Consider the following 94660-nt stretch of genomic DNA (forward strand, 5'->3'; position numbering starts at 1 on the left):
GCTTCTAATTTTGTTTTTAGTAAATATTTAGACATAAGAAAACCCCCGAATTGGAATCTTTGTCCAATTCCGGGGGTTAACTTCAGCAAGCATAGTATAGCTTACAGTTTTTCTCTTATAATTTCTTAGCGTTAATAACTTGCTATAATTTTTTAAAAAAGCACTATATAATGCTTCGAAATAATTAAAGGTAATAAGAAATGATAGGAATTACTTAAGTGAATAGAATTAATTTAATTCGTTTAAGCGTTGAAAGTGTTTCGAAATCAATGAAACTTTATAAGGCTATTGGTTTTAAATGCTACTTATGTGTTGACGCATCAAGATGATTTCCATGTACTTCAATTGCTATTATGTCAAGTATGACCAAAGATCTTTTCTCATTGCCCAGAAGATTCTGGACCGCTTTTACATAGTTCAGATGGTTAACCCTTGCTACCACCTACTCATTTATTTTTAAAAACTCTATCTCAGATCTTCAATTAGATAAAAATAAACGGTTCGGACTATAATCGATACTTAAAAGATCAGTCGATCCAAGCACTGACTGTAACCAAGAAAATAACATCAAGCTATTTTGCTATTTATTAATAAAATATTTAATAATATAATCATCTGCTTCAGAATAAAAACTCCCCGGTGCAATTCTAATCCAGTGCTCGTTTTTTAGTTGATTGGACGAGTGTATATCTTGGACTCGCGTAAGGTGAAACCCAAAACTATCGCCAGTAGATAAATTTAACCCGCGTGCTTTTAATGCATCATGTATATTGTGAACAATATTTACTACTTGGTCACCTGACCAATGATTGTTGATTGTCACAATTGGTGTAAGCGAAAGTTTATCAATAATACCATACTTGTAGAAAATATTTTGATACGTTAATGAATTTTTTAAAACAGCTTGATAGTGGGCATCAACAAGATTTAGATTTTTAAAAATTGGATATAAATATGATTCTTCTACGGCTTCAATGGTTTGACCTGTTACATTTCTATATGCTTTTAATCTTTTTTTGAAGTTTCTTTTTATATTATCATTTTTGCACCAAATAGTTGTAATACCTAAATTACTTAATTCTAAGCCTAAATTATAAAATTTAATACCCGAAACTATATCTAAAATAAGGTAGTTTCCTGGAAGTTTATTCAGCAGACTTTCTAGATTAGTAAGAGATCCTTTTAAAGTTGAATCGAAAATAATAATTCGAAAGGTTCTTGGATCTAATTTTCTAATGGCCGTCAACAATTTATGTTCGCTAAAATTCACATTTTTAGGAATTGCAAGCGGGTTTTCGATAAAAATAATATCTGGATTACATTTAAGAATTAAATTTATAAATTTATCGAAGTTTGTACTGTTGTTATTTCTAATTAATTCAACACGCTCCATTTGTTGCATTAATGTTTCAGTTTCAAAATAATTATAGTATGAAACTGAATTCAAGTTTTCTTTTATTGAATGTAAAAAATAAATAGAAGTGCGAAATGCCAAGTCTAAACTAGAGAGCCCTGATCTGGTAACTAAAGTACTTACTTTATGAGTATGAAAGCTTTCAGTTATCAAGGTTTCAATACTGTAAGGCATATAAGATCTTTCATAAGAAAAATAACTTTTAGATAGGTCTTTACCTTTTTTAAATTCTGGAGACTTCATTCTACTTATAGAAGCCCAAAATTCGTTCTGCATAATTTGTGTTCGTAAATACTGCACAACTTTGTGTATATTTGCATACTCGTCAGTGTTAGCTATATTAAAATTATAGTCTATGTTATACGCTTTCGCTATATTCATTAACCGCTGTATTTCATCTAAGTATGAATTACTATTTTTCATTTAGATATTTTACCTCCGGACCATCTAACATTTGTAAATGTCGTTGCATGTTAATTGAATATGCCCCAACATTAATGAAAGTTAATCTTGTCCCTAGTTTGATAGCACCAGAAGGAACTATATACTCTCCAAAGTAATCACCACTATAATTAGTGAATCCATAAATTTTAATTTTAACTTGCTTTCCTTTTTCTTTTACTTTTTTAAGACCAGGCTGGCACCACGGTAATAAATTGAATTTGGAAGCATTAACAACCACATCACACGTAGACTCATTATAATTAATATCAATTATACTTACTTCTATATCTGCTGATGGAGTAGATATTAATGTACCTGGCTCGAAAGTAATTATCGGTAACTTTGATATAACAGAACTATACGCTTTTTGAAAATCTAGTACTTGTTGGAAGTAAGTATTAATGGATTTTGTTGGATATAATTCATTTAAACCTCCACCTAAATTAATTTTTGTTGGAATATTCATTTTATTTTTTTTGAAGAACATGGCAAAATGTAACAAATCATTAAATACCCTGTTATTATTTTTGTTCACTAGCTTATTATGATGATCATAGTGAACGTGTAGAATATCAACTTTAATATTTGGATTATCTTTTAATAAACTCTGAAGTTCTTTGCTGCACTCTATTCCATATAATCTATTATAATAGGGAACTCTTATTCTAAGACCTATCCTTATTTCTTTATTATCAGGAATTAACTTTATAAAATTTTTAAGTAAACTTATAGAGTCAAAAATAAATTTATCACCATTTTTATAAATGCACAAAATATCACTAGGAGTAAAGGAACTTCCAGTTATACTAATATCATTAGAAAAATTATTTTCTTTTAAAAAAATATATTCATTAAATGAAGAAACATCAAAACCGTCAACATAATTTGACAAACATTTTAGTACTTTTACATCATTTTGGGATTTTATTGAAAATAGCAGTTGGGAATTTGGAATTCTATCAACTAAATTTCGTGCAGAAATGGCTGCTCCAGCCACTTTAGCTATATTTATTACAAATGTTGCTTTTTTGTATACATCCATTAAGTCACATCTCCATTTAATTTATTAGATAATTTTTAAAAGCGTTATTAAGTGATCTTGTCTACAGCCAAACTATGTAAACTATCTTCTAACTAGATTACAAAACAAAATAAATTGATTTTTAGGTTTTAATTATTTATCTAAGGCATTAACAAAATAATTAATTATATATTTATCAACTTCTGAGAAAAAACTACCTGGCGATATCCTTATCCAGTGCTCTGTTTTTTCACCTTCAAGTATGAAGTTAGAATGTATATCCTGCATTCTTGTCAAGTGAAATCCTAAACTAGCACCAGTTGAAAGTTCTAATCCTATCTTTTTCAATTTATCATGTATGTCATGTACTATTTCCACTACCTGTTGGCCTGTCCAGTTATTGTTTATCACTATGACTGGAGAAAGAGATATTTTTTTGATAATATTATGCTTAAATAAAACTCTTTGATACATTAATGAATTTTGTAATATTGCATTATAATGTGCTTCAACAAGATTCAAATTTTTAAAAATAGGATACAGGTACGCTTCTTCTACGGCTTCAATTGATAGTCCTGACGTAACTCTTTCAGCTTTTAATCGATCTTTAAAATGTCTTCTTATATTATTGTTTTTACACCAAATACAAGTTAATCCTAAATTACTTAATTCAAAGCCTAAGTTATAGAATTTTAATCCAGAAGCTATATTTATTAATAAAAAATTATCAGGTAGCTCTTTTAAAATATTTTCTAAGCTTTTAAGTGGTCCTCCCAAAGTCGAATCAAAAATAACTATTCTAAACTTATTTTTATTAAGTCTTTTTAAAGTATTAATCAACATTTTTTCGTTAAAATTGTCATATTTGGGAATAGCAAGCGGATTTTCAATAAAAATGATATCAGCATCATATTTAATAATTAAATGCAAAAATTCCTTAAAATTTGTATTTGTATAATTTCGGATAAGACCTAAATGGCTAAAATGATTAATCAAATCTGTCGTTTCAAAATAATTATAATAAGAAACAAAGTTCATTGTTTTGGAATATAGAAAATAAAAAACAACTCCAAGAGCCAAATTAATACTTGAAAGACCCGATCTAGTGACAAAAGCACTTGTATATTTTGTATGAAATGTATTTTCTAAAAGATTCTCAATTGTATATGGTGTATACGAACGTTCATAACTAAAATAGCTTACCGATGTATCTTTTCCTTCTAAAAATTCTGGTGATTTCATTCTATCAATAGAAGAAAAAAACTCACGTTGAATAATTTTTCTTCTTAAATAAATAATCTTTTCATGAACATCTTTATATTCATTATTGTTATCCGTTTTAATATTCAACTTTATATCATAAGCCCTTGATATTTCTTTTAACCGCCTAATCTCTTTAGTATAAGATTCACTTTTAGTCATTCATCTATCCTCCATGTGCAACTTATAAAAGGCGTAAACAGATTTACTAGTATTAATAATTTAGCAAATCTTTTCTTGTAAAAAACCATTGGAATCATAGTCCCAATTTTTTGCATTTCTATTCTTGAAATATATTTGAGTACCTCTAAAAATAGGGATTAATCTTTTTTGTTCGTCAGAGTACTTAATGATATTGTCCGTGTCATTATATATCCAGCTTTGTAATAGTTTCTGTGGATTTTTGACCAATGAAAGCAAACTTAAAACAGAAGAAGAATAATGCTGAAAATCACGATATGTTACTTGTAGCTTTATATCAGATGTATTATCAGATAAAAGCAACTCTAAAGACTCATGTTCAACAAGTTTAAAGGAAATCCCTTTATAAATAAGTATTTTTTTTAAACAAAATATTATATCTTTATTTTGCTGATAATTGGAATAAGCAATCGTAAGTTCTTTATCTGGAACAATATCTTCATCTTTAATGATCTTTTGCTTTATACCAGCTTTTTCTTTTAGGTCATATAAAAAAGAAGTAACAGGTATTAGTCCTTTAAATTTTTCTAAATATAAATTATGTATGTCAGATGTTATTGTCTGTATCAAGTGAAAATTTTTATCATTTTTAGTTGAAAAGTAATAAAGTAGGCTACTAGATTGACAATATCTTTTAAAATAAGTCTTATCTTTATAACCATAGTAATTTGTTGAAGAGCTTATATCGATAATACCTTTTTTAAATAATTTTTCAGTGCAATTCACATTTTTATTAATAATAAAATTTATTTGTTTCTCAGATGAGCTATTTTTTTTTGTTGAAACAAGCTTTATTTTTCTTTTGTCTTTACTTTCTAAAATGGTATATTTTTTAGCTAAAGGTGAACCATTTGCATCAATAGGGGTTATAAAATAGCTTTGAAGTAAATACTCTTCCAGTCCTGGAATCATTACTTTAGAATTTATTGTAAATATACTATGCGAAACATATGTAAAAAAATTTTGTGGTTTTTGAGAAAGTTGATAAAGCAGTCGAAGAAATATTGAATTAGTACTCTTTATATTAAACAGCAAATAATATAGTACGTTAATAAAATCTTTAGAATCTATATTCATTTCTAGCCACTTATTATCTAGAGTTACGAAGTACCTTTTATCTTTATATTCAATTTTATCATTGCTAAAGTCGCCTAATGTGTAATAAGATAGCTTATATATTAATCTTGCGTTGAATTCAAATGATGAAAAGATTCCAGTTAATTCTGGAAGTTCGTCTAATTCAATAGTTAAAGAGTTTTTATTCATGAAATCGATCTCCAGGAGAACATATGCTTAAATTAGTAGAACAGGCTATAGTTGGCCAAGAAAAAGAAAAAATATTCGTAATGTACCGAACAAAAGTATCTTTCCCATATGATAAACAAGTTTATTCAACACTTCAGCTTTTAAAAAAAGGTGTTTCTGATTCAAAAATGAAAGAACTTGATTTTCCTACAGATTATTTAAATGTTTTAATAAAAAATAAACTTATTTATAATTATAGAGGAAAATTTCAGAACACACCAGTAGAAAAACAAGAATATTTCTTATCTCAATTTGGAAATGCAGAAATTTTGCAAAGAAGGATAGATCAATCTTCAGTTTTAATTCTAGGAGTTGGTGGCATTGGAAGCGTCATTATAGAAAATTTAGTTGGTTTAGGCATTAAAAACTTCGTTCTAATTGATGCAGATGAAATTGAGATTAGCAATTTTAATAGACAATTTATTTATTTTCCAAAAGATATAGGTAAACCTAAGGTAGATATAGCAAAAAAGTACATACTTTGTAAAAATAAAGAAGCCAATGTAAAAATATACAGACTGTTCATTTCCTCAAAAAAAGATATTTTGGACATACTTGCAGAAAATAAAATTGACCTGATTATCAATGCAGCCGATTCCCCAAAAAACATTGAAGAAATATTATATTCGAGTGTAGGATCTATTCCTATAATTTCAGGAGGGGTTGGATTTGATTGTGGAGATGTAAAACTATTATCCAATAAAACTGATAATAGCAATAATTTAAAATTTAAAGTACTTAATTATCCTTCTCCTACCATCGCAAGCTTGAGTTTTACTAATACTATAATTGCTGGTTTAATGGCATTAAAGGCCTTTCAGGTAATAACTCAGTTGGAAGCCTTCTCTGAAAAAAATATTAATATTGACTTTAAAACTATGAAAATTTATAATATAAATTAGAAATTTATGATTTCTAATCACTAAGGAGGGAGGCGCATGGCTATGTCAGAGAATATTGATGTAGAAACTGTTGATTTTGAAGAACTATTCCAAGATGATATTATTCATCATAGAACGTAATTATTATAGATAATACAATTTTAAAAATAACATAATTTTTTATTTATTCTATTGCTATATGGTAAAAATATGGCAATAGTTTTTTTATATAATTGAAAGAGAATTACAATGTCGCTTAGAAGTCTTTTTAAAATCAACACTTTCCGAGCAAGTCTGCTGGTTATTATTTATCTTGCGTACTCCTATGCAGGAACAACCTCAGAATTTCTTTTTCGATATGCTTTAAACTCCTTAACCAATAAAAGCCTATCGAACTTTATTTATTGGTGCATTGCAGAGATACTTATCGCTATCGTAAGCAGCCTGTTTTTAGCTTATGGCACCTACTTATTTAATAAGCAAACACAGCAGTATATCCATGTTATCAGAGATAAGATTATTCATCATTATTATCAAAATAACAATGCAAAAGTTGCAGAAATTCAAAATGTTTTAAATAATAACATGAAAACTTTAACAGATGAATATGCCAAGCCTTGGATTATTATCTTAAGTAGTACTCTTATGATTATAATGTCAAGCGGGTTGCTGCTTTCTATGAATTGGACTCTTGTAGTAGCAGTAGTTATCACCTGTTTCATAGTAATTTTATTGCCAAGATTGACTCAAAAATATACAGCCAAAGCAACAAAAATTGCTTCCAAGAAAAACGCTGTTTTTTTAAATACGCTTGCTGACTGGTTCAGTGGATTAAGCGTATTACGGCGCTACCATGCAATTAATCGATTGCAAAATGTGCTTAATCAAAGTAGTGATACGCTTGCTGATGCAAATGAAAAAAAACAAAAAGCATTGAGTACTGCTGATGGACTAAATGGGCTAGGTAACTCAATTGGTCAAGTCGGTATTATCCTATGGGGGGGCCTGCTTTTCTTTCACCATCAATTAGACCTAGGTGGTTGGCTTGTTGCTAGTAACTTTGCTGGTTCCATTTTTGATGAATTATGGGAGATAATTGAAGCTGCTACTGAAATCAAAGCAACGAAACACTTGCGCAATGAAATTTCTGCTTTGATCCAAAACAACACATCAACTAATGAAAAAACTGATTCTCCTACTGCTATTAGTGTGCATGCTCTAGTAGTTACTTATGGGCAACACCGAATTAGCTTTCCAGATTTTACAATTAAGACGCACGACAAAGTCTTACTCAGTGGAGATTCGGGCACCGGTAAGTCAACACTGCTTAAAGCCATCTTGGGTAAATTGGAGACTACGGGTGGCTCAATTGAATACTATAATGAAAAAGGTGAATTGATAACGCCTAACTACAGACAGATTGGCTATGTAGCACAGGACGGCGTTCTTTTTCCTGATACAATTGCAAATAATGTGACAATGTTTCAGCACTATCCAGAAACTCAGTTAAATAAAGTGATTGATTTAGTCGAACTAACTGATGATTTGTCAAAGTTCCCACAGGGCGTAAACACGCCAATCAATCTCGATAATCTCAACTTATCTGGTGGTCAGCAGCAAAAAGTCATCTTAGCACGGGCCAAATTAAAAGGACAAAATTTGTTGCTACTCGACGAGCCAACTAGTGCAATTGACAGTAAAACTAGTGCTAAGATTATCAAATCATTGCTAGCAAGTGAGCAGACCATAATCATGATTGGTCATAATTTGCGACCTGAAGTGCAGAAATTATTTGATTATCGTATTAACTTAAACAGGTAAAAGTAAGGAAAGATTATGAAAATCAAAGATTTTTGGCGAGTAAACCCACTAAGTTTTATTAGTACTATAATAGTTAGGCTGCTAGTACCTGCTTTATCTTTGTTGGTAACTCAAATTGGTATTTATCAAGTCAGTGCCATCCAGCAAGTCAATTTATTACGCTTTTTGAAACTAACGGCTATTTCTTTTGTTTTGCTAGTAGTTAGTTACTTAATAGAAAGTCTATTTGACTATATTTTAGCTAAACAAAAGGAGCGATATAAAGCTATTTTAAGAGCAAAAATAATTAACTACCTGTGTTATACCAAGCAAGAATATTCGATTGCTCAAATACAGAATTTTTTAACAAATGATTTAACTCAGAGTGAAGAGAACTACCTTGATGCTTTTTTCGATTTGATTGGTGGCTTTGGCTATGTTGTTTCTGCTTTAGTACTGCTATTTACCATCCATTGGACAATGCTAGTTGTTATTTCTTTGATGGTAGTCATATCATTAATTTTGCCTAAGCTAATAGAAAAGCCGTTACAAAAAGCAATGATGGCTATTTCTGATAGTAATAAAAAATATCTTGATACAATAAGAAAATGGTTGATTGGAATAGACGAGTTACAACGATATTTTTCTGGCAGTCACCTTTTTGCAGTATTAAGTAAATCTTCGCAAAAATTAGAGAAGGCTAATATTAAGGAAGTTCAAGTCAATCAATGTCTTAGCTTTGTTAATGAAGTTATTGCACAATTTATGATGCTATTGCTATATGCTGTGACTGGGTACCTGATTGTATCTAAACAAATAGCTTTCGGCGTGATTTCAATCGTCCGTGATCTTAAATATTATTTGAGTAGCGGTATTGAAGCGATTACCGCAGCTCGTGGAACCATGGTTGGAGCCATTAGCCTTAACAGACATATTGAAGATTTAGTCTTACCAATTACTAAGCATAAAATATCCAATTCGGATTTAGAAGAAATAGATGAAATTGTCACAGCTGATTTACAGGTGGCTTTCCCGAATGGTGAAAGTTTACAGTTACCCAACATTAAAGTTAAACCTGGCCAAAAAATATTGTTAACGGGTGAGTCAGGTACAGGCAAATCAACCTTGCTTAAAATTATGGCCGGTGAACTCATGCCTAGTTCTGGTCAGGTGATATATCGCGGGAAACAAGGCAATCTAGCCCATCCGGATTTAAGTTCAATCGGATACTTGCCTCAAGATGCAGTTTTATTTCCTGCTAGCATAGTTGATAACATAACCATGTTCGATAATAGCTTAGCTCCAATGGTGGCAGGATTAGTTAAAGACATGCAGCTGCAGCAAGACATTAACGAGCAGAAGCTGAACTTGCAAACAAAACTTGATTTAAATAAGATGAATATTTCTGGTGGTCAAAGACAAAAAATAGTTTTAGCACGTGCACTAATTCATCAAAGTAGAATCATTCTGATTGATGAAGGAACAAGTGCAATTGACGCACACGCAACATTAAAAGTTTTGCGTAAAATTATGGCAACAGATACTAGTGTGGTCTTCATTGCTCATAATTTAAATCCAAAAATGAAAGACCTCTTTGATTGCGAACTCCATTTACTCAAAAACAATAAGAAAATAAAGATGCCAAGTTAATATCATATATCTTTATAACAGACTCAGAATAAAATTGAACAAAATAAAACTATTAAGTCTTATAGATATCTTAGTTTTATTTATACATTTGGCAGGATTTTTTCGTAAAAAAGACCGGCCCAAACATAAATGTTGCGGATCTCAAAAATAGGACACTTTAATAAATTTCAACTGAGGACTAATTCCCGATATTTAATTGGGGTTAGTCCTTTCTAATTGATAACGACGTTATACCCATTTTGGGATATTTACTCAGCCAATTGTGGAGCATACCGTTACTTTTTAGGCCAAGGTCAAGTGCCACCTGATAAGCTGGTTCATGCTTGACTAGTACTCGTATAATAGCTTGCTTTTTGAACTCAAGTGAATATTCAGTATAGGGCTGGTCTAAAATAGCTAAACCGTGACATTGAATAAGAGCAAGTAGATACCTAATGTTAGCAGAATTAATGCCATAACGTCGACCCAATTCTTTAGGCCTAATGTTATAATTCCGCCAAAGATTGAAGATTTCAATTTTATCTTGTTTGGATAATTTAGCCATAATAAAAACCTCGAAGTTGTCTTAACTTCGGGGTTTTTATTAAAATACTTTTTTAATTTCTATAAATCCTATTATAATCGCATTGATACTCTAGAAAGCTTGATATAACAAGGTCGGAATTGATTTTGGTTTGCTTGTGCAACTTTTCTCTACCTAGTATAATAAAAGCAGATTAATTTGTAATATTCTAGGGCCTCAACTGTTAATTTTAAAAAATTAACGGGAGGTGATTGCAATGAAAGATATCGATTATTATAAGTTAATAGATACTGGTATTAATTTTCTATACCTTTTGGTGGCAATTTTGAACTATTTAAAATAATTGTGATCAACTAGATATCACATGCTTTTATGGCGAAAGCGGATGCTAAAATATTTGGTATCCTTTATGGAGAATAACCAAAAAATCTTATAAGCAAGAGTTACACTTTATGTAGCTCTTTTCATTTGCAATTATAGCATACGGAATTAGAAACTTATATTTCAAAACGTAAAAATATGTTTTGAAAAAAATAAAATCAAAAAACAAAAGGGGATAGAAGGACGTGGCTTATGACTCTAATAGCAATCGTTTAGTGCTTTAGCTATATATAAACACATATAAAAATATTAAAATAGTGTTGATAATTAGTATAGGTTGAAATATAATATTGAACTGAAAGTGAGGCGATATGGTAATGAGCAAAAAGAACCTTTGGCTTTGTTTTTTATCCATATTAGTGATTGTTTTTGGAGTATATATCTATTCAGTGCAATATGTGCCTTTTTTAGCTGAGACTGAAATTAACCATATGATTAAGACACATGACGTACAACAATTTAAGAGGGTTGCTGCCAACAAAAAAACCAGAAAATTTTTAACTAGCCTCAAAACTACTGACAAATGTAATTATGTTAGTGATTTTCAAGGTAATGGTGATTATAAAAATTTGGAACTTTATGCAGCACAAATCAAGAATCAAGAGCTAGAAATATATATGCAAAAAAAATCCTTATTTTATTGGAAATTAAGAATTATTAATTTCTTTCCAAAAGGAGATAATTAAGAGTGAATTATAAAAAAATACTAAAAGCTTTAACTACAGTTCTGTCTACTATGACGGTTATACTAGTTGGACTATTTTCAGCAGAAATCAGAGATGTACATGCATCAGAAATTCACGGTTCTGTTGTTACTGATGTACATACTCAATTTAAAATTAAAGATACAGCGTCAGATACTTTAAAAGCACTAAAAGAGATTGCAGCCGAAGACCCTGACGTAACTGTTTTAATTTCTAAAGATACCATTGAAGTTAATACTTATATGCCGGTTTCTAATGACGTTGAATTAAAAATCAACGGGGAAAAAGTCAATGTTGTAAATGGCCAATTCCAAGTTACTTTGAACTCTCTTCCTAAAAAAAGTATTTTAAGATACCAGGTAAAAGATATCAATACTCCAGCTAACAAAGGTAAAACTTCAGTAGACAATGATGGTAATGCAAAAATAGTAAATTTAGTTGATTTTGATGAGATACTAACTTCTATGGATGAAATGAATGATGATTCTACAGATAGTTTATTACGTTCAACACCAAAAGAAGGCAGAATAGTTAAAGCTGGTACGCCTGTACACTGCAACAGATTCAATGGGCCTTATTCGAATCACAGGTACTATGGGCGGACCACTAATGGCCAAGCTTATGTTAATTGGTATAAAAGCGACTGCTTTGATAAATGGCACGCATATGGCTGTCCATTGACACATGCTGATTATAAATGCAACGGACTTGCCAAAAAAAAGCCTCATAACTGCTCAAAAATGGGTGGATGGCCTGTTAGATGCTGGTATCGTAACTAGCCTTCTATAAAAAATAAAAGCTTAATATACTTTTTGCTCAAATCGTTCAACATAAAAACGCAACTTTTTTATAAGTGATATGAACCTCGAAGTTAAGACAACTTCGAGGTTTTATTATGGTCAAATTATCTAAACAAGATAAAATTGCAATCTTCAATCTTTGGCGAAATTATAACATTAGACCTAAAGAATTGAGTCAATATTATGGCCTTTGACACCACTAACATTAAATTACTTTCATTCAGCTTGATTATCTTTAGGTGTGTAAGCTATTATTTTTGTGGTATTTTTTAGCTTTTTGGCTAATACATATTTCCAAGTTGGGCAGATAAATAGTTTATTTTAAATGTTCCAAATGAAGCAGTGACTACCAGAAACCATCTGAGAAAATTTCCTATTTAGAACAGCAAGAATATTTATCAGATGATATTGGTTTTAGTTAATCGAAATTATTAATAACAACCACTAAAAGTATACTTAAAATTTTTTAAATTATAATTCGAATAATAACGAGTAAAGCAATGATTGATTTCAGTGCTTCTTTTTTGAAGCTTTGGAAAATTTCGTTCTGAAAAATCCTAGGAAATGAGAGAAAAAATGGTAAATAACAATTGGTTTTATTTTGAAAAACAAAAATGGAATCAAAAAAATAAGAGGAAGCAGTAGCAAAGAAATTTTCGACTCGTTTTGATGACTTGTCGAAAAATGGAAATAATCAATCAGCTGCATATATTCGTAGAATTTTGCATTCAATTGAGTATCATATGCTAAACAATAGCACTCATACTAGTGGCTCAGCCTAGTTCCTACTTAATTTATTTATTGTTCCATTCGCTACAAGCAGAATTATAGTGACCTGGAACAGTTCACTACTTGTAAGGTAGAAAAAAGTTTGCTGAAAGTAATGGTATCTCTAGAATAAGAAATTGCTATACTTTCACATACAATGTTAACTTGAATAAAGAAATACATTATTTAGATAATACCGAAAGGTAAATACTAAATAGTTATTTACAGAATGTGAGCTTATCGAATCTTGTTGATTGGTAACTAACTAAGTAGTTTTTTGAAGAGAGTTGTATTTTCACACGTTCCATGTAGCTAATTACATTAACAGCCTGATTTTAACATTTTTCTTTTTTCTGAAAGTCATAATTAGAGCACACAAAACTCAGTTTGATTGATCATTAAGCATGTCTATATGCAAAAAATCATGATATTCTATGTTGGGTTATATAGGTAAATTTGAATTTTGATTATTTACAGTGACGAGGTCCTCTGATATCCTTGCCTATCAAATATCTGATTCCAGGTATTGCTACTACCACTCTATTGCTAATCTCAAAACCAATTCATTGGTTATTAAAAATTTAAATTTAGTGAAAGTTAAATACAGCGCATTTTACCATATTAGATTAGACAAAACATATTTAAACAAAAAAAGCAGCCTAAGCCTGTACAAAATTAGAGCTATAACTTAAACAGTGCCAATAATAATTCTTCGACTAGGTTATCTCAGCTACGACTGCTAATGGTAAAAAGATAGCCAAAGAGTGGATTGTACACAAGAAATCCCTCTTTCAATACATATGGCCGTTATCAACTAACATTAATAGTGATTTGTTTACCAGCAAATCAAGAAAGAGTTGCAAACAAATATATACGTTCGCATTACGGCTCATGGCAAGTATCCAAATCTTTCTGGTTATAAATTAAATAGTACTTAAGTGCCCATACACAAAAAAGCACTGAAATTTTCAGTGCTTTTTCTATACATAATAATCTCTACATAATACACAGAGATACATCATTCATCTGTAAAATAAAGTCTACTTTTTATGTAATAGTGTTTGTTTATGATTAAATCTATCTACTGCATTTTCAATTAGCTTTGTAATCAATTCTGAATAAGAAATCCCAATTTGTTCAAACAGTCTAGGATACATACTAATGTTTGTAAAACCAGGTAATGCATTAATTTCGGTAAAAATAACCTTTTTATCAGTTTCTCGTAATATTGAATCAACGCGAGACAAACCACTACTTTCTGTTATTTGATAAACTTTCAGAGCAATAGACCTAGCCTCTTCTATGGTAGATCTAGGCAATTCAGCAGGAACCTGTAAAATAGAAGTTGAATTCTCACCATATTTGTTTTCATAACTATAGAATGTACCTTCAGCATTCAAAATCTGTCCTACACCTGAAACTATTGGATCATCATTACCTAAAATTGCAGTTTCTATTTCGGTACCATGAATGGCCTCTTCTACAAGAACTTTATCATCATATTTGAAAGCATCCCTCAAAGCTTCATTAAATTCATGAGCATTAACTACATGATGAATACCAACAGATGAGCCCTGATTAGAAGGCTTGACAAATAAATCTCCACCAAGCCTGGCTGCTACTTTAGCATAATTTAGTTTTTCACTATCCTTGTTGTTGTATTCCTTTCGCTTAATAGAAATCCAATTTGCTACAGGAACACCAATATGACGTGCCAAAATTTTTGAAAACTCTTTGTCCATGGTAACAGCTGCTGCCAAAACATCATCTCCAACAAATGGTTTGTTTAAAATTCGAAATAATCCCTGCAAGCACCCATCTTCTCCTAGATTCCCGTGTATAATAGGAAAGAAGACATCTATTTCTGGCAAATTAGATAGCTGATACACATTTGTTAAATTAGCTTTTTCTAAGCGGCTTTTAGCTTTATGTTTAGGATTTTCTAGAACGGCATATGAGTCATCTTCATTTGCAATATAACCGTCAGTTGTAACCCATATAGGGTGAACATCAAACTTACTTTTATCAATGGCATCGTAAACATTTTGAACCGACATAATTGAAACTTCATATTCGGACGAATTGCCACCAAAGAGTAGCCCTACTTGAACTTTATTATTCATTTTTTACCTCGATTCTGTATTTCATTTACTTTGTATTATATAGCAATAAATGCGTGTATAAACTAGCCCATATAAATATTATGTAATTTTAAAGCTATTTTTATAGCTTTATCAAAATCATCTGGAAGTACAGCTTGTTGACCATCCGAAAGAGCTTTTTCCGGGCAATCATGAACCTCAACTATTTCTCCATCTGCATCTGTAGCTGCTCCTGTTAACATTAATTTCGTGACAAGGTTAGCAACACCCACTGCATGGCTTGGATCTACTATGATAGGATAATGAGTAAGTTCTTTAAGAACAGAAACCGCAGCAAGATCAAATGTGTTTCGTGTATATGTATTATCAAAAGTACGAATACCGCGTTCAACTAACATTATATTTTTGTTTCCTTCAGACGCAATGTACTCAGAAGCATTCAGCAAATCATCAATTGTTGCAGACATACCACGCTTTAAAGCTACTGGTTTATTTGTTTTGCCAATTGCTTTTAGAAGAGAGAAATTCTGCATATTCCTTGCACCTACTTGTAAAATATCAGCATATTTAGCTACAATTGGTAAGTTAGTTTCGTCCATAACTTCTGTAATAACATCTAGGCCGTATTTATCAGCTGCCTCTCTCATGTATTTCAGACCATCTATTCCTAAGCCTTGAAAGGAGTATGGTGATGTTCGTGGCTTAAACGCGCCTCCACGTAAAACAGTAGCACCAGAATTTTTAATTAACTTAGCCATTTTGAGAATGTGCTCCTTGCTTTCAACGGAACAGGGGCCACCCATAAAAACAAAAGAACCATCACCAATTTTATTGTGCGGGGTTTTAATAACGGTATTTTCGGGATGCAAAATACGACTTGCTAAGTATGGTACGCCATTGTCTTCTATAATTGATATATCAATATCGTCAGGTAGCTTTGTGACTTTTGAGCTAAATACTGCAATTACATTATTATGAGTATAAAATTTTAAATTTTCCTTTTTAAGTTCACTAGTAATTATTGCAACTGCATCTGCATAATCTTTGTTATTCACTTTTATAAACATAATATCTTTCTCCTATTTGATATATTCGAAATGATTTAGATACTTATTTACTACTGCATTACTTGATATTTCATAGAACTTTTGTATGTCCTCAGGGGTACCACTCTTGCCAAACTCATTAACTCCAAGGGTAATACCTTTTAAGCCAACATATTTTTCCCAGCCTAAAGTTGTACCAGCTTCAAGGGATAGTCTTTTCTGAATTTTATTTGGAAGAACAGTATTTCGATAATTTATTGATTGATGATCGAAATTAGTAAAGCTAGGAATCGCAACAACCGAAACTTGCAGATTCTTTTCTAGTAATTTTTTTTGCGCCTGCATTAGTACTTGAACTTCTGAACCCGTTCCAATAAGTACTCCTGAACTCTCTTTTTTTATTTTTCCTATAACATAACCACCATATTTTAAACAATTACCTCGTGTAATAACTGGTATAGGTTGTCGAGAAAGAACTAAAATTGTTGGTGTAAATTTAGATTCTAACGCTTCTTTCCATGCACTAATAACTTCGTTACTGTCAGTTGGCCTAATAACATTAACATTTGGTATTTCTCTAAGTCCCATTATCTGTTCAATTGGTTGATGAGTAGGTCCATCTTCTCCAACAGCAATGGAATCATGAGTAAATACAAAAATACTTGGGATTTTTTGAATAGCCGCTAACCTGATGGCAGGTTTCATATAATCAGAGAAAGCCAAAAAAGTACTAGTATAACATTTAAATGTTCCTGATAACATAATACCGTTTGCAATAGCAGCAGAGGCAAATTCTCGGACTCCATATACTAGATTATTTGCTTCACCACAATTGCTATTGAAATTGCCTGATTTTGAATTATACGCTTTAGTTGATGCAGCGACATCTGCCGAGCCACCAAGCACATTAATACATTTTGATTCCGTATATTCAATGCACTGCTTTATAGCATCTCGACCAGAAACTTTTGTATTTGTATTATATCGAGGCATTCTATCAATAAAATCAAATTGAGGTTTTGCCAGTTGCTTTAATCTCAAAAAATTTTGAGTGTCATATTTTTTAAGCTTTTCAATTTCTGTGTCTGTTCTGACTTTTCTTTTAGCAAAGCGGTCTTTCATAATTTTCGAAAGTGATGCAACATTTTTGGAATCACAATAAAATGGAGGCATATTCCATTTATAAAAGGCCCTGGTTGCATTATAGTCCTCCTCGCTCAATGCCGAACCATGAACAAGATGAGTACCCGCTTTGGGAGCACCTACGCCAATTGTTGTGTTGCACTCAATTATAGATGGTTTATCAGTAGATTTTTTGGCCATAATAATCGAACGATTAATGTCATCTATATCATTGCCATTTGCAGTTATATAATTCCACCCATATGATACAAACCGCTTCTCAACATTATCTATTGATTCTCTATCTAAGTCGCCGTCTAAGGAAACGTGATTTGAATCATACAATACAATTAATTTATTGAGCTTTAAAAAGCCAGCTAAGCTTGCGGCCTCATGGGAAATTCCTTCCATGAGATCTCCGTCTCCACATAGAACATAGGTATAATGATCAACGACTTTAATGCTATCAGTATTAACTAAATCGCTAGCGTGTTTTTCCGAAATAGCCATTCCAACAGCCATAGCCAATCCTTGCCCTAAGGGGCCGGTGGTTGCATCAACACCTGGTACAATACCATATTCAGGGTGGCCTGGTGTTTTGCTGTTAAGTTGCCGAAATTTTTTTAAATCACTAAGTTTCAAATTAAATCCAAACATATGCAAAGCTGCATATAAAAGAGCAGAACCATGTCCAGCAGATAAAACAAATCTATCTCGATTTGGCCATTCTGGCTCTTTAGGGTTACTGACTAAGTGATTTCTATATAAGACATATATCATTGGAGCTGCATCTAATACAATTCCAGGATGACCAGAATTAGCTTTTTGAATCATGTCAAGAGCTAACATGCGCAAGTTAGTTAAGGAACTTATTTTTTTATTAGTCATAAAAATTTTTCCTTTCATATATACTAAATTGTTTTTTTATAGTAATTTAACTTTCCGTTTCTTAAAATAAATGTTGATAAATAGTATTTTTCATCAGCCGGCAAATCTTTTTTCTTAGAAAATCTATATTTTAAAATAGCTAAGTGTCTATTCAAGTTGGTAATAGTCCAATCTACTTTTTGGTCTATCCCTCTAATGGACAAAAAATATAGGCAATTGATTATGCTCTTTAGTTTATCTTTAATAACTATATTTCCTTCAATATATTCTTTATATTGAGTTGAAGATATTTTTATTGACAATGAAGTATCTTGAAAGTCAGAAATAATAGAGCAACTGGGACATCTTAAAAGTACACGATTAAAGTGACCAAAGAGGCTCTTGCTTAGCATTTCTTTAACTTGCTGCTGACCACAAACGGGGCATATAGCTACACTTTCATTAATAACAGAAAGCACCCGGCTTCCATAATGCAAGTCATAAATTCTTAGACTATCCTTACGTGTATTGTTTAGCCAGTATTTCCCAATAGTTTCACTAATTCCTTGTTGTAGAGATATGAGTTTTTTAAAATTTCTGTTTAGCTTCAGGTTTATACGTGTATTTCTTAAATATAATGGAAACTCTTTTTCTAATGTTCCCTGCATACTAGATAACAATTTGATTTGCTTTTGAACTTCTTCGGGTATTACCTTTGCTACTTCAGAATTGGCTTTAACACTGTCAATAAATTCTTTTGCGCTTTCGAATTGATCTGCTCTAATCTTTTTTTTCAAGAAAATTTTTTTATTTATTAAATTATTTTTTGAAAAAACAACATAACTTTTCTTTCCATCAAGGTCTATTGAAAAATAATTAATATCAGAGTCACTAACTAAACAATACTGACTACTGTCAAAATCATCTATAAGGCCTATATAACAACTTTTCTGGAAACTATAGGCTTCGCCATCAAATGTTGAAGTATAAAATACATTTGATACGTCTTGATAAGGTACTCCATCATCACCATAACATGCATAGCTTGCATTTGAATTGTTATAAATCAAATATTCATTCAAAATTTGTGCTGTTTGTGCACTTGATAAATTATTTTGTATCAACCAAGTAGCCAAAATCCCTTCATCAGCAATAGCAGCTTTTACTTCAAAAGGAGCTATATAGGTATTAATTTTTTGAGCATTCATAATCCTTAACGATAAGGGATCTTTGCCCTTTTTACTTTCATATTTAGTTGGACAAATCACGCCAGCAACACATCCATTTATTAATAATGTATCTGTGTCAATTTCATCAATGCTCAGCTCTTTTCTAGGGGATTTTAACATTTTGGTTTTTGTGAAGGTTTGTTTGGCGCCAAGTACAAAGTTGTTTCCTAGACGGACTTCATAAACAGTTCCTCCACCGAGCAAATAAGTTAACTTGTTTGCGTAAAGCTGATTAGTATGTACTTCTTTTCGAAAATCGGAAAAAATTATATTTTCTTTTACGGTAGAGTAATTTTCTGTCATACAATATATTTGTTTATGGTTTCTATTTTTTTTATAAAGCGAGTTCTTTTTAATCAATTTATTTAGTTCTGTTGTACTCACTCCTGTTATTATAGCTATGCACTTATTAAGTTTGCTAATCTGCTTCAATGGCTCTAAACTTAGACGACTAGAGTGTGAAAATATAATGAACTTTTTATATTTACTATAACGTAGATTAAATAGAACATTCTGAAATTCGTTTGTATAAATAAAATCGCTCTCTTGCTTTTTTGCGTACTCTTGGGCTATGTCCTTAGTATCATTTCCAAGAGCAATTACTACTGTTTGTCTTTGAAAATAATTTTTTTCACTTTCCTCATCACTCATTTTTTTCCTCCTTTTTTATTTCTCTTAGTCCACCCAAGCTTATAGTAAAAGTAAATACACTGGATACCAAAAAGAAGATTAACAAACCTGATGCCCCAAAAGATAGCATTGTATTAGTTGAAGCTACGGAGCCCAAAGGTGAAAGAGCGGTACTTAAAACAAATAGGGCAGAAAAGATAAAGCCAAGTAACGGCTGTCCGTACCTCTCTTGTACTAATGTGGTTGCAATAACATCAATACAAGTGATAGACATACTAATTAGAAGATAGCAGGCTCCCACAAACTGCCAGTTTAGAACTATCAGGGGTAGTATAAAAGCAAGAATCAAAATTAAAGAAAATCCTGTCATTATTTTAAATAAAAAAGTTTGATTAGTTGATTTCACTCGCGTCATTAATAGAGCCCCAATTAGACTCCCAATGCCAGATAAACTATAAACTATCCCAACAGAACTAGAATTGGTGTTCAAAATATGCTTTAGCAAATATATCAAAGTAGAATTAAATCCTAGCATCATAAAGTTTATAAATATACTGATTATAGTGATAATTATTAAGGCTCTTGAACTAATAATTTCTTTATATCCTTTGAGAAGCTCCTGTAAGTGGAAGTCATCACTCTTTCTGTCATTTCCAGTGCTAAAGTTAATTACACTTACACAATAGAACAAGAAAATGAATGAAAGTGCATTAAAAATGAAAATGCTATTGTATCCCCAAGCAGAAATCCAAACGCCAGCGATACTTGGTGCAATTACCTTTGTAATGGTTCGAGCAGACTTTAAAATTGAATTATAATGTAAAAGCTTTTTTTTTGGATAAAGGGTTTCTATAACAGTATTGATAGTTATATCGTAAACCAAAGTTACACCAGCTAAAGCCATGGCTACGATAAGATAAAATATATAGTGTGCTTTAACTAATATTAGTAAAGGTACTACGCCCGTGAACAGTGCTGCTAAGCCAACACTAATATATAAAACTTTCTTTGTGTCACATCTAGACAAAATAGTTCCAAGTACTAAGCTAAGCGCAAATTGAGGAATAATCTCTAATACAACGGTAAGAGATAAGATTGTTGCTGAATTAGTCAGCTTATATAGTAACAATGGAAAAGCAATTTTCTGGAAACGGTCACCAGCGTTAGAAACTGTATCCCCTATTAATAGGTACTTAAAAGTACCCTGATTTGCTGTCTTTTTAATGGCTGTCATTATTTCTCTCCCTATTTGTAGCGAGTTTTATATCGTACTTTACTAGTTCTGAAAAATCTATTCCCTCAGCTTTAGCCGAAAGTGGCAAGATACTATTGTCAGAAATGCCATACATTGTTCCAATCTCTATAAAGTATGGAATGTTTTTTTCGTTTACACGGAAGTCTATATAAGACATTCCCGTAATTTCTAAAAATAAATTTATTTTTTTGGAAATTTTTTTTATTTTTTGATTAATTTCTTGATTTACAGATATTTCAAAAATGCTCTCCCCTTCAGCAAATCTGTCAGCAAAGTTTTGATCCTTGTTTATTTTGGCTTTTCCAACAGGAAAGATGTGTGATTCTGCATTACGTGTTACACTTCCAGCAATATAATCGGTTCCTTTTATATACTCTTCTAGTATAAATTGATTATCATAACTTTTTACTTTGCGCAAAGATGCTTTTAAATCGGATAAATTGTACACAATTTGAATTCCAATACTAGATCCCCCCGTAAATCTAGGTTTAAGAATAACCGGAAAATTAATTGACTGAGCAACCATTTTATCAACGATTTCATCATTTGTTGTTAAACAGTTAAATTTAAAGCCTTTTGCAACTAGTATGCCAACGCTTGATAATATCTTTTTACACAAAAACTTATCCTTACAGATAGCACTCACACTACCGATGCATCCAGTGAATGGTATATTATTTTCTTCTAGTATAGATTGGAAACCCCCATTTTCCCCTATTCCTCCATAAGAAACAATGTAAACAAAGTCTGCTTGCTTTGCTAAGCTCAAGTTTGAAATAAGAGAGTCAATTAAAGCTACATTTACTTCAAATCCTAAGCTATTAACTGTATCTACTAACTTATGTGAAGCATTTATTGCAGTACTTAGTTCGGCACCATGACCTCCTACTGCAATCAAAACTTTTTTTGTTTTCATATTAAATTACCTTTATGTCAAACAATTAAGTTGACCATTTCTTTCAAAGTTTTTTTTATAATTGGATTTTTACCTTCTAACTTGAGCAACTTAAATCCCTTATTTACTGGTAAAACAAAAGTAACCCTACTATCGGTGTTTTTTTTGTCTTTTTGCATTAGCTCAATGATTTCTTTGCTGTTAGTTTCTACAGCAGTCGAAACTAACTTACTATTATTAGTTCCCAATAGACCAAATTTTTTCAAAACGGCAATAAGATTGTGTATCTGCTGTTTGTTTGAACCCACTATTAACTTGTTGCTTAAAATGGTTTCAAATATCATGCCAAAGGCAACACCTTCTCCATGAAGCAATTCTTTATGACCAGAAATGCTTTCTAAAGCATGACTTAGAGTATGACCGAAATTTAATCCCAATCTATCTCCGGCTTCCCTTTCATCAGTTTCTACCACCTTTTTTTTAATTTTAATGGATTCAAAAACAATTTTATTTAATATATCATTAGGAATGTTTCTTAAATCTGTAATTTGTAATGTCATTAAATATTTAAAAAAATCACGATTATATATATATGCCATTTTTACAATTTCGGAGAGACCACAACTAATTTCACGAACCGGTAGCGTTTTCAAGTAGTTCAAATTGATAATACACTTCACTGGTGGATATATGCTTCCTATAGCATTTGTTACGCCTTCAAAATGAACAGCTACTTTTCCTCCTATACTACTATCTACTTGTGATAAGAGACTTGTCGGGATTTGAACAAAATTCATACCCCGATAAAATGTTGCAGCAACATACCCTGAAAGGTCTCCCACTACTCCACCACCAAAAGCTATAATATAGTCTTTCCTGGTATAGCCTTTTTTAAGTAAGTAGCGGTAAATCTGTTGTGCCGATTGTATTGACTTAGTGTTCCCACCAGCCTCAACAGTAAAACTAGAAACTGATGCAAACACTCTGGATAATTCTTTTTTTAGCTTATCGAGATAAATTGGTCCTACATTTGTATCAGTAATAATTAGGGCTTTATTTAACTTAAGCATCTTGTCTTTCTTCAACTCTCTTGACGCATTTGTTGAAAAAACAATTTCATAATTTCTGATTTTCGCAGTAACCCTCAGCAAATTAGCCAAAACTATATTCTCCTTTTTACTTATAAAAAATAGGGTCGTAATCAAATTGTTCAATTTGTCAATGCAAATTAACTTGAAATGGAACCAGCATTTAAACTGACTTGTTCATAACATTTTCGTAGTCATTGATTGTCTTTTCAAATTTATTAAGCAAATCATCAATAAATTCTTGAGTTGAATTTAGCGGTGGCATTAGCACACAGATGTTGTCATATGCTGAACGGCTCAATATATGGTTCCTATGGTTTAAAAGATCATAAAATGTATCTATTTCTAAATTAGTCTTAGTTGGAGATGAAATTTGAACTCCAATCATAAGACCCTTTCCTCGAATAGTATTAATTACGTGGGGATACCTTGCCTTTAATTTTCTCAGTCCTGTAATCAGGTGCGTACTTTGCTTTCGAACATTTTCTAAGATGTTTTCATTTTCTATAATATCTAGAACTTTGTCCGCAGCAGCTACCCCAATAACAGAGCCAGCATTAGTATAACCATGTAATAGACGAACATTGTTTTTATTAAATACATCTGTTATTTCCTTACTGAACAGAGTAGCTCCAAGTGGAGCATATCCAGCGGTTATAGTTTTGGCAAGTACCATAATATCCGGTACAACATCTTTAAGTCCTTGATATGCAAATAAATTTCCAGTTCTACCAAAACCAGTAACCACTTCATCAAAAATAAGTAGAATATTATTTTCTTTAGTATATTTACGCAGTTCTTTTAAAAATTCATCAGGAAATGGATATAAGCCTCCCGACCCAATCACCGGTTCCAATATGATTGCTGCAATTTTATCAGGATTTTCCTTGTTTAACTGATCAAAGATTTTATCTGTTTGTCCATTCACGTCATCAGGCCAAGGCAAAGTCAAAGTATCATCAGTATTTACTGCATAACCTACCGTATTATCAGTTTCTCCCATCACTGTTAAAGCGCCATAAGACACGCCGTGGTAACTATTTCTAAAATGAGCAATTTTTGTTTTTTCGTGATAGCCTTTTTTAAAATAAAATTGTCGTGCAACTTTCATAGCCGTCTCGACAGAATCAGATCCACCAGTACCAAAAAAGATCTTGTCAAAATCTGGGGCTAGCTTCAATAACCTGTTTGAGTAATTGATAATAAGTGGATACACTCGACCAAACAGAGACGTAAGTGGTAGATTATTTAGTTCTTTATAGATGTTATCTATAATGTCCTTTCTCGAATAGCCCAGGCCTGCATTCCAAATGCCAGAAATAGCATCTAAATATTTCTCGCCCTTGATATCATATACATATTCATTTTCCGCATGTTCAACTATAAAAGGATCTTCATTAAAATCTTTCATTCCGGTAAAATTTAACCAAACGTTATTTTCCATTGTTTTTTCCTCACTCTTTATTTAGTAATACTGTAATAAAACTATCTTCTACTTCTGAATTGATTCCTATACAGACTCGTGTATATTTCTTTGGGATAAGTAATTGTAAAATTTCTCTCCCTGAATACAGGTTATGCAAAATTAATTCCTGATGCTCAGCAATTTTGTAGCCAACAACGGTAATCCAATAGTGCAAATTTTTCTGTAGTTTAATTTTGATTATATTATCTTTAATTACTGGATACTGCATTTTCTCTAAATTAGTATCTTTTAATTGGCCACACGATGGACACATAGTCAGATATCTCTTCTCTGTTGGTTCAATCGGACTTTCAAATATTTTGATTTGCAGTTTGGAAGCACAAAAAGGACAGTTTAAATCTTTTTGAATTTTTTTCGTACATGTAAATCTATCTACTAAGTACTTATCAGAATATGGTGCATTAGTTTCCATAGCGTTCTTTCTAAATAAGTTACTGTTTTGCTCAATGACTTTATTAACCTGCTTTTCTATTGTTAAAAGCTTGTTCTGTCCTTTATAAAGGTCACTAGAAGATTGCCACGCACTTGTTAAGTAATTTGTTGTACTTAGACAAGCTACTATATTCGTAAAAATACTTTTTTGCATTTGTGGATTAGATGGAAAAGTAATTAGTCTTCTAAGTAAAATACTGATTATTTGTTTAGACCGATTGGTGACTTTGCTAAAATCACTTATAAATAGTACTTTGGGTAAACTAGAATTGTCATATGTAGAAAATAAGTAATATCCATTAGCGTAAATCCATTTAATATTCTTATTGCTTTGAAGAAAACCTGAGTATTCCTTTTTACAAAAACCCAGCTTTTTATTTATTTGATTTTTTGCTTCTAGTTTAATTCCCTTGTTAATATACTCTATACCGCAGCTTAATTTTGGTTTTCCTTTAGTATCACTAATACCAAAATAATAATAATTTCCAAAATCAGAAGATATTGCATTTAATTGCTTATTTACATAATAAGTAGCATAATCGCAACTGATTTGAAAGTCATCTAAAATACGAAACCAGTCAATGTCTATAGTCGAATTTTCTTTAATTCCATCATATAACATTATATGTTTATATGATGTCCAAATAAGTCCCCAAAATAATGCTCCATCTTTAAGCGAAAAGGAAAAACAAGAGTTAACAATCAATGTATTTCCTACAACTCTCGAAAAGAATTCTTTGGCTGAAATTGAGCAACTGTCATTATATCCAATTGTATCGGTTCCAATATACAATCTTTCGCCACTACCATGAGCTGATAAGTAAACGCGATTCCAGCTTCCAGCAATCTTTTGTGGGTTCGATTCTCTATTGAAAAAATCACCATTTTTATCGGATTGCTCTTTAAACTGATTATCTACAGCGTTAATAATACATAAATCAGAGTTATCCTTTTTAAAATCTGTCATTGCCTTGGCCAATTGCCAAGAAATATCTGACCAATCTCTCCCAATAATAACTTCTATAACTATATTATTTCTTTGCAAAGTTGCAATTTCTCTACGGACTAGAGCAGCATCTTCTCGAGTATTACAAAACGAAACAATAAGTACTTTCTCAACTTTAGAATTAGAAATACTATTAGCTGAAGTATAGTAGTTAGTTCTTTTTGAAAAATAGTTCTTTAAAATTTTATGATCAATATTAATTTCTAGAACATCATTAAAAACCAATCCTACTCCATTATTCCTTTTAATGTTGTCCAAAGAACTTCTATCAAATAACTTGTAAGTACATTTAAAATTACTAGTACTAGAAATTACACACCGTTCTTGCCATGCTTCTATGCATAATATTGGAATTTCCTGAGAATCACATTTTGCTAAGGAATACTTATATTGATCTTCACTCTTGCAAATTAACCACTTTTTCACTATCACATCACCTTCTTAAAAAAATAAAATCAAATCTTAACAAACCAAGTCAATTAGAGTATAATTTAAATTACGGGGTTGGCGAAATTGGCAAACGCGCCTACATGAATTTGTAGGTGAGCTAGTAGCTCTTGTTGGTTCGAATCCTTCACCCCGCATTTTATATTTGTAGTCTACTTACCACACTTGTTTAATCATAAGTAGTGGTTTAGAACCATCTTATTTCATCTCTTTTCTATATTTTTCCAAGAACATAAGTAATTAATATATTACTTATGTTCTTATTTTATTTCTACTTCGTTTTAAAAGCAAGCGATTTCATGAACAAATAATTAAAATAATTAAACTATTTTTGTATAAAAAATAATTGACTTAAAAACATATAATGATATAATTAAATTGCTGTAAAGGCTTACAGCAATTTAATTATTAGGTGAACAAGCTAACAAGAGTTTGCCTTCTTAGAATAGTTGAAATACCGTTTTTAAAAAAACGGTATTTTTTTGATCTTTATATTGTATATATAGTAGCTAAACGAACCTAAAATTCCGTACTAGTTTATCAATAGCCTGGCCAGCGTAGCACATCTGCAACTGATCTCATACATCTGTTGGTCAAACGGAGCAAAAGGCTGCTTTAACTAAATCGAATAAAATAAAAAAGTATCCCTCAGTCATCAAAAATTGAGAGACGCTTTTCGTTTTTATAAGCAGCAATTGCAAACTTTTTTCTTACTTCCGTATTCTAAATTGAAAAAAACAAAGTGAACCACCAAATTAGGACAATTTAATAAATTTTAATTTATGTATCTATTTTTTATACAAAAAAATTATCCTTAACTTATCTTCATAAACCGTTGATAAATTAAGGATAATTAATTCAAGTAATTCTTCTAAATGGACTAGAAACTTAGAGGCTTAATATTTCAATTTTATTATTTAAACGTCCTATATAGTGCTAATGAATTTATCAAATCTAAATAGTCTTTTCTTTGAACTATTGACATTTTATCAATATCTAACTTTAAAATAATCGGTAATAAATCTATACAAAATAAATGGAATTTATTGATATTTCTAATAATTATTTTAGAATTATATTTCTTGCCATTTATTATTTGTTCCAAATACTGTGTTGTACTAATATTCTGATCTTTAAAATGTAATTTATCCGAATTACTTTTAAAAATAAAATTTATGCTATCTAATTTTGACTTTTCACGTAAAATTCCTTTTGTATCTTTCGGTGAGAGCAATTTATATTTAATAGATTTTTGAATACCATCCTGCCACAATTTTCTATAGTTCAAAGCTAGCAGATCTTTTTCAGATATTTTTTTATTGCAATATTCTGTATAGACCAATTCCAATAATTCCTCTGCAAATTGACGTGAACAAGCAGAAAAAAAGAGAGAATCTCCAATTGGTATGGAAATAAGAATATCAAATAAAGTATCTATGCTCATTTTAGATAATAACGGCAAATTTTTATTATCTGATATATCATAATCCTTTATAATAAAGAACAAGCTTATAATTTGAAAGGTTTTAATTATTGCTTTTTTATTCTCTAAAAAGGTTTTTCCTTTAAATTTAGAAAAATATTTTTCACAAAATTCCTTATATTTTTCTACCTCATTTTCATAATTCATTAGTATCTACCAAATCTAGAAATAAGTTCATCAACAGAATTAGGTCTATCTTTTTTATCTTTCTTGGATTTATCTAATACTGATTTCTCATAATTATTACTATTTTCATCTATAAACTGTGTCAAAGAATTAATCAATATAATTTGAACAGATTCATCTGATTTCTGAATAATTCTTATAAAACGAGCAACTATTTGTGAACGACTTTTATATACATAATCTTTAAATACACAAGACTTATTTTTTCTTTCTTTTTCGTTATGAATATTATCTATATCTTGTAATAAAGGCGTTAAAAAAGATTTCAAATCAATATTGTGATGAAAGTAATTCGTTGACAACAATAAAAATGAATATACAGAATACAGCATAGTCTTTCTATAATTAACATCTTTAGTTTTTTTGATGTTACTATACACTCTTTTAATAATTTCTAATTCATTCATTTGTTTTCACCTCTCTCAATTTTATTAATGAATTCTTTAGTCAGTTTTTTTAAATTTGGCTTTGAATATTTTTCAGCATTAAATTTATCTATTAAATAATCTAATCTACTTTCAAGTTGAGGATTATAGGAAAATTCATTTTCAAAAACATTAATTCCCTCACTTTTAAATTTAGAACTTGTTTTTAAATCATTTATAATTTCTCTAATTCCAACTTTTTCATTTTGCTTTACCATGGTAATAATTATGCCCAAATTTTTTAATGGCTTATCTTTAAAATATGGAGTATCTTCGCTAATAAGAAATTTAACAACTTTCTCCAGCATATCAACACCAAGAGTCGAATACGCTTCTGGTTTAACAGGTATCACATAAAAATTACTTGTTTTCAATGCTGCAATTGTATACGAGGAGTAAGTTGGTGGACAATCAATCAATATGTAATCGAACTTTTCCCTAATTTTATTTTTTTCGATAAAATTATACAATCCATTTTCAAGTTGACTACTACTCAAATTTCTTGTAATAAAATCTAATCCGAATTCTCCAGGTATAATACTTAAAGATACATCATCTAAATTAAGAATAACTTTTTTTAAATTTTCTGTTGGATTTTCACTAGATAAATTACCATTAAAAACATTTTGTATAGATGCATGGGTTAATTCGTACTTTTTCTCTTTGGCTATACTTTCATTACCTTCGTTCTCTTTAGCTTCTCTTTGATTATTTTCCGCTATCTTCTTTGTTTGCGCATAACCAAAAATCTTAAAAACTGATTGCGTTAAATTAATTTGTGGATCTATATCTATTAACAAAACTTTTTTTCTTAAATTATACGCTAAATGGTAACCAATTTCTCTTGTTAGAGTTGTTTTCCCAACTCCACCTTTCATATTAATAAAGCTCACTACTACTCCCATTATATTAACACCCCACTTTAAAAGTTGCTTTTTCAATTATTTTAACTCAAATAACTCATATATTTAAAACTAATTTTATGGATTGTTTTAAACTTAAATTGATAATTCTAGTTTTATGTATTTAATTTACTTATCATTCATAACCAAATCTGATATTTCTATCTTCATCTACATGCTCATAAGTTTTCATAAACATCTTGACTGTATGACCCATACGACTTGCTGCCCACGGATAAGACATTCCTGGAGTATTGCCCAACTTAGTTGCTACCGTATGCTGACAAGTGTACATACTAATATTTAGACCATTACTATCTATTCCGACTTGCTCACAAATGCTTTTTTAACATATCATTCATGCTTTTTGAACTATTGGATAGCCTAATGCACACAAACGATAATCCTTAATATTCAAAATGATTAAATCATTTTTATTGACAATATACTGCTCATCTAACGATGTTTAAACTTCTCCAATAACTGCAAAACTAATTTCGAAAGGGGCAAGGTTAGCAGAAATTCATCTTTAAACCTACTCTTTAAATGACCGTTAAATTGCTTCTCTTTTTCATTCCATGTATTATTCTGAAAATTTTATGCTTGTCACATCAACCAAATTAGACCATCTAAGCACTTGAATTTCTTGCGGTCGCATACCAGCTTACAGAGCAATCAAAATTACAATCTTAGTAGTCCAATAACCGACACTAGTTGCATTTAATTTACGATAAATTTTCTGAAAACACTAATCATGATGTTGCTAAATGGGAAAGTGGATCAATAAGTAAAAAAGAAGTAATTGAAAATCTAGATATTAAACTAAAACAGCTTACCAATTTTATTCAATATTCAGGTTTTGGAAACGAAGATAAGTCTGAGTAATATTACTCGGGCTTTTGTGGCATTTGTGTGGCAAAAGCTAAATATTAACAACTTTGCATAACTATCAACTAAAAATTAAAAAACAAAAAAAGCCTATTATCAAGATATATTATAGAACCTCAATAATAGACTTCTTAAAGATTATTTATGCTGACTAGAGGATTCGAACCTCCGACCTCATCATTACTAGTGACGTGCTCTGCCAACTGAGCTAAGTCAGCATTGTCAAACTCGACAACGATACTTATTAAACCATATCAGTTAGCTTTACGCAAGTACTTTTTACCAGTAAATTTATTTTTTGCAGCAAAAAAGCGATTTTGTTGCCAGCTGAAGGCTTAAAATCGCTATTTCAATCTAATTTACAAATGATTTTACTCACTTACTGCTTCTTGTTTTGGCTCGTCGATTCCCATAAAGAGCTGAACAACAAAAGTCACGATTGCAGCAATTGCTGCTGAAATGACTGCATTCAGTAAGTTTTGTAAGTTACCGGTATTATTGGGGTTAATCCACATTGGTAGGGTAATTAATCCTGGTGTCATAAAGACATAGGCATTAACGCCCATGATTCCCGCATAAATACCACCAGCAAAGCCGCCAATCATACAAGAATACATTGGCTTACGATATTTTAGTGTTACACCGTATAAGCATGGCTCACTAATACCGGCACAAAAGACTGTTAACGCTGCTGAGATGGCTGTTGCACGTAATTCCTCATCTTTGGTTCTAACAGCAACTGCCAATGTTGCAGCACCTTGAGTGATGTTGTGCAATAGTGTCAGCACTCGTGTAAACGGGTCAAATCCGCGCTTGGTAATTGCTTCTAGCCCAGCAATTGCTAAGGCCGAATGCATCCCTGTAGTTACAATCCATGGGTAGATTAGTGCAAATATAGCAATAGCAAATGGCCCAAGTTTTCCGCTTAGGAAAAACATGACTAACGATATCCCCTTCGAGACCCATGTCATTGCTGGTCCAATGGCCAGCAATGTTAGCGGTACTACGATCATAATACTTAATAAAGGGGCCATAAAGCTTTTAATTGGCCGCCAAAGATAGCGGTCAAAGAAATGTTCTATATAGCTGAGTGCCCAAATTGCCACAATAGCAGGAATAATAGAGTTGGCATAACTGGCTGGGACAACCGGAATACCAAACAAGTTCTGCGGTTTACCGCTTTGAATCATCGCAATAAAAGTCGGATTAATCAAAGTCGCGCCAACTAAGGCTGATAAGTAAATATTTGTTTTAAACTGCTTAGCTGCTGCAATAGCTACAAAAACAGGTAAGAAGTAAAACGATGAATCGAAGATAAAGTATAAAATTTGATAAGTACTAGAAGTTTTATCTAAGATTTTGAGCATTGGCAATAGCATGACAATACATTTGCCCATTCCGCCTGCAATCAAAACTGGGATTAACGGCGTAATACAACCAACTAAAGCTGATAACATTCGACTAAAAATGTTAGTCTTCTTTTTTTCGGGTTTAGTTTCGCTAGCTGGCTGACTTGCATTGTCGTTTTTCTGTGTTAGCAATTTTTGAAACTCTTGGTAAATACTGCCAACTTGGTTACCAATAACAATTTGACATTGTTCACCACTCTGAACAACACCTAATACACCTTTAAGTTTCTTTAACTCCTCCAAGTTAATTTTTGCTGCATCATTAGGAATAATCCGTAAACGCGTTGCACAATGCCAGGATTTTTCAACATTATCCTGACCGCCCACTAATTCAAGAATTTTTTGGGCAAATAATCTATCATCCATTCGCTTAACCCCCAATCATTAACATTAATTTTCCTTCATCAAATTTTGATACCAGTAAAAGCTATCCTTTTTTAACCTGCGACCACTGCCATGATTTTCATCATCATAATCAACATAAATTAGACCATAGCGTTTACTCATTTGCGCAGTTGAAGAACTGACAATATCAATCATTCCCCAAATAAGATAGCCCATAATATCAACGCCATCTTCGTTCAAAGACAGACTCAATTGTTCTATGTGCTTTTGCAAATACTGCATGCGATATTCGTCGTGGATTTGGTGATCCTGCGTTACTTGGTCTTCTGCTCCCAAACCATTTTCAACAATAAAAAGGGGAACATCAAACCGATCGGCCAAATCTAAACATAATGTTCTCAAGCCCACAGGGTCAATTTGCCAACCCCATTTCGACGATGCTAAATATGGATTTCTTTGACCACTAATCGTATTGCCTTCAGCTTTTGCGCCACTATTTTCAACCCCCTTCATGATTGAAGTGTAGTAGCTAAAAGCCAGAAAATCGCCCGTACCTTGCTTAAGCAAGTGCAAGTCCGCAGCAGTAATATCCAAATCGAACTTTTTTGTCATCATCTTTAAAATTCGCTTGGGATAATTGCCCTGTATTTGAACTTGCCCAGCAAGATACATTTGTTGGCGCACTTGCTCGATTAAGAAATTATCTTCTGGCTTACTTGTTGCCGGATAAATCTGGATTCCTGTGATCATACAACCCACTTGCGCCTTAGTTATTTGGTGAATATAACTGGTTATCTTTGCGCTAGCTACAAATTGGTAATGCATTGCTTGACACAAGTTAGCCATACTCTGATCTTCTTTGACCAAACCAGCACTAATAAACGGATGCCGAAATACGCTATCGATTTCATTAAATGGTAGCCAAAAATCAACTAAATCCGCGTATTCTTTGATCACTGTCTGACAATAATTGACATAAAAATCAATCAACTGGCGATTTTTCCAACCACCATAATGCTCAACTAAGTAAATTGGCATTTCATAATGAGACAAAGTGACCATTATTTTTAGTCCTAGTTTTTTACAACTACTAAATAGCTTATAATAAAAGTCAAGTCCAGCCTGATTAGGCTCTTTTTCATCGCCGCGTGGAAATATTCTGCTCCAAGCAATCGATGTTCTGAAGACCTTGCAACCCGTTTGCGCAAGCAATTGCAAGTCTTGCTCGTAAGTATGATAAAAGTCGATCCCGTTTCTTTTAGGATAGCGTTCATCATGCTTATCTTGCAGTCGCGCAGTAACCTCTGCTAGTGAGGGTGAAATACGCTCATTTGTCCGCATGATATCCGCAACTGACGGACCTTTATTATCGGCACGCCAATTACCTTCACTTTGATTAGCTGAAATAGCACCTCCCCATAAAAAATCTGCTGGAAATCTATTGTTCACCTAAGTACCTCCTTTTACTTTAAAGTAGTGAATAACAACTTATATTGTATATTCACTACTAATTTTAAAATGTTTCTTTTACTTATGCAATAGCACATCTATAATAATTTATATGTGCGACTGCACAAAAAGTGAAACAAACTTTAGAAAGGCAACCGTTATGGATATTTTTTTATTAATTAAATCCGCACTTCCGCAATTAACCAGGCAGGAAAAAATTGTCGCTGATTCTCTACTAGAATTTCCAGAATTAGTCGTTGAAAAAAATATAACTAGCTTAGCGCAAAGTATCGGCGTATCCCGCAATACCGTTACGCGCTTTTGTAAAACATTAGGCTTTCAGGGTTACACCGAATTTAAATATGCCGTCAATGCGTATTTTGCGCAAAAAATCGACCGCAATTCAAACAGCTCGTCAATTAATCTGATGATTGAATCATATAAGCAAATGCTGGATCAGTTAATTGCAACTAATTTAAATCTTAAAAAACTGGCTGAACAAATCCTCCAATCTGTTTCTATTAAGATTGTGGCCACCGGAAAATCGTCCCCCTGCGCAGATCAATTGAAGTATAATTTACAGACTTTGAATATTTATAGTGAAGTCGTTGAAAAAATTTACTATTCTGACGATCTTAGTTATGTCTTTCAACCACGTGACTTAGTCATCATTTATACGGTTTCCGGTAAAAGCGCTTTGACCAATAGCATTGCTGGCGGTGCAGTTAAAAGTAAGGCAAATGTGTTTGCCGTCACTGCTGCTAAGAGCCTGCCATTTGCTACAACCGAAACCTATATCTTGCCTAATGCCCGTGATCTCAATAAATATTCAATTAGTAATCACTTATTGTTTTATCTTTTCAATGATTTATTAACTAACGAAGTCATCAAGTATTCAAAGCCAAATAAATATTAGTTAAGTAATTATTATCTACTAACATAATAAATAATTTTGATAGACTACTTAAAAAGCAACTTCACTTTGATAACATGCTGAAACCCGATAAAGTCAATGATTTTACTGGTCTTATCCGCCCATTTTTGCGTAAACATTAAAAAACTATATTCTAATACCATTTATTTTAGAGTATAATATAACGTGGTTTATTTAGAAATGGAGTGATATTGATATAATGGCAAATATAACACCGATTAATGCCCAATTACCCTGGTTATTAAGGTTGTTGGTGGCCTCTTTATGCGGGGCCTTAATCGGCTATGAACGAGCAATACAGAGAAAGAGTGCGGGTGTTAGAACCCACATTGTTGTAGCATTTTCTTCTGCACTATTTATGATTGTTTCCAAGTATGGTTTCAATGATTTAATTAAAATATCCGGAATGGAATTTGACGCATCGCGTATCGCAGCGCAAGTCGTTTCTGGTATTTCATTTATTGGTGCTGGGACAATTTTAGTTAAAAAAGACCAAGTTTCTGGATTGACTACAGCTGCAGGTATCTGGGCAACAGCCGCAATTGGTATGGCTATTGGTTCTGGATTATACTTCTTAGGCGTTCTGGCTACAGCCCTGTTATTTGTTATTCAGATGCTATTTCATGATGACAATATTATTGATAAAATCATCATGCATATCCGGTTTAATGTTCAAATTGAGGCAGTTAATCGCCCCCATATTTTGGAAACAATTCAACATGAATTAGCCGCAAATCACGTTGAAAATGCCTCTGTCAAAATTTTATTTGTTAGTGATGAAAAGATTATTTTCTTTGCCGATGGTATTATTAATAATAATATTGATGAAAATGATATTATTATGGCCTTGCGGAAATATCCTGACATTAAACGAATCAGTTACGATAGTCTCGGTAAATAACTGATTGTTTTACAATAAGCAATAGAAATTAACTATTGCTTATTTTTTGTTCGCAAAAATCAAATTAGCTACAATGGCTGCTGAAAAGTGGTAATTTTAATAAAAAGGAGTAATTTTTATGGCTGGTCCACTTGATTATTTACGTTGGCGCGGTGATCTTACTTTCGCAGAAAAGCCTTTTAACAGTATCGATGCCGCTTTATTATCTTCATTAGTTTATCTTCCCGCAGACGATTCTAGCGTTGGACACACATTAGCTGAATTAGCAGAAAAATTGCGTAATTTGGCATCTTTTCAGCACCAGATGCATTCTGAAACTGCTGCAGAAATCATCTTACTTGCCGAGAGTCCTAGAATCGGCAATATAAAAATTCTTGACTGGACTGACAGGCTAGAAGACGACCCGTATCCACTGCAATTCAGTGCTGCAACATTTTCAATTACAAAAGATACCATTGCTATCGCCTTTCGCGGTACTGATGGCACCATGATTGGTTGGAAAGAAGATATGCGCATGAACTATTTGCCGGAAATTTACGGTCAAAGCGTAGCGGCAAAATATTTGGAAGAAATCTCAACCAAGTTTCCTGAAAAGCAAATTTATCTCTTGGGTCATTCAAAAGGCGGGAATTTTGCCCAATATGCCCTAAGTGCTGCTAAGCCCGAAACACAAGAAAGAGTAGTTAAAGCGCTTAGTTTTGATGGTCCGGGATTTTTCCATAAGGTTTATACTAGTCCCGGCTTTATCCAGGCAATGCCTAAAATGAAAACCTACATTCCACAGAGTTCAATTTTTGGAGCAATGCTTGACCATCCTGAGCAAACAATTGTTGTCAAAAGTACGGCGGCAATGCGCAACCAGCACGACCCACGACGCTGGTCAGTTGGTCGTGACAGTTTTACCCTGGCAAAAGGATTATCTTCTGGTAGTCGTGTACTCCGTCATGCTCTAATTAACTTTAATCATTCCATTCCCAAAGAAGAACGCGGTGAAGCATTTTCCGATTTATTTGAAGCCTTTGAAAATGCCGATATTGAGGAAGCACATCAGCTAACAAATAATAAACTGGTTGGAACTTACCGTTTTAGTCGGGTCTTTTTATCACTTGATCCCCAAGAGCGTAAGTTAATTGCTCAAATTTTAGGTAAGATTTGGGATTCCTATAAAAATAATATGACGCTGCCGTTGATGGCTAATAATTATGAGCTCTATCCTAAGAGTAATGATTCAAATAAGGCTCCTGTCTTTTACGAATTTTATGATCCGGAGCACCCTAATTTGGAGTTGCCACCAGAAGTTAAGAACAAATTACGTTAGCAATTAGTTTCACGTGTAACACAAAAAAGAGTTGAGGAAATATTCCTCAACTCTTTTTTTACCAAGTATTATTTTTTCATATTATCCTTGGCGTCATCGACTTTATCTTTGACATTGTCAGCAGCATCTTGGGCTTTGTCTTTCATATCACCTGCAGCTTGCTGTACCTTACCCTTTAATTCTTTAGCTTTTCCTGCTACTTTATCTTTAAATCCTTTATCAGCCATAATTCTAGGTCCTTTCCTAAAAAATAAGCAAAATAATCTATTTACACCTTAATAGTACAATCTTAAATTAACTAAGTCATTAAATATGCTTTATTTTTGGATTAGTATCCAGAATAACAGCTGTAATAATGGGATTTTTATATTTTAAGTACAAATTATATAGTATTGTTTACTGATCAGGTTGATCGTGACTATAATCGAGGTTTGAAAAGCGGTTATATGGCTTAGAGAACATTAATTTAACCGTCCCCCGGCTACCAGACCGGTTCTTTTCGATAATGACTTCTACTTCACCATTATCATCCTCTGCACCAACTTCTTGTTGATCATCACCATCTTCCTCATTTTCTTCGCGGTAGTAATCATCCCGGTACAAAAAAGAAACAATATCGGCATCCTGTTCAATAGAACCAGATTCACGGATATCAGACAAAACAGGCCGCTTGTCCTGGCGCTGCTCGACTGAACGCGATAACTGGGACAGAGCAATAACCGGCACATGTAGTTCTTTAGCCAATTTTTTCAATTGCCGCGAAATTGCCGAGACTTCTTGTTGGCGTGATTCGCTGCGTGGCCCTTCAATCAGCTGCAGATAATCGATCACAATTAAGCCTAAGTTGCCTTTTTCCTTGGCAAGTCGGCGAGCCTGTGCTCTAATCTCACTCATTTTAATTCCTGGCGTATCATCAATATAGATGCTGGCATTAGCCAAAGAGCCAGACGCTACGATCAATTTGCGCCACTCCTCTTCGTCCAATTGGCCAGTCCTTAGATGCTGCGAATTAATTAGGCCTTCAGAGGCTAGCATTCTTTGTACCAACTGCTCGCCACTCATTTCCAAAGAAAACATGGCGACCGTTTTGTCAGTATGCAACCCAACATACTGAGCAACATTCAGTGCAAAAGAAGTTTTACCAACACCTGGACGGGCAGCAATAATAATTAATTCATCATCGTGGAAACCCGTAGTCATTTTATCTAGTTCGACAAAGCCTGTGGGCAGACCAGTAACCATGTTGCCGTCTTCAGGAATACTATTGATTTCTTCAATTGCGGCATTAACAATATCCTTGATTCCCCGAAAGCCATTTGCATTGTTTTCCGAAGAAACATTCATGATCTCACTTTCGGCATCATCTAGAATTGCAGTAACATCGTCTGAATCCTGCATTGCGTTCGAAATGATTTTTTGACTGGCAGAAATAAGCCGCCGCAATAATGCCTTACGGTGAACAATCTTGGCATAATAAACGATATGAGCAGCCGTAGGGGTGGCAATGGCAAGTTCCGAAACATAAGCAATTCCGCCAATATCATCCAGCTGATTCTTTTTGGTTAATTCATCTTGTAAAGTTAGCGGATCAATTGCATCTTCGCGATCTGATAAATCAAGCATTGCTTGAAAGATTAATTGATTAGCTTTTTTATAAAAGTCACCCGGCTCAACCTCCGCACTGGCGTCGGCAATTGCCTCTGGATCAATAAAAATTGCACCTAAAACGGCTTTTTCCGCTTCATCATCGTGCGGTATTTGTTGCGAAACGATATTATCCATTAATCATGACCACTTTTTATTAAATTAAAGTTATTCCTGTTCAGTAACGTGGACACGAATTTTGCCCTCTATGCCCTTAAATAACTTAACAGGTACATTTGTATAGCCTAAGGTTTTAATTGGCTCAGGCAGGTTTAATTTGCGCTTGTCGAGCTTAATTCCGAACTGATCCTCTAAGCCCTCAACAATTTTCTTGCCGGAAATTGAACCAAAGAGACGTGAATCTGAACCAGCCTTTGACTTAAAGTTGACTACAGTTTCATCTTGGTCAAGCTGAGCCTTAATTTTTTCAGCTTCTGCCTTTTCACTTTCGTAAGCAGCCTTTTCATTGGCTTCTACGCGCTCTAAAGTGTGCATGTTGGCCTTATTAGCCTCTTTAGCTAAACCGCGTTTTAATAAAAAGTTTTGGGCGTAGCCATCTGGAACGTTCTTAACTTCACCACGTTTGCCGCGGCCTTTAACATCTTTAGTAAAAATAACTTTCATTTTGCTTACCTCTATTCATTTTCTTTTTCATAAGTATCAACTGCATTAAGCAGTTTGGCAAGTGCCTCTTGAACTGTAACACCCTTAATTTGCGTTGCAGCATTAGATAAATGGCCGCCACCGCCTAATTTTTCCATAATTACCTGGACATTGATTTCGCCCATCGAACGAGCAGAAATGCTAATGGTGTCTTTACTGCGCCGAGTAATTGCAAAACTAGCTTCAACATTTTCCAAATCAAGTGCCGTATCCGCGGCTTGAGCAGTAATTATCGGATCAATAATCTGGTCATCATCACCGCACAAAACAGCCATTTTTGGCCTGATCATTTTTAGGCTGCTGACTAGGCGTGTGCGCTCAAGGAAACTATCGATATCCTCCTTAAGCAGTTCACTCACGCCAACAGAGCTAGCACCAATTGAGCGCAGATAGCTCGCCGCATCAAATGTCCGCGTTCCCGTTCTTAGCGAGAATTCACGTGAATCAACCGTAATACCAGCTAGCATTGCTGTCGCTTCCAAATCGGTCAAGACCCGCTGGCCTGAACTTGGTTGTTGATATTCTACCATTTCAGTGACAAGTTCACATGCGGACGAGGCATAGGGCTCAACGTATGTCAGCATAGGATTTTCAGGGAATTCTTCACCGCGGCGGTGGTGATCAATTACAATAATGCGATTCTTCAACCGGTCGTATAAATCTTTTGAATAAGTAATCGAATATTTTGAATGATCAACCATAACTAGCATTGACTTATCAGTTAAACTTTCCAAAGCATCGTCTGGCGAGATAAACATATCGGTGTCTTCTTTAACTTTTTGCATCTTGGCAACTAACCGGCCAACATCATAGTTTGTCTTATTGACGTCTAGCACAAAGTTCGCCTTAACATTATGCAATCTGGCAATCTTAACGACACCAATTCCACTACCCACTGAATCCATATCGGGATTAGCATGACCAACAACAAAAACCCGGTCAGCTTCTTTAAACAATTCACTAATTGCTTGGGAAACCATTCGTGCACGCACACGTGTCCGTTTTTCCATTGGATTAGATTTACCGCCATAAAAACGCGCGGCCTTTCCAGGTTGACTTAAAACAACCTGGTCACCACCTCGTCCTAAAGCCAAGTCAAGGTTAGACTGGGCTTGGTCAGCCAATTCGGTAATTAAACTACTGCCAAAAGCAATCCCAATCGATAAGGTCAATGGCGTATTATTACGGCTGGTTTCTAGCCGCATTTTATCCAAAACGGAGAACTTATCTTTTTCCATTTTAGCTAAATCCTGCATATGTAACAGTAGCAAGAAATGATCCTCATCAATCCGCTTAAGGTAGGCATTGTAATTTTTGGCGTAATCACTCAGAGTATTTTGCACATAAGAACTCGTAGTCGTTAGTTCCTGATCATGCATTGTTTCGCTTAGTTCATCGTAATTATCAATAAATACTTGGCCAATTGCTAACAACTCATTATTATATTTCTGTTCAATTTTCGCATAACGCGTAATATCAAGTAAATAGATCACACCCAAATTATTCTGGATGACCATTTCAAATTGGTGACCATCCCAATTCACAACGTGATTTTCAGCAGTTTTAGCCTTTAACAAATCATCAATTAACTTATCTAAATCTGGATCAACTGATTTAATCGTGTGTCCAATCAGGTCTTCATCTTTTAAATAAAGCTGTAAATATGGATTTACCCACTGAATTTGTCTGTCCTTGTCATACAGCAAGATGCCAAGAGGCATTTTAATCATCGCTTCTTGTTCGCTGCGCTTAATCCGATAAGACAAACTGACAGCAAAGTTATTCGCGTTACCAGCAAGTATATAAGCACCATAAACGGTACAAGCAACGGTCAAAATAAAAATTAGTACCATTGCCAAACCGAATAATGGATTCATGATCATCGCAACAATACTGCCTAAAAGTGACAGTGCCAAGATGATAATGACAGAAGCTGTCAAACGTGAATCCTTGATAAAAGCAGGAAATTCAAGCTTACGTAAAAAATCTTTCATGTAAGATCCTTCCTAAATTAATGTATAGTACATCATTATTATTATACCTTGTAATCACTTGATAAGAAACTCCTGAATATTAAGCTTTTATTGCTGCTAACAAGTAGCAGGTACCGGATTATCTTTAAATCAAGCTAAAATCAACTATTATCGCAGGCTGGAGCAGGCTGCTTGCTTTCCTTGCATCATTCTAATAAAAACTGGTGCTTAAAAATTAAAGTCAGCAAAACAGCGGATAAAAAGACACCTAGCTGGTGGTACTAGGCGCTATTTTTATATTATTAATTCTTGACATTGGAGTATACTCCAATGTGATACTGAATTCATGGAGGCTTTGGATAATGAAAATTGCTGCATTCGCTAAACTAGTAAATATTAGTACTGATACCCTGCGTTACTATGAAAAAATTGGGCTATTGCATCCCCAACGTAACAGAAACGGCTACAGAGACTACACTGATGCCGATGCTGCATTAATAAAGTTTATTACCAATCTGCGTCACGCACAGCTCAAGTTACCAGAAGTTAAACAAGCTGTTGCCTTATATCAAAGCCCTAAAAGCAATTACTGCGACAAAGAGACCTTAAAACTAGTAACGAAAAAAGCACAGGATTGTCAGCAACAAGCCATTTTTTATACCAAAATGACAAAAATTCTAGCTGAACTTAAAAACAAAATTGAAGAAGAAGCCTCCATTGACGAAATCGAAAATAGCTTAAAACAGTTAGGCGAATTATAAACTGGAAGGAAAAAATATGATTGCTTATCTTTATAAATTGGACTATCTTGTCGCACTAATTTTTCTATTAGTAGCATACTGGAAAAACGATGGTTCATTACTATTTTTTATTGCCTGGTACCTAGTTTTTGATCTTGGGGCAGCTGGCTATGCAATATCGCCTCAGGTGGGAAATGTTCTTTATAATCTCGGTCATTTACTTGTATTTCCGTTAATCTTTTTGACCATTTTGGCTTTGTTCCCCCATTTAAGAACAACCCAGTTAATCAACTTTAACCTAATATGGCTGGCACATATCTGCTTAGACCGGACATTTGGCTGGGGCTTAATGCCGCGATAAAGAATAATTTTAGTTTTGGGCGGAATTAGCTGCTGCTTTACAAAAAATATTTAATAAAACACAAAAAAGGCGGAAAATTAACTTTTCCGCCTTTTATTTTATTTGACTTAATTAGTCTTCAGTAACGAATGGCAACAAGCCCATAATGCGAGCTCTTTCGATTGCCTTAGCTACTTTACGTTGATTCTTAGCGCTAGTGCCAGTGACACGACGTGGTAAGATTTTACCTCTTTCGGAGATAAAACGTTTCAACAGATCAACGTCCTTGTAGTCAACGTAATCAATGTGGTTGGCTGCGATAAAGTCAACCTTACGACGACGATGGCCGCCTCTTCTTTGTTGAGCCATATCCTAGGTCCTTTCTTTAAAATTAGAATGGAAGATCATCATCAGAAATATCAATCGTGTCACCCGAACCAGCAAATGGATCTTGGGTATTATCAGATTGATTACTGCTATTTAGCGGATTATTCTGATTAGATGGTCCCATGTTTGGCGAATTATTGGTATTTTGATTACCAAAATTGCCGTTATCAGTTGGTGTAAAGCCACCATTTTGACCACGGGCTTCACGATCTTTACGTGATTCAAGCAATGCAAAGTTATCAACGACAACTTCGGTCACATATACTCTTTGCCCATCTTTATTATCGTAACTTCTGGTTTGAATTCGGCCGTCAATACCAACAAGTGATCCTTTAGACGTAAAGTTACAGAAATTTTCTGCTGCTTTTCGCCAAATTACACAGCTAATAAAATCCGCACCTCTCTCGCCTTGAGCGTTAGTATACTGACGATCAACGGCAAGAGTAAACGTAGCAACCGAGATTCCACTCCCAGTAGTACGTAATTCAGGATCACGTGTTAAACGGCCAACAAGTACAACTCGATTAATCATACTTTAGGTCCTTCCTTTCCTAAATCACGAAAACGATAAGTTGCTATTTTTTATTCGCCAACTTTGACAGTCATTGAACGCAAAACAGCAGTGTCAATCTTAGATAAACGGTCAAATTCGTTAACTGCGTCAGCGTTGTCTGCAGTGAAAGTCATAACGTGATAAGTTCCCTCACGGTATTTGTTAATTTCATATGCGAAATGACGCTTTTCCCAGTCTTTTGACTCAACCATCGTACCACCATTATCGGCAATAACCTTATCATAGTTTTCAACTAGCGCCTTTTTTGATTCTTCATCAATATCAGGCTTAATAATATAAGTTATTTCATACTTAGTAGTTGTCATTACTAGTGCACCTCCTTTTGGACTAAATGGTTCTTGCTAAAAATTCAAGAACAAGGAGTAATTTAGTTTTATTACTCGCAAGCTCTAATTTTAGCACAGAAACAAAAAATTACCAAACTATCTTCACGTGATCCTACAAGGAATTTTTTCATCCCTCACAATTAAATACGCAAAAAAGTCTGATAATTTTTTTCTTAATTATTCTTCTGATTCAGCAGTTATTTCTTCGTCATTTGCAACTTCTTGGTCTTCTTCAGCAGGCACAACAGCAAGACTTGCGACCTTACTACCATCACCAACTTTAATCAAGCGAACACCAATTGTGCTTCGACCAGTTTGAGAAACATCCGTAATCTTAAAGCGGATCATAATTCCGTCATCCGTGATGACCATAATATCCTGTGAACCATCTACTACAGTAACGCCAGACAATGGTCCATTCTTTTCCGTGACATTGGCAGTCTTAATTCCCTTACCGCCACGGCCTTTAACCGGATACTCACTAGCGCTGGTCCGTTTGCCGTAGCCTTTTTCAGAAATGACTAAAACTTCATCGCTATCCTTAACGACACCGGAACCGACTACATAGTCATGGTCACGAAGATTAATTCCCCGGACACCAGCAGCAGTTCGTCCCATAGAGCGGACAGTTGTTTCGTTAAAGCGAACAGCATAGCCCAAATGAGTACCAATTAAGATATCTTGCTTACCATCGGTTGGTAAGACATTACTCAATTCATCACCATCGCGCAGCGTTAGAGCAATTAAACCACTATTTCTGATATTGGCAAATTCACTAACGTGGGTCCGTTTGACAGTTCCCATCTTGGTAATGAAGAAGAGGTACTTATCATCTGCATCTTCAGGAATATTAATGATTGTCTGGATTTTTTCGCCCTTCTCAAACTGAAGGAGATTGACAATCGGCAAACCCTTAGCTGTCCGACCAAATTCAGGAATTTCGTAAGCCTTCTTAGAGTAGACTTTTCCCTTATTTGTAAAGAATAACAATAAATCATGCGTGCTTGAATACATTAAGTTTTCGATGAAGTCACCATCTTTAATGCCCATGCCTTTAATCCCTTTACCACCACGGTTTTGGGTCTTAAATTCATTAATCAGCATCCGCTTAATGTAGCCACTGTGAGTCAAAGTTAACAAGACATCTTGTTTTTCGATCAAATCTTCATCTTCAATCGAAACAACTTCTCCTTCGCCAATCTTGGTTCGACGATCATCACCAAAGCGCTTTTGAATATCAAGCAGTTCGTCATAAATAATCTCGTTAATTCGTTCTGGTCGTGCAAGAATATCTTGGTAGTCCGCAATTTTAGCTTTTAATTCTTTATATTCAGCTTCAACTTTATCGCGTTCCAGTCCGGTCAGGCGAACTAACCGCATATCCAGGATTGCTTGCGACTGCTTGTCATCTAATCCAAACCGACTGATTAACGCAGCTTTGGCAATATCACTTGATTCACTTTGACGAATAATATGAACAATTTCATCAATGTGATCTAGTGCAATCTTCAAACCTTCAAGAATATGAGCTCTAGCTTCAGCTTTAGCAAGATCGAACTTGGTTCTTCTAGTAACAACATCTTCTTGGTGTTGTAAGTAGTATTGCAGCATTTCCTTTAAGCTTAGGAAATGTGGGGCGCCATCAACAATTGCCACCATATTCATGCCGAAGTTAGCCTGCATCTGTGTCTGCTTGAATAAATTATTCAAAATAACACTTGCGCTGGCATCACGCCGAACATCAATGGTAATTCGCATCCCAGATTGGTCGGATTCATCACGAACACCGGTAATTCCGTCAATTGTCTTAGAACGAGCTAAATCAGCAATCTTCTTTACTAATTCAGCCTTATTGACCAAGTACGGAATCTCAGTAACTACAATTCGCTCACGACCACTTTTTTCGGTTTCGATATTAGTGTTAGCCCGAACAACAATGTTGCCCCGACCGGTTTCATAAGCGCGGTAAATACCGCCTCGGCCCATAATTGTTCCGCCAGTTGGAAAATCTGGTCCCGGAATTGCCTTCATCAACTCTTTAGTAGTTATTTCTGGATTGTCCATCAACATATGCAATCCTTGAATAACTTCAGAAAGGTTATGTGGTGGAATATTCGTGGTCATACCAACGGCAATTCCACTTGTCCCGTTGACAAGCAAGTTAGGAATCCTAGCTGGTAAAACAACTGGTTCATTTTCAGAGTCATCGTAGTTACGTTGCCAATCAATAGTATTTTTATTGATATCACGCAGCATTTCAACCGCGATTTTACTCATTCGTGCCTCGGTATAACGCATTGCGGCTGGTTCATCACCATCGACCGAACCAAAGTTACCGTGACCGTCCACCAGCATATACCGGTAGCTAAAATCTTGTGCCATGTGCGCCATTGCCAAATAAATTGAGGAATCACCGTGGGGGTGAAACTTACCCATAACTTCCCCAACTATTCTGGCCGATTTCTTATATGGTTTATCAGGTGTAACGCCTAATTCGCTCATTCCGTAAAGAATACGACGCTGGACTGGTTTCAAACCATCGCGAACATCAGGCAAAGCCCGTGCTACGATAACTGACATCGCATAATCCAAAAATGAACTATTCATCACGTTGGTCAAGTCAACGTTTCTTATTCTGTGATCTTGACTTTGGTTGTCGTTATCCATTTAAACCTCCTAAGCATCCAAGTTTTCAACGTACTTAGCGTTGCTTTCAATGAAACTACGTCTCGGTGCGACTTCGTTACCCATGAGTAATTCAAACACCTCATCGACATTTTTAGCATATTCCGGACTAACCCGATCTAGCCGCCTATTTTCAGGATTCATGGTCGTTTCCCATAATTGTTCTGGGTCCATTTCACCTAATCCCTTATACCGCTGAACCGTTGGCTTTGGACTTGGCTGCAAGCTGCCTAGGTAGTCATGCAATTCCTCATCAGTATCTAAATATCTGATTACCTTGCCTTGACGAACTTGGTATAGAGGCGGACGTGCGATATAGACATATCCTTTGTCGATCATTGGACGCATATAGTTGTAAAAGAGTGTTAACAGCAGCGTTCTAATATGGGCCCCGTCGACATCGGCATCAGTCATAATAATCAGCTTATGATAACGGGCCTTGGAAACATCAAAATCAGCTCCGAAACCAGTTCCTAATGCCGTAAATAATGACCGAATTTCTTCATTGGCCAAAATACGATCCATCGAAGCTTTTTCAACATTCAGAATTTTACCACGAATCGGTAAAATTGCTTGTGTTAATCTTGAACGGCCTTGCTTAGCAGAACCGCCGGCTGAATTACCCTCGACAATGAATAATTCTGAAATACTTGGATCATTACTTGTATTATCTGCCAATTTCCCTGGCAAATTAGCAATTTCTAAGCCTGATTTCTTTCGGGTAACTTCACGAGCACGCTTAGCAGCAGTTCTGGCACGTTCAGCTAACTGTGCTTTTTCAACAATCTTTCGGCCAACTTGCGGATTTTCCATTAAGAAAGCATTGAAAGTTTCAGAAAATGCCCGGTCAACTGCTGTTCTGGCATCGGAATTACCTAATTTGGTCTTAGTCTGACCTTCGAATTGTGGGTTTGGGTGCTTAACAGAAACGATTGCTGTCATACCCTCACGAATATCTTCACCAGACAAATTATCATCATTATCTTTCAGTAATTTAGTCTTATGAGCATAATCGTTAACTACACGCGTTAAGGCTGTCTTGAACCCTGCTTCATGCATCCCGCCTTCATAGGTATGAATGTTATTAGCAAAAGTCATCAAGGTTGTTTTATAACCCTTAGTATATTGCAAAGAAACTTCGACATTAATGTCGCTGAAAGTCCCCTCTACATAAATTGGTTTATCAAATAAAACTTCATTATCACGATTTAGGAACGAAACGTATTCTTGAATACCACCCTCATAGTGATAAACATCCGTCTCGGCGCTATCTTTTCGCTTATCCGTAAACGTCAGCTTTAAGCCTTTATTCAAAAAGGCTAATTCACGTATTCTATTTTTTAAGATTTTATCATCAAATGAAGTAGTTTCAGTGAAGATATCAGGATCTGGGAAGAAGTGAACAATTGTACCATGATCAGTCAACGGCACAGTACCAGTCATTTTCATTTCATGATCAACACGACCGTGATCAAAGTCAATAAAGTACTTTTTGCCATCACGCATTGTTGTAACATCCAGCTTGGTTGATAATGCATTAACTACTGAAGCACCAACACCGTGCAATCCACCAGATACTTTATAGCCGCCACCGCCAAATTTACCACCGGCGTGAAGAACAGTAAAGACAGTTTCAAGCGCTGGACGACCAGTCTTTTTCTCAATGTCAACTGGAATTCCCCGTCCATCATCTTGAACAGTTACGCTACCATCTTCATTGATGGTAACTTCGATCTTAGTTGCAAAGCCTGCCAAGCTCTCATCAATACCATTATCAATTATTTCCCAAACTAGGTGGTGCAAGCCTTGAGAACTTGTGGAGCCAATATACATACCCGGCCGTTTACGAACAGCTTCAAGCCCGCCTAAAACTTGAATTTGGCTGGCATTATATTTATCAGCTTCTTTTTCATATTGCTTGATTTGGTCGAGGTTGTCTTTCTTCTGATCAGCCATTCAATTTCCCCTCTTCTAAATAAATCTTCCCTGATTTAATCCGGTATACCTTAGGCTTTTTAATTATTTCCCAGGAAATACCTTCGAGATCTGTTGTTGTAATAAAAGTTTGTGTCTTACCATGAATGTAATTGAGCAGAGCACTTTGACGGTCATGATCAAGCTCACTCATTACATCATCGAGTAAAAGTAATGGATATTCGGCAGTTAAATGATGTACTAATTGGATTTCCGCAAGTTTAACACTAAGCGCAATTGTTCGCTGTTGGCCTTGCGAGCCATATAAATGTGCATCCTTGCCATCTAATTCAAATTCAATATCATCACGATGAGGTCCACTAAGAGTTGTTTTTTTCAGTAATTCGATCTTTTGATTTTTTTGGTAATTAGCAAGTAGTTTGCGATATACCTCTTCGACACTATCAGATTCAGTTACTTCCTTGACTGATGGTCGATAATGAAGTGTCAATTTTTCATTGCTGGAACTTATGTGTTCATATGCGTTTTGAGCATAACGATCTAAGTATTTTAAAAATTTAAATCGCCGAACAATCACTTCAGCTGCAACCCCAGCCAATTGATCGGACAAAACATCTAGAAACATCATGTCCCGTGCTTGTCCTTTTGCCAGTAATTTCAGATAGTTATTTTTTTGTTGCAATACCTGTCTGTATTTACCGGCAAAATAAAGATATTCCGAATTAATCTGGCCAAATTCTTGATCCATAAAGCGCCGTCTTTGTGTCGGTGCTCCTTTAATCAAATCCAAATCTTCTGGAGAAAACAAAATTGCATTTAACTGTCCAACATACTTTGACAGTTTGGCTTGTTCGATCCGATTAACCCAGACTTTTTTACCCTTTTTGGTAATTAATACCCTTAAGGATAAATCAATTTGGCTTTTATATACATGACCAGAAATATTTGCATAATCCTGGTCAAAAGCAATTAATTCTTTATCACTACTTGTCCGATGTGATCTCGTTAATGCCAAAAAGTAAATCGCCTCAAGCAGATTAGTCTTGCCCTGCGCATTTTGCCCGATAAAAATATTGACATTGGGATCAAAAACTACGTCTAATTGCTGTAAATTACGATAATTTTGTGCAATAAAGTGCTTGAGATACATTCAGGTTACCGAAATTCATATCTTTCTTGGGCAACTTCAATCTGATCGCCAGGTCTAATCTTTTTCCCACGGCGATTTTCCTTAATCCCATTCAAGATAACGGGATTTTCTTGCAGATACCACTTAGCTTGACCACCAGAAGAAATGATACTTTCTTCTTTTAAAAATTGACTGAGAGTGACATACTCACCCTTTACCTTAAACTCTTTGATAATATCCACCTTCATCACTTTAATTACCTATAGTTAAGTATATGCGTTTCACAGGTAAAATACAACTTTAAGCGCAATATAAAGCCCTATAAACGATTTTTTTATAAATAAACGTATCACAGTGAATGACAGTAAAAATAGAATAAGACGCCTTTTTTGTCTATTTTGAGAAAATTGCCAAAGAAAAGACCATCATTTCGATGGCCTTTTTCATTATTAACTAAAAGTTTGTTTAAAAAGTTCTAACTGGTGTGATTAATTGCACAAAGTCGATATCATCTTTATCTGGATTTACAGTGAAAGGCCGCAGAGGCTGGGTAAATTCCATTACAACCGAATCAGTTACCGAAGCACGCAAAGCATCACGCAAATAATCAGGGTTGAAGGAAATCTTCAAGTTCTTGCCTTCCAATTTCTTAAAGGCAACATCTTCTTCTACGTTACCAATTTCTGCCGATTCACCCGATAATTTAGCTGTTTGGTTTTCAGTATCTAGGGTTAAATCAACAACATTGTTGCGGCCAGCGTGAGTTAACAGACTTGCACGGTCAAGCGCGCTAGAAAGCTCAGCTAAATCAAATTCAACACTTGTTGTGCTTTCGCTTGGAATCAAGCGTTCAGTATCCGGATAGCTGCCCTCAAGCAAACGTGAATAGAACAGAATATTACCAATTTCAAAGAGTACTTGATTTTCACCCGGACAAACTTTAATTTCTGGATCAGTTTCCCCGATAATACGTGCTAATTCAAGCAGGCTTTTACCAGGAATAATTAAGTCAGTTTTAGCTTGTGGTCCATTTTCTAACGTCAATGCGCGACTCGAAAGCCGATGTGAGTCAGTCGCTACAGCGTGAATCCGCTCAGGACCAAAGTCAAAGTGAACACCTGTTAAAACCAGACGGCTTTCCTGGGTTGCAACTGCAAATTGGGTTTCATTAATGATTTCACGGAAAGTTTTTCCTGAGATGATAAAAGAGGACTCGTCAGGAATTTCCGGTAATCTTGGATAGTTATTGGCATCAAGACCATTAATCGTGAATTCACTATTTTCAGAGATGATTTGTGTTTGGAAACTCTCTTTTACTTCAAGTGAAAATTCCTTACCTGGCAAACGTCTAATAATTTCACTGAAAAACCGGGCTGGTAACACAATTGCACCAGTTGATTCAACAGTTAAATCTTCACTTACCGGAATTCTAATTTCGATTGAAATGTCAGAATCACTACCAGTTAAAAGAAGTTCATCTTCAGTTAAGTTGAGTTTGATTCCGCTTAATATCGGTATCGTAGCGCGAGAAGAAATAGCATGCATTACATTGTTTAGATTATCAACGAACAGATTTCTGTTTACGGTAAATTTCATTTGTTACCTCCTAGATTGGCATTTGTTTTATTTATTAATTATATATTTAATTAAGTAGTATTAGTAGGTCCTGTGATTTCTGTTGAAAAACTTAATTTGCCCTAAAATAACGTAATTATGACGGTTAAGAAAATGTGTACAAGACTGAAAGTTTTCCACACTTAAGCACTTTTTAGCGATCAAGCATCTGCTTCAAATCAAAAACTGCTGTTTTGATATCTGAGTCCGTTTTTATTTCGCGACTAATTTTATCGCAAGCATGCATCACCGTTGTGTGGTCCTTGCCGCCAAATTCTTGGCCGATTTTAGGTAAGCTGGAATCAGTTAATTCACGAGACAGGTACATTGCAATTTGGCGCGGTACGACAATCTGCCTTACCCGCTTTTTTCCTTTCAATTCATAAGTCGAAGTTTGGAAATAATTAGCAACGACTTCTTGGATTTTAGAAATTTGTAAGCCTTGATTTTTTTGCACCAGTTTTAGATCTGCTAGGGCTTCGCGAGCTAAATTGACGTTAATGTCTTCATGCTCAATTGTTGCATGCGCCTGGACTTTAACCAAGGCACCCTCAAGTTCACGAATATTGGTATCAACTTGTGAAGCAATGTAATCGAGTGTGCTGTCATCAATAATGAGATTTTCAGCTTCGGCTTTTTTCCGCAAGATTGCAATTCGCGTTTCCAGATCGGGTGGCGTAATTTCAACTTGCAGCCCCCAGGTAAACCGAGATACCAGTCTTTCGGACAAGTCAGGAATTTCGGTTGGCAGCCGGTCACTCGTCATAACAATCTGTTTTTGATCGTTATAGAGCGTTTCAAAAGTATGGAAGAATTCTTCTTGAATACCCTCTTTTTTGGCAAAAAATTGGATATCGTCGACTAACAATAAGTCGCAGGTACGATATTTTTCCCGGAATTGATCCTGCGTTTTATTTTTAATGGAATTGATGAAGTCATTAACGAAGGTTTCACTTTGGATATAAACGACTTTCGCATTTGGTCGTTCTGCCAGCATTTGGTGACCAATCGCTTGCATCAAGTGTGTCTTACCTAGACCCACGCCACCAAAGATAAAAAGCGGATTGTAAAAACTACCAGGACTATCGGCAACAGCTAAAGCAGCACCTGCTGCAAGTTTATTTCCTTCACCTTGAACAAAGTTATCGAAAGTATATTTATCATTCAGCTTAAGATTGCGGACAAATGCATTGGTTTCTTGTCTTTGCGTCTTTTCACGTAATGGCTGTGTCTGCGGCTTTGGGGTTACAAGCCGTTCAGTACTGCTATCGCCTTCGATCTGAAAAACAGGAATCACTTCAATATTGGCATATCCGTATGCTGACTGAATGAGCTGCGTAGACAAATTCTTTTCCCAATATCCTTTAGTAACCGGATTTTGGACGGCAATTTTTAGTTCATGAGTTTCCTTATTATAGGAAACGGGTTTAGTATTTTTAAACCAAGCATTGTAGGCAACTTCATTAAAACGTTCACGCATTTCATCGTTAAAATGCTGCCAAAATTTATTGATGTCAAACAAAATAAGTCCCTCCGATAACGTTAAGCAAAACTTATTGTACCATCTAAATAAAATGTTTTCCACAAGTGAATAACATTAATCCAAAATCAACAAGTTGTGGATAGATATTTTAGAAAGATACACAAATTTTGCGAGAAATAAATCTTGAAATGAGAAATTTGCAGGCAATCCTGTGGATTATTTTTATTAATTTACCAGTAAAAGAGATGAATAATGCAGCGAGATATCCACATGCTGTGAATATCTTTTTTAACAGGTTGTGTCTTGTGGATAAACTTGTGCAAACTGCTGTGTGTCATAAATTGTGGATAAAAAATGCCGGTCTTTTGTAAACAAGATACATAAGTAATTATCTGAAAAAATGTTAAAACTTGGTACCAATTTGCTCTTAAATACATTGAATAATAAAAATGCTATTGTCGGTAAAAAGGGGCTGCTTGTTTTACAAATTAAAGATCAAAATTAACTAATTCATGCTAGCGGTCGTTCATGGGTAAAACGCTTTTTATTAAAAAAAGATGATAGCGATTAGCATGCATAAAATAAAACTTATACCAGTGTCTTTTAGCTTAACTGCAAGGTAAACGCGTGAAGAATTCAACTTCATTGAATTAGTTAGTGGCTGTTTTCATAACTTGCTTACATTTTAGTAACTTCGTAAAGTCTAAAAGTACAATGGCCTCAACAAATTTTTTTAGTAAAGAGGGAAAAGTATGACTTTTGAAGAGCGAGTTATCAGTCAATCAATTAATTTTACGGATTTAGAAGATAGGATCGTGCAGTATTTTGCGGCTAATAAAAAGGATATCGGTGACTTAAAAATCACTTACTTGGCGCGACGCTTTTACACATATCCAAATACAATTACGCGGCTTTGCCATAAATTAGGCTACACTGGGTTCGCCGATTTAAAGAGCTCAATCAAAAATGAAACCATAGATAACCAAAAGGTTGGTGATTATGGCGCAAAAGAATTACAGAAAAACCTGGAACTAATTAGTCAAATGCCATGGGAACGCGTGTTAGATAAATTGCTAAGTGCGAAAAAGATTAATTTTTATTCAATGGGGCAAACTGCATATGTTACCAGGCTAATCGTTGGCAATTTTTATGCTCTTGATTACAAGTCCTTTTTTTATGACTATCCTAGTGACTTAACTCATATTATTGGCCACGAAAGTAGTGATCTCTTTTTTCTAATTAGCTTATCTGGCAATAAAAAGCCATTATTGAAGCTAGCGCGGGAAATTAAGAGCCATGGTAATTGCTTGATAACTCTAACCAATCTATCAGTTAATCCGTTGGCAAAATTGGCAGATGAACGCCTTTTTTGTTATTCGCCCGATAAGCGAATCGATGATTATAATGTTACGGATAAAGTACCCGTATTATTAGTTATGAATGAGCTATTCAAGCGATATGCAAAAAGGTTAAATAAGGAAATCAAAGACGTGTAATATTACACGTTTTTTTATTTATCAGTTAATTTATAGTGTACTTTTCCAAAAAAAGCCATCCCCAAAATGTAAGCGCTTATAATAGCGCTTGTAGCTCAAGTGAAGGAGGCTTTATTGATGGAGCAAGAACAAATTATTATGCAGTTAATTTCGCAGGGAGGAAGTGCTAGGTCTGAAAGTATTGCAGCAATTCGTAAGGCACGCTCGCAAGATTATCAGGCAAGCGAAGAATTGCTAAAAAAAGCGCATGATGACCTACTTGCGGCGCATAACTTACAAACTAAATTATTGCAAAAAGAAATTAATGGCAGTGCAGAAAGGCCTTCCTTATTGATGGTACATGCACAAGATCACCTGATGAATGCGATGACTGTCAATGATTTGGCAAAAGAACTTATTGCTATTTTAAAAGAAAGGAATTAGTAAAAATGACTTATAAAATAATGTTAGCTTGTGCAGGTGGTTTTTCTACAAGCATGTTGGTGACTCAGATGAAGAAAGCGGCTAAGAAAAAGAAGGTTGACGCTGACATCAATGCCGTTGCGGAATCTGCGCTTAATAATTATACGGACCTCGATATTATCTTGCTTGGACCTCAAGTGGGGCATATTAAACCAGAACTTGAGAAAGAATTTTCGATTCCGATCAGAGTCATTGACCAGATGGATTACGGCATGATGAATGGTGAAAAAGTTCTTAATGATGCTCTAGAAGTTTTGGAAGGGGAGAAAAAAGCTAATGGTGAGCGCAAATAAGGCCAAGCTAGCACAGTGGCGTGACAAAATTCAAACAGGAATGGGAAAATTTCAGCGTAATAAATATGTCTCTGCCATTGCCGGCGGGATGATGGCCATCTTACCTGTTTTGATGGTCGGCTCATTTTCGTCTATCTTTTTTAGTTTAAATATTGGCCCGTATCAAAGCTTTATTACACAAACTGGAATAAAAAATATTTTTAATATCATTACGGCAGTTACTACCGATATCTTATCAATTTATGTTGTCGTTTCATTAGCCAATAGTTTAGCTGCTGAACTTAAAGTTGATAAATTTATGGCAATTATTTCATCGCTTGTTGCCTTTTTACTGGTAACACCGATGATTGAACAAAAAGGTAAATTTATTGGCCTTGATATGAATTATATTGGTTCACAAGGGATGTTGGTCGCCATGGTAGTAGCGCTGACCGCTACGAGGCTGTTTGCGCTATTTGCTAATAATAAATATTTAGTGATTAAAATGCCTGATAGTGTACCAGAATTTGTATCAAAAACATTCGCGTCAATGTTGCCGATTTTCTTAATTACTATTATTTATGCGATTGTTAATTTCTTATTTACATTAACGCCGTATCATAATGTAGATGATATGATCATGACGCTAATTCAAGTACCTTTGCAAGGTTTAGGATCAAGTCCATTTGCTGCTTTAGTCCTCGTGTTTTTTGCCGAATTTTGCTGGTTTTTTGGAATTCATGGAACAATGGCTACGACAGCAGTACTATATACCCTGTTTTATCCATTTGATGTTGCTAATTTAAATGCATTTAAAGCGGGAACCGCATTGCCGTATATTGTGACGATGACTTTTATTACTAACCAAAAAGGCCCGAGAGCTTTAGCATATGCAATTCTATGTATTCGCTCTAAGAGTGAACGGTTGCGCTCTTTGGGAAAAGTCGGATTTATTCCTGCCTTCTTTGGCATAAGCGAGCCATTTAAATTCGGCATTCCAATGGTATTAAATCCGTTAGCCTTCATTCCACTAACAATGGGCGGAACAATTAGTGTAGCAGCAACGTATTTGGCTACTTATATTGGACTTATTCCACGTCCTAATGGCATCCCAGTCCAGACAGCCGGAACTCCTGAATTTTTCCGGGCATTTCTTCTGGGTGGATGGCGAATGGTCATCTGGCACGTTGTTCAACTCGTGATTTTACTTGCTATCTGGTATCCATTTATGAGAATGATTGATAAACAATGCTGTGCGCAGGAAGCAGCCAAAACTGAAGAAACCAAATAATAGTGGAGGATTTATGATTGCAAATGTTAATGTCAAATATTTGGGTAGGGATGAGTACAAATTAAAATGGAGTAATGCTAAGGAGACTAGCATCTATTTATTGCCACAGCCCGATAAAGTTGTTAGTGAGTTTTTGCTGACAACATCAGAAAACTCTATTGAAATAAAAGTAACTAAGTACGCGCGACCATATTTTCTACTTAGAGACGAAGATAATGAAATAATTTGGGCAACTAGAGTAGTTCCTCTTGAGGGGACCAATAACTTTCGTGATTTAGGCGGATATCTTGGTGCAGATGGAAAAAGGATCAGGTGGGGGAAATTATTTCGCTCTGATCATTTGCACCGGCTTACTGAAAATGATAAGCGGGTTTTAGACTTAATTGGACTAAAAACGGTGGTTGATTATCGCAGTCCAGCTGAATATTTAGCTCAGCCAAATCAGAACTGGCAAGCATTGCAGCAAACTTTTCACCTAGTTCCTGACGCGCAAAGAGCAGTTCTGGCGGCCAAGGCTGGCAGTACACATGAAAAAGTTCGCCAATTAGTTCAGCGAGAAGTAGATCAAAATGTTCGTTTAGATAATTCAGGCAAGACGATGATTAATCAAAGTAAAGATTTTGTCCGGCTTGATGAGAATAAACGGATTTATCGCAAATTATTAGATGTTTTGCTAGAGCAAGAAAACGTTCCGCTAGATCAGCATTGCCGTGGCGGTAAAGATCGGACAGGCTACGGTGTAGCAATCATTTTGTATCTGCTTGGTGTTGATATGGATACGATTATAAGTGATTATATGCTGACTAAGACGCTGCGTAAGAAGCGCAACCAGCATCGAATGGCACAATATGCGCACGAAACAGATGATCAAAATGTACTTGCTTACTTGTATTCGATGCTTGATACCCGATCGGAATATTTAGAGGCCTCTTTTGCTGAAATGATTAATCTTTCTGGCAGCATTGACGCTTATTTCAAGAATGAACTTAAGGTTACTCCTGAAGAAGTCGCTGCCTTGAGAAAAATATATTTAGAGTAATAATGATAAGTGATTCTACCATGAAGGTGAGAACCACTTTTTGTTTCACGTGAAAAATAGTAAAATAGAACTAAATATTTTCACGCAATTACTGAAAAAATAAAGGAGATTTTAGCCAATGAACGATGATTATATCAAAATGGCGTTAAAAGACGATGGTAACCTTAAAGTGATTCTTAAGGGATGCGTTGAAAATGTTGCTCAGGAAAAAGTCGGTGTTGTCAGTGAGTCTACCTTACTAAGGATCCCAAAAAGGCTGAGCAGAAGTTCACTGAATATAATGCTAATAAAGAAGAAGGGGATTACTACATGGTTTATAGTTGCCCATTAGATACCTTTTTGCCGTCATTAGGTCATTATCCATCAATTGAAATTCATCAAGAAGATTTGAATGGAAAGTAAAAAGATAGCAAGAATTTTTACTAGAGCATAATAAAAGCAACAATGCTGCTGCATTGTTGCTTTTAAACTCTTATTGCTATTTATTTTGCCCGTTATTTATTTGGATGATCTTTATAAATATAAAACAATCCTACTAATAAAACCAACATTAAAATAATAGTTAAACTTGGAAATATTTGCTTAAATTTAAAATTATTTGCTACTAAAGTTCCCAATAATACTATCACTGAAAATGCCACTAAAAGTATTCCACGCTTTTTTCTAATAAATATAAAAAAAGAAGTATCTTTAAATATTTTAGAAAGACAGAAAACAATAACTATTACGGCGCTATATACTATGGTTTCAAACATAACTTACCTATCCCTTTATTTATATCTTTACTAATTTAAAAATATTAGATTTTTAGTTTGTATTGAGAGTAATCTTTATGGCTGCTATTATAATTGATAATTTAGGAGAAGAAGGCAATAGATGCATATTTGAACTTTTAAATCATATATGAAAGTAATGTTTCAAATAGGTAAAAAATTATCTATTTGTTTTTATTGACAAACTCAGTAAGATTCTTACTATATTCCGTCATGCCAATAAATGAAAGAAAATCGATTCCTTTTTGACAGGCTTCAAGATATTCTTTTTGATTTGTGTAATGAAAATTAATCAAATTTTTGAATATTAAAAAAACACTCTTGCAAAAACATAATTCGGGTTTGATTTTAATAGAATCTGCAACCTTTACAAAAGTCATAACGGCATCATAGCGCTTGTCTTCTATGCATAAAACCATCAAATTAGTAATAATTGCTAAAATTGAATTTTGAATGTCAATATCAGTACTGTTTTGTAATTGCTTTATAATTTTATGTGTAAGCAAAATATTACTATCAATATCATAAAGCCGCATGGACGAGCAATAAATTCTTAAAGAATATTTGTCAAATGAGTGAACACTAAATATTCTGTTTTTTATAATCGAGATAGTTTCTTGATCTAAATTTTTACTATTGTTAGTTGCTAATGCAATAACACCGGTAATTATAAGTAGTAGATTATTTTTATTAGGTAAATTTCCCTGTTCGATTACTTGTTTTAAGCGCTCAAGCTCTTTAGTAGAATTTTGATAATAGGCATTGCTCATTAATTTGCGTAATTCCTGTTCAAATTCATATTCAAGCTGTCTCCTGGGTCTCAATTCATTAAAAAACTGTTCGGGCAAGATATTGTTATAGTCAAGTAGATCAAGCAAATCATTAGTAACGATGTGATTCGCTCCTTGTTCTACTTTTGAGTAAAATGATGGGCTAATTATGGTTCCAACCCATTCTTTTTGGGTCTTGTTCGCTCTTGTGCGATACTGTTTTAATAATTCACCAATATCCATTTTTACCTCCAACTAAACTTTAGGAGTTTCTTAGCTTTCTACTATAGCATAGTAAAATATAATGTTAAGAACAATTTAGATCTATGCCAATTTATGGGAATTTACTTTGCTTGTTGTTTATTAAGACTAACACCCTAGTTGGATACTTGAGGTTACAAAAAATTGGAGTAATAGAAGTAGCTAAGTTAGTGAGTTACAAAATAATTTATCCAATTATGAAACAAAAATCTGCTCTAGAGTAGATTTGCAAAAAATAAAGAATATAAAGCTGATCAAGCATTCTAAAGACATGTGTTAGAATCTTTTGGGGCTAAGAACATATATTTAGGTAGTAAATTAGCATTTTTTTCGTTTTCGCTTGGTTTTTTATTTTAATCATGGTATCCTAGATATTAAATTGTGCAGTTAGCATATTAAAAATGGAGGTGTAGTTTAATGACAACTAAAAGAACTTACCAACCTAAAAAGCGTCACCGTTCACGCGTTCATGGCTTTATGAAGCGTATGAGCACATCAAATGGCCGTAAGGTTTTGGCTAGACGCCGTGCAAAGGGTAGAAAAGTCTTATCTGCTTAAACCACTGAATCCCAGTGGTTTTTTTAATATCAAAGAGTGGAATGAAACGTTTTGAGAAAGTCTTATCGAGTTAAAACTGAAAATGATTTTCAGCGAGTTTTTAAATCTGGTAATTCAGTAGCAAATCGGGCGTTTGTCATCTATAAAATAGCTAAACCCGAGAATACTCATTTTCGGGTTGGAATTTCAGTTGGCAAAAAGGTCGGACATACCGCGGTTGTACGTAATCGCCTCAAACGTTATATTCGAGCAGTTCTTACTGAAAATAAGCCTGCAATTGATACACAGATTGATTTTTTGGTAATTGCTAGACCGTATGTACGAAATTTTAGGATGGCAGAAGTCCGGAAGAATTTGCTTCATGCGCTCTTTTTGGCTAATATTATAGAAGAAATACCTGAAAAAGTTGAGGAAGATTAGAGTGAAAGACATTTTAACTAAAAAGAATGTCAAACGTGTACTTGTGCTATTAGCAGTGATGGCAGTTGCCGTTGTACTAACTGGATGTGCTGCTTCAAATGCTAAGCCAGCTCCTGTTTCACATACTAGTGGTAACTGGTGGGATCGTTGGGTAATTTATTACATGTCAACGTTCCTGTTATGGCTTGCGAAGATAATGAACAACAGTTACGGCTGGGCAATTATTGTCTTTACCGTTATTGTGCGGTTAATCTTGTATCCACTTAGTGCATTGCAGATTAAGAGTACAACTAAAATGCAAGGGATTCAGCCTGAAATTGATGCATTGCGCAAAAAATATCCAGGTAATGATACAGAATCGCGAACACTGCTTTCACAAGAAACTAATAAGCTCTATAAAGAAGCTGGCATTAATCCGTACGCAGGTTGTTTGCCACTGATTATTCAGCTGCCTGTTATGTATGCTTTGTATGGTGCGATTTGGCAGACGCCACAATTACAGACTGGCCATTTTTTGTGGATGGACTTAGGTGAGCCGGATCCATACTTTATTATGCCGATTTTGTCGATGATCTTAACGTTCTTATCGACTTACATTAGTCAATTATCAACGCCGAAAGAATCACAAAACTTTTCGACTAAGATTATGACTTACGGAATGTCCGTAATGGTCGGTATAATGGGTATCTACTTCCAATCAGCAATTGTTTTGTACTGGGTAATTTCTAACCTCTTCCAAGTGGTTCAAACCTTTATCTTGCAGAATCCGATTAAATATCGGCATGAACAAGAAGCTAAGGCTGAAGCTGAACGTGAACGTAAGCGGCAACTACGGAAGACTTATAAACGATTAAAACGTAAACATTAATCTAAAGTAATTTTTAGATAAAGTAGTCAAAGTGCTTTATCCATCATGATTATTATTCATGGTGGTATAATGCGCTTTTTTTATTGAAAAGGAGAAATCATGGCACAAACTTTGACTGAATTTGATACGATAGCAGCAATTTCGACGCCGATCGGTGAAGGTGGTATTTCAATTGTCAGATTGTCTGGTGAAGATGCAGTTAAAATCGCCAACCGGGTTTTTAAAGGAAAAGACTTAACTAAAGCTCCTAGTCATACTATTCATTATGGGCACATTGTTGACCCCGAAAATAAGCAAATAATTGACGAAGTAATGGTCTCCGTTATGCTGGCGCCAAAGACTTTTACGCGCGAAGACATTGTGGAAATTAATTGTCACGGCGGAATTGTTGTCACCAACCGCATTTTACAGCTTTTGCTAAGAACCGGTGCGCGCATGGCTGAGCCAGGAGAGTTTACTAAACGGGCATTTGTTAATGGGCGAATTGATTTAACCCAAGCTGAAAGCGTAATGGATATTGTTCGCGCTAAAACCGATCGTGCAAGGCAGGTTGCCGAAAATCAGCTTGAAGGTGGATTATTAGCAAAAATTCAGGCAATGCGCCAAGAGATTTTAGATACTCTTGCAAATGTTGAAGTTAATATTGATTATCCTGAATATGATGCTGATAAAGTGACGGCTGAGCAAATGACTAGGGTTTCGCAATCAGTTATTGGTAAAATTGATGGTCTGCTTAAGACTGCTGCCGAGGGAACGGCGTTACGTAACGGTCTAGCGACTGCAATTATTGGTCAACCCAACGTTGGTAAGTCATCGCTGCTCAATTATTTAACTAAAAGCGATACAGCAATTGTAACGGATATCGCTGGTACAACGCGAGACACGCTTGAAGAATACGTTTCGGTTGAAGGGGTACCGCTGAAATTGATTGATACAGCTGGTATTCGGCACACTGAAAATAAAGTAGAAAAAATTGGCGTGGAACGATCAAAAAAGGCTTTGGATCAGGCTGATTTGGTTTTACTCTTGTTTGATTCAAGTAAGGAGCTAGATCCAGAAGATCGCGAATTAATTGCGGCAACGGCAAACAAAAAGAGAATTGTTATCTTAAATAAAACCGATTTGGGTCAAAAAGTATCAGCTGCTGAAATGAAAGAATTAACTAACAGCGAAGTAATTCCGACTTCTATTTTGCAAAGAAAGAATTTGAACCAGTTAAAAGAGGCAATTAAAGATTTATTCTTTAACGGTATTGAAAATTTAAACGATCAAGTAATGGTAACTAATCAAAGACAAGTAGGACTACTTGAAAAGGCCAAAAAGCAGTTGCAGGATGTCATTGCTGCGTTAGAAACTGAGGTGCCAATTGACATTGCACAAATTGATTTCAATGGTGCTTGGGATACTCTAGGCGAAATTACTGGTGAAAGTAGTCCAGATGAACTTGTTAATCAACTATTTAGTCAATTCTGTTTAGGAAAATAGGTGTAAAAGAATGATTAAAAATTATGACTCAAACGATTATGACGTAATCGTCGTTGGTGCAGGTCATGCAGGTAGTGAAGCTGCCTTAGCTAGCGCCAGAATGGGCCAAAAGACGCTGCTATTAACAATTAGTTTAGATATGGTTGCGTTTATGCCTTGTAACCCTTCGGTTGGTGGTCCAGCGAAAGGGACAGTAGTACGTGAAATTGATGCCCTTGGTGGTCAAATGGGTAAAAACATTGATGCAACTTATATTCAAATGAGAATGCTCAATACGGGTAAAGGCCCTGCTGTTCAAGCTCTCCGTGCGCAAGCTGATAAGTGGCAATATCATGAGCAGATGAAGAGCGTAATCGAAGAAACACCTAATTTGACATTGCGTCAGGCAACCGTTGATGAACTAATAGTTGAAGACGGTGTATGTAAAGGACTAATTACTAATACGGGTGCCAGGTATCATGCCAAAAGTGTTGTGTTAACTACAGGAACTTCGGCTCGTGGTCGCATTTATATTGGTGAATTAAATTATTCTTCAGGCCCTAACAATACTATTCCGGCAATTAAACTTTCTGAGAATCTGGAAAAACTGGGTTTTAAATTACGTCGTTTTAAAACCGGGACACCGCCACGCGTCAATAGTAATACGATTGACTACTCTAAAACGGAAGAGGAGCCAGGCGATCAGATACCGCGTCATTTTTCCTTTGAAAGTAAAGATGAGGACTATCTAAAAGAGCAAGTTTCTTGCTGGATGACTTACACTAATAAAAGAACACACAAAATTATTAACGAAAATCTAACCCGCTCACCAATGTTTTCAGGTGAGATTAAAGGTGTGGGTCCGCGTTACTGTCCATCAATTGAGACAAAGGTAGTGCGCTTTGCTGATAAGCCGCGCCACCAAATTTTTCTTGAACCGGAAGGTAAAAATACCAAGGAAGTTTATGTTGGCGATTTTTCAACTTCAATGCCCGAAGAAATTCAATTAAAAATGCTACATACGGTTGCAGGATTAGAAGATGCCGAATTGATGCGTCCGGGTTATGCAATTGAGTATGACGTAATTGATCCTTGGCAGTTAAAGCATACCTTGGAGACTAAAAACATTAAGAACCTGTTTACTGCTGGGCAAATGAACGGTACTTCTGGTTACGAAGAAGCTGCGGGACAAGGCCTAATTGCTGGTATTAATGCAGCTTTACGTGCTTCCAATCGACCTGGCTTTACTTTAGGTCGCGATGAAGCATATATTGGCGTTTTAATTGATGATTTAGTAACTAAGGGAACAGAAGAGCCATATAGATTGCTGACTTCACGGGCGGAATACCGGCTGATTTTACGTCATGACAATGCTGACTTACGTTTAACGGATTATGGTTATCAACTTGGTCTGATTTCGGAAGAGCGCTACTCGAAGTTTTTGGCTAAAAAAGAGCAAATCAAGCAAGCCGAAAATGCTGTAAAGACAATTACTATTCATCCCGATGAAAAAGTGCAGGCATATCTTGCAAGTATTGGTGAAGATAAGCTTAAAGCTGGTGTAAAAGCAGATGTATTCTTACGTCGGCCACGAGTTAAAGTTGATGATATTGAAAAACTGACGGGCGAAACAATTTCAACTGAGCGCTACGTCAAGGAGCAGATTGAAATTAATGTTAAGTATGCCGGCTATATTAAGAAGGAACAGCAACAAATTAATCGTTTGCACCGCCAAGAAGCCAAAAAAATACCAGCTGATATTGATTACCAAGCAATTGAAGGCTTAGCAACGGAAGCACGGGAAAAATTTGAGAAGATTAGACCGGAGACGATCGCACAAGCTGAACGGATCTCTGGGGTAAATCCAGCCGATATGGCGATTTTGAGTGTTTATGTTCAAAATGGTCATTATGCTAAAATCAAAAAGTAACTTTTAGAAAAAATTTAAAATTCTTTTTCTGAAAATAAATAATTCAAAAAAGACACAAAATAAACGTTAATGATCAGATAATCACAAATATAATTATTGCTCTTATCTTAAAGTGTTTATTTATTGATATAAGTTTGTGAAAATAATATTTTTACAAAGCGCTTACATATCTGTCCAACCAATAATTTTACTCACTTGAAATTGTGAAATTATATGTTTTAATACAGTATGTAAGTAAATGTATTTAAGGAGATGCACTTTAAAAATGGCAAAAATTAATGGCGCAAATGCTATGCTCCAAGTTTTATTGGACTGGCATATTGATCATATTTATGGTTTCCCAGGTGGTTCATTCGACTCAACAATGAATGCTATCCACGACTTCAAGGGCAAGTTAAAGTATATCGAAGTACGGCACGAAGAGGCTGGTGCTTTGGCTGCTTCAGCTGAATACAAGTTCACTGGTAAAGCTGGTGTATGTTTTGGTTCTGCTGGTCCTGGTGCTGTTCACTTGATGAACGGTTTATACGATGCTAAGTACGACAAGGTTCCAATGGTAGCAATTATTGCTAACGTTCCAACTAGTCGTCAAGATATCGACTTCTTCCAAGCTTTCGATGAAAAGCCTTGGTTTGATGCTGTAGCTGTTTGGAACCACCAAATCAAGCGTGCAGATCAAATTCCTGCAATGATGGATGAAGCTCTTCGTCAAGCTTATGCTAAGAAGGGCCCAGCTGTATTAATCCTTCCTAAAGACTTTGGTTGGGAAAAGATTAACGACAACTTCAGAGTAACTTACAATTCAATGCAAGCTATTCCTAACTATGCAGCTCCTAAGAAAGAAGAAATCGATGCAGCTGTTAAGATTCTTGAGGAAGCTAAGAATCCAGTTGTTTACTTTGGTTTAGGTATGAAGGGTCACGGCGATGTCTTAGAAAAATTCGCTGAAAAATTCAAGACTCCATTGATGTCATCAGTTATGGCTAAGGGTGTTGTTGAAGACAAGTGCCCAGCATACATGGGTTCAATTGGCCGTGTTGCTCCAAAGCCTAGTGATGATATTCAAATGCACGCAGATGCTGTTATCTGGGTTGGTAACGACTCACCATTCTCAGTATTCTTCTTTGACCCTAAGGCCAAGGTTGTTCAAATTGATGTTGATTCAGAAAAATTGGGCAAGCGTCACGCAGTTGATGTTCCAATTTTGGCAGACGGTGCTAAGACTTTGCAAGCAATCATCGATGCCGGTGAAGCTCGTGAAGAATCTCCACTTTACAAGGCTGCTATTGCAGACCGTAAGAACTGGGAAGACTGGGAGAACAGCTTTGTTGACTCAGACGAAATGCCAGTTCGCCGTGAACCAATCTTTGACATCATTAACAAATACGCTGATGACAATGCACAATATGCTATTGATGTTGGTAACATCAACATTGACTTCCAACGTTTAATCAACTTGCACGATGAACAAACTTGGGCAACTTCAGGTTTGTACGCAACTATGGGCTTTGGTTCACCAGCTGCTATCGCTGCTGCTACAGTTCACCCAGACCGTGAAGTTTGGAACTTAGGTGGTGACGGTGGTTTCGCAATGATGAGTCAAGAATTATTGACTGAAGCTCGTTACAACATGCACATTTTGAACGTTGTCTTCACTAACGATACTTTAGGCTACATTGAAGCTGAACAAGTTGATGAATCACACCAACCATTATCAGGTGTTATTTTGCCAAACAACGAATGGGCACAAGTTGCTGAAGGTATGAACGTTAAGGGTGTAACTGTACGTACTAAGAAGGAATTCGAAGACGCAGTTAAGGAATTCAAGCAAATGGATGGACCAATGTTAATCGACATCAAGTTCACTCATGACATGCCTTACTCAACTGAATTGAACTCACTTGATGATCCTGAATTCGTTAAGAAGTATCAAGCTGAAGATTTGAAGCCATTCAGCTACTTTGCTGATAAATATGGTTTAGTTGAAGATGCTGCTTCAGGTGCTTCAGAAGCTGAAGAAGAAGAACCTGAACCAGAAGAAGAAGAGCCTGACACAACTTCAGGTGCTTCAGCACACTAATAAATATTATTAGAAATGGAAAAGCGAAACTTTTTGAAAGTTTCGCTTTTTTGCTACCGTACAAGTATAATAATAGAGTATGAAATTGTACGATGGAGGATTAAATATGCAACAATTCGGAATCATTGGCTTATCCGTAATGGGCAAGAACCTTGCTTTAAATGTTAGAAATAGTGGCTTCTCCGTTTCAGGCTTTAGTATTGATAAAAAAGAAGTCGATGCTTTTGCCAAATATCAGGATGATAAATTAAAACCAACTTATACTTGGGAAGAATTTGTCAATTCTCTAGAGAAACCACGTAAGATTTTGATTCAAATTATGGCCGGCAAGCCAGTTGATGAAACTTTACATAAGCTATTACCATTACTTGATAAAGGCGATATTTTACTTGATGGTGGAAATTCAAACTTCCATGATACTAATCGGCGTTTTCACGAAATGAAAGAGCATGGCATTCATTTTATTGGCATGGGTGTTTCAGGCGGTGAAGAGGGAGCTTTAAATGGTCCAGCATTGATGCCGGGCGGTGATGAAGAAGCTTACAAGGAAGTTGCCCCTATTTTAGAAGCAATTGCTGCTAAAAATGATGACGGCCAGCCATGTGTCAGCTTCATTGGTCCTGAAGGCAGTGGTCATTACGTTAAAATGGTACATAACGGAATTGAGTATGGTATCATGCAAGAGTTTTCCGAAGTTTACGATATCTTACGTAAAGTAGCAAGAAAATCTAATGATGAAATGTCCGCAATTTTTGCTGACTGGAATCAAGGTATAGTTAAGGCCTATCTTAGTGAGATAACCTCCGAAGTATTGAAGCAAAAAGATGATTTGACCCCAGATCATGTAATTGATCATATTTTAAACGTTGCTTCATATAAGGGTACGGGTAACTGGATGCTAGAAGATGGAGTTCATTTAGGTGTTCCAATTAGTGTAATAGCTGAAGCAGTTATCAGTCGGTTTATGTCAAAGGCTACTACGCGTGAAGGTAAAGAAATTAATTGGACTGGTGAAGTTCCGGATGATTTAATCGAAAACCTTGGAAAAGCATTGCAGTTGAGCCAAGCTGTTGCATATGCGCAGGGCTTCCAGCAATTAAAAATGGCTGCTGATGCTTACCATTGGGAATTGCGTTATCCTGCAATTGCTCAATCTTGGGAAGCTGGCTGCATTATTCGCTCATCGATGTTAAAAGATATTGAAAAAGCTTTTGCTGATGGCAAGAAGCTTGACAATATGTTCCAAGATCCTTACTTTAAGGACTTGATGGAGAAGAATACCCCAGCATTGCGTAAAGTGCTTGAGCTTGCAACCAAGGCCGGGATTCCTACACCAACTTTAAGTGCCTCACTTAACTATTTGGAGTCAATTTTTAATCCAAGTCTGCCAGCTAATTTAATTCAAGGTCAACGTGATTACTTTGGCGCACATACTTACTTCAGAAATGATCGTGATGGTGTTTACCATACTGAGTGGTACGAAGAAAAATAATTCTGTTACACGTGTAACAAAACAAAAACCAGTTAAAATTAGTTTTTGACTGGTTTTTTGCTGTGATGAAACTAGTTCAAAGTGGGTGCGAAATGAAAAATAATAGAATTCAGATTAAGCTGCTGCTAGAGGCAATGCTAGTCGGCCTCTGCAGTGGAATAGTTGTTGGCTTTTTCCGGTTTGGAATAGAGCAAATGTCTAGCTTATGGCTAATGTTGTTTCATCTGGCTCATCAAAGTTGGTTATGGTTCTTACCAATTGTTATCGGCTTAGCCGCAGTTGGCTTAATTGCGGGCTATTTTGTTAAGCAATATCCCCACGTTGGGGGATCTGGTATTCCTGAAGTAAAATTACAGCTTGCAGGTAAATTGCAACTTAGTTGGTGGCCGATTTTGTGGCGGAAAGTGATTGGCGGCATTCTAGTCATTAGTACGGGCCTATTTTTGGGGCCTGAGGGGCCTTCACTTCAGATCGGGTCAACTATCGGTCAAGGGATGGCAAAAGCCTCTAAAGAGGCTAAAACAAACGAGCGCGTATTGCTATCAACGGGTGCCGCAAGTGGACTGGCAGCCGCATTTGGTGCACCACTTAGCGGAGCCTTATTTGTATTAGAAGAAGTTTTTCACAACTTTTCACCTCGTGTAGGACTTAATGCACTAGCTGGGGCCTTGGTTTCAGATTATGTCGTATCGAATTTCTTTGGTCAAAAACCGGCATTATCTTTAGTTTATCGGCATACTTTTCCTGTTCAATTATACGGACACCTATTGGTATTGGGACTGCTCTTAGGTCTCTTAGGGCATCTGTACAAAGCCGGTTTATTTAAGGGAAAAGAATTTTATGCTAAAATCAAAATTCTGCCTAACTGGTTATATGGTCTTATTCCGCTAGTAATTTTAATTCCAATTGCCTATTTTTGGCCACTGATAACTGGACCAGGCAATCGCTTAATTTTGGCGTTACCAAAGATGATTAAAATTAATAATTGGCAAATGGTAAAACTACTTGTACTTTATTTTGTCATTAGAATAGTATTTTCGATCATTTCATATGACTCTGGCTTGCCAAGTGGAATCTTTTTACCCGTCTTAACCATGGGTGCTTTAATTGGTGCCTGTTATGGTCTAATGATGGTTCAGCTTCATCTTTTGCCCGCCAAGTTAGTAATTAACTTAATAATTTTTGCGATGGCTGGCTATTTTGCTGCGGTAATTCGGGCACCATTTACAGCGATAATGCTGATTACGGAAATGGTGGGATCGCTTCTGCACTTAATGCCGCTTGCAGTCGTTGCGTTTATTGCTTTACTTACTGATGAACTGTTAGGTGGTAAGCCAATATACGGAATATTAGCCCAAAAAATGGCCGAACAAGGCGCATCTGTTACTATTCAAAAATCGGGTAAGGAGGATCAACTAACTGTTCCTGTCTATGAGGACAGTCAACTTGCTGAAAAAACAATTGCCCAAGTTAAGTGGCCAGAAGATACCTTGGTTAAAGCAATCTATCATGATGGTAATTATATCGTTCCTAATGGCCAATCCGTGATCAAGCCGGGAGACTCATTAATCCTAGCACTAGATTCAAACCAACGGGGCCGAGTTTATAGTCAAATGCGGCAACTCCAAGGAATTAAGTATGATGGCTAAAAAAGCACGCTGTTAATTGCGTTGATTTCAATTTCAAAACGATATCAATCAAAGCAAGTGCAGCATGCTTTTTTATTTGTTCTTTTTTAAATATTGTGGTGCAGTTTCTGGTGCCCAAATTAAACAGACAAGAAAGGCGGCGAATAATACGCAGGCGCAAACAAGCATTGCCAAATTGACGCCGCCAACATCGGTCAAAACTGGAAGTAAGAAGGTTCCAGCTGCAGCACCAATGCGGCTAATAGTAATGCACGTGCCCACACCACTAGCCTGGACACTATCGTCAAACAACTCGGTTGGATATGGATAATCTAAAACCAAACCCGATGATAAAATAATTGAGAAAATTGAAAATAGTAGAAGCTTAAATGAAGATGGCGCATTTGGCAGCAGTGCTAGTAGGCCGATTAAAAATGTCGATAACAAAAAGTTACTAATTAAGAATACGCGCCGACTGAGATGATTGAAAAGAAAGATTCCTAGAAAAATTCCTAACAGCATACTGATATTGTATAAATTTCCTGAAACACGTGGGTTGCTTATGTTCATGCCATTTAGCAAAATTGGTAAGAAAATACTGATACCAAAGAAGGCGAAAGTTTGACAGGCATAAAAGATTCCGCCAACCATAGTTCTTCGTAGATATTTTTTACTGAATAAAATAGTCCAGGAACTTGAATCATTTTCCTTCGGACGCTTAAAATGCCTGGAAATGCCCCATTTGTGTCCTAATATCTTACCAATTACTCGATTAGCAATTTTTATTTTACCTTTATTAGCAAGCCAACCTGGTGATGGCGGTAAGGGAAAAATTGTCCGAAATAGTGCAGTAATAGTAGCCGGAACAGCCCCAGCTGCTAAAATGATCTGCCAAGTACGAGCTCCAAAACCGTTTACGAGGGTTCCAGTAAGATATGAAGCAATAAAGCCAAGAACCCAATAAATCAAGAGATGACTCTGCCTTTTACTGTCTTCTCCTTTAGGTAACCATTCGGTCAGTAGGGCATTACCGGCTGTATAGTCGATTGCCATCATTAAACCAATGCCAATTCGAATAATAAAGGTCCAGGTAAGATTAGTAGTTGTGAGGTGAAGTAATGATAAAATTGCCAACACATACATGTTGCTCATTAACAGTTCACAGCGCCCAATCTTATCGGACAAACGGCCAATAAAAGCACTACTTGATAAGCCAATTAAACCACCGGCACCAATTAGTCCAGTCCATAAATCACTGATTGCGATATAATTACTGGCATTATTCATTGCCATTCCAGTTATTCCAAGTGAAAAGCCACAGGTAAATTGTCCTAAAGCAATTGCCAACATGACGCGCAAATGTACTTTAGAAAGCGGTGCTTTTTTATAATCTTGTTTAATTTTATGTTTTTTATTTAACATAATCATAGTCCGAAAGGCTTAAATCGTGGGCTATTTGTTGCATCTCCTTTATTTACGCCAAAGCTATTATATAATAACATAACAAAGATTTCGGTTTCTTGCAAAACGTCTCTAAATTACTAGGTCCAATTTTTGTATACCCACAGGTTTGCTAGCAAACTATCAAAATAAAAAAATACCACTTGGCTGGAAGTGGTATTTTTTGCTTATAAAAGATTACATATTTGTCACTAAAAAGAAGATGACAAAGACGATAAATAATGCGTACATCATCGGTGAGACTTTTTTGGCTTGTTTAGAAGCGAGCATTGTAATTGGGTAAGCAATCATTCCTAGTGCCAAACCATCAGAAATGCTGTATGTCAGAGGCATACCAATTACAGTGAGAAATGCCGGAAAGGCAATTTCAAATTTGTCCCAGTTAATTTTCTTTAAATTGCCCGCCATTAACACGCCGACAATAATTAAAGCGGGAGCGGTAACTGTAGTTGGAATCACTGCAAGTAAAGGACTAAAAATCATACTGATTAAAAAGAAAATACCTACAAATACTGCGGTTAAACCAGTCCGTCCGCCCATAGCAATCCCAGCACTTGATTCCACTGAGGTTCCAAGGGGAGCAGTACCTAAAACCGCTCCTTCAACCATGGCTAGGGAATCAGAAACAAAGGCTTTACCGATACGAGGTATTTTACCATTTTTATCAACCATCCCAGCTTGTTCGGTCATACCAATCAGTGTGCCAGCGGTATCAAAGAAAGTCACTAATAAAAAGGTTAGAACTACCATAAATAATTGCGGCGTATTAATATCTTTTAAGTGAAAGACGGCTTGACCAAATGTAGGTGCGATACTTGGCGCTGCTGAAACAATAGCTTTTGGTACCGCCACTTGGCCAATAACAATACCAAAAATAGCCGTAACAACCATCCCGATAAAAATTGAGCCGGGAACATTCATTGCCATTAAAATAACTGTTAACGTTAAACCAAAAAGAGTGATCCAAACGGCAGGAGAGTTAAATTTGCCTAAAGTAACGAGGTTTGAGTCGCTATTGACAATTAATTTACCATTTTGCAAACCAATAAAGGCGATGAAGAGACCGATACCGGCTGAAATAGCATATTTTAAATCTTGCGGAATAGCATCGACCACTTTTTCACGTAGCTTTAAAATCGTAATTAAAATAAATAGGACTGAAGCTACCAAAACAGCAGCTAGTGCAGTTTGCCAATTGATATGCATGCCACCACAAACATTATATGCAAAAAATGCTGCACTTCCGAGTGTGGGAGCTAGTGCAATAGGATAATTGGCAACTAGGCCCATGATAAAACAACCAATTGCAATGGAAACTGCCGTGACAGTGAAGGCAGCCCCCTTGTCAATGCCAGCTGCATGTAAAATATTAGGGTTAACAAAAAGGATGTAGGAGAGACTGACAAAAGTGGTTAATGCAGCAATTAACTCACGTTTGACAGTGGTATGAGCATCGTTTAAATGAAAGACTTTATCTAGTGTCGTCATTTTTCCTCCAAAAAATTAATTATAAATGAACTATCTAAACTAGTGTAGCACACACAGTCCAGTTTGAATTACTATTTCCCGGGAAATAAAAAAGCAAGCCCTTTCAGACTTGCTTTTTTACTTACCACATTCCGATTACTTTCATCCAGCCTAGGCCAATAATGCCATAGACCAAAATATAAAAGATACCGAAAATAAAACTCATTTTCCACCATTCACTTTGTTTAACATAGCCGGTAGAAGCTAAAACAGAGGAAGCAGCACTAGAGTAATGTGTAGTTGATCCCATAATTGCTGAGAATAATGCTAAGAATTGTGCAGCCATTACTTTTGGAGCACCAGCAGCAATTGCAACAGTTAATAATGGCAAGAACATTGCTGAGTTGTGAGCTGTTGCACTAGCAAATAAATAGTGCGTGTAAAACAGTACTAATGCCAAAATAATTAAAGTTGTTAACCAACTAACGCCCTTCATGCTGCTAGAAATACTAGTCGAAATCCAACCGATAAAGCCGAATTGAGTTAGTTTCTCTGCCATAAAGACTAAGATAGACAGCCAAATTAAAATATTCCATGCTCCTGTTTCACTTAGAATATCTTTTGGTGTCAATACGCCAGTTAACAATAAGAGAACAACAGAAATAAAGGCAATTAAAGTTGCGTCAATTCCTAAAGTACTTGAAAGCATCCATAGCGCTAACGTGACTACGAAGATAATAGCCATCATTTTCTCAGGCAAGGTTAACTTACCCATCTCAGCAAGTTTACTAGTAGCCCATTCCTTTGCATTAGGTGTTTCCTTAATCTCAGGCGGATAAATTTTGTAAACAAAATAAGGAACTACGAGTAAACAAATCGCTGCGGGAACGATACTTGCAGTAAGCCAAGGCATCCAGCTTAGTGTTACGCCAGCCTTACCCGCTAAAGCAACTGCAATTAAGTTCGGGGCGCAGGCAGTCATAAACAGGGACGAAGTGATGACGTTTACTTGAAATTCAGTAAAAATCAAATACGCGCCCATTTTTCTTCTTGATGGATCGTTAGGTTTAGAACCATAAGTTTCTGCTAATGACTCAATTAATGGATAAACCACACCACCGGCTCTGGCACCATTAGAAGGAGTTGCCGGCGAAACGATTAAATCAATTGCTCCGATAGCATAGCCTAAGCCTAATGACTTGTGGCCAAACCACTTTACGAAGTAAAAAGCGATTCTTTGACCCAAACCGGTTTTGACGATTCCCCTTGAAATCATAAATGCCATTACAATTAACCAGGCAGAGGTATTGGAGAAGGCGTTAATAGCCCCTTTTTCAACCAATTTGCCGTTAACTACTTTATCTGCAAGTGGTACTAAGCCAAGGCAGATGGTTAATGTGAAGCCGATTAAGGTAACCCCACTGATTGCAATTGGCAATGTAATACAGCCAACAATTGTTGCAATGAAAATTGCTAGCATATGCCAGGCTTGCACTGTCACACCAGCTGGTCGTATTGGTGTTGTGAACCAGAAAACCAGTCCGAACAAAAGCGGAAAGATAAATTTCCGGTAATCTATTTTTTCTAATGTCTTCATGACGCTTCTTTCAATCTATTGCAAAATATAATAAATTAACATATTTATTTTATCATATTTCAAATTTAGAAGTTTAAGACCGCCAGAAAAATAATGAAGACTACGAATAGTACCCACATCATTGGGGTAATTTCCTTACCTCTTTTAGCTGCAAGCATACAAATTGGATAGGTAATTAAGCCTAAGGCTAGCCCATCTGAAATAGAGTAAGTTAATGGCATACCGATTAAGATTAAGAAAGCAGGGACGGCAATTTCCATCTTGTCCCAGTGAATGTGGGCAGTATTTTGTGCCATTAAAACGCCAACGATAATTAGTGCTGGAGCTGTAACATGCGTATTAAACAGACCTAATAGCGGACTAAAAATCATTGAAATTAAGAAGAAGATAGCGACAAAGACAGCCGTTAAACCTGTTCGACCACCAACGGCAATCCCAGCACTTGATTCTACGAACGCACCGACGGGGGAAGTTCCTAAAACAGAACCGGCCATCATTGCAGTGGAATCAGATGCCAAAGCTTTGCCGACACGTGGCATTTTGTTATTTTTCATAAAACCAGCTTGTTGAGCCAAACCAATTAATGTACCAGCAGTATCAAAGAAGGTAACTAATAAGAAAGTTAAGACTACGACCCACATTTGAAGTGAGTTGATGTCTTTAACGTGAAAGACAGCTTGACCAAAAGTTGGCGCAATGCTTGGTGCCACTGAAATAATTTTGGTTGGCAGAGCAATTTGACCTGTGGCTACACCAAACAAAGCAGCTAATACCATTCCGATGAAAATTGCACCAGGAACGTTTAAAATCATCAGGATAACTGTTACTAACAGACCAAAAATAGTAATCCAAACTGCAGGATCATGAAGAGAACCTAGACCAACTAATGTGGATTTATTAGCAACAATAATGCCACCGTCTTGCATGCCCAAAAAAGCAATAAAGAGGCCAATTCCGGAAGAAATTGCAAATTTTAAATCTGCTGGAATAGCATTAATGATTTTTTCTCTTAATTTAAACATCGTAATCAGGATAAAGATGATTGAAGCAACGAAAACAGCTGCAAGTGCTGTTTCCCATGAAACATGCATCCCGATACAAACTGTATAGGCAAAGAAAGCATTGATTCCGAGAGCGGGAGCCTCACCAATTGGATAATTGGCAACTATTCCCATTAAGGCTGTCCCCAATGCACTTGCTAACGCAGTCGCAGTGAAAACTGCTCCTTTGTCCATCCCACTAGCTCCTAGGACACTAGGATTAACAAATAAGATGTATGACATACTGATAAAAGTAGTCAAACCGGCTAGAAATTCCACCTTGACACTAGTCTTGTATTTGTCGAGCTGAAAATAGCTCTTGATAAAATTCATCTAATCTCTCCTACAAAAATAATGTTCGTGTTTTTATTATAAACTAACAACTATTATAGTGTAGCACGCGAGTAGATAATTGCAAATGCGAATTATAGTAAGCAAAAATGACAATATAGGAAAGATTTTCGAACAGATTTAGCTTTGGCATAGATTGACCCAGTAATTCAAATACCGGTAAAATTAGTTAAGGTAACTAAGTCAGCTAAATTATAAAGAGGCAAAAAATATGGCAAAACTGCTATTTTCAGATATTGATGGAACATTAATCAATTCTAAATTAGAGGTAACTGCAAAAACTAAAGAAGCAATCCGGCGACAAATTATTAATGGCAATGTTTTTATACCGGTATCGGCTAGAATGCCCCAAGCAATTATGACAGCAGCGGGACAAATTATGAAAACTTGCCCAATGATTGCTTATAATGGTGCACTCGTATTAGACGAAATGGGACGGCCATTATGTTCGAAATATATGACAGCAAAGCAGGCAGCAGAAATCTGCACTTATGTCGAAGAAAAGCAAAATCAAACTACGTGGAGTGTATATAGTGGCTATGATTGGTATTATTCCCCAGGAAATAATAGTGATTTAATAAAGCAAGAAGAACAAATCGTGAAGGTCAAAGCTAAAACAAGCTCAATTACGCAAATTCAAGAGCTTAAAGGTGTTCATAAAGTGCTGTTACTAGGAAATCCTGAACAGCTGACTGAAGAACAAAAGGAGTTAAGCAGTAAGTATCCAGAGCTTGTAATAGTGAAATCTGCACCTAATTTATTAGAAATAATGGTTAAAGACGTTTCTAAAGGTGAGGGCGTTAAAATACTAGCCAAGGAGTTCAATGTTGATTTAAAAAATTGCTGGGCTTTTGGCGATAATTATAATGATGAGCCAATGCTAAAAGCTGTTGGTCACCCAATCATAATGGGGAACGCACCTGCGGACTTAAAACGCCATTTTACTGATGTAACATCTGATAATAATCATGATGGGATAGCAGAAGTGCTTGATCAGTTAGAATAGTTATCACTTTGCTTTTAATAAAGGTGATTGTGCTTTGTTGCCAAACCATTTATGGTTGATTCGGTCTAAAGTACCATTTCGTGCGAGCTCTTCTAGACCTGCATTGACTTTTCGGCATAAAGTTGTATCGCTTTTCCGCATTCCAACTGCAAATTCTTCTTTGGGAAAAGGACTGTCGACTTCAGAAAATAATTCTGGTTTTTTCTCGTGTGAAATATAATAATTTGCGTAGGTGCTATCTATTAATAGACCTTGAATACGACCAGCATTTAGATCAATAAAGGCATTGGTGAAGGAATCGTAGAGAATTGGATCGTGTCCTTTAATTCTGTTAATAAAAACACGGGGATAATTCATGACATCGTTGTAACCAGATGATCCGGATTGCACTCCGAGTGTTTGTTGTTTCATATCAGCTGGCTTAAAGATTTTATTCCGGCGTAATGCAACTAAAACTTGACTACTATATAAATAGGTTTTGCTAAACCTTACTTTTTTCTTTCTTGCCGGTGTTTTACTAAAACCATTCCAAATTAAATCAATTGTACCGTTGCGCAGCTCAGTTGTATTCATTGACCAGTCAATTGTTTGAAAACTGACCTTTAAGCCGTATAACTTAAAGACAGCATTTGCTAAATCGACGTCATAACCCGTTAACCGACCGTTTTTTTGTTGGAAATCCATTGGCACAAATGTATCGTCAACACCGACAATAACATAGCCTCGTTGCTTAATATGAGACCAATTATCGACCGTGTTAGCTCGTTTATTTAAAGAAATGCCACTGCACCCAGATAACATTACTAGTGCTAAAACTAGAATTATGAGGGCTGGAAATCGTTTAGTCTTCATTTTCATAGCCTTCTCCGTTATCCAAAGCCTTGACTGTAAAAATACGATCAGCAACTTGATTGGCAAAATCCATGTCATGAGTAACAATGATCTGAGTCATACCATGATCTTGTTTTAACTGAAGGATTATTTCGCCGACTTTTGTACGTAAAGCAGGGTCTAGAGCAGATGTTGGTTCGTCATAGCATAAAATCCTTGGAGCCATTGCAAGAGCGCGGGCAATAGCAACCCGTTGCTGCTGACCGCCTGAAAGTTGGTAGGGGTAAAGTGAATCTTTACCGATCAGGTCAAGCTGCTCCAACAATTTTTGTGCTTTTTGCTCTGCTAATTTACGGTCTTCTTTGCGGACTAATATAGGTGCCAAAGTAATGTTGTCTTTAACGGTCAAATTAGGAAATAATTCGTAATCTTGAAAGACGACACCAATAATTTGACTCTTTTGATTAGGAACCGCTGGATCAAATTCATGCTTATTCCAGAAGAAGTGACCGGAGTCAATTTTTTCAAGACCGCTTAAGCAGCGCAGTAATGTTGTTTTTCCTGCACCGGAATGGCCAACAATTGCTAAAATCTGTCCGTCTGGAATAGTCAAGTTTAATTTGTTCAGGATGACACGGGAACCAAATTTTTTGGTAATATCTCTTAATTCAAGCATGATAGTTCCTTTTCTCTATTTCCATTTAGAGTAATTATGTTCAATCTTTTTCAATACAAATGAAGCAATTCCTGTCATTAATAAGTAAATTATGCCTACTAAGACCAATGGAACAAGGGTTACGTCACGTGCAGTTGCCACATTCCCAGCTCGTAACAGTTCGCCTAGGCCGATAACGTATACTAACGAGGTATCTTTTACCAGGTTAATCACCTCGTTACCAATTGACGGGATTACAATTTTGCTTACTTGCGGAATAATAATATGTCGCAGAGTCTGCCAGTATGTTAATTGCAATACGTGCGCACTTTCATATTGCCCAGCTGGAACAGATTGAAAACCACCCCGAAAAATTTCGGCAAAATACGCGGTATAGTTTAAAACAAATGCAAAAAGGGCAGCATTATATCTCTGAAAAATGATACCAATAATTGGCAAACCGTAAAAAATAAAAATTAATTGTAATAACAGCGGCGTTCCCCGCATAATCCATATATAAAATTTCAAGACTAGGCGTAATGGTTTAAAGTGTGAGACTAAGCCTAAGCTGACAATGATGCCAAGAGGAATAGAGATAACGAGTGTCCATATAAAGAGGATTAGCGTCATTTTTGCGCCAGAAAATAGAGAAGGCATGATTGAGATAATATAGTTCATTGTGTTCTCCTTTGTAGCAGCCGTACAACTCAGCTGAGTTAGTTGAATTCTAGGTGAAATTAAAATTACCTGAAAAAGTTACATAGAACAAGCATACCACAGTTTTTTTCTGATAAAGCATATGACTGTAGACTTTTTAAATGATATCGCTTAATTAAGCACTATCATTGCAAAATGGCAAAAAAAATCGCTTCTCTAACTTTTAAGTAGAAAAGCGATTAGATCTTTAGGCATCAATTTCAATTTTCGTTGACTTATCCCACGATTCAGGCAACTTGCCCATTTCCTTTAATTTAGCAACAATTTGCTCTAAAACAACTTCGCGAGCGTGCTCATCCGTCATAAAGTCAAGTTCATCGCCATTTATTTCCATTTTTGGCGAGTAGTCATAGTTTTCGTACCATGGCTTGTAATAACGTAAGAGCCGTTTGTAATAATCCTCAAGCGTTGCGTCATAACTGAGCTGTTCGTACGGTCGGCCACGCTTTTGAATTCGTTTGAGCATTGTATCATAAGAAACATTAATGTGAACAAGCAAGTCAGGATTTTTCTTTGGCATATGCTTTAGCTCATCCATCATATTATTCAAAAGCTCATAATAGGTGTCAACTTCTTCAGTAGTTGCGCGGCCAATGTCTGCGTTCATTTGGAAAAAGAGTGCATCTTCATAGATGGAACGATCAAGCACATTGTTATCATCGGTTAGCGCATCTTTGATACTACGAAAGCGTGTATTTAGGAAAAAGACTTGCAGTAAAAATGCATATTTCTTAGGGTCAGCATAAAAAAGTGGCAAGACAGGATTGTCGTCAACACTTTCATAGAAAGGCTTAGTTCCTAAATATTTAGCTAAAATACTGGTTAGACTGGATTTACCGGCTCCAATTGGGCCACTTAAAACAATAACTGTCATCACGTTCCTTCTTTATTTCAAATTGCCGATTTTACGCAATTTATTATCAATCTGGTTCAAAACTTCTTTTTTAGCGTCTTCGTTGCCGATGAAATCATACCGATCACCGTCAATTGCTATTTTGGCAGATGCATCATAGTTTTCATACCATGGTTCATAGTAGCGAATCAAACGTGCGTAGTAATCTTTCAGACTAGGATCAGTACTGATTTGCTCATAAGAACGGCCACGTTTTTCAATGCGTTTTAACATTGTGTCTAAAGATACGCGAATGTAAATTAATAAGTCAGGCTTTTTGCTTGGATTTCCAGGAGTATCCTCCATCATATTTTCAAGCAGACTGTCATAAATTTTAAATTCAGTAGGGTCGGCAACCTTACTTTCAGCGTTCATCTGGAAAAAGAGTGCATCTTCATAAATTGAACGATCGGAAACGCTATTTTTTTCTCTGACTGCCTGATTAATTTGAGCTAACCGATGGTTGAGCAAGTAGATATTAAGTAAAAAAGTGTACCGCTTCATGTCCTTGTAATATAAAGGAAGAACTGGATTATTATCAACTCCTTCATAAAAGGCCTGAGTACCTAAATGTTCGGCTAAAATACTGGTTAAACTGGATTTACCGGCTCCAATTGGCCCGCTTAAAACAATAACTTGAATCACGTTCTTTCTTAAATACAATATATAGATTCTTATCTAGTTTAATACGAGATATAGTGGCATACAAGTAAAAAGTTAATTGAAATTGCCACTAAAAAGTCAAGTGATTTTGTATAAAATAGTTAAAAAAATTACTGAGTACAACCAAATATTTTTCAATATTTAGATCAATAGTTATTGTTTCACGTGAAACCAAGTAACTGAGCAGTGCTAAAAAAACTGTCGTCAATTTTTGGTATATTATTTTGTTTTTAAACAGTAATAAACTGGCAATATTTTTATGCAATAACTGGTATAAAATTTAAGAGGTTATCTTAGTTGTTAATGGCGGTAGATTTAGTTATTGCTACATAAAAAATTCAGCTAATTAGACGACTTTTGCGCTATTTTGCTTTGATAAAAAGTACTTCGTTTCACGTGAAACCAAAAAAGTGACGTAGCATTTAAGTGTACTACTTCACTTTTTAAAACTTATCCTGCTAAAGGGTGATTATTTAACGCGGTCTTCTTTTTTATCTTCGACTTTGTCTTCAACCTTATCTTTTTGTTCGCCAATCTTATCCTTGGCATCTTGTGTTGCACCGGTAATCCGATCTTGCAGACTGACTGAATCTTTTTCGTGTTCTTCTTTAGTCTTAATATCAACAACGGTGACATTAACTTCAACCGTGTCTAAGCCCGTCATTTCCTTAACCTTGTCGTAAATCTTTTGTCTGATTTCATCATAAAGTTTAGGAATTTCAACACCGTATTCAGCAATAATTTCGATATCAACTGCTACTTGCTTTTTACCAACTTCAACATTAACACCATTGGTAACATCATCGTTGTTAACAATCTTGTCAGCTAAGTTTGAGAAAAAGCCGCCGTTAACATCCAATAAGCCTTTAACATCGGAGAGGGCAATACCAATAATCTTTTGAATGACTTTTTCGTCATACTTTAAGTCGCCCTTAATTTCTTGCTTTGAGCTGCTTGAGTTGTTTGCACTATTTTGATTATTATTTTGTACCATATTAAGTTCCTTTCAATTATTGTTTACTTACAAGACTTTTCAGCAGGGGCCAATAGTGTCCGACTAAAAAACCAACTACTAACATTACGACTACAAAAATAGTTTTAAAAAATCCTAGTCCCAAAAAACAAAATGCTAGTAACAAGCCGATTACAGCACCGCATATTTCTGGGAGGTGTTTTTGTAAAATTTCGTTCATTTCAGCCTCCTTTATTGAACGCGCGTCTCTGGTTTATCGGGGTTTTGATAATTAACAAATTTGATTTTGATCTTTGGCTTCTGTTCAATTCCCAATAACCGGTTAAGGTTGTTCTTTAACTCTTCTAAGTAATTTTCGAGAAGGGCACTAACATTTTCACCGCGCCCAAGATTACCACTAATTTTGATGTTGATCTTATGATTAGTGAGTTTTGAATCAACCTTGACTTTATTAATAAAAGGCAAATCTGCCAATGAATTCATGACGTAGCCATTAATTGCTTTGCTAGTAACTTTGACTTGTCCGTCATGCTTGTGAATCAAAATAAAGTACCTTTGAACAGGCCAAAATAGGACAACTAATAAACTAATAATTAAAACTAAAAGGACAACAGCGCTGACAACGATTAAATACCATTCTAGTACTGGATTTAGTGTCCCCATACTGGGTAGTTTAATCTTTAAATACTTTTGCCAAAAACCACTAGTTTCCCATAGAAAGTAAATTGGCAAGGGTAATAATAAAATCATTAACACTACCAGTAACCACTTTTTACTTCGCTTCAACTTATCACCATCCTCTCATGATTCAACTTAATCATAATACGGATTATTTTGTTAGCCTAGCGATATGCACCGATTTATATCTGCTTAGGATTTACTGTTTTAGGACACAAAAAAAGATGCATTAATGCATCTTTTTTCTATCTTTGTTATTTTATTATCTAATTCTTTGCACTAGCACTAAGCTTACTTGCAGCAGCATTATCGACAATAAGTGTTACATTATCATGTTTTTGCAAAATTGAAGCAGGTACATCTTCGGTTACAGGGCCTTCAACCATCTTCTTAACAGCATCCGCTTTGTTTTCACCAAAGGCCATAATGACAATCTCTTTTGCTGCCATGATATTTGCAATACCCATACAAATTGCAGATTTTGGCACATCTTCAATCTTACTGAAGAAACGTGAATTGGCTTGAATGGTATTTTCAGTCAATTTAACTTCATGAGTTACCGAATCAAAAGGTGTTCCTGGTTCGTTAAAAGCAATATGACCGTTTTGACCTAAACCTAGAAGCTGAATGTCGATTGGATTTTCAGCGATAATTTGGTTGTAATCATCAGATGCACCTTGTGGATCATTAATTGCTTTTATTCCATCAGGAATGTATGACTTTTTAAAAGGCTTCTTTGCAAACAAGTTTTTTTGCATGAAGTAGTGATAGCTTTGATCATTGTCAGAAGTTAAGCCAACATATTCGTCAAGGTTAATACTGATCAAATCAGAGTTATCAAGATTGCTTTCAGTCCATTCTTGATATAGACCTACTGGGGTAGAGCCAGTTGCTAAGCCGATTACCTTAGCACCATTGTTAATGCTTTTTTCAAAAAGCTTGAAACCTTCAGTGCTGCCATTTTCTTTACTATCTGTAACGATGATTTTCATAATTATGCCTCCAAAATATCTTAATGCTAATTATAAATTGGCATATACCAATCTGTCAACTAGCTAAAAAAAGAAACATAACTTTTATTCAAAAATTTTTGGCAAACAAAAAACAATTATTATGGAAGCATGTTTCACATGTAACATAATAATTGTTTTTAACGATTTTATTCACTTCTTAAAGCAATCGCTGCGTCTTTCTTAGCTGCCATTCGTGCAGGTAAGTGTCCACCTAGTACGGTTAAAATAGTAGAAATAACTATTAAGATTAGCGCGTGAACTGGATTAAGTTGTGCGACATTTGCAAGATCGGTCATAGAATATAAGACGCTATTAATCGGGAAAATAAGCAATTGGGCAATGACGATACCTAATACACCTGAAAAAATTCCTAAGATAAATGTTTCGGCATCAAACACACGGGTAATGTCTTTCTTTCTTGCTCCAAGAGCCTTTAAAATACCGATTTCTTTGGTTCGTTCTAGTACTGATGTGTAAGTTAAAATACCAATCATAATCATCGAAGTTACAAGCGAAATTGCTGCAAAGGCGACTAGCACAGTTGTAATTCCGCTGAGTAAACCACCAGTCATGGAAGTAACCGCGCTCGACATATCAGTGTACAGAATCTGATCTTTCTTCTTTTTACCCTTATTCCACTTATCAAGGTAATCTAAAACCTTGTCTTTAGAATCAAAATCATTAGGGTAGATCATAATCCCTGCAGGAAGAGCAGAGCCCCCGATGGATTGCATCATTTGCTTCTTAACAGTGGCATTCATATTTTGCCCAGTCATGACGTTGCGAGAAGTCTTTTTTTGAGCTTTGACGATAGCAGAGTTTTGATTCTCATCAATAATTTTAACAGCTAATTTATCGCTGTAGACAATACCTTCAGAAAGTAGGGCCATTGAATCTTCATTCTTTGGTCGAATCACGCTGACAAGACGTAATTTGATTTTGCTATTATCATACATTGTCTTATCAGGCTTTTTAGGAACAAACATGCCAGTTGGCAATTCCTGATAATAATTATTGTTAGAAACTACCTTGAATTCCTTGCCGATTAGCTTGTGATAGTCTAGTTTTTCACCGGACTTAATTTTAATGCCAAGATTCTTCAAGATATTAAGATTAAGCGAATTTTTATTATCCACTACCATAACTAAATCGGTTGCCTTGCTAGGCCATGTACCCGAAAGAAGTTGGTAGTTATCTTTAAGGAAGTTTCCTTTGCTTTGATCAAGCGAGGTTGGGAAAACTGATGATCCCATAAAGGATACACTAGCAGCTTGGGATTGCATCTGTTCGTATGCTTGTGAAGCAGCTGTTCCAGCTGGAAGGGGTGAAAACTGAACGGGTTTGATCTGCCCATTATTATTACCAATTAGATTAAGGCTGACGCCAACTTGATAAGAAATATTATTGGCATATTTGGGGTTGATTTTTTTCACATAATTAATGTATTCGCGCGTAATTTTGTTTTCATGGGAAGATTTTTGTAGTCTGTCCTGTTTAGCGGTAATATAACCCCGATTTTTAACATTTTTGTTAGCAGTGTCACGATCTCTAATACTATTAAGATCAGTTGCAGTCTTCGTAATCGTTACCGGATACTTGGCCAAAGCCTTGCTCATTGTGGTATCAATTTGTTTTTGAAAACCATTGGACAGCGCCAAGACGATAGCAATTGAGATAATTCCAATACTAGAGGCAAACGCAGTTAAAGTAGTTCGCCCTTTTTTAGTCATGATATTGGTAAAGCTTAGTTTGATAGCATTCCAATAAGACATTTTTGTCCGTTTTAAATTAAACGTATCTTTCTCATTGTCAGGTGTAAATGGATTGGAGTCATTTAGAATTTTGCCATCTTGAAAATTAACGATTCGCGAAGCATACTCTTTAGCTAGGTCAGAATTGTGAGTAACCATGACAACAAGTCGGTCTTTCGACAATTTTTTGATTAGCTTCATGATTTGCACGGAGGTTTCAGTATCTAAAGCACCGGTGGGCTCGTCACACAAAAGAATATCAGGATCGTTGGCAAGTGCACGTGCAATTGCGACCCGCTGCATTTGACCACCAGATAACTGGTTAGGATTTTTTGAGATGTGATCTTTTAATCCAACTTCTGTTAAGGCGTCAATCGCACGTTTGCGTCTTTCAGATGCAGGAACGCCAGATAGGTTCATTCCCAACTCAACATTTGCGATAATTGATAAGTGTGAAATTAAATTATAATTCTGAAAAACAAAGCCGACGGAATTGTTACGATATGCGTCCCAATCGGTTTCCTTAAAATTTTTAGTTGATTTGCCATTAATAATCAAGTCGCCACTGTCATAGCGGTCAAGGCCACCAATAACGTTTAGCATCGTCGTTTTACCCGATCCACTAGGACCAAGTATTGCCACAAATTCCTGGTTTCGAAATGAAATGGACACATCATCCAAAGCATGCGTCACAGAGTCGCCAACATGATAAGACTTGCGTAAGTTCTTTAATTGAAGCATTTGCTGTTTTCCTTTTCCTTTTGATTATTTGATTAAATAATTATAAAGAGCAGTTTAACATTTATAAATAAGTAAATCTAAAGTTAGTTACTAATGTTTAGAATATATTAACTTTGTTGCAATAAAATAGCTAATTAAAAATTGTTTTTATAAGACAAAAAGCATATTTCTTAGAAATATGCTTTGGACTTAAAGTTGAATTCGAGATTAATGTGCGAGCCCGGTTAATTGCAAAAGGGCATAAATAATAAAGAAAACAATAATTAACAAAGTAATAATAAGATGACGCTTTTTGTTAAGCACAAGGATAGCTGCGAATTCTCTTACTATAGCGTTGGGAAGAAAGTAAAATCTGGTATAGGCTCCCACACCATTGGCATTAAGCCCAGCTTTTTTAGCGAATAATGCTGCCCGAAAGATGTGATAGTTATTACTGAAAAATTTAGCACGATAATTTTTACTACCGAAGTCATTAAAAGCGGCTGCTGCGGAATACTTCATATTTTGAAAAGTGTTTTTAGATTGGGTCTCTAAAATAATGTAATCGGATTTGATTCCACGGCCAACAGCATATTGGGACATTGCTTCGGCTTCAGAAATTTGTTCGTCGCCACCTTTGCCCCCAGACATAATTAATTTAGGCATTTTGCGCCCTTTAGCAACTTGCTTTTGCGCATACTGGATAGCACGATTGATACGACTTGCTAATAAAGGAGTAACAGTATTACCCTTGGCTAAACCAGCACCGAGAACAATTAGGTAATCCTGATTATATTGTCGCGGAACAATTTGGTAAAGCGTTAAATTAACCAAAAAATTATAAGCCACAAACAATAGATAATCAATGATAGCTATTGGTGTGTATAGCAGTGTTTTTGCCCAGGAAGGAAAGTTATTAAACGGACCAACTAAAGCTACAATCCAGGAGACCAGAATGGCAATACCGATAAATAGGGTTAAGAGATTTGACAGAGTGTGCGTCTCTCGTTTCCAAACAAAATAGGCATTCCATAGAAAGAATAGCCAAGAAAAAGTGACAATAAGGGTAATTGCACCAATGAAAAGAACTAGTAGTATTTCATAGGAAAGAATTAGTGGCCTTAAACTAGTAGATAAAATTGCTACGGTTAGCCAGATTCCAAACATTAACAGAAAAACTGTAAAAAGAATCCCGTTTAGCAATCTACGTGGTTCCTTTAGCCAAGAAATTAAGAAAACAAGAAAAGACGCCAACATTATTAGTGACAAATAAATAAATGGCCTATTTTGGCTGAAAAATTGAAAAAGATTGTTCATAATTTCCTCCGTCAGTAAAAAGACTAATTCTATTATAGTAGAAAGAGGAGAAAAGTAATAGCAAATAAAGCCTGCACAGATTAAATGGAATTAGCGTTATAAAAGTAGTTATCTTTGATAAAGCTAATTATTTCCTAGGGAATAATTAGCGCCGACGGGTAATTACCACTTGAAACTTGCACCTGGAGATATTAACGTCCATAATAAATAAATCATCTAACTTATTGGCTGTTACTTTAAAGGAAAAGTCAAAATGAAAAAACCCATTTATTTCCTGGGAAATATAATTGTCATCATTTTAGCCTTTGTCATGTACGGAGTAGTTGAACAATTTTATTTTTTTCCGAATAAAATAATTAAAAATTATCATCTGAATACTGGTATTTATTTAGCACTAACTCTCATAGTAACGTTAGTAATCCTTTTTATTTTATTGCAATATTACCGTGGGCAGCTGAATAGGAAAAATGACTGGCAGTTTAACGAAAAACCGCATTGGTCAACTAATAGATTATTGCTCGCTGTGGTAGCTGCATTTGTAATGCTTCTATCAGAAATCGCATTGATACTAATCCTTCATATTGGAGTTAATACTACTTCAACTAATCAGGCTGATCTTAATGCCATTTCAAAACACGCCGGTAGCTTTTTTATCCCGATGATTACGGTTATTGCGCCAGTTTTTGAAGAAACCATCTTTCGTGGGCTATTTTTTAATATGTTTTTCTCTGATAATACTAATTTCAATAAATGGGTTGGGATATTGGCCAGCGGTTTTGTTTTTGGCTTTGCACATGATCCTGGCTTAACTAAATTTATTTTAATCTATTGGCTTTTGGGGTGCATTTTGGCCTGGGTTTATATTCAAACAAAGGATTTGCGGTATTCGGTTATTACTCATGTGCTGTTTAACTCGCTAGGCTTTATATAAGTTGCTTTTGATCAGGGTAGATGACTAAAGAATAACAAGATGGTTTCATGTGTAACAACACCACTTTGTAATAGAAAAAAAGAACCTTGAACACCAAATGGTTTACAAGGTTCTTTTTGTAGGTAAATTATTTTTGTGGTTCTGCGAAACCTGTTTGGGCTGGATTTTTCGGGGTAGTTTTTGCTAAAAGAGCTAAGCTAATGGAAATCATATCAACAACTTCTTGTAAAATTGCCCCCCAGAAAGCTGGAATAACTCCGGTAAAGGCGATTAATTCGATGATAACCACGATTGTAATAGCAGTTAAAACATCAACATTTGCTACCTTCATTGTATGCTTAGAAATTGCTACAGCATCATTAATTTTAGATAAATCATTAACCATGATGATTGCATCAGCACTTTCACTAGCGGCAGAAGCCCCCTTAGCACCCATGGCGATACCAACATCAGCAGCAGTCAAACTTGGCGCATCATTGATGCCGTCACCAGTCATGACAACTGGACGCTTTTCTTTTGGCACTTGTTTAATTGCTTCAATTTTTTGTGCAGGTAATAAATTATACCGAATATCGTTCACGCCAACTGTTTTACCAATTTTTTCAGCTACATCCTGGTGGTCACCCGTTAACATCATGATGTGAGCTCCACTTTGCCGCTTTAACCGAGCAATAGTTTGCTGGCTTTCTGGTCGTACCTGATCTTTAAAAGTAATGTAACCAGCATACTGGTTATCAACTGAAATATAAATTGCCGTTGAGTTAACTGATGAAGCTACTTTTTCTTCAGTCACAAAGCTCATTTTACCCACTTTAACTAAGTGATTTTCAACGATCCCACTGATTCCCTGGCTAGTTGTTTCCTTAATATCGGTAGCAGGTTTCAATAATTTTTTATCAGTCACATCAACTAGAGAGTTGGCAATAATATGGCTGGATTGTTGTTCAACACTTGTAGCATAGCTTAATAGTAGTTCTTGGCTAAAAGAAGTTCCTTTGGCAGGCACAATCTCATCGATTACCAATTGGTTTTCAGTCAAAGTACCAGTTTTATCAAAAGCAAAGGTCTTGGCCGTAGCCAATTTTTCAAGTGTTGGACCGGATTTAACAATAATATGATGTTTTGACATTGAACTCATGCCCGAAACAAGAGCCACCGGTGCAGCAATTAAAAGCGGGCAAGGGGAAGCGACTACCATAACTTCAGCGAAATTAATTGGATTACCTGAATGAATCCAGGCAGCAATTCCGATTACTAGGGAAATGATAGTAAAGGGAACAGCGTAGCGATCAGCCATTTTAACAAATTTTGCCGGTTTGGCTTGTGATGATTCAACTAATGAAACAATAGTTTGGTACTCAGAATCGCTCGCCTTCTTTGTGACAACCATTTCCACCGCTACGCTACCATTAATTGAGCCAGACATTAATTCATCACCAATATTTTTGTGCACTGGCACTGATTCGCCAGTTAACGAGGACTGGTCGAAACTTGATTCTCCGCTGACCACTTTTCCGTCTACCGGAACCTGTTCGCCCGGTTTAATCAAAACGTGATCGTTAATGTTTAAATCTTCTACTTTAACTGACTCTAACTCGCTGTTAACTATTTTATTAGCGATTGTGGGTGAATTGCTGAGAAGCGATCTTAATTCTTTGTCGGCTTGGCCGGTGGCATAATCTTCCAATGTTTGTCCACCAGTCATCATGACTAGAATCATCCATTCTGCCCAGATATCGCCAATTAAAATAGTTGAAATAACTGCGATAACTGCCAAGATGTCAACGCCGTAACGGCCAGATTTAAAATCACTGACAATTTCACCTAATAATGAAATTGTCATCATGATGCCCACAACATCAATTAATATTGCTTGAATCGGGAACTGCAAGTTACCGATTTGAAACAAGCTTTTGGTGTGAAAGCCAAATTGGCAAATAAGGCCAATTGCACCAATTACCAGTACAAGAATAAACTTCCATTGCCGTCTTAAACTCATTGTCTGTTTCCTCCAGTGACTAAAATAAAATTATTTGCTTCCAATTTTAACACTAAATTACTTATTTTAATTAGAATAAGTCTAAATTAGATCAAAAATTTTAGTCAAGCTAAAAAATGCAAAAAAAAAGAAAGTTAAATCTAACATACTCTGCTCTGGTGAAAATTACCGTCCAAATAAATTTGAATGGAAACAGAGCTAACAGTATTAAATGACTTAACTTTCGTTTTCTTCAATAATCTTTTAAATTGATAATATTGTCTGCGTGACCTTTGGGTTCGCCTACATCCGTATCATTATTGACTTGCGCCTTTTCCGATACCGGTGTTTTAGTATCATCATCTTTTTCGGCAGTATGATCAACTTGAAATGTCTTAGCACGGCTTATTGAGTCAATGACATCTGACGAAGACAAAGTAATAAAGTTGTCGTTGTCGCCGTGATCAGACGATTCCGCAAAATAATGATTGATTTTTTTAATTCCTTCATCTGAAAAGTGTTCTTCACGAGCCAAATCTAGTAGCAACTTTTGCAACCGACTCGCCGAAACTAATTCATGCTGTAAAATTTCAAAAATCCATGAAAAGTTTGTATCCATTGACCTGAAATGTTTAACGACTTTATCTTTATAAAAAGCATCTGTAATTACTCTAGCTTCATTTAAATCATCTGAATCATGGGCAATCTTTTTTAATTGAGCAACTAAATCTTGCCGCTGCTTTAAAGTTAATTCCTGTCCCCCAGGATATGTCCAATCTTTAATAATCGCTTGGACTAAAAATGTTAATTGCTCAGAAATTGTTTTATTTGTCATCTTAGTATCTTCCATTCTGACTAATAAAAAGGAAAAAATCCTGCTTTCTTTTTGTTCCAACTAAATTAATTTAATTATTAAACGCTAAGCGCCAACTTTTTGCTGCAACTAATTATGTTTTAGTATATATTTAAAAATGCATATCAAGAGATATGACGATAAACAGTATACTAATATGCATAAAATATAGACAAGCGGTAGTAATAATATATTCCCATTAAGGTCATTATAGTACATATTTCAGCTAATCGTTAAAAAATGCTCTTAAAAAAAGTGGTAAAAAAGTAATAACAGATGTTATTTTTTATTTGTTGTTATTTTTTTGGGCAGAACTTCGTACTTTTGCTCAAAATTATGAGCCACGTAGTTAAATGCTTTGATCCACTCACGTCTTGTTAGTAACCCTTGGAAGACACCATAATCATCGATTACTGGTAAAAACGCATTATCAACTAGTAAATGCAGCTGAGTTTCCAAAGTCGTCTGCGCAAAGTTGATTTTATCAAACTTGGTTTGCATAACGTCGCGCACTTTTAGTTGATTTAATGGCTCAAGTGTAATGCTGTCAGTTGTCATCATTTTATCAGTAATCATGGCTAGACTAAGTAGACCAACGACACGACTTTTGCGGTCGAGTACAGGAATTTTCGAATATTTGACTTTCGTCAAAATTAAAAAGGCATGGTAAAGGGGATTATCATCTTCAACAAAGGCTATTCTTGTAGCTGGAATGATAAATGAACCAGATTTTTCTTCTAATAAGCGCTGAATGGAGGGGGAAAACATCTAATGGACCTTTCATTTGTAAGTGTATACATCAATATGCTTATCCTATAACAAAGGAAAAAGGCTCGCAACATTTGCGAGCCTTGTTAGTTTTCATCTACTTTGAAGGAGTAAGAATGAATGAAATAAAAAGTGGGAGTATGTAGCAAGCTTTTTCGCTTACTACAGTTAGTAATAATAAACGTTAATTCTGAAGTAAAGTTAGAAAATCCCTTATAAAAGTGTAAAGAATTCCTTTAGAAGTTTTAAAGGCATAGAAAAACCCACGTAATACACGTGAGTCGAAAGGGATAGATATGAAAATGACCCTTAAAGTCATTTCGGTTTTTTCATTATTTATACTTGGAGGAGTATGAATGAAAAACAAAAAGTTGAGTGTGACATGATATAAGACTGTCTCATATCATGTCACAACCTTAGTATACAAAGTAAATGTGAAAAAAGTATGACGAAAGCTAAAATAAAGTAAATTTTTGAATAATGAAAAAATTGTCTGTTAAAGACTACATTGATATAATTAGATATATTGTTTTTATATCAAGGTTTTTTGAATGTAAGGAGAAAAATGGAACAAGAAAAATTTCGGAAAAAAATAACTTTTTGGCTTCGTTTTTCTGGGTGGTTTTGTTTATTGCCAGCATCAATGTGGCTATTTGTTTATCGAATGGTTGGCGCAAAAGATTTAGCAATTATCTGTTTATTGGAAATAGCTACTATAGTTATCTTTGCCGTTTTTGTTTTAACAACCGCTGAAAGTGAAATGTGGCATAAGCCGGAAAAAATTTTAATACTGATGGTATTTTCGTTTCTTTTTATGCCATTTATTATTTTGATACCGCTTTATTTCGCTTATAGTGCCAGCCGCAAGCTGGAGAAACTTTGAAATTGTTAATAAAATATTTAAATTTGGTAAAAGAATAGCAAAAAATCTTTGGTTAATCAGGAACAGTAGTACTATGTTCGATAGTATATTTGTTGATATTGAAAGAGATATGAAGAATATGGTTAAAAAAGATCAAACTGCTTCACGTGCTAAACGTGTTGGCAAGTTTATTCTCACGACAATTATTTATTGCGCTATTTTAATAGCATTAATCTATTTGTATCAATATAGCGGCCTAACCTCGGTTCACTTTATTTACAATGAATTTTAAGGTGGTACAACAATGATTAAAAATATTATCAAGAAAATTGATCAGATTGCGCTGGCTGAGCCAGACCGGATTGCCTATGACTTTCTGGGCCAAACTAACACTTACGGCGACTTGAAAAAGCGTTCCGATGCTTGGGCTGGCTACATTATGGGCCTTAATCTCAGTCCGGGCAGCCCGATTATGATTTGGGGCGGGCAAACTTTTGACATGATTGCCAGCTTTCTTGGCTGTGTTAAAGCCGGTCACGCCTATATTCCGATTGCCAGCTATTCGAATGCCGAAAGAATTGTGCTGATTCAAGAAGTAGCTGCAGCCGAAGCAATCATTGCGATTGAAGAGCTGCCAGCAATTGCTTTACCTGACTTGCAGGTTATTCGCCCCGCAGAGGTGGGCACTGCGACTAACGCGGTTGATCCGGCCAATTTTGTTCAGGGCGATGATAATTTCTACATTATCTTTACTTCGGGCACCAGCGGCAAGCCCAAGGGCGTGCAGATCAGTCACAACAACCTCTTGAGTTTTGTCAACTGGGAGATGAGCGACTTTGCTTTGCCAGCACACCCTAGTTTTCTGGCCCAAGCGCCGTATTCGTTTGACCTGTCGGTCATGAGCTTATACCCCGCTTTAGTGGGAGCAGGCAAGCTGGTCGTTCTGCCGCATGACGTGACGGAAAACTTTGCGCAGCTTTTCCAAACGCTGCCGCAATTGCAGTTTAACGTTTGGGTGTCGACGCCGTCATTTGCTCAGATGTGCTTTTTGGACAAGACCTTTACGGGCGAACATCATCCGGACCTGACGCACTTTCTCTTTTGCGGCGAGGAATTACCGCATAATGAGGCGGAGCTGCTCCAAAAGAAGTTCCCGCAGGCCAAGATTTTCAACACCTATGGCCCCACCGAAACCACGGTGGCGGTGACACAGGTGGAAATTACGCCGGAAGTCTTAGCTAACTATGACCGCCTGCCAATCGGGCGGGTAAAAGAAGATACCCAAATCACGATTGACAAAACTAAGGGCGATCAGCCGGGGCAAGGCGAGATTATCATTACCGGGCCGAGCACTTCCAAGGGCTACCTCAATAACCCGGAAAAAACGGCAAAGGCTTTCTTCCAAGCGCCGTCCGAGCAGTATCCGAGCCATCGCTCCGGCGATGAAGGGTTCTTTGATGGCGACTTGCTCTTTTACCGGGGCCGGATTGATTTCCAAATCAAATTCAACGGCTACCGGATCGAATTAGAAGAAATCAACTATTATTTAGGTAAAAATAAGTTTGTTGCCCACGGCGTGGCTGCGCCTAAATATGGCAGCGACCACACGGTCAAGCAAATTGTGGCGGAAGTCGAACTAAAAGAAGGCGTCAAAAAGCGCTATAGCGAAGACGAAATTACGCAGCTGATTCGGGCTGATCTGGCCCAGAACCTGATGCCGTACATGATTCCGCAGCGATTTGTCTACCGGGACCAATTACCGATTTCGCAAAACGGCAAGGTTGACATCAAGGCCGTTATTAAGGAGGTTAACGAGTAGTGCATTTTAATTTGATTAATATGCAGCCTTATGGGAATCCACACTACTTTGTTTTCCTAATGATTGGCTTAATACCAATTATTTTGGGTCTGTATTATGGCCACCGCTTTAAGTTATATGAAATAGCTTTTTCGCTGGTCTTTCTCTTCCTAATTTTTGACGGGGATAAGTGGCAGCAGGGCGTCAGCCTGCTAATATACTTATTGCTTGAGCTGCTGCTGACTTATTGTTACCTGTATTATCGTAAAAACCGGGCTAACAAAACGTGGGTCTTTTACCTAGCAGTTTTCCTAGCGATTGTGCCCCTGATTTTGGTAAAAGTCCAAACGGCTTTTCCCCAGGCTAAAATACCGGGGGTCTTGGCCTTTCTGGGGATTTCGTACATCACTTTCAAAACCGTGCAGGTCATCATGGAAGTCCGCGACGGGGCGATTAAGGAAATTGACTTGGTCACTTACTTACGCTTCCTGCTGTTTTTCCCAACGATTTCTTCGGGGCCCATCGACCGTTACCGGCGCTTTGCCAAAGAATGCGACGCTGCCCCTAAACGGACAGCTTATCTGACGGATTTAGGCTTAGCCACGCGTTACCTGTTCCAAGGCTTTTTATATAAATTTATCTTGGGCTGGTTCTTTGGCACTTACTGGCTGCCTAAAATTGAGCGGGCAGCCTTAATTGCCGGTACCGCTAACGGCGGTCTGAAATTATCGTGGTGGCTGCTGGCTTACATGTACTGTTACAGCATGTACCTGTTCTTTGATTTTGCGGGCTATTCATTGTTTGCCGTGGCAATTTCCTACTTCATGGGCATTCACACGCCAATGAACTTTAACAAGCCGTTTATTTCGCAGAATATCAAGGAATTCTGGAACCGGTGGCACATGACGCTGTCGTTTTGGTTTAGGGATTACATCTACATGCGGTTTACCTTCTTCGCGATGAAGAAAAAGCTGTTTAAAAACCCGGTGCGCCTGTCGCAGGCGGCCTACCTGCTCTTGTTTTTAGTGATGGGCTTTTGGCACG

At 35.7% G+C, this 94660-nt stretch carries 83 protein-coding genes and 2 tRNA genes; 31 read left to right on the forward strand and 54 right to left on the reverse strand.

Annotation, left to right across the window (positions count from 1 at the left end; all coding sequences use genetic code 11):
• Positions 1–580 precede the first annotated feature (580 nt).
• From J3U69_RS08315 to J3U69_RS08330, 4 genes are all read right to left on the reverse strand, one after another.
• Positions 581–1837, reverse strand: coding sequence for a hypothetical protein (locus tag J3U69_RS08315; RefSeq protein WP_267413684.1), 1257 nt, complete (start codon positions 1835–1837; stop codon positions 581–583).
• Positions 1827–2900: a hypothetical protein gene (locus tag J3U69_RS08320; RefSeq protein WP_267413685.1), complete on the reverse strand. Its 1074-nt coding sequence runs from the start codon at positions 2898–2900 to the stop codon at positions 1827–1829. Before J3U69_RS08320 ends, J3U69_RS08315 begins: the two co-directional genes overlap by 11 nt.
• A 132-nt stretch (positions 2901–3032) precedes the next feature.
• Complete coding sequence (locus J3U69_RS08325; protein WP_267413686.1) at positions 3033–4301, reverse strand: hypothetical protein; 1269 nt, start codon at positions 4299–4301, stop codon at positions 3033–3035.
• Positions 4302–4361: 60 nt separating this feature from the next.
• A complete protein-coding gene (locus tag J3U69_RS08330) occupies positions 4362–5606 on the reverse strand; it encodes a hypothetical protein (protein WP_267413687.1) in 1245 nt (414 codons plus the stop codon).
• Positions 5607–5629: 23 nt separating this feature from the next.
• Here J3U69_RS08330 and J3U69_RS08335 point away from each other — a divergent pair, with 23 nt between their 5' ends.
• The 3 genes from J3U69_RS08335 to J3U69_RS08345 all read left to right on the forward strand — a co-directional run bounded on the left by J3U69_RS08335 (position 5630) and on the right by J3U69_RS08345 (position 9976).
• A complete protein-coding gene (locus tag J3U69_RS08335; RefSeq protein WP_267413688.1) occupies positions 5630–6547 on the forward strand; it encodes a ThiF family adenylyltransferase in 918 nt (305 codons plus the stop codon).
• A gap of 228 nt (positions 6548–6775) precedes the next feature.
• Complete coding sequence (locus J3U69_RS08340) at positions 6776–8347, forward strand: ATP-binding cassette domain-containing protein (RefSeq protein WP_267413690.1); 1572 nt, start codon at positions 6776–6778, stop codon at positions 8345–8347.
• A gap of 15 nt (positions 8348–8362) precedes the next feature.
• Complete coding sequence (locus tag J3U69_RS08345) at positions 8363–9976, forward strand: ABC transporter ATP-binding protein (RefSeq protein ID WP_267413691.1); 1614 nt, start codon at positions 8363–8365, stop codon at positions 9974–9976.
• Positions 9977–10178: 202 nt separating this feature from the next.
• Here the strand turns inward: J3U69_RS08345 and J3U69_RS08350 are convergent, their stop codons facing one another.
• The gene (locus J3U69_RS08350) at positions 10179–10520 is read right to left on the reverse strand and encodes a transposase (RefSeq protein WP_267413692.1); all 342 of its coding nucleotides are present in this window, start codon (positions 10518–10520) and stop codon (positions 10179–10181) included.
• 677 nt (positions 10521–11197) lie between these two features.
• On the opposite strand from J3U69_RS08350, the gene J3U69_RS08355 reads away from it, so the two are divergent.
• Positions 11198–11566 (forward strand): hypothetical protein, encoded by a 369-nt coding sequence (locus tag J3U69_RS08355; protein ID WP_267413693.1) that lies wholly within the window; start codon positions 11198–11200, stop codon positions 11564–11566.
• Between the two features lie 2 nt (positions 11567–11568).
• Positions 11569–12363, forward strand: a complete 795-nt coding sequence (locus J3U69_RS08360) for a hypothetical protein (protein WP_267413694.1) — start codon at positions 11569–11571, stop codon at positions 12361–12363.
• 1829 nt (positions 12364–14192) lie between these two features.
• Here the strand turns inward: J3U69_RS08360 and J3U69_RS08365 are convergent.
• The 9 genes from J3U69_RS08365 to J3U69_RS08405 all read right to left on the reverse strand — a co-directional run bounded on the left by J3U69_RS08365 (position 14193) and on the right by J3U69_RS08405 (position 26736).
• A complete protein-coding gene (locus J3U69_RS08365; protein WP_267413695.1) occupies positions 14193–15275 on the reverse strand; it encodes a D-alanine--D-alanine ligase family protein in 1083 nt (360 codons plus the stop codon).
• 62 nt (positions 15276–15337) lie between these two features.
• Positions 15338–16321 (reverse strand): 3-deoxy-7-phosphoheptulonate synthase, encoded by a 984-nt coding sequence (gene aroF / locus J3U69_RS08370; protein ID WP_267413696.1) that lies wholly within the window; start codon positions 16319–16321, stop codon positions 15338–15340.
• A gap of 12 nt (positions 16322–16333) precedes the next feature.
• Positions 16334–18310 carry a transketolase gene (gene tkt, locus J3U69_RS08375; RefSeq protein WP_267413698.1) on the reverse strand — a complete coding sequence of 659 codons (1977 nt, stop codon included), beginning with the start codon at positions 18308–18310 and terminating at the stop codon, positions 16334–16336.
• Positions 18311–18333: 23 nt separating this feature from the next.
• The gene (locus J3U69_RS08380) at positions 18334–20169 is read right to left on the reverse strand and encodes a hypothetical protein (RefSeq protein WP_267413699.1); all 1836 of its coding nucleotides are present in this window, start codon (positions 20167–20169) and stop codon (positions 18334–18336) included.
• Complete coding sequence (locus tag J3U69_RS08385) at positions 20162–21382, reverse strand: MFS transporter (RefSeq protein ID WP_267413700.1); 1221 nt, start codon at positions 21380–21382, stop codon at positions 20162–20164. The genes J3U69_RS08380 and J3U69_RS08385 overlap by 8 nt, the downstream gene beginning before the upstream one ends.
• Complete coding sequence (locus J3U69_RS08390; RefSeq protein ID WP_267413701.1) at positions 21369–22319, reverse strand: D-alanine--D-alanine ligase family protein; 951 nt, start codon at positions 22317–22319, stop codon at positions 21369–21371. The genes J3U69_RS08385 and J3U69_RS08390 overlap by 14 nt, the downstream gene beginning before the upstream one ends.
• A gap of 17 nt (positions 22320–22336) precedes the next feature.
• Positions 22337–23458, reverse strand: a complete 1122-nt coding sequence (aroB, locus tag J3U69_RS08395; RefSeq protein ID WP_267413702.1) for a 3-dehydroquinate synthase — start codon at positions 23456–23458, stop codon at positions 22337–22339.
• A 91-nt stretch (positions 23459–23549) separates the two neighbouring features.
• Positions 23550–24830, reverse strand: a complete 1281-nt coding sequence (locus J3U69_RS08400; RefSeq protein ID WP_267413703.1) for an aspartate aminotransferase family protein — start codon at positions 24828–24830, stop codon at positions 23550–23552.
• 10 nt (positions 24831–24840) lie between these two features.
• Positions 24841–26736 (reverse strand): hypothetical protein, encoded by a 1896-nt coding sequence (locus tag J3U69_RS08405; RefSeq protein WP_267413705.1) that lies wholly within the window; start codon positions 26734–26736, stop codon positions 24841–24843.
• Between the two features lie 73 nt (positions 26737–26809).
• On the opposite strand from J3U69_RS08405, the gene J3U69_RS08410 reads away from it, so the two are divergent.
• A tRNA-Ser gene (locus tag J3U69_RS08410) sits at positions 26810–26894 on the forward strand.
• A gap of 776 nt (positions 26895–27670) precedes the next feature.
• On the opposite strand, the gene J3U69_RS08415 is transcribed toward J3U69_RS08410, so the two are convergent.
• The 7 genes from J3U69_RS08415 to J3U69_RS08445 form a co-directional block, all read right to left on the reverse strand.
• Complete coding sequence (locus J3U69_RS08415) at positions 27671–28387, reverse strand: hypothetical protein (RefSeq protein WP_267413706.1); 717 nt, start codon at positions 28385–28387, stop codon at positions 27671–27673.
• Positions 28387–28833, reverse strand: a complete 447-nt coding sequence (locus J3U69_RS08420) for a hypothetical protein (protein ID WP_267413707.1) — start codon at positions 28831–28833, stop codon at positions 28387–28389. Before J3U69_RS08420 ends, J3U69_RS08415 begins: the two co-directional genes overlap by 1 nt.
• Entirely contained in the window at positions 28830–29792 is a 963-nt protein-coding gene (locus tag J3U69_RS08425; protein WP_267413708.1) for a ParA family protein, read from the reverse strand. The genes J3U69_RS08420 and J3U69_RS08425 overlap by 4 nt, the downstream gene beginning before the upstream one ends.
• Before the next feature lie 97 nt (positions 29793–29889).
• Complete coding sequence (locus J3U69_RS08430; RefSeq protein ID WP_267413709.1) at positions 29890–30048, reverse strand: hypothetical protein; 159 nt, start codon at positions 30046–30048, stop codon at positions 29890–29892.
• 738 nt (positions 30049–30786) lie between these two features.
• Positions 30787–30859, reverse strand: a tRNA-Thr gene (locus tag J3U69_RS08435).
• Positions 30860–31012: 153 nt separating this feature from the next.
• Complete coding sequence (locus J3U69_RS08440) at positions 31013–32416, reverse strand: PTS transporter subunit EIIC (protein ID WP_220220426.1); 1404 nt, start codon at positions 32414–32416, stop codon at positions 31013–31015.
• A 24-nt stretch (positions 32417–32440) separates the two neighbouring features.
• Positions 32441–33844, reverse strand: coding sequence for a glycoside hydrolase family 1 protein (locus J3U69_RS08445; RefSeq protein WP_267413710.1), 1404 nt, complete (start codon positions 33842–33844; stop codon positions 32441–32443).
• A gap of 160 nt (positions 33845–34004) precedes the next feature.
• Here J3U69_RS08445 and J3U69_RS08450 point away from each other — a divergent pair, with 160 nt between their 5' ends.
• The 3 genes from J3U69_RS08450 (at position 34005) to J3U69_RS08460 (ending at position 36997) form a co-directional block, all read left to right on the forward strand.
• Positions 34005–34760 carry a MurR/RpiR family transcriptional regulator gene (locus tag J3U69_RS08450; protein WP_267413711.1) on the forward strand — a complete coding sequence of 252 codons (756 nt, stop codon included), beginning with the start codon at positions 34005–34007 and terminating at the stop codon, positions 34758–34760.
• A gap of 217 nt (positions 34761–34977) precedes the next feature.
• Complete coding sequence (locus J3U69_RS08455) at positions 34978–35679, forward strand: MgtC/SapB family protein (RefSeq protein ID WP_267413712.1); 702 nt, start codon at positions 34978–34980, stop codon at positions 35677–35679.
• A gap of 118 nt (positions 35680–35797) precedes the next feature.
• Entirely contained in the window at positions 35798–36997 is a 1200-nt protein-coding gene (locus tag J3U69_RS08460) for a DUF2974 domain-containing protein (RefSeq protein WP_267413713.1), read from the forward strand.
• Positions 36998–37065: 68 nt separating this feature from the next.
• Here the strand turns inward: J3U69_RS08460 and J3U69_RS08465 are convergent, their stop codons facing one another.
• The 4 genes from J3U69_RS08465 to J3U69_RS08480 all read right to left on the reverse strand — a co-directional run bounded on the left by J3U69_RS08465 (position 37066) and on the right by J3U69_RS08480 (position 41298).
• Positions 37066–37224: a YtxH domain-containing protein gene (locus tag J3U69_RS08465; RefSeq protein WP_127326213.1), complete on the reverse strand. Its 159-nt coding sequence runs from the start codon at positions 37222–37224 to the stop codon at positions 37066–37068.
• A gap of 169 nt (positions 37225–37393) precedes the next feature.
• On the reverse strand, positions 37394–38779 hold the full coding sequence (gene dnaB / locus J3U69_RS08470) for a replicative DNA helicase (RefSeq protein WP_220220421.1): 1386 nt from the start codon (positions 38777–38779) through the stop codon (positions 37394–37396).
• A 30-nt stretch (positions 38780–38809) separates the two neighbouring features.
• A complete protein-coding gene (rplI, locus tag J3U69_RS08475; RefSeq protein WP_103752649.1) occupies positions 38810–39265 on the reverse strand; it encodes a 50S ribosomal protein L9 in 456 nt (151 codons plus the stop codon).
• 11 nt (positions 39266–39276) lie between these two features.
• Positions 39277–41298 carry a DHH family phosphoesterase gene (locus tag J3U69_RS08480; protein WP_220268799.1) on the reverse strand — a complete coding sequence of 674 codons (2022 nt, stop codon included), beginning with the start codon at positions 41296–41298 and terminating at the stop codon, positions 39277–39279.
• Between the two features lie 341 nt (positions 41299–41639).
• On the opposite strand from J3U69_RS08480, the gene J3U69_RS08485 reads away from it, so the two are divergent.
• Together J3U69_RS08485 and J3U69_RS08490 are read left to right on the forward strand one after the other, a co-directional pair.
• Positions 41640–42038: a MerR family transcriptional regulator gene (locus J3U69_RS08485; protein ID WP_267413714.1), complete on the forward strand. Its 399-nt coding sequence runs from the start codon at positions 41640–41642 to the stop codon at positions 42036–42038.
• Between the two features lie 16 nt (positions 42039–42054).
• Positions 42055–42378 carry a DUF4260 family protein gene (locus tag J3U69_RS08490; RefSeq protein WP_267413715.1) on the forward strand — a complete coding sequence of 108 codons (324 nt, stop codon included), beginning with the start codon at positions 42055–42057 and terminating at the stop codon, positions 42376–42378.
• A gap of 111 nt (positions 42379–42489) precedes the next feature.
• Here the strand turns inward: J3U69_RS08490 and rpsR are convergent, their stop codons facing one another.
• The 9 genes from rpsR to dnaA all read right to left on the reverse strand — a co-directional run bounded on the left by rpsR (position 42490) and on the right by dnaA (position 52529).
• Entirely contained in the window at positions 42490–42726 is a 237-nt protein-coding gene (rpsR, locus tag J3U69_RS08495; protein ID WP_090093298.1) for a 30S ribosomal protein S18, read from the reverse strand.
• Between the two features lie 22 nt (positions 42727–42748).
• Positions 42749–43276 (reverse strand): single-stranded DNA-binding protein, encoded by a 528-nt coding sequence (gene ssb, locus J3U69_RS08500; protein ID WP_103752645.1) that lies wholly within the window; start codon positions 43274–43276, stop codon positions 42749–42751.
• Positions 43277–43326: 50 nt separating this feature from the next.
• Complete coding sequence (rpsF, locus tag J3U69_RS08505) at positions 43327–43623, reverse strand: 30S ribosomal protein S6 (protein WP_220220418.1); 297 nt, start codon at positions 43621–43623, stop codon at positions 43327–43329.
• Positions 43624–43821: 198 nt separating this feature from the next.
• The gene (gene gyrA, locus J3U69_RS08510; protein ID WP_267413716.1) at positions 43822–46311 is read right to left on the reverse strand and encodes a DNA gyrase subunit A; all 2490 of its coding nucleotides are present in this window, start codon (positions 46309–46311) and stop codon (positions 43822–43824) included.
• 9 nt (positions 46312–46320) lie between these two features.
• Positions 46321–48285: a DNA topoisomerase (ATP-hydrolyzing) subunit B gene (gyrB, locus tag J3U69_RS08515; protein ID WP_103752642.1), complete on the reverse strand. Its 1965-nt coding sequence runs from the start codon at positions 48283–48285 to the stop codon at positions 46321–46323.
• A complete protein-coding gene (gene recF, locus J3U69_RS08520) occupies positions 48278–49414 on the reverse strand; it encodes a DNA replication/repair protein RecF (protein ID WP_220268795.1) in 1137 nt (378 codons plus the stop codon). The genes gyrB and recF overlap by 8 nt, the downstream gene beginning before the upstream one ends.
• A gap of 5 nt (positions 49415–49419) precedes the next feature.
• A complete protein-coding gene (gene yaaA / locus J3U69_RS08525; protein WP_103752640.1) occupies positions 49420–49641 on the reverse strand; it encodes a S4 domain-containing protein YaaA in 222 nt (73 codons plus the stop codon).
• 217 nt (positions 49642–49858) lie between these two features.
• On the reverse strand, positions 49859–50989 hold the full coding sequence (dnaN, locus tag J3U69_RS08530) for a DNA polymerase III subunit beta (RefSeq protein WP_103752639.1): 1131 nt from the start codon (positions 50987–50989) through the stop codon (positions 49859–49861).
• A 172-nt stretch (positions 50990–51161) separates the two neighbouring features.
• The gene (dnaA, locus tag J3U69_RS08535) at positions 51162–52529 is read right to left on the reverse strand and encodes a chromosomal replication initiator protein DnaA (protein ID WP_220220416.1); all 1368 of its coding nucleotides are present in this window, start codon (positions 52527–52529) and stop codon (positions 51162–51164) included.
• A 713-nt stretch (positions 52530–53242) separates the two neighbouring features.
• On the opposite strand from dnaA, the gene J3U69_RS08540 reads away from it, so the two are divergent.
• The 6 genes from J3U69_RS08540 to J3U69_RS08565 all read left to right on the forward strand — a co-directional run bounded on the left by J3U69_RS08540 (position 53243) and on the right by J3U69_RS08565 (position 57381).
• Entirely contained in the window at positions 53243–53986 is a 744-nt protein-coding gene (locus J3U69_RS08540) for a MurR/RpiR family transcriptional regulator (protein WP_220220415.1), read from the forward strand.
• A gap of 117 nt (positions 53987–54103) precedes the next feature.
• Complete coding sequence (locus J3U69_RS08545) at positions 54104–54409, forward strand: PTS lactose/cellobiose transporter subunit IIA (RefSeq protein WP_267410338.1); 306 nt, start codon at positions 54104–54106, stop codon at positions 54407–54409.
• Between the two features lie 5 nt (positions 54410–54414).
• Complete coding sequence (locus J3U69_RS08550) at positions 54415–54741, forward strand: PTS sugar transporter subunit IIB (RefSeq protein ID WP_220220413.1); 327 nt, start codon at positions 54415–54417, stop codon at positions 54739–54741.
• Positions 54725–56011, forward strand: a complete 1287-nt coding sequence (locus J3U69_RS08555) for a PTS sugar transporter subunit IIC (protein ID WP_267410337.1) — start codon at positions 54725–54727, stop codon at positions 56009–56011. Before J3U69_RS08550 ends, J3U69_RS08555 begins: the two co-directional genes overlap by 17 nt.
• A 13-nt stretch (positions 56012–56024) precedes the next feature.
• Positions 56025–57050 (forward strand): tyrosine-protein phosphatase, encoded by a 1026-nt coding sequence (locus tag J3U69_RS08560; protein WP_220232530.1) that lies wholly within the window; start codon positions 56025–56027, stop codon positions 57048–57050.
• 118 nt (positions 57051–57168) lie between these two features.
• Positions 57169–57381 (forward strand): hypothetical protein, encoded by a 213-nt coding sequence (locus J3U69_RS08565; RefSeq protein WP_267413717.1) that lies wholly within the window; start codon positions 57169–57171, stop codon positions 57379–57381.
• Between the two features lie 163 nt (positions 57382–57544).
• On the opposite strand, the gene J3U69_RS08570 is transcribed toward J3U69_RS08565, so the two are convergent.
• Together J3U69_RS08570 and J3U69_RS08575 are read right to left on the reverse strand one after the other, a co-directional pair.
• Complete coding sequence (locus J3U69_RS08570; RefSeq protein ID WP_267413718.1) at positions 57545–57805, reverse strand: hypothetical protein; 261 nt, start codon at positions 57803–57805, stop codon at positions 57545–57547.
• Positions 57806–57987: 182 nt separating this feature from the next.
• Positions 57988–58836 carry a helix-turn-helix domain-containing protein gene (locus J3U69_RS08575; protein ID WP_267413720.1) on the reverse strand — a complete coding sequence of 283 codons (849 nt, stop codon included), beginning with the start codon at positions 58834–58836 and terminating at the stop codon, positions 57988–57990.
• 435 nt (positions 58837–59271) lie between these two features.
• Between J3U69_RS08575 and rpmH the strand changes: the two genes are divergently transcribed.
• The 8 genes from rpmH to J3U69_RS08615 all read left to right on the forward strand — a co-directional run bounded on the left by rpmH (position 59272) and on the right by J3U69_RS08615 (position 69315).
• Positions 59272–59412 carry a 50S ribosomal protein L34 gene (gene rpmH / locus J3U69_RS08580; RefSeq protein WP_003549412.1) on the forward strand — a complete coding sequence of 47 codons (141 nt, stop codon included), beginning with the start codon at positions 59272–59274 and terminating at the stop codon, positions 59410–59412.
• 51 nt (positions 59413–59463) lie between these two features.
• Positions 59464–59832, forward strand: coding sequence for a ribonuclease P protein component (gene rnpA, locus J3U69_RS08585; RefSeq protein ID WP_103752628.1), 369 nt, complete (start codon positions 59464–59466; stop codon positions 59830–59832).
• Position 59833: 1 nt separating this feature from the next.
• On the forward strand, positions 59834–60700 hold the full coding sequence (locus J3U69_RS08590) for a membrane protein insertase YidC (RefSeq protein ID WP_220220409.1): 867 nt from the start codon (positions 59834–59836) through the stop codon (positions 60698–60700).
• A 99-nt stretch (positions 60701–60799) separates the two neighbouring features.
• Complete coding sequence (mnmE, locus tag J3U69_RS08595; protein WP_267413721.1) at positions 60800–62185, forward strand: tRNA uridine-5-carboxymethylaminomethyl(34) synthesis GTPase MnmE; 1386 nt, start codon at positions 60800–60802, stop codon at positions 62183–62185.
• A gap of 10 nt (positions 62186–62195) precedes the next feature.
• A complete protein-coding gene (gene mnmG, locus J3U69_RS08600; RefSeq protein ID WP_267413722.1) occupies positions 62196–64094 on the forward strand; it encodes a tRNA uridine-5-carboxymethylaminomethyl(34) synthesis enzyme MnmG in 1899 nt (632 codons plus the stop codon).
• A gap of 265 nt (positions 64095–64359) precedes the next feature.
• The gene (gene spxB / locus J3U69_RS08605) at positions 64360–66174 is read left to right on the forward strand and encodes a pyruvate oxidase (protein ID WP_267413724.1); all 1815 of its coding nucleotides are present in this window, start codon (positions 64360–64362) and stop codon (positions 66172–66174) included.
• A 106-nt stretch (positions 66175–66280) separates the two neighbouring features.
• Positions 66281–67666 (forward strand): NADP-dependent phosphogluconate dehydrogenase, encoded by a 1386-nt coding sequence (gene gndA, locus J3U69_RS08610; protein ID WP_267413725.1) that lies wholly within the window; start codon positions 66281–66283, stop codon positions 67664–67666.
• Positions 67667–67758: 92 nt separating this feature from the next.
• Complete coding sequence (locus J3U69_RS08615) at positions 67759–69315, forward strand: ClC family H(+)/Cl(-) exchange transporter (RefSeq protein WP_220220405.1); 1557 nt, start codon at positions 67759–67761, stop codon at positions 69313–69315.
• A gap of 72 nt (positions 69316–69387) precedes the next feature.
• Here J3U69_RS08615 and J3U69_RS08620 read toward each other — a convergent pair whose 3' ends face one another.
• The 4 genes from J3U69_RS08620 to J3U69_RS08635 all read right to left on the reverse strand — a co-directional run bounded on the left by J3U69_RS08620 (position 69388) and on the right by J3U69_RS08635 (position 75192).
• The gene (locus J3U69_RS08620) at positions 69388–70722 is read right to left on the reverse strand and encodes an MFS transporter (RefSeq protein WP_267413726.1); all 1335 of its coding nucleotides are present in this window, start codon (positions 70720–70722) and stop codon (positions 69388–69390) included.
• Between the two features lie 210 nt (positions 70723–70932).
• Positions 70933–72243 carry an NCS2 family permease gene (locus tag J3U69_RS08625; RefSeq protein ID WP_103752620.1) on the reverse strand — a complete coding sequence of 437 codons (1311 nt, stop codon included), beginning with the start codon at positions 72241–72243 and terminating at the stop codon, positions 70933–70935.
• 121 nt (positions 72244–72364) lie between these two features.
• On the reverse strand, positions 72365–73819 hold the full coding sequence (locus J3U69_RS08630) for a DASS family sodium-coupled anion symporter (protein WP_103752619.1): 1455 nt from the start codon (positions 73817–73819) through the stop codon (positions 72365–72367).
• A 65-nt stretch (positions 73820–73884) separates the two neighbouring features.
• Positions 73885–75192, reverse strand: coding sequence for an NCS2 family permease (locus J3U69_RS08635; RefSeq protein ID WP_220220402.1), 1308 nt, complete (start codon positions 75190–75192; stop codon positions 73885–73887).
• 229 nt (positions 75193–75421) lie between these two features.
• On the opposite strand from J3U69_RS08635, the gene J3U69_RS08640 reads away from it, so the two are divergent.
• Positions 75422–76216 carry a Cof-type HAD-IIB family hydrolase gene (locus tag J3U69_RS08640; protein WP_267413728.1) on the forward strand — a complete coding sequence of 265 codons (795 nt, stop codon included), beginning with the start codon at positions 75422–75424 and terminating at the stop codon, positions 76214–76216.
• 3 nt (positions 76217–76219) lie between these two features.
• Here J3U69_RS08640 and J3U69_RS08645 read toward each other — a convergent pair whose 3' ends face one another.
• The 11 genes from J3U69_RS08645 to J3U69_RS08695 form a co-directional block, all read right to left on the reverse strand.
• Positions 76220–77068 (reverse strand): amino acid ABC transporter substrate-binding protein, encoded by an 849-nt coding sequence (locus tag J3U69_RS08645; RefSeq protein WP_220220400.1) that lies wholly within the window; start codon positions 77066–77068, stop codon positions 76220–76222.
• Complete coding sequence (locus J3U69_RS08650; RefSeq protein ID WP_267413729.1) at positions 77058–77723, reverse strand: amino acid ABC transporter ATP-binding protein; 666 nt, start codon at positions 77721–77723, stop codon at positions 77058–77060. The genes J3U69_RS08645 and J3U69_RS08650 overlap by 11 nt, the downstream gene beginning before the upstream one ends.
• Before the next feature lie 15 nt (positions 77724–77738).
• Entirely contained in the window at positions 77739–78380 is a 642-nt protein-coding gene (locus J3U69_RS08655; protein WP_103752614.1) for an amino acid ABC transporter permease, read from the reverse strand.
• A 226-nt stretch (positions 78381–78606) separates the two neighbouring features.
• A complete protein-coding gene (locus J3U69_RS08660; protein WP_267413730.1) occupies positions 78607–79293 on the reverse strand; it encodes a deoxynucleoside kinase in 687 nt (228 codons plus the stop codon).
• Positions 79294–79305: 12 nt separating this feature from the next.
• The gene (locus tag J3U69_RS08665; protein ID WP_267413732.1) at positions 79306–79956 is read right to left on the reverse strand and encodes a deoxynucleoside kinase; all 651 of its coding nucleotides are present in this window, start codon (positions 79954–79956) and stop codon (positions 79306–79308) included.
• A 487-nt stretch (positions 79957–80443) separates the two neighbouring features.
• Positions 80444–80968, reverse strand: coding sequence for an Asp23/Gls24 family envelope stress response protein (locus J3U69_RS08670; protein WP_267413733.1), 525 nt, complete (start codon positions 80966–80968; stop codon positions 80444–80446).
• A 16-nt stretch (positions 80969–80984) separates the two neighbouring features.
• Complete coding sequence (locus tag J3U69_RS08675) at positions 80985–81167, reverse strand: DUF2273 domain-containing protein (protein WP_103752610.1); 183 nt, start codon at positions 81165–81167, stop codon at positions 80985–80987.
• Positions 81168–81178: 11 nt separating this feature from the next.
• Positions 81179–81733, reverse strand: a complete 555-nt coding sequence (amaP, locus tag J3U69_RS08680; protein ID WP_103752609.1) for an alkaline shock response membrane anchor protein AmaP — start codon at positions 81731–81733, stop codon at positions 81179–81181.
• Between the two features lie 158 nt (positions 81734–81891).
• Positions 81892–82617, reverse strand: coding sequence for a glucosamine-6-phosphate deaminase (locus J3U69_RS08685; protein WP_267413734.1), 726 nt, complete (start codon positions 82615–82617; stop codon positions 81892–81894).
• A gap of 167 nt (positions 82618–82784) precedes the next feature.
• The gene (locus J3U69_RS08690; RefSeq protein ID WP_267413735.1) at positions 82785–85130 is read right to left on the reverse strand and encodes an ABC transporter ATP-binding protein/permease; all 2346 of its coding nucleotides are present in this window, start codon (positions 85128–85130) and stop codon (positions 82785–82787) included.
• Between the two features lie 207 nt (positions 85131–85337).
• The gene (locus tag J3U69_RS08695) at positions 85338–86429 is read right to left on the reverse strand and encodes a YdcF family protein (RefSeq protein ID WP_374106542.1); all 1092 of its coding nucleotides are present in this window, start codon (positions 86427–86429) and stop codon (positions 85338–85340) included.
• 250 nt (positions 86430–86679) lie between these two features.
• Here J3U69_RS08695 and J3U69_RS08700 point away from each other — a divergent pair, with 250 nt between their 5' ends.
• A complete protein-coding gene (locus tag J3U69_RS08700) occupies positions 86680–87357 on the forward strand; it encodes a CPBP family intramembrane glutamic endopeptidase (protein WP_267413736.1) in 678 nt (225 codons plus the stop codon).
• 127 nt (positions 87358–87484) lie between these two features.
• Here J3U69_RS08700 and J3U69_RS08705 read toward each other — a convergent pair whose 3' ends face one another.
• The 3 genes from J3U69_RS08705 to cbpB all read right to left on the reverse strand — a co-directional run bounded on the left by J3U69_RS08705 (position 87485) and on the right by cbpB (position 90956).
• Positions 87485–89356: a heavy metal translocating P-type ATPase gene (locus J3U69_RS08705; RefSeq protein WP_267413737.1), complete on the reverse strand. Its 1872-nt coding sequence runs from the start codon at positions 89354–89356 to the stop codon at positions 87485–87487.
• A 232-nt stretch (positions 89357–89588) separates the two neighbouring features.
• Positions 89589–90170, reverse strand: a complete 582-nt coding sequence (locus J3U69_RS08710; protein WP_220220393.1) for a hypothetical protein — start codon at positions 90168–90170, stop codon at positions 89589–89591.
• Between the two features lie 297 nt (positions 90171–90467).
• Positions 90468–90956, reverse strand: a complete 489-nt coding sequence (gene cbpB, locus J3U69_RS08715; protein ID WP_267413738.1) for a cyclic-di-AMP-binding protein CbpB — start codon at positions 90954–90956, stop codon at positions 90468–90470.
• 565 nt (positions 90957–91521) lie between these two features.
• Here cbpB and J3U69_RS08720 point away from each other — a divergent pair.
• The 4 genes from J3U69_RS08720 to dltB form a co-directional block, all read left to right on the forward strand.
• Positions 91522–91839, forward strand: a complete 318-nt coding sequence (locus tag J3U69_RS08720) for a hypothetical protein (RefSeq protein WP_103752601.1) — start codon at positions 91522–91524, stop codon at positions 91837–91839.
• A 118-nt stretch (positions 91840–91957) separates the two neighbouring features.
• Positions 91958–92110, forward strand: coding sequence for a teichoic acid D-Ala incorporation-associated protein DltX (locus tag J3U69_RS08725; RefSeq protein WP_220235482.1), 153 nt, complete (start codon positions 91958–91960; stop codon positions 92108–92110).
• Between the two features lie 12 nt (positions 92111–92122).
• On the forward strand, positions 92123–93637 hold the full coding sequence (gene dltA, locus J3U69_RS08730; protein WP_267413739.1) for a D-alanine--poly(phosphoribitol) ligase subunit DltA: 1515 nt from the start codon (positions 92123–92125) through the stop codon (positions 93635–93637).
• Between the two features lie 11 nt (positions 93638–93648).
• A partial coding sequence (gene dltB, locus J3U69_RS08735; protein ID WP_323848324.1) for a D-alanyl-lipoteichoic acid biosynthesis protein DltB occupies positions 93649–94660 on the forward strand: 1012 nt, incomplete at its 3' end.

Origin of the sequence: Lactobacillus sp. B4026, assembly GCF_026535825.1 — a bacterium.
Taxonomy (GTDB): domain Bacteria; phylum Bacillota; class Bacilli; order Lactobacillales; family Lactobacillaceae; genus Lactobacillus; species Lactobacillus panisapium.

What these genes read in the sequence shown, in the direction of transcription:
- J3U69_RS08675 (WP_103752610.1), bottom strand. Translation starts at nt 81,167, where the DNA reads ATGAACGAAATTTTACAAAAACACCTCCCAGAAATATGCGGTGCTGTA.
- J3U69_RS08630 (WP_103752619.1), bottom strand. Translation starts at nt 73,819, where the DNA reads ATGAAGACATTAGAAAAAATAGATTACCGGAAATTTATCTTTCCGCTT.
- J3U69_RS08650 (WP_267413729.1), bottom strand. Translation starts at nt 77,723, where the DNA reads ATGCTTGAATTAAGAGATATTACCAAAAAATTTGGTTCCCGTGTCATC.
- J3U69_RS08465 (WP_127326213.1), bottom strand. Translation starts at nt 37,224, where the DNA reads ATGGCTGATAAAGGATTTAAAGATAAAGTAGCAGGAAAAGCTAAAGAA.
- J3U69_RS08440 (WP_220220426.1), bottom strand. Translation starts at nt 32,416, where the DNA reads ATGGATGATAGATTATTTGCCCAAAAAATTCTTGAATTAGTGGGCGGT.
- J3U69_RS08645 (WP_220220400.1), bottom strand. Translation starts at nt 77,068, where the DNA reads ATGAAGACTAAACGATTTCCAGCCCTCATAATTCTAGTTTTAGCACTA.
- gyrA (WP_267413716.1), bottom strand. Translation starts at nt 46,311, where the DNA reads ATGGATAACGACAACCAAAGTCAAGATCACAGAATAAGAAACGTTGAC.
- J3U69_RS08380 (WP_267413699.1), bottom strand. Translation starts at nt 20,169, where the DNA reads ATGAGTGATGAGGAAAGTGAAAAAAATTATTTTCAAAGACAAACAGTA.
- J3U69_RS08490 (WP_267413715.1), top strand. Translation starts at nt 42,055, where the DNA reads ATGATTGCTTATCTTTATAAATTGGACTATCTTGTCGCACTAATTTTT.
- J3U69_RS08455 (WP_267413712.1), top strand. Translation starts at nt 34,978, where the DNA reads ATGGCAAATATAACACCGATTAATGCCCAATTACCCTGGTTATTAAGG.
- J3U69_RS08365 (WP_267413695.1), bottom strand. Translation starts at nt 15,275, where the DNA reads ATGAATAATAAAGTTCAAGTAGGGCTACTCTTTGGTGGCAATTCGTCC.
- J3U69_RS08690 (WP_267413735.1), bottom strand. Translation starts at nt 85,130, where the DNA reads ATGCTTCAATTAAAGAACTTACGCAAGTCTTATCATGTTGGCGACTCT.
- J3U69_RS08450 (WP_267413711.1), top strand. Translation starts at nt 34,005, where the DNA reads ATGGATATTTTTTTATTAATTAAATCCGCACTTCCGCAATTAACCAGG.
- J3U69_RS08700 (WP_267413736.1), top strand. Translation starts at nt 86,680, where the DNA reads ATGAAAAAACCCATTTATTTCCTGGGAAATATAATTGTCATCATTTTA.
- rpsR (WP_090093298.1), bottom strand. Translation starts at nt 42,726, where the DNA reads ATGGCTCAACAAAGAAGAGGCGGCCATCGTCGTCGTAAGGTTGACTTT.
- J3U69_RS08615 (WP_220220405.1), top strand. Translation starts at nt 67,759, where the DNA reads ATGAAAAATAATAGAATTCAGATTAAGCTGCTGCTAGAGGCAATGCTA.
- J3U69_RS08550 (WP_220220413.1), top strand. Translation starts at nt 54,415, where the DNA reads ATGACTTATAAAATAATGTTAGCTTGTGCAGGTGGTTTTTCTACAAGC.
- J3U69_RS08345 (WP_267413691.1), top strand. Translation starts at nt 8,363, where the DNA reads ATGAAAATCAAAGATTTTTGGCGAGTAAACCCACTAAGTTTTATTAGT.
- J3U69_RS08555 (WP_267410337.1), top strand. Translation starts at nt 54,725, where the DNA reads ATGGTGAGCGCAAATAAGGCCAAGCTAGCACAGTGGCGTGACAAAATT.
- J3U69_RS08350 (WP_267413692.1), bottom strand. Translation starts at nt 10,520, where the DNA reads ATGGCTAAATTATCCAAACAAGATAAAATTGAAATCTTCAATCTTTGG.
- J3U69_RS08575 (WP_267413720.1), bottom strand. Translation starts at nt 58,836, where the DNA reads ATGGATATTGGTGAATTATTAAAACAGTATCGCACAAGAGCGAACAAG.
- ssb (WP_103752645.1), bottom strand. Translation starts at nt 43,276, where the DNA reads ATGATTAATCGAGTTGTACTTGTTGGCCGTTTAACACGTGATCCTGAA.
- J3U69_RS08625 (WP_103752620.1), bottom strand. Translation starts at nt 72,243, where the DNA reads ATGACGACACTAGATAAAGTCTTTCATTTAAACGATGCTCATACCACT.
- gyrB (WP_103752642.1), bottom strand. Translation starts at nt 48,285, where the DNA reads ATGGCTGATCAGAAGAAAGACAACCTCGACCAAATCAAGCAATATGAA.
- J3U69_RS08640 (WP_267413728.1), top strand. Translation starts at nt 75,422, where the DNA reads ATGGCAAAACTGCTATTTTCAGATATTGATGGAACATTAATCAATTCT.
- aroF (WP_267413696.1), bottom strand. Translation starts at nt 16,321, where the DNA reads ATGTTTATAAAAGTGAATAACAAAGATTATGCAGATGCAGTTGCAATA.
- J3U69_RS08655 (WP_103752614.1), bottom strand. Translation starts at nt 78,380, where the DNA reads ATGAACTATATTATCTCAATCATGCCTTCTCTATTTTCTGGCGCAAAA.
- J3U69_RS08485 (WP_267413714.1), top strand. Translation starts at nt 41,640, where the DNA reads ATGAAAATTGCTGCATTCGCTAAACTAGTAAATATTAGTACTGATACC.
- J3U69_RS08330 (WP_267413687.1), bottom strand. Translation starts at nt 5,606, where the DNA reads ATGAATAAAAACTCTTTAACTATTGAATTAGACGAACTTCCAGAATTA.
- J3U69_RS08725 (WP_220235482.1), top strand. Translation starts at nt 91,958, where the DNA reads ATGGTTAAAAAAGATCAAACTGCTTCACGTGCTAAACGTGTTGGCAAG.
- J3U69_RS08335 (WP_267413688.1), top strand. Translation starts at nt 5,630, where the DNA reads ATGCTTAAATTAGTAGAACAGGCTATAGTTGGCCAAGAAAAAGAAAAA.
- mnmG (WP_267413722.1), top strand. Translation starts at nt 62,196, where the DNA reads ATGATTAAAAATTATGACTCAAACGATTATGACGTAATCGTCGTTGGT.
- J3U69_RS08325 (WP_267413686.1), bottom strand. Translation starts at nt 4,301, where the DNA reads ATGACTAAAAGTGAATCTTATACTAAAGAGATTAGGCGGTTAAAAGAA.
- J3U69_RS08460 (WP_267413713.1), top strand. Translation starts at nt 35,798, where the DNA reads ATGGCTGGTCCACTTGATTATTTACGTTGGCGCGGTGATCTTACTTTC.
- J3U69_RS08660 (WP_267413730.1), bottom strand. Translation starts at nt 79,293, where the DNA reads ATGACAGTTATTGTTTTAAGTGGCCCAATTGGAGCCGGTAAATCCAGT.
- J3U69_RS08570 (WP_267413718.1), bottom strand. Translation starts at nt 57,805, where the DNA reads ATGTTTGAAACCATAGTATATAGCGCCGTAATAGTTATTGTTTTCTGT.
- J3U69_RS08355 (WP_267413693.1), top strand. Translation starts at nt 11,198, where the DNA reads ATGAGCAAAAAGAACCTTTGGCTTTGTTTTTTATCCATATTAGTGATT.
- J3U69_RS08705 (WP_267413737.1), bottom strand. Translation starts at nt 89,356, where the DNA reads ATGAGTTTAAGACGGCAATGGAAGTTTATTCTTGTACTGGTAATTGGT.
- J3U69_RS08480 (WP_220268799.1), bottom strand. Translation starts at nt 41,298, where the DNA reads ATGAAAGATTTTTTACGTAAGCTTGAATTTCCTGCTTTTATCAAGGAT.
- J3U69_RS08540 (WP_220220415.1), top strand. Translation starts at nt 53,243, where the DNA reads ATGACTTTTGAAGAGCGAGTTATCAGTCAATCAATTAATTTTACGGAT.
- J3U69_RS08685 (WP_267413734.1), bottom strand. Translation starts at nt 82,617, where the DNA reads ATGAAAATCATCGTTACAGATAGTAAAGAAAATGGCAGCACTGAAGGT.
- J3U69_RS08400 (WP_267413703.1), bottom strand. Translation starts at nt 24,830, where the DNA reads ATGGAAAATAACGTTTGGTTAAATTTTACCGGAATGAAAGATTTTAAT.
- J3U69_RS08340 (WP_267413690.1), top strand. Translation starts at nt 6,776, where the DNA reads ATGTCGCTTAGAAGTCTTTTTAAAATCAACACTTTCCGAGCAAGTCTG.
- J3U69_RS08620 (WP_267413726.1), bottom strand. Translation starts at nt 70,722, where the DNA reads ATGATTATGTTAAATAAAAAACATAAAATTAAACAAGATTATAAAAAA.
- cbpB (WP_267413738.1), bottom strand. Translation starts at nt 90,956, where the DNA reads ATGTTTTCCCCCTCCATTCAGCGCTTATTAGAAGAAAAATCTGGTTCA.
- J3U69_RS08385 (WP_267413700.1), bottom strand. Translation starts at nt 21,382, where the DNA reads ATGACAGCCATTAAAAAGACAGCAAATCAGGGTACTTTTAAGTACCTA.
- rplI (WP_103752649.1), bottom strand. Translation starts at nt 39,265, where the DNA reads ATGAAAGTTATTTTTACTAAAGATGTTAAAGGCCGCGGCAAACGTGGT.
- J3U69_RS08720 (WP_103752601.1), top strand. Translation starts at nt 91,522, where the DNA reads ATGGAACAAGAAAAATTTCGGAAAAAAATAACTTTTTGGCTTCGTTTT.
- dnaN (WP_103752639.1), bottom strand. Translation starts at nt 50,989, where the DNA reads ATGAAATTTACCGTAAACAGAAATCTGTTCGTTGATAATCTAAACAAT.
- mnmE (WP_267413721.1), top strand. Translation starts at nt 60,800, where the DNA reads ATGGCACAAACTTTGACTGAATTTGATACGATAGCAGCAATTTCGACG.
- rpsF (WP_220220418.1), bottom strand. Translation starts at nt 43,623, where the DNA reads ATGACAACTACTAAGTATGAAATAACTTATATTATTAAGCCTGATATT.
- spxB (WP_267413724.1), top strand. Translation starts at nt 64,360, where the DNA reads ATGGCAAAAATTAATGGCGCAAATGCTATGCTCCAAGTTTTATTGGAC.
- J3U69_RS08710 (WP_220220393.1), bottom strand. Translation starts at nt 90,170, where the DNA reads ATGACAAATAAAACAATTTCTGAGCAATTAACATTTTTAGTCCAAGCG.
- J3U69_RS08635 (WP_220220402.1), bottom strand. Translation starts at nt 75,192, where the DNA reads ATGAATTTTATCAAGAGCTATTTTCAGCTCGACAAATACAAGACTAGT.
- J3U69_RS08670 (WP_267413733.1), bottom strand. Translation starts at nt 80,968, where the DNA reads ATGGTACAAAATAATAATCAAAATAGTGCAAACAACTCAAGCAGCTCA.
- J3U69_RS08560 (WP_220232530.1), top strand. Translation starts at nt 56,025, where the DNA reads ATGATTGCAAATGTTAATGTCAAATATTTGGGTAGGGATGAGTACAAA.
- J3U69_RS08565 (WP_267413717.1), top strand. Translation starts at nt 57,169, where the DNA reads ATGAACGATGATTATATCAAAATGGCGTTAAAAGACGATGGTAACCTT.
- J3U69_RS08545 (WP_267410338.1), top strand. Translation starts at nt 54,104, where the DNA reads ATGGAGCAAGAACAAATTATTATGCAGTTAATTTCGCAGGGAGGAAGT.
- dnaB (WP_220220421.1), bottom strand. Translation starts at nt 38,779, where the DNA reads ATGGATAATATCGTTTCGCAACAAATACCGCACGATGATGAAGCGGAA.
- J3U69_RS08415 (WP_267413706.1), bottom strand. Translation starts at nt 28,387, where the DNA reads ATGAATTATGAAAATGAGGTAGAAAAATATAAGGAATTTTGTGAAAAA.
- rpmH (WP_003549412.1), top strand. Translation starts at nt 59,272, where the DNA reads ATGACAACTAAAAGAACTTACCAACCTAAAAAGCGTCACCGTTCACGC.
- gndA (WP_267413725.1), top strand. Translation starts at nt 66,281, where the DNA reads ATGCAACAATTCGGAATCATTGGCTTATCCGTAATGGGCAAGAACCTT.
- J3U69_RS08320 (WP_267413685.1), bottom strand. Translation starts at nt 2,900, where the DNA reads ATGGATGTATACAAAAAAGCAACATTTGTAATAAATATAGCTAAAGTG.
- J3U69_RS08315 (WP_267413684.1), bottom strand. Translation starts at nt 1,837, where the DNA reads ATGAAAAATAGTAATTCATACTTAGATGAAATACAGCGGTTAATGAAT.
- dltA (WP_267413739.1), top strand. Translation starts at nt 92,123, where the DNA reads ATGATTAAAAATATTATCAAGAAAATTGATCAGATTGCGCTGGCTGAG.
- J3U69_RS08430 (WP_267413709.1), bottom strand. Translation starts at nt 30,048, where the DNA reads ATGTACACTTGTCAGCATACGGTAGCAACTAAGTTGGGCAATACTCCA.
- J3U69_RS08420 (WP_267413707.1), bottom strand. Translation starts at nt 28,833, where the DNA reads ATGAATGAATTAGAAATTATTAAAAGAGTGTATAGTAACATCAAAAAA.
- J3U69_RS08390 (WP_267413701.1), bottom strand. Translation starts at nt 22,319, where the DNA reads ATGAAAACAAAAAAAGTTTTGATTGCAGTAGGAGGTCATGGTGCCGAA.
- yaaA (WP_103752640.1), bottom strand. Translation starts at nt 49,641, where the DNA reads ATGAAGGTGGATATTATCAAAGAGTTTAAGGTAAAGGGTGAGTATGTC.
- tkt (WP_267413698.1), bottom strand. Translation starts at nt 18,310, where the DNA reads ATGACTAATAAAAAAATAAGTTCCTTAACTAACTTGCGCATGTTAGCT.
- recF (WP_220268795.1), bottom strand. Translation starts at nt 49,414, where the DNA reads ATGTATCTCAAGCACTTTATTGCACAAAATTATCGTAATTTACAGCAA.